Raw genomic sequence first — 115343 nt, forward strand, 5'->3', positions numbered from 1 at the left:
CCGACGGTACGTCGGTCGACTTCGCCGGCAAGGACCTGACCAGCGGCGCGGCGATCAACCGCACCCTGACCGGCGTTGCCGCCGGCGCGGTCTCGGCCACCAGCGTCGATGCCATCAATGGGTCGCAGCTGCACGGCACCGCGCAGTCGGTGGCTGACGCCATCGGCGGCGGTTCCACGGTGGCCGCTGACGGCACGATCACCGCCCCGACCTACAACATCGGTGGCGTGGACCGTGACAACGTGGGTGATGCACTGGCCAACCTGGACCAGCGCGCCACCAGCAACAGCGACGGCCTGCAGGACCTGGGCGACAAGCTGGTCGATACCGGCCTGGTCGATGCCTCGGGCAACACCAAGGCGGCGGTGGTCTATGACCAGAACACCGATGGCACGCCGAACTTCGGTTCGGTGACCTTCGGCGATGCTGCCACCGGCCCGACCCAGCTGAAGAACGTGGCAGCGGCCACCGACGACACCGACGCGGTGAACTTCAATCAGCTGAAGGACTACGTAGCCACCAATGCCGCGGCCGATCCGCTGGCCGTGGCCTACACCGACGCGACCAAGGGCGAGATCGCTCTGGCCGGCACCGGCGGTACCGTGATCAGCGGCGTCAAGGCCGGCGAAGTCAGCGCCACCAGCGACGAAGCCATCAACGGTTCGCAGCTGCACGGCACCGCGCAGTCGGTGGCCGATGCCATTGGCGGCGGCGCCGCTGTGGGCACCGACGGCACGATCAGCGCACCGAGCTTCACCATCGGTGGCAGTGCGTACGACAACGTGGGCGATGCCTTCGGCGCGGTGGACACCTCGCTGGGTGACCTGGACGGTCGCGTCACCAGGAACGAAGGCGACATCACCACCATCAACACCCAGATCGGTGGCCTGACCAACGGCACCGTGGGTCTGGTGCAGCAGGCAGCTGCAGGCCAGAAGCTGACGGTGGGCAAGGACACCGACGGTACGTCGGTCGACTTCGCCGGCAAGGACCTGACCAGCGGCGCGGCGATCAACCGCACCCTGACCGGCGTCGCCGCCGGCGCGGTTTCGGCCACCAGCGTCGATGCGATCAATGGTTCGCAGCTGCATGGCACCGCCCAGTCGGTGGCCAATGCCATCGGCGGTGGTTCGGCCGTGGCCGCTGACGGCAAGATCACCGCCCCGACCTACAACATCGGTGGCGTGAACCGTGACAACGTGGGTGATGCTCTGGCCAACCTGGACCAGCGCGCCACCGACAACAGCGACGGCCTGCAGGACCTGGGCGACAAGCTGGCCGATACCGGCCTGGTCGATGCCTCGGGCAACAGCAGGGCGGCGGTGGTCTATGACCAGAACACCGACGGCACGCCGAACTATGGTTCGGTGACCTTCGGTGATGCCGCCACCGGCCCGGTCCGGCTGAAGAACGTGGCCAACGGTGTCGACGCAGGCGATGCGGTGAACATGAGCCAGCTGACTGCGGTGAGCAATGCCGCGGCCACGGCCAACCCGTATATCGCGGGTCGCGGCGCCAATGCCACCAACGCCGCACGTGCGGTCGGCCTGAACTCGGTGTCGCTGGGCAGCGGCTCGGTCTCCAGCGAGATCAATACGGTCTCGGTGGGTAATGCCACCAGCGGTCTGGTGCGCCGCATCACCAATGTCGACGATGGCCAGGCGCGCACGGATGCTGCCACCGTCGGTCAGTTGAATGACCTGGTGGTGGGTACCACCGCCCGCACGCAGCAGCAGTTGAACACGTTTGACTCGCGCCTGAGTGCACTGGGCATGAGCACTCAGTCGGCCGTGGACGATGCTTTCCTGAAGATCGACGGCCAGCCCACCGATGATGTGGCTACGGTGACGGCAGGAACCAATGCCATCGCCATGGGCTCGGGTGCCAACAGCACTGGCAGCTTCTCGGTGGCACTGGGTGCCGCTTCGGAAGCCACTGGCACCAGTGCGGTGGCCATCGGTGCTGAGGCCAAGGCGACCGCCAACGGCGCACTGGCCATGGGCCGCTCCACGGCCAGCGGTGGCAGCGCCGTGGCGCTGGGCAATGGCACCATCGCATCGGGCAACAATGCGCTGGCCGCAGGCTTCAATGCCAACGCCACCGGCACCAATGCGCTGGCCCTGGGCAACACCTCGCAGGCACTGGCCGACAACGCCATCGCCGTCGGCGCAACGGCCAATGTCAACGCGGCGGCTACCAACGCGATCGCCTTCGGTCGTGGTGCCACGGTCGCTGCTGCCGGGGTCAACTCCATCGCCTTGGGCGCCGGTTCGTTGGCCGACCGTGCCAACGCGGTGTCGGTGGGCTCTTCGGCCCAGCAGCGGCAGATCATCAATCTGGCCGAGGGTACCTCTGATAGCGACGCGGTGAACTTCGGCCAGCTGAAGCAGTACGTGGCGGCCAATGGCGGCAGCGGCGGTGCGGGCAACGCGCTGGCCGTGGCCTATGCCGACGCTGGCAAGGACAGCATCGCGCTGGAAGGTGCCGCCGGTACCGTGATCAGCAACGTCAAGGCCGGTGAAGTCAGTGCCACCAGCAGCGAAGCCACCAATGGTTCGCAGCTGCACGGTACGGCGCAGTCGGTGGCCGATGCTCTGGGCGGCGGTTCGGTGGTCAACCCCGATGGGTCGGTCAGCGCGCCGAGCTACCAGATTGGCGGCACCGACTACACCAACGTCGGTGACTCGTTCAAGGCAGTGGATGATTCGCTGACCAGCATGGATGGCCGTGTGACCCAGAACGAGGGTGACATCACCAACCTGGATGCCCGCGTCACCACCAACACCACCGACATCACCAACATCAACAACCAGCTCGGCGGCCTGGCCACCGGCACGGTGGGTCTGGTGCAGCAGGCAGCGCCGGGCGCCGGCCTGACCGTGGGCAAGGACACCGACGGCGACAACGTCAACTTCGCAGGCACCGCCGGTGCGCGCAAGCTGAGCGGCGTGGCCAACGGCGTGGACGACGCCGATGTGGCCACCATGGCGCAGGTGAAGGCCATGGGCCTGATCGACCCGAACAATGGTCGTGCGCTGGCTGCCCTGGTCTATGACGATGTCAGCCTGGCCCGCGCCACGCTGGGCGGTACCAATGGCACCATCATCGGCAACCTGGGTGATGGCCTGATCGCGGCCGGCAGCCGTGAGGCCGTCAACGGTGGCCAGCTGTGGAAGATGAACGCCGATCTGGAAGCCCGCTGGAGCGATCTGGACAGCCGCGTCGGCACCATCGAGAAGGGCGTAGCCGATGGCAGCATCGGTGGTGGCAATGGTGCCGCCCCGGGCACGGGTACGGGCATCGGCGCGCCGGGCGTCGGCGACGGTTCGCTGGTGATCGGCGACGGCAGCAAGGCTGACGGCGACGGTGCGATCGGTGTGGGCCGCGGCTCGGATGCCAGCGGTGACGGCTCGGTTGCCATCGGTGATGGCGCCACGGCCACCGGCAAGGACTCGATCGCCATCGGCAAGGGCTCCACCGCCGACGGTGACAACGAGTTCTCGGTCGGTTCGGAAGGCAACGAGCGGGTCATCCGCAACGTGGCCGCCGGCTCGCTGCCGACCGACGCGGTGAACATGCAGCAGATGGATGATCGCTTCAAGTCCGAGCGTCAGTACACCGACACCCGCTTCCAGGCAGTGGACAAGCGCATGGACCGCATGGGTGCGATCAGTGCGGCTTACGCTGGTATGGCGCTGAACACCGCCGGCCTGGAAGGTGACAACCGCGTAGGTGCCGGCCTGGGCAACCAGAACGGCCGTGCTGCACTGGCCGTGGGTTACCAGCGCATCCTGGGCGAGAAGAAGAACGTGTCTGTTTCGCTGGGCGGTGCCTTCAGTGGCAGCGAGCGCAGCGTGACCGCGGGTGCCGGCTTCAGCTGGTAACGCAGACGCGTAGGTGAAAGCGGAGGCGACGGCCTCCGTGCAGGAGCGGGGCCCGCGGTCGAAAGACTGCGGGCCCTTTTTTTTTGCAAAGCACGCGCCGGCTGTCGGCATGCACGGGTAGAGCCGACCCCACGGTCGGCTCCCGCGCGCAGCGCGGCAGGTGCAAAGCAATCTGACCGAAGAGCCGCCGACCGTGGGGTCGGCCCCGCAAAACGGCAATGGGTCCGGTACCGCTGCGGTTACAGGCTGCGGCTGACCGTGAAGCTGCCAAAGATCGGCGACTGTTCCTGTCCGTCGAACTCGCGGGTGCTGTGATAACGCGCCACGGCGAACTTCCAGCGGCCCTTCATCACGGCGATGCCGTAGCCGCCATAGGCAACCAGCGCGCGCTTGTTCACGCTGTGGCTGTTGCGGAAGGTATTGCCGTCCAGCGTGATGTCGCGGATCACCCAGGAGGCATCGGCAGTAGCGAACACGTGCCACGACCAACCTAGCGCGCGGCCGCCGCGCGTCGGTGCGGTGTTCTCGCCGGCCGGACGCAGCGGTGTACTGCCAAAGTCGTCAGGAAGCTTCCAGCCAAAACGCACCTCGCCGCCGCCGTTGGCATGGGTGGACAGGTTGCCGATCGCCCCACCGTAGTGACTGATCGCATCCCAGCCCCAGCCGGCGGCGTTGGCCGCGGCATCGGCCGGCCAGCGCCGCATCCGTTCGTGGGTCAACGCGAACACCGGTTCGTTGTGCAACTGGTTGTCCCAGCCCTGGAACTTCTCGTCGTCCAGCAGCGAGTGCACGGCATTCTGCACCTGCTTGCCCTGTGCCCAGGGGCCGACCACGCCCAGTGTCAACTGCGTGGTCTGCAGTCGGCTGTTGCGGCGCGCGTTGTAGCCGAACGTAGCCACCAGCACACCTGCGTAGGGGCGGTCGTCTTCGATGACGTCGCGTCGGGTGAAGTCCTTGGGGGTGAAGATGCCTTGGGCCAGACTGAAGATCATGTTCTGCTGCTCGAACTCACCTGGGCGCAGTGCTTCGAGACGGTTGTTGACCCAGCGTGCCAGTCGCGGCAGACACGGGTCATCGGTGTAGTCCATGACGTTGGGCGAGACCAGGGTGATCTGCGCGCCATTGGTGTAGCCCTGATCCTGATCGGCGCCGCCAAACAGATCGTTGTCCACGCGGAAATTGACCTGCGGTGGGTGCTCACGCATCGAGTCGGGGCCGCACTGGCTCGCAGCGAGCGCCGGCAGCGACGGCACGCCCGCCAGCAGGCCCGCGAGAACGACCACCCTGCGGCGGAGAGGCAACGAAAGTGGCATCGGCGTCATGTAATGTCGGAAGAGGCGTGCACACGGTACGCCGGCGTCCGTGATGACGCGAGCACGGTGGGTGGATCGATCTGTTCCTTACATCCATCGCGCCGTCGGACCAAATCTGCACACCTCATCGCGCCTTCTGGGTGATCTGGTTCACAGAATGAGTGGGCATCCTGTTTTTCCGATGGGTGCTTCGGCACATACCGACGGCGCTGATCGAGCCGATCAATTCAAGCTCTGCGCCGTGGCCGATGCGGCCGCACAGGCTGCCGGCCGTCGCCGGCAATGGTCGGCGCTGCCAGAAGCGGCGTCCTGATAGGGAGTAGACCCATGTTGAAGCTGCCGACTCTCCTGACGCGCACGCTGCTGCCGTCGCTGGTTGCCCTGGTGCTGTCCGGGGTCGCGCCCGACGCGTCGGCAGGGCTGCGCGACCGTCTTGGCATGGGCGGCAGGACGGGAACGGCTGACATTCCAACCTGTGCCAGACCGCTGGGCAGCCTCACCGTGCTCGAACCGGAAGACCGCCGTGACTGGTGGAGCGGCGAGCAGCTGCCGGCGCCGAGCCGCCTGATCAAGGCGTTCGTGAGCCGCTCGCGCTGCTTCACCCTGGTCGACCGTGGGGCAGGGCTGGAGCTGGCCAACCAGGAGCGCGCGCTGGGCGCGGCGGGACAGCTGCGCAACCGCTCGAACATGGGCAAAGGGCAGATACGGGCGGCCGATTACGCGCTGATACCGGACGTGGTGTCGCGCAACAGCGATGCCGGCGGTGGACGGATCGGTGGCGTGGTGAGCAGCCTGATCGGTGGCCGGGCCGGGAGCCTGGTGGGCGACCTCAGCCTGCGGCGCCGCACCGCTGACGTCACGCTGGCGCTGACCGATCTGCGCTCGTCCGAACAGGTGGCCGTGACCGAGGGCAATGCCCGTCGCACGGATCTGGGCTGGGCAGGGCAGGGCACGCTGTGGGGCGCAGGCGGGCTTGGGAGGCTGGGGCTTGGCGGCTACACCACGACCGAGATGGGCAAGGTCATTACCCTGGCCTACCTGCAGGCCTACCGGCAGCTGGTGAGCGAACTGGGTGGGCTGCCAGCCGATCCGGTCAAAGCTGCGGCCGCCCAGGCCGTGAGCCTGCTCAAGCCAGGGCGCCTGCTGGCCGACCCGCTGGGCAGCGGCGCGGCGGTGCGCACGCTGGAGGCCGGCCAACTGCTGTATCCCACGGGGACCAGGCAGGGGCGCATGTGGGAGGTGGACGATGAGATGGGCAACCGCGGCTGGGTCAGTGCGACGTTGCTGCAGCAGGCGCGGTAGGACGCCACCGACGCGGCCGCTGCGGCGCCTGCCCGGTCTGTGACGGCCGGGGCTTGGGTTCGGCGGCGGCCGTCCCCATAATCGCGAAATGGAAATCAAGTCCGACAACCCCGACCACGGCTTCCAGTTCCCCGGCCAGTTCGAGCTCAGTGCAATGGGCCCGGCCAACCGCGGGCTGGAGCATGAACTTCCGCGCCTGCTGACCGCTGCCGGCATTGATGTAGTGACCGAGCGTGTCAGCTGGAAGCACTCCTCCAACGGCAAGTACGTATCGGTGCGCATTGCGTTCAAGGCCGACAGCCGCGAGCAGTACGACGCCGCCCATGGTGCATTGCGCGAGCACCCGGAAGTGAAGTGGACGCTGTAACCGCGTCCTGCCCTGCCGGTACCGGCTTGACCGGTGCCACGCCGCGTACGGCCATCGTGCGCGACCTGGGTCGCCAGGCCTACGAACCGGTGTGGCGTGCCATGCAGCGCTTCACCGATGCGCGGGGCGACGACACCCCCGATGAGCTTTGGGTGGTCGAGCACAATCCGGTGTTCACCCTGGGCCAGGCCGGCAAGCCCGAGCATGTGCTGGCCGCCGGTGATATTCCGGTTCTGCACGTGGACCGCGGTGGCCAGGTGACCTATCACGGTCCAGGCCAGCTGGTGGTGTATCCGCTGCTGAAGCTGCCACGCCTGGGCGTGGGCGTCCGCGACTACGTCTGCCATATCGAACAAGCGATCATCGACACGCTTGGCGAATGGAACATCGGTGCCGAGCGCCGTGAAGGCGCGCCGGGGGTCTACGTCGCTGGCGCCAAGATCGCAGCATTGGGCATCCGCGTGCGCCGCGGCTGCACCTTCCATGGGCTTTCGTTCAACGTGGCCATGGATCTGGAGCCCTTCCACCGCATCAACCCCTGTGGCTACCAGGGGCTGCAGGTGACCTCGGTGGTAGACTTGGGCGGGCCATCCGGGATGGATGCGGTCAAGCGCGTCCTGCTGGACCAGCTGGCCCACCAGTTCGGGCTGCTGCTGCAGCCGGCCGCCGAGCTGCCTGACCTGGCTGCCTGAACCACCTGCCTTGCCACCATGCGGCCCGCGTGCCGCCGGGACCATCATGACTGAACAGACCGCCCGCACCATTCCCCTGCAGATGCTGCAGGGCGAAGCCGCTCCCGCCGCTGCGCCGCTGCAGACCGGTGTCAAACAGCTGGGCGGGGACAAGATCAACCGCTCGCCGGTGCAGTTCGCCGACGCGCCGGTGCTGCGCAAGCCTTCGTGGATCCGCGTGCGCATCCCCTCCGGCAATGCAGTGCAGAACCTGAAGGCCAAGCTGCGCGAGAACCGCCTGGTCACCGTGTGCGAGGAAGCCAGCTGTCCGAACATCCACGAGTGTTTCGGCCATGGCACCGCCACCTTCATGATCCTGGGCGAGGTCTGCACCCGTCGCTGCTCGTTCTGCGACGTGGCCCACGGCCGGCCGAAGCCGCCCGATGCCAATGAGCCGGCCAGCCTTGGCCAGACGGTGGCCGACATGGGGCTGAAATACGTGGTGGTCACCAGCGTCGACCGCGATGACCTGCGCGATGGCGGTGCCCAGCACTTCGTGGACTGCATCACCGCCATCCGCGAGAAGTCGCCGGGTACCCGGATCGAGGTGCTGACGCCTGATTTCCGCGGCAAGGGCCGCATGGAACGCGCCCTGGAGATTCTCGCGAAGAATCCGCCGGACGTGTTCAATCACAACATTGAAACCGTGCCCGACCTGTACCGCAACGTGCGCCCGGGCGCCGACTACCAGTGGTCGCTGAACCTGCTGAAGAACTTCAAGGCGCAGCACCCGGCCGTGCCGACCAAGAGCGGCATCATGCTGGGTCTGGGCGAGGAATTCGAACAGATCAAGGCCACCATGCGCGACCTGCGTGCGCACGATGTGGACATGATCACCATCGGCCAGTACCTGCAGCCGACCGCGCATCACCATCCGGTGCTCAAGTACTGGACGCCGGAAGACTACAAGGCACTGGAAGACTACGGCTATGAGCTGGGCTTCAGCCACGTGGCGTCGGGCCCGATGGTGCGCTCGTCGTACCACGCCGACGTGCAGGCCAAGGGCGCCGGCGTCGCCTGAGCGGGCGCCACTGCGGGGCTGCGTCCCGCGGCGGCGCGGCCGTGTTCACAATCTGCTACAGGGCCCGGTTTAGGCTGGGACAGCGGGTTTCTGAACGAGGGTGACATTGCCGGCAACTTTAGGCACTGTCATGGAGTCAGAACCCAGCGCAGTCTCTCCTTCGGCAAGGTGCCCAAGAGCCAGTCCATGAAATTCAAAGCCCCCGCATTCCTGTTTGCCCTGGCCCTGACCGCGCCGCTGGCACTGTCCGCCCAGGCCGAAGGCCCTGCGCTGCCGTCGGCAGCGACGGCCGACCAGGTGACCACCTCCAAGCTCGTCTATGGGCTGCTCTCTGACAGCCGCTACGCCTACCGCCCGCGTGCGCTCGATGAAGCCACCTCGCAGGATGTGTTCAAGCGCTATCTGGAAACCCTGGATGGCGGCAAGCAGTACTTCACGCAGGCTGACGTGGCCCGGTTCGCCCCGTTCGAGGCCAACATCGCTGCCGCGCTGCGGGGCGGCCAGCTGGAGCCGGCGTTCCAGGTGTTCTCGCTGTACAGGCAGCGGGTCGGCCAGCGGGTAGCCTACGCGCGCAGCCTGCTTCGGCAGGAGCCGGACTTCACCACCGACGAGCGCTTCGAGTACGACCGCAAGAAAGTGCCGTGGGCAGCCACCGATGCCGAGTTGAACGAGCTGTGGCGCAAGTCGGTCAAGAATGACTGGCTGCGGCTGAAGCTGGCCGGCAAGAAGCCCGACGAGATCCGCAGCACCCTCGACAAGCGCTACACCACGCTGGAAAAGTCGGTGAACGAACTGAAGGGCGAGGATGTCTTCCAGTTCTTCCTCAACGCCTATACCAGTGCTGTCGACCCGCACACCGATTACTTCACTCCGCGTACGGCGGAGAACTTCAACCAGGCGATGTCGCTCTCGCTGGAGGGCATCGGCGCCCAGCTGCAGCGGCAGGACGACATGGTGGTGATCCGTGAGGTCATCGCTGGTGGCCCGGCGGCAGTGGATGGCACCCTGAAGGTCGGTGACCGCATCGTCGGTGTCGGTCAGGGCCGTACCGGCCCGATCGAGGATGTGATCGGCTGGCGCATCGACGACGTAGTGGCAAAAATCCGTGGCGCCAAGGACACCGACGTCCGTCTGGAGTTCATCTCCGCCGAGGACGGTGTGGATGGCAAGCACCACACGCTGGTGTTGACCCGGCAGAAGGTACGGCTGGCCGAGCAGGCCGCCAAGGGCGAGACGCTGACCATTCCGGCGGGCGAGGGTGTACCCGAACGCCGCATCGGGGTGATCAAGCTGCCGACCTTCTACCAGGACTTTGAAGGCCGCCGTCGCAATGCCACCGACTACGCCTCCGCGACCCGCGACGTGGGCCGGCTGCTGGCCGGTTTCAAGAAGGACAAGCTCGACGGTGTGGTGCTGGACCTGCGCAACAACGGCGGCGGCTCGCTGGATGAGGCCATCGAGCTGACCGGCCTGTTCATCGAGCAAGGCCCGGTGGTGCAGGTGCGCGAATCCGGCGGCCGTGTCACCGTCAACAGCGATCGCAGCGCGGCCGTGGCGTGGGATGGCCCGCTTGCGGTGCTGATCAACCGCGGCTCGGCCTCGGCCTCGGAGATCTTTGCCGGCGCCATCCAGGACTACGGCCGCGGACTGGTGATCGGTGAGACCACCTTCGGCAAGGGCACCGTGCAGAACATCGTTGACCTGGACCGCTGGCCCAGCAGCGAGGGCAAGCGCTTCGGCCAGGTGAAGCTGACCATCGCGCAGTTCTTCCGCGTGAGCGGCAGCAGCACCCAGCACAAGGGCGTGGTTCCCGACCTGGCGTTCCCGGCCAGCGTGGATGCGACCGAGTATGGCGAAAGCACCTACGACAACGCGCTGCCGTGGACCCGTATCGCCGCCGTGCCGCACACGCAGTACGGCAACTTCGGCCCGCTGTTGCCGCGCCTGGAGGAGCGCCACGCCGCGCGCATCCGCACCGACCGCGAGTTCCAGTGGTGGAACGAGGACGTGGAGCAGTTCCGCGCCGAGGCCGCAAAGAAGTACATCTCGCTCAACGAGGCCGAGCGCCGCGCCGAGCGCGACCGCCAGGAGAACCAGCGCCGCGAGCGCCAGCAGGTGCGCAAGGAGCTGGGGCTGGACCTGGACCCGCTGGCCGATGACAGCAGTGACGATGGCCTGACCGGCAATGAACGCGACATCGTCAAGGATGCTGCGCGCGAAAAGGCCGCCGAAAAGCGTCCGGACCCGCTGCTGCGTGAGTCGGCCTCGATCCTGGCCGATGCGGTGAACCTGCTCGAGAAGGATCGCCCGCTGTCGGCGCAGGTGTTGCCGCAGTCCACCGGCGCGGGTCGCTGGGCGGACTGACCGCGTCGCCGGGGTTGCCCGGTATGCTGACTGGATGAACCGATGAACAATGCAGGGTCGGCCGCAGGGCCGGCCCTGTTCCGTTCTAGACCTGCTGCTTACGCCTGCCGCGTTAGGCTGCAGGGAGTCATTCTGCGGGAGCGCCCATGCGCCCTAGGTACCTGCTGATCCTGCCCCTCATCGGGGCCGCGCTGCTGGCCGGCTGCGGTGGCAAGGCGGCCGACAGCACCCTGCTGCGCGAGTCGTTCGACTCCGGTGACATGTTCTCGCGCACCGTTGACGGCACGCCGGCCCAGGCCTGCGAAGCCGCGCGGCGCACGCTGCTCAGCCAAGGCTATGCGATCGCCCGCAGCGGCGACGATCTGGTCGAGGCCAGCAAGAACTTCCAGCCCAGCGAGGACCACCATGAACAGCTGGTGCTGCGCGTGGCCTGCGCAGCACGCGGCGATCAGGCGCTGGTGTTTGCCAGCGCAGTGCAGGACCGCTACGCGCTGAAGAAGAGCCCGACCTCGGCCAGTGTTGGCGTTGGTGCGCTGGGGTCGGTCTCACTGCCGTTCGGCAGCAATGACGACTCCCTGGTCAAGGTGGCCAGCAGTACCGTGCAGGATGGCCAGTTCTACACGCGCTTCTTCCAGCGGCTGCAGCAGTTCCTGCCGGCTGCAGCGGCGTCCTCGCCACTGCCGCTGGACGCCGCATCGCCTGAGCCGCGTTGAGGTGTGGGGCAGGTCGTTCGGCCTGGCGCTGGCGCTGCTGGCAACGCCGGCGGCCAGCGCCGACTGCGGTCGTGCGCTGCTGCAGCGGCTGGGGTGGAGTTTCGAGGTCGCAGCGGTGGAAAGCCCGCAGGTGCATGGCGGGCTGGTCTGCACGCGCGCCTCCCTCCCGGCGGCCAAGGCCGGCGGCGACCTGCGGGTGCAGGTGCCAGCCGACCTGTCGCCCGCCAGGTGGCGGGCACTGGAGCGTCGGCTGCTCGACCATCCTGCCAGCCTCTGCGCCTACGCATTTGAACTCGGCGCCGCCGCGCGGCGGGCCGCAGACGCGTTGCAGGACAACCCCGGTTACCGTTTCTCCGCGCTGCAGATGGGCTGGATCGGATTTGGCTGGCAGGGCGCGAACGCACAGGGCTGGCGACGGACGGCCAGCTTCGGGCGCGGCTATCAGCCCAACGCTGGCAATGCACGGGCGCTGGATGCGTTCTACCACGGCCACGTTCGCAGCGAATGCGGGGTCGGGCGCCAGGTCGCGCAGCTGGCTACCCAGCGCGAGCTCTACGGCGACGCGGCCTTCGATGCCGAGTTCAGTCCGGCCGAGCTGAGTATCGGCACGTTCAACCAGCTGCATGGCACTGACAGCATCCTGCTGGGCGCTCAGCGCGGCGAGCTGTTTGCCGATGGCAAGGCGGTGCGCACCGCTGCGATGGGGCGACAGGCGTTCATGGGTGTGCCGGGCTTCATCGAGCACGCGCTCGGGCGCGAGACGCTGGACGATCTCAGCAACCAGGCCGAGAACTTCATCGTGGTCGATGTCGGCGAGCAGGCGGCGCAGGCACTGGCCGCGCAGGGCGGGTTCGCTGCATGGGACGCGCGCAATGCGCAACTGTGGGCGCTGTCGCGCCAGCTGCCCCGGCGCGGCGTGGCCTTTTTTGAGCGTCTGCTGCTGCAGCGCGATCCCGCGCTGCGCGCGGCGCTCAGTCCATCGCAGCAGGCGGTGGCACGGCAGATGGACGCGCTGCTGGACGATCCGTTCTACCAGCAGTTCCTCATCTATGTGCATCCGCGCGGTATAAAACCCATCGGCGACCACATCGTCCGCCTGCTCGACCGCAACCCGCGCACGCCGTACGTGATCGAGCTGGCGATGCACAACCTGCATACCACGCTGTACCGCCGCTGGCAGCAGGCGCAGCTGCGCCGCTGCGCTGGCGCAGAGCCAGACGTACCGACTTACACCACCGGGCCAGGACCATGAAGATGCCAACGCGACACGCCGGTCGGGCCCCCGCACACAAGGAACACTGATGGATATCGCAATGATCGGCCTGGGCCGGATGGGCGCCAACATGGCGCGTCGGCTTCAGCGTGGTGGCCACCGGGTGGTGGGCCAGGACCCCGGGGCGGAAGCCCGCGACGCAGTAGCCGCCGACGGCCTGGAGGTCGTGACGAGCCTGACCGAAGCGGTAGCCCTGTTGCCGCAGCCGCGCGTGGTATGGCTGATGGTGCCGGCGGGCGCGATTGTCGACCAGACGCTGGCGCAGCTGATGCCGCTGTTGTCACCGGGGGACGTGGTGATCGACGGCGGCAACTCCAACTACCAGGACTCGATGCGGCGCGCCGGTGAAGTGGCCATGCATGGCATCAACTACGTTGATTGCGGCACCAGCGGCGGCGTGTGGGGGCTGCAGGAAGGCTATTGCCTGATGGTGGGTGGCACGGAACAGGCCGTGGAGCAGGTCGCGCCGCTGCTGCGCAGCCTCGCCCCGGCACCCGACCGGGGCTGGGCGCGCGTGGGCCCCGCCGGTGCCGGCCACTTCACCAAGATGGTCCACAACGGCATCGAATACGGAATGATGCAGGCCTACGCCGAAGGCTTCGCGCTGATGGAAAAGAAGCACGAACTCGATCTGGACCTGGCCAACATTGCCGAGCTGTGGCGTCACGGCAGCGTGGTGCGTTCATGGCTGCTGGATCTGAGCGCACAGGCGCTGCAGCGCAACCCCGAGCTGGAGGGGATCGCCCCCTACGTAGCCGACTCAGGCGAAGGCCGCTGGACCGTCGCCGAAGCCATTGCGCTGGACGTACCAGCGCCGGTCATTACCCTGTCGTTGCTGGAGCGCCTGCGCTCCCGCCAGGAAAACGCCTTCAGCGACCGTCTGCTGGCCGCGATGCGCAACGAGTTCGGCGGCCACGCCATCAAGCCGGCTCTTCCCCCACCCCCGCGCATCAAGTAACACCCCAGCCAACGGCAGAAAGCGTGACGACCAACGGTCGTCACCTACCACGATCACCCAAACCCAAACCCCAAACCCGAACCCCAAATCCTGCTGGAAGGTTCGAGGTGTAGCGGCATCTTGCCTGTTCCCGCCGTCAATCGGGATGTGTCGAAGGTGGGGCGGTGAGGAATTGCGGGGTGTGGAGCGCCAGGGGCCGGCCGCATGCGTCCGGCGGGTTGGGCAGGAGCCCAACCCCGGTCTTGCCGTATGCGCAGGACAGCGCATACGAGCAAGGCGCGAGACAAGGCCCGCAGGGTGAGGGCGCTTTGCTTGCGAAGCACTGCTTCGCAAGCGCCCGAACGCACAGCCGCTTTGCGGCTGGGCCGGACCCCGGAGGGGCGGTTTTTGCCGTCCCCGCAAGTCCTCACCACCCCGCCTACCCTGGACACCACGCCCAGCCGATGCTTGTGCTCTCGCTCTCGCTCTCGCTCTCGCTCTCGCTTGAAGCCCGCCGCAGGCGCGGGTACCGGGCAGCGCCCGGTACCCCCCCTACAACAGGACCTGCCGACCCTGCTCGGCACTCAACCGCCCCGCATCAAGCAACTGCATCACCTGCAGCGCCTGCAGAGGCGTCACCTCCGGCGCCCCCCTCCCCGCGATCGCCTCGGCGAAGCGACGGTAAATCCGCCGGTAATCACCCCGGACCGTGTCCACGGGCCGCCGCCGCAGCTCACCTGCACCGTCGACCCAGCAGTGTTCGCCGTGGAGCGGGTCCAGCCCCCAGTCTGGTGCCCCGGGCGCCACCCCCGCGTTCAACTGCGCCTCCTGCACATCCTGCCCGTGCTTGAGCCAGCTTCCCGCCGTGCCGTGCACCCGATAACGCGCGCCCGGCGCCGTCACCAGCGAACCGGCATGCAGGAATGCCCGCATGCGCGGGTAGTGCAGCACCGCGTGGAAATAGTCGACGCCACCGCTGCCGCGCTGGCAGTCCAGGTCCACCGTGATGGCCGAAGGCAGCCCGAACAGCACCAGCATCTGGTCCAGCAGGTGCGGTGCCAGGTCGTACCAGAGGCCACTTCCGGGTGCATCCTGTTCGCGCCAACGCGGTCGCACCTGCGGACGGAAGCGATCGAAATGCACGTGGCACTCGGCAACATCGCCCAGGAGGCCGTCGGCGAGCAAAGCCTGCAACGTCAGAAAATCCGAGTCGAAGCGACGGTTCTGGAACACCGTGCAGATGCGCTGCCGGTCCGCGGCCAGCTTCAGCAGGTCGCGCGCCTGCGCGCTGTCCAGCGCAAACGGTTTGTCGACCAGCACGTGCTTGCCCGCCTTGAGCGCCTGCGCGGCCATCGGGGCGTGCAGTGCGTTGGGTGTGGCGATCACCACTGCGTCGACGCGCGGATCATCCAGCGCCTGCTCCAGCGTGTTGCAGATGCGGACATCGGTGAACTGTCGACGCAGGTCATCGCCACGCGAGCTGACCACGGTGTGCAGCGCCACACCACAGGTGTGTTCAATCAGTGGGGCATGAAAGAGGCGGCCGGCAGCACCGTAACCGACCAGCGCAAGCTGCAGAGGGGCGTCCATCCGGCGCTCCACGATGGGAACCCCAGCGTAGCGACGCGCGCCTTGCCCAACATGAATGGTTTCAGTCGCTGGCAGGTGGATTCACCCGCGCATCATGCCGCTGCCACGCGCGGTGGACGCCGGTCTGGCCACACTGTGCACACACACCGAGAGGAGGTAGGACGATGAAGCACATCAATCAGTTGACGATGGCAGCCGGTCTGGGTCTGCTGCTGGCCGCACCGCTTGCGCTGGCCAACGATCCGCCGCGTACCGATCGCCAGCACGATGGCCACGCCATGACCCACGCTGATCGCCACGACTCCAACGAGCCCGTCACCGACACCTGGATCACCACCAAGGTGAAGGCGGATCTGCTGACCAGCAGCAACGTCCCGGGTACTGAAGTCAAGGTGGAAACGGTCAATGGCGTCGTCAGCCTGAGCGGCACCGTGGCCAACCAGGCCGAGCATGACAAGGCGGTGACCACCGCACGCGGCATCAAGGGCGTGCAGCGCGTCGATGCGTCGGCTCTGCGTGTTGCGCCGATGGCCAGCCGCTGAGTTGAACCGGGCAGGCGACCCCTGCCCGTGATGTCGGCACCGTTCGATGTCTTTCCGTAATGCCGGGCCTTGCCCGGCATTACGCGTTCCGCGCCATCAGAAAGCGGTGGCTCCCCGTTTCATTGCCGCCCGGCGGGCCGCATTCCGCGCCGCAGGCCGGTAGCGCAGTTTGACGCTTGCGGTATATTGCAGGGCGTCACTACCTGCCAGGGGGAGGCAGGTGCTGTCAGGTCGGGCTGCCTGAGCCCGCGGGCTGGCTGATGAGGGGCTATGGAACGGGCACGGATCGAGCAGTTCCGCGATCGCTGGCGTATGCCGGCGCTGGTGTTGGTTGCCAGCGCGATCATCGTTGTGCCCTGGCTGGCCCAGCGCGCTCTGGAGGTCGACACTGCTGCCGCCCAGGCCTGGGAAACCCGGTCACGCGAAGTGGGTCGTCTGCTGGTGCAGTTGCAGGCCGATGTGCAGGACGTGGAGTCGTCTGCGCTGGTGCTCTCCAAGGGCGTGCAGGACGATCGCCTGCAGCAACGGCTTGCCCGCGGTGATCAGATTGCCGCCGTGCTGCAGCGCCTGGCCACGCTCAGCGCCGACAACCCGCCACAGCTGCTCACCCTCGGACGCCTGCAGGGTCTGCTTGACCAATGGCTGCAGGCTGCGCGCCAGGTGGCGGTCAGTTCGCCGGGCCGCGAGCAGGCCGCGCTGGTACAGGCCCTGACCACCCGCTACCCCGTGTCCGGCCTGGTGCAGCAGCTGCAGCGGGAAGAGGAGGTGCTGCGGGTTCAACGCGCGGGCAAGCTGGAGCGGCAACGTCAGCAGGCCGTGCAGATGGCCTGGGTCACCTTGACGGCGCAGCTGGCGCTGGTCGCGCTCGTACTTTGGCTGCTGCATCGGCAGCGGAACAAACGCGGGCTGGCCGAACTGCGCTCACGCCGTGCCTCCGCGCGCGCCGCCGCCGTGCTCGACACCGTACGCGAGCCCATCGTGCTGCTCGATGCCCAGCTGGTCGTACGCCTGCACAACCCGGCCTTTGCCGCGCTGTACCGGTTGCCGGACAGCGGTACCGACGGCGTATCGCTGCAGGACATCGGTCAGGGTGTCTGGCGGGATCCTGCGCTGTGCCAACGCTTGCGCGACGTACTGGCGCGCGATCGCGAACTCTGGGATTTCGAACATGCACAGCGCAGCGACGACGGCAGTACCCGGCACATGGTGATCAACGCGCGCCGGATGCCGGTGCCGGACGCTGACCAGCCCATGGTGTTGATGACCCTCAGCGACGTGACCGTGCAGCGCACCGTGCAGGTGCAGGTGCAGGAATTGAACCGGCAGCTGGAAGGCAAGATCGCCCAGGTGTCGGAGGTGAACCGTGAGCTTGAGGCGTTCAGCTATTCGGTGTCGCACGACCTGCGGGCGCCGTTGCGCCATGTCGCCGGTTTTTCGGACAAGCTCGGCCGGCATCTGGCGGGCCAGGCCGATGAGAAGACGCTGCACTATCTGGATGTCATTTCCGGTTCGGCACGGCGTATGGCCGCGCTGATCGACGACCTGCTGGTCTACTCGCGGCTGGGCCGGGCGGCGATGCGTCTGCAGCCGTTGGACATGCAGTCGATGGTGGCCGACACGCGCGCGTTGCTCGATGCCAACCTGAAGGCCGACGCCGAGCAGGGTGAAGCTGCGTGCCGTGTGGAGTGGCGGATCGACGCGCTACCGGTGGTCGTTGGGGATGAGAACATGCTGCGCCAGGTGTGGTTGAACCTGCTTGGCAATGCGGTGAAGTATTCGGCGCGCAGCCAGCCGCCGCGGGTGAGCGTGGTGCATGCGCTGCAGGCCGACGGCAGTCATCTGTTCACTGTGAGCGACAACGGCGCAGGCTTCGACATGGCGCACGCCGGCAGACTGTTCGGCGTGTTCCAGCGGCTGCACAAGGCCAGCGATTATCCAGGCACCGGCATCGGGTTGGCCACGGTGCGTCGCGTGCTCACCCGCCACGGCGGCAAGGTCTGGGCCGAGGCCGCCCCCGGGCTCGGCGCGCACTTCCATTTCACGTTGCCCGCCATGCTGGATCCTGACCACCCGGAGCGTGCTCCATGACCGTATTACGCACCATCCTGCTCGCCGAGGACAGCGAGGCCGACGCCGAGATGGCCATCGACGCGTTGAAGGACGCCCGGCTGGCCAATCCCATCGTGCATGTGGAAGACGGCGTGGATGCCATGGACTACCTGCTGCGTCGTGGCGCATGGAGTGCCCGCGAAGAAGGGCTGCCGGCGGTGCTGCTGCTGGATATCAAGATGCCGCGCAAGGATGGCTTGGAGGTGCTGCGCGAAATCCGCGCGCATGCGCAGCTCAAGCGCCTGCCGGTGGTGATCCTGTCCTCGTCCAGCGAAGAAAGTGACCTGGCGCGCAGCTGGGACCTGGGCGTCAACGCCTACGTGGTCAAGCCCGTGGACGTGGCGCAGTTCTTTGTTGCCGTGCAGACCCTGGGTACGTTCTGGGGAGTCATCAATCAGAATCCGGAGCAAGAGCAAGGCCATGCCGACGCACACCGCTGAGCCGCAAGAACTGCGCATCCTGCTGGTGGAAGACAGTGCCGAGGATGCCGAGCTGATGATCGATCAGATACGGGAGGCGGGCATAAACGGCCGCTTCCAGCGCGTGGAAAGCGAGGTTGAACTGCAGCAGGCGCTGGCCGCGGGTGTGCCCGACATCGTGCTTTCTGACCTGAGCATGCCTGGCTTCACCGGCTTCGAGGCGTTGCATCTGGTGCGGCGTGTCGATCCCGAGCTGCCCTTCATCTTCGTCTCCGGGACCATGGGCGAAGCCTCGGCGCTGGCGGCGCTTCGCCACGGCGCCAACGACTACATCATCAAGCACCAGCCAGCGCGGCTGCCCTCGGCCGTGCTGCGCGCGGTCGGCGATGCGCGGGCAGTGCGTGAGCGGCGCCGGGTGGAAACCGAACTGATGCGCGCCCAGCGCCTGGAGAGTCTGTCGCTGCTGGCGGCCGGGCTGAGTCACGACCTGCGCAACATCCTGCAGCCGCTGCTGATCATGCCCGAGCTGCTGAAAGCGCGCACCGAGGACAAGCAGCTGCATCACATGGCCGATGTCATCGCCGAATGCGGACGGCGTGGCCACGAGATGGCCGAGTCGATGCTTTCCTTCGTGCGTGGTTCGCGCAAGGCCAGTGAGCACATCCGCATCCAGCATCTGTTCGACGCAGTGGCCCTGCTGCTGCGCAGTACCCTGCCCGCATCGGTGCAGCTCAAGGTCGAGGTGGATGATCCGGCACGTTCGGTGGATGCCAACTACACCGAGCTGCAGCAGGTGCTGTTGAACCTCGCGCTCAATGCGGTGCAGGCCATGCCCGAGGGCGGCAGTCTGTTTCTGCGTGCACGCGCGCAAGGGCAGACCCTGTGCATGGAAGTGGAGGACGAGGGCATCGGCATGGATGCGCAGACGTTGGAGCAGCTGTTCAGCCCGTTCTTCACCACCAAACCGAACGGCACCGGGCTGGGCCTGATGTCCTGCAAGCGCATTGTCGAAGGCTGCGGTGGCAGCATCGCGGTACGCAGCGTAGTGGGGCAGGGCACGTTGTTCGCGCTGCGCTTGCCGCTGGCCGTGGAGAGCGCAGCGACCGAGCCGGCAGAGCGGCAGGAAACCGCGATGACTCTGGGCAACGGCCAGCAGATTCTGGTTGTGGACGGTGAGGCCACCCGGCTGTCGTTGCTGGGCAACGCACTGTCCAGCCAGTCCTATCAGATGCACCTCGTCTCCGACGGAGCAGCTGCGTTGCGCTGGATGCAGCGCCAGGGGATGCCCGCGATGGTGATCGTCGACGGTGGACCCCGCTGCCTGGCCGCCAGTCATCTGCTTGCCGAGATGGCAGCGCTCGGCTACGCCGGGCCTGCGCTGGTGTTGTGTGAGGACACGGTAGCCGCCAGCGCACTGGCGGCGTTGCCGGGCAGGGTGCGGTTGCTGCCCAAGCCGCTGGAAATGCAGCAGGTCTTCCGCGCGGTCGCCGAGGGTCTGGCTGGCACCTGATTTTCGTGTCAGGTGACAGCACGGATGTGGGACTGCGGCAGGTGCCCTATCATGTACGCCCCACCACAGGAACGTCGCCTGCGGGCGATGCTCCGCCAGACCCGCCAAGAAACCGCATGACCACCGTGCTTTTGAGCCTGGGCAGCAACGTCCAGCCCCGCCGCTACCTGCACGCTGCGGTTGCGGCATTGGCCGAGCGCTTTGGCGCGGTGGTCGTTTCACCGAGCTACCGCACGGCAGCGGTGGGGTTCGAGGGCCCGGCCTTCCTCAACAATGCGGTGATGCTGCAGACCGACATGCCGCTGCAGGAGCTGGATGACTGGCTGCATGCGCTGGAGGATGCGCACGGGCGTGATCGCAGTGGCCCTCGTTTTTCCGATCGGACCCTGGACGTGGACGTGGTGTTCTACGGTGATCTGGTGGTAGAGGGGCCGGGCCATCTGCGCATCCCGCGCCCAGAGCTCAAGCACGCATTCGTGCTCAAGCCGCTGGCCGATATCGCCCCGGATTTTGTCGATCCGGTCAGTGGCCTGACCCTCGCGGCGCTGTGGCGCGCGCATCGGCAGCATGATGAGGTTTTCGAGACCGTGGAACTGGCGCCCGACGCCGACTGACCCGTCCATGGCACCGGCGGGTCATCGAGGAGACGACCGCACGATCGGCTCCCGCGCGCAGCGCGGTTGGGTCGGGCAGCTGCTGCTGCGTCCGGTCGCGCAGCGGTAGCAGCACCGGTCAGGTCAGGGTGCGGCCACCATCCACTCGCAGGGTGTGCCCGGTGACGAAGTCGGCGCCGGCAATCAGCCAGTGCACGGCTTCGGCGATCTCGTCCACGGTACCGGTGCGCGCCAGCGGCGTGCGCGCCAGCAGCGCCTGGCGGGCGAAGTCATCCTTGCCCTGTTCGGGCCACAGAATCGCACCGGGCGCCACCGCATTGACCCGCACCTTTGGCGCCAGTTCCAGCGCAAGGCTGCGTGTGACCATCTCCAGCGCGGCCTTGGCCATGGTGTAGGCGGCGTGGTCACGCATCGGGTCGGTGCCGTGCAGGTCGGTGAGGTTGACGATGCACCCCTGGCTGCGCCGCAGATGCGGTGCCGCCGCCTGCGCCAGCAGCAACGGCGCGCGCGCGTTGACCGCGTACAGGTCGTCGATCTGCTCGGCGCTGATCTGGCCCAGCGGGGTCGGGTAGAAGTTGGACGCATTGTTGACCAGCACGTCGAGCTGGCCGAAGTGGGCAACGGCCTGTTCAACCAGATCAGGCACGGTGTCGGCCTGGCGCAGGTCCGCCTGCAGGGCCAGTACGCTGCCCGGTACGGCACTCTCGAAACTGAAAGCCAGCTGCTGCAGTTCTTCGCTGGACCGGTTGGCATGCAGCACCACGCGGTAGCCGGCAAGGTGCAGACGCCCGGCAATGGCCGCGCCAATACGGCGCGCGCTGCCGGTGATCAGGGCGACGGGGGCAGGGGCGGTCATCGGTGCTCTCCAAGGCTCGGCTATCCTGTACCTATTGTCACCGCATTCGAAGACACCATGCAGCCCAACTTCCCCTTGCCCGATGCCGATGCCCTTGCCCATAGCGCGCAGCTGGCGGCGGGCCTGCGCGATGAAATCACCCGCCAAGGCGGGGCGATCCCGTTCTCCCGGTTCATGGAGCTGTGCCTCTATACGCCCGGATGGGGGTATTACAGCGCAGGTGCCAGCAAGTTCGGCGCCAGCGGCGACTTCACTACCGCACCGGAAATGGGCAGCCTGTTTGCGTCAACGGTGGCCAACGCGCTGGCGCCGGTATTCCAGCAGCTGCAGGGCCCGGCGCGGCTGCTGGAGCTGGGCGGCGGCAGCGGTGCCTTCGCCGAAGCGGTGCTGCTGCGGCTGGCCGAGCTGCAGGCGCTGCCAGCGCGCTATGCCATCCTCGAGCCCAGTGCGGATCTGCGCGAGCGGCAGCAGCAGCGGCTGCGGCAGAACCTGCCTGAGGCGCTCGCCAGCCGCGTCGAGTGGCTGGATCGCCCGTTCGATGACGACTGGGAAGGTGTGGTCTTTGCCAACGAGGTGATCGACGCCCTGCCTACACCGCGCTTTCTGATCAAGGACGGCGAAGTCTACGAAGAGACCGTGGAGCTGGACGCGCAGGGCGGCTTCGTGCGCGGGGCGCAGCCGGCCGACATGCTGCTGCACCAGGCAGTGCGTCATCTGGAGCGCTATCTCAAGCGTCCGTTCGCCGACGGTTACCGCTCCGAGCTGCTGCCGCAGCTGCCGTACTGGCTGCAGGCGGTGGCCGGCGGACTGCAGCGCGGTGCGCTGCTGTTTGTCGACTACGGCTACAACCGCGCCGAGTTCTATCAACCCGAACGCGACGACGGCACGCTGCGCGCGTTCTACCGCCACCACGTGCACAACGAGGTGCACCTGTGGCCGGGGCTGCAGGACATCACCGCCTCGGTGGATTTCACCGCCATGGCCGAAGCAGGCCTGCACGCGGGTTTTGATCTTGCCGGCTATTGCAGCCAGGCCAGCTTCCTGCTCGGCAATGGTCTGGACCAGTGCCTGGCGCTGGCCGACGAGCGCACCGACGACGTCGGCCGCGTACAGCTGCGCGACCAGTTGAAGAAGCTGACCCTGCCCAGTGGCATGGGTGAGCGCTTCCAGGTCATCGGGTTGCAGCGTGAGGTGGACTTCGAGCCGGCCTTCGAGCTGGGTGACCTGAGCTGGCGACTGTGACAGCAGCACTGTGCCTCAAACCGCTGCGGCGCCCGGTGCTGTGGGCCAGCCTGTGGTGGCTGGCCGTGCTGGGGCTGGTGGTGGTCTGCCTGATGCCACCGCCGCCACTGGCGCTGCCGGCAGGCAGTGACAAGGTTGAACACTTTCTCGCCTATTTCCTTCTGGCTGCCAGTGCGGTGCAGCTGTATCGCGGCGGACGCCCGTTGCTGTGGGTCGGGCTCGGGCTGGTGCTGCTGGGCATTGGCATCGAGTTCGCGCAGGGCGCGTTGACCGCGACCCGTGTGGCCGACCCCTTTGATGCGGCGGCCAACACCGTCGGCGTGCTGGCGGGGCTGGCCACCGCGCTGACGCCGCTGCGGGACCTGCTGCTGCGGTTGAAGGGGTGATGGCACAAGCCACGGCAGGTGGCGTGGGGTGAGGTCGGCAACGGCAACGGCGTGACGACCAACGGTCGTCACCTACCGAAAGCCACGGCCGCAGCGTTGTACTCAGCGCGGCTGCAGGGTCACTTCGTCCAGCACCCACATCGTCGGCCGCGTGTCGCCGGTGAAATTGATGCACAGGTCAGCGATCCCCGCTGAGCCGCTCGGCAGCTTCGCCTCCAGCGAGACGAACCCATCCGCGTCCGGACGTGCGGGCAGAGCCACCTCGGCCAACGCGGGCCCCTTGCAGTCGCCGCGGCGGATCCTCATTTCACCGTGCGCGCGCTGCGCCAGCTCGAACTGACGGTTCGCCTCGTCATGCGCCAGCTGGAAGTAGTAGGGAATATTGCCCGCGCGCACCCGCACGTTCGCGATCCCGTCCAGGTCGGCGGCCGGCCAGCGCCAGCAGGGATTGAAGATGTCCACGTTGAACACCGCTCGCGGACCGTCGGCCGGGCCATCGTCTTCCAGTCGCAGCACCAGCTTGCCCGAGTCGGGACAGGTGGCCAGCTGCTGGTGGCTGCGGCTGAGCAGCGATTGCGCGGTATAGCGGACCTGTGTCGCCGCTTCGGCCAGCGGCTCGCCCTCGAAGAACGCCGCGGCATTGACCGTCACTGGCACGGGGGCATGCAGCGGCTGCGTGTACAGCGGCGACTGCGCGGTTACCGGCGTGCCGTCGGTGCTGTACCGCACCTCATAGCCCAGCGGGTTGGCCAGGGTGATGTCGACGGTGCCGGCACTGCGCTGGTTCTGCATCTGCACGTCCACTTCGAAAGGCGTCTGCGCATACGCCAGGCCCCACGCGCGGTAACGCTCAAGCTGGGCGGGCAGGCGCGCCAGGAAATCGCCGAAGTCGCGACGGTCGGCGGGGCTCCAGCCGGTTTCCGCCACCGCGGCCAGGCGCGGGAACAGGTTGTGCTGCAGGCGCGCGAAGCTGCGCGTGTGCTCGGTGAACATATTGGCCTGCAGGCCCAGGATGTGGTGCTGCTTGTCGGCGGGCAGGGTGGCCGGCACCGGCTCGAAGGTGTAGACCTTGGCCAGGTCGACCTGCAGCGGCCGGCCCGGTGGTTCGTTGGGCGAGGCGGTCTGCAGATAATCCAGATACAGATGGGTGACCGGGGACATGACCACGTCATGGCCGCTGCTGGCCGCCGCCAGGCCGCCTTCGGTGCCGCGCCAGGACATCACCGTGGCCTGCGGTGGCAGGCCGCCCTCGAGAATCTCGTCCCATCCGATCAGGCGCCGGTCGTGCTGCTCGAGAAACGTCTCCAGCCGCTTGATGACATGGCTCTGCATGGCCATCTCGTCGGCGGCACCGAGCTCTCGCATGCGCTGCTGGACGCGCGCCGAGGCGATCCACTGGTCCTTGACCGCCTCATCGCCGCCCACGTGTACATAGCGGGCAGGGAACAGGGCAATGACTTCCTCGAGCACGTTTTCCAGAAAGACAAAGGTGTCTTCTTCCACATTGAACAGGTTGGGAAACACGCCCCATTCGCTCAAGGGTTTCAAGGGCGTGTCCAACACGCCCAGTTCGGGATAGGCCGCAATGGCGGCAGTGGCGTGCCCGGGCACATCGATTTCCGGAATCACCTGGATGTGCCGCTCGCCGGCATAGGCGATGACCTCGCGGATCTGCTCCTGGGTGTAGTAACCGCAGTAAGGGCGCTCGGCGCCCGTCACCGGGTCGCGTCCGCCATCGCCGGCCGGCAGACGGCAGCTGCCCACTTCGGTCAGCTTCGGATAGCGCTTGATCTCCATGCGCCAGCCCTGGTCATCGGTGAGGTGCCAGTGCAGGGTGTTGAGTTTGTGCGCGGCCATCGCATCGATGACCTGCCTGATCTCCTCCAGACTCTGGAAATGCCGGGCCGAGTCGAGCATGAAACCGCGCCAGGTGAAACGCGGGCCGTCCTCGATGGTCAGCGCAGGCACCTTGCCCGCGCTGCCGCCGGTCGCCAGCTGGGCCAGGGTGGTCGCGCCGTAGAACAGACCCGCTTCATCCACCGCGCGCACCACGATGCCGTGGCTGTCGCTGTGCAGGCTGTAGCTTTCCGGGCCCATCGCCGGTTTCGGCGACAGTTCGAAGCGCACGCCATCATTGCCACGCCCGCTGGCCAGCGTCAGCTGCGGGCCGCCGCTGCGCGCCAGCAGCGTGGCGAACTGGGTGGCAACGCGACGGGCGGCCTCGCCCTGCGCCCGCAGCGGCGTGGTGGCAGCCAACGCGTAGCCGCTGCCACGGCCGGGTTCCACGTTCACCGGCGCGGGAATCAGCATCAGGCTGCCGGCGCGCAGCCGGGGGCCAGAGGCCTGTGCGTCAGGCGCTGGGTCCGCCTCGGCCCGTGCCGGGGCCGCAGGCAGGGTGGCCAGCAGGCCGGCGAGCAGGCTCACCTGTAGAGCGGTGGCGCGCAGCTGGGCGCGGGTAGGCGTGGTCATCGGAAAGACTCCTGTGAGCAGCAGCGGGATGCGGTCGTGCGAAAAAAAGCCGGGCCCGGAATGATCCAGGCCCGGCGTGCTTGCGGAACTGCAGATTGTGTGGTGAAGGTATCAGTACTTGAAGCGCAGGTTGAGGTAGTACTGGCGCCCGTTGCTGTAGAACGAGGTCGGGATGGTCGCGCTCTGGTAATACTTGAAGGTCGGGTTGTTGAGGTTCAGACCGTCCAGGCTGATGCTCAGCCAGTCGGTGGCCTTGTAGCTCAGCGACGCCGACAACGTGCCGAAATCATCCTGGTAGTACGGGTTGGCGCCGGACAGGCTGATCAGGAACGCCGAGCGGTAGGTGTAGCTGACACGTGCACCGAAGCGGTCATTCTCGAAGAACGCACCCAGGTTGTAGGTGTTCTTCGAGGTGCCCTGCAGGTTGTGGCTGCCATCTTCCCAGGTGTGCGAGGAACGGCCGTTGGCGTAGGTGTAGTTGGCGGTGATGCCGAAGTTGTCGCCGATCGGCTGTTCGTAGGTGAACTCGGCGCCGGTGACCTTGCCGTCGGTGTTGATCGGCGCGGCCACTTCGTAGGCTTCCAGCTGGTTGGTCAGCTCGCTGTACAGCATGCGGGTCTGCACGTCGAAGGCGATGTAGTCCTTCAGGTCCATGCCGAACACACCGACCGACAGCAGGCCGCGCGGCATGAAGTACCACTCCAGGTTCATGTCCAGATTGGTGGACAGCACCGGCTTGAGGTTCGGGTTGCCACCGCCGCCGGTGCGGGTCAGGTCCGAGCCCCACGACGATGCGCCCAGCGCCGAGAAGTCCGGCAGGGTCTGGGTCTGCGAGGCGGCCACGCGAAGCACCAGCCTGTCGTCCAGATCGAATTTGAAGTTGGCACTGGGCAGCAGGCGGTCATGCTTGTTCTGGAAATACTGCGCCTTCCACATGCCGAACAGGCTGCTTACATCGGCATTGGCCGCATCGCTCACCGCCAGGTAGGTGTTGATGTCCTGCTTGACGTTGACGTAGCGCACGCCGATGTTGCCGCTCCACCAGTCGCCGACGAAGTTGGCCTGCAGGTAGGCGGCCCAGTTCTTCTCGGCCACCTTCCACTCGGCACCATAGTTGTGGCGACCGGTCGGGCCGTCATTGCCGGCCAGCCAGGTGGAGTTGTTGATGATGGCGTCCTTCAGCGCGCCCGGGGTGTAGTACCACAGGTTGCGCGGGAAGCTGCCGCCGATGCCGCTGGCAAAGCCGCTGGGGTAGTTGGCGGTGGCACCGCCCTGCAGGGCCGCCCAGATATCGCCCGGGGTCGCGCCTTCCGGCGACAGCGCCTCGCGGCGATGGTCGGCATAGCGGGCACCGAAATCAATCGAGGACACCACGCCGCTGTTGAAGTAATGGCTGAAATCAACCGTGGCGAACTTTTCCTCATCTTCGGCGGTGACTTCCTGGTTGCCCCAGGTGCCACCCCATGCGGCGGCCGCCGGGCTGAGGTCGCCGCCGACGTTCCAGTCCACCGGCGAGCCCTTGCCGTGGGTGGTCCAGCTGGCACCACCGCCGTTGGCCATGGTCAGCTCGGCGATGAACTGACGCGGCGTCGAGCCGGTGCCCTTGGTGCGGCCGGCCTGGAGTTTCATGCCCAGGTTGTCGTTGATCTGCCAGTCGGTGTCGAAGGTGATGTAGTTGGTCTTGGACGAGGCCTCGCGGTAGATCATGTCGTAGACCGCGTAGCTGGTGCCCGGTTGACCGGTGTAGTTGGCCTGGGTGAGCACGCCGTCCTTCACCACGTAGCCGGGGTCTGGTGCCTGGCTGCGCGCGAACGCGCTGCCCCACATCATGAAGTTGCGGTTGTAGTTGTTGGCATCCATCTTCGAGCTGAAGCCATTCAAGCCGAAGGTCAGGTCGTCACTCGGCTTGAACTGCACCGACAGCAGGCCGCCCTTGCGCTCGCGGGTCTGCTCGAACAGGGTCGAGCCGAGCAGGCCAGGTACCTTGACGCCGATCAGATCGGGGTTGGTCAGGGCGACCGGGTCGGACGCACCGATTTCAAAGAAGCCGCCCGGCACTTCCTGCGCTTCGCGGCGCAGTTCGCGCTTCTGGCTGAAAGCCTGCAGCATCACGCCAAAGGTATTGGCTTCGTTCTTGAAGTTGAACAGCGCCGACAGCTGCGGGTCGTAGGAGTCGGCCTGGTCGGAGTACACCGCGCCGATCGAGCCTTCGGCGGTGAACGGCTTGGCGAACTGCAGCGGCTTGCGGGTGATGACGTTGACCGTGCCGGTGGTGCCGCCGTCCTGCAGCTTGGCCTGCGAGGACTTGTTGACCTCCACCGAGCTGACCAGCTCGGAGGGCAGCAGCGTGTAGCTGACGCTGCGGCCGACGTTGTTGCCCTGGCTGAGCACGAACCAGTCCGCCGAGGCGACGGTGTGCCCGTTGATCAAGGTCTGGGTCAAGCTGGGGCTGGTGCCGCGCAGGCTGACGCGGTCGGATTCGTCGAAGCCGCCCTCGTCGGCGCTGGCCGAGCTGATGTTCACGCCCGGCAGGCGCTGCAGGGTGTCGGCCACGTTGCGCGCCGGCAGCTTGCCGACGTCTTCGGCGGTGACCACTTCCAGGCGGGCATTGGCCTCACGCTTGGTGTCCAGCGACTTTTCCATCGAGCCGCGGATGCCGGTGACGGTAATGGTGTCCAGGTCGGTGGCGGACTGCGCCTGCTGCGCATGTGCGCTGAAGGCCAGGCAGCTGACGATGGCGGCCGAAAGCAGGGACGTGCGGGTGTTCATGATGTCTCTCCTCATCATTGGTAGTCGCCTGTTCGGCGCGCGGTTACAGCGTTGATTGGGTGCATGCGTCAAAAACTGACGCTATGGGACGCGAGGTGATGCAGATTCCGATGGAGCACAATGCGGCGCGGTTTTTCTGTGGGGCGGGGCGATCAGTGGGCGTGGCGGCCCAGGTACCAGCTGGCGGCCCCGATCACCCCGAGCTGGCCGTGTTCGACCACCTTCACCGGGATGCGGGCCAGGGCCTCGGACATCGGCCCCTTGTTGAGGTAGCGCTCGACGAAGCTGCTGCTCTGCAGGAAGTCGCGGATCTGCGGCAGGATGCCGCCGGCCAGGTAGACGCCGCCGTGGGCGCCATAGGCCAGGGCCATGTCGCCGATCGTGCTGCCGAGCAGGCCGCAGAACACGTCCAATGCCTGCCGCGCGATCGCGTCGCTGCCGTCCAGCGCAGCAGCAGTGACCGCGCCCGGGGTGGTCAGGCAGGCGGGGCAGTCAGCGATCGCACACAGCGCGTTGTACAGGTTGATCAGGCCGGGGCCGGACAGGGCGTGTTCGATCGAGACGTGACGACGGTCGCGCTGCATATGACGCACGATGGCCATTTCCAGTTCGGTGCTGGCCGCCAGCGTCGGCTGTCCGCCTTCGGTGGCCAGCACCACCGCGCCCCGTGCGGTCGGAATCCACACCGCCGCGCCCAGCCCGGTGCCGGGGCCCACCACCAGTGTCGGCGCGCGCGGCGCGGTGGCCGGGCCACACAGCTGCAATACCCCCTGCGCATCGACCTGGTCGGCGGCATAGGCCACTGCTTCGAAGTCGTTGACGATGAACACCTCGCGCAGACCGAGCTCCCCCTCGATCTGTCGCGCCGACAGCGGCCACGGCACGTTGGCGGTGATCACCGTTCCGTCCGCGCGCGCATGCCCCGCCGTGGCGACCACGCAGTGGGCAGGACGCGGGCCGTCGCCGATGAAGTCGGCCAGGATGGCCGACAGCCCCGCGTGGTCGGCGTTGCGGTAGGTGCGGTAGGCCAGCAGCTGCACCGGGTGGGCGGGGTCGGCGCCGGCCTGCACGCGTGCCACGCGCACGTGGGTGCCGCCAACGTCGGCTGCCAGGAACGACGGCACGCGCGGGCTCACTTCACGGACAACAGGCTGACTGGCGGCGGTCACGCTGACTCCCTGCAACCGGCACGAGGGGCCGGCGATCGAGGCCGAGTCTGTTACTGCGTTGACAACGATGTCAACGAGTTTGTGAAGTTTTCGTTGCTGCGCTGCAACGCGTGGTTTCCGCCGTAAACGTTTTCATTGAAATATTGCATGGTTCACGACGCTCTTGGCGCACAGGGGATGCGCGACGTTGTGGTGCAGTCTGACCGACAGCTATCGGGCATGCGGCAGTGCAGCATTGAAAGCGCTGGCGTGATGGGCAGGTTGACAAGCACGCGTGGGCATCGAATAAATGTGACAACGTTGTTCCCAGCCATCTTCGACGTTTCCGCATGGAGCACGTCGCTGCAGGAGTCTTGCCTGATGTCCGCCGTCCCCGCTGCGCGTACCAGCAGTCCCGTGGTCTCCATCGCCATCGTCGGCGCCCTGTTTTTCCTGATCGGCTTTCTGACCTGGTTGAACGGGCCGTTGATCACCTTCGTCAAGCTGGCCTTCGAGCTGGACGAGGTCGGCGCCTTCCTGGTGCTGATGGTGTTCTACCTGTCCTACTTCTTCCTGGCGCTGCCCTCGTCGTGGATCCTGCGCCGCACCGGCATGAAGAAAGGCCTGGCGCTGAGCCTGCTGGTGATGGCGGCCGGCGCGGCCCTGTTCGGCGAGTTTTCCACCCAGCGCTGGTATGCCGGTGCGCTGTCGGGCCTGTTCGTGATCGGCTCGGGCCTGGCCCTGCTGCAGACGGCGATCAACCCCTACATCAGCATCCTGGGGCCGATTGAAACCGCCGCGCGCCGCATCGCGGTGATGGGCATCTGCAACAAGGTCGCCGGCATTCTCGCCCCGATCGTCATCGGCACCCTGGTGCTGCACGGCATCGGCGACCTGGCCGGAGCGGTGGAAGCGGCCGATGCGGCAACCCGCGAGGTGCTGCTCAACGAGTTTGCGAGCAAGATCCACGCGCCCTACCTGGCCATGGCCGCGCTGCTCGCCGTGCTCGCGGTGGCGGTGCTGTTTTCGCCGCTGCCAGAAATCCGTGCGTCGGAGGCCAATGCCACGCCGGCGACGGCAGGCCGCAGCGAACGTCGCAGCATCTTCCAGTTCCCGCACCTGTGGCTGGGCGTGCTGTGCCTGTTCTTCTACGTAGGCGTGGAGGTGATGGCCGGTGATGCGATTGGCACCTACGGCCATGGCTTCAACCTGCCGCTGGACCAGACCAAGATGTTCACCTCGTTGACGCTGGGCGCGATGCTGCTTGGTTACGTGGCCGGCCTGCTGCTGATTCCCCGCGTGGTTTCGCAGTCGCGCTACCTGAGCATCTCGGCCGTGCTGGGCGTACTGTTCTGCCTCGGCGCCTATTTCACACAGGGCTATGTCTCGGTCGGCTTCGTCGCGCTGCTGGGGTTTGCCAATGCGATGATGTGGCCGGCCATTTTCCCGCTGGCCATCCGCGGACTGGGCCGCTTCACCGAGACCGGCTCGGCGCTGCTGGTGATGGGCATCGCTGGCGGGGCGATCATTCCGCAGTTGTTTGCCGTGCTCAAGCAGCACATGGATTTCCAGCTGGTGTTCGGCCTGCTGATGATTCCCTGCTACCTCTACATCCTGTTCTATTCGCTGGTGGGCTATCGCATGGGCCTGCCCCGTGACGCTGGCTGATCGGCGATCATGGGCGGACGTGAACCACCGCAGGTAACCCCAATGCGCAGAGCGACCATCAAGGATGTGGCAGAGCAGGCGAAGGTCTCGCTGAAGACGGTATCGCGGGTCATCAACAACGAACCGTCGGTGATGCAGGCCACCCGTGCACGCGTGCTGCGGGCCATCGCCGAGCTGGACTACGAGCCCGATCCTTCCGCGCGCAATCTGCGCAGCGGCAGCAGCTTCGTGGTCGGTCTGGTGTATGACAATCCCAACCCGTACCACATCATCGGTGTGCAGAACGGCGTGCTGGCCGCGTGCCGCGAAACCGGCTTCGGGCTGCAGATCCATCCCTGTGATTCCAGTTCGCCGCTGCTGGCCGATGAGCTGGCCGACTGGGTGCAGCGCTCGCGGTTGGCGGGGTTGGTGCTCACCGCGCCGATGTCCGAGCGTGCCGACCTGGTGCAGGCGCTGGTTGCGCGCGGCATCAAGCTGGTGCGCATCATCGCCGCCACCGCCGACCCCGACGACGGCCCCTGTGTGTTCGTCGATGACCGCGAAGCCGCATACGAGGTCACCGAGCACCTGATCCAGCTGGGCCACCAGCGCATCGGGTTCCTGTGGGGGGGCAGCTCGCACCGTTCCTCGGGCGAGCGCCATGCCGGCTACGAGGCGGCGCTGAAGGATTACGGCATCACCGCCGACAAGCACCTGGTGGTTCAGGGTGACTACACCTTCGACGACGGCTTCCGCGGTGCGCGCCGTCTGCTGGCGCTGCGTGAGCCGCCAACGGCGATCTTCGGCTCCAACGATGAAATCGCCGCCGGTGTGCTGGCCGCGGCCAAATCAGCAGGCATGAACGTGCCCTACGACCTGTCCATTGCCGGTTTCGAGGACAGCCCGTTCTCGCGCCAGTCGTGGCCGCCGTTGACCACCGCCAAGCAGGCAACCGAGGACATCGCCCGCCATGCCGCGCGCCTGCTGATCGCGCAGCTGCGCAGCGATGCCTACGACGAAACCCCATCGCCGCTGCACAACCAGGGCTTCGTGCCGCAGCTGGTGGTGCGTGGCTCCACCGCGCCGATGCGGCCTGCCGCTGCCCGTGCACTTCCTGACACCCCCCCTGAGTAAACGCCATGCCGCTGCCTGCCCCGACCGAGACCCTGATGCACCGCGAGGCTGCCGAAGCGGCTGCCGTGGTCGCCCACCAGTTGCTGGCCAACCGGTCCGTGGTCGAGGCGCTGGCAGCCGAACTGCGGCAGACACCGCCGCCGTTCGTGGTGACCTGTGCGCGTGGCAGTTCGGACCATGCCGCCACCTACGCCAAGTACGTGCTGGAAACCCAGCTGGGGGTGGTGGTGGCCTCGGCCTCGCCCTCGGTCGGGTCGGTCTATGAAGTGCCCCTGCAATTGCGCGGTGCGCTGTTTCTGGTGATCTCGCAGTCCGGCAAGAGCCCGGACCTGCTGCGCAACGCCGAGGCGGCCAGGGCCGCTGGCGCGCGCGTGGTGGCGCTGGTCAATGTCGAGGACTCGCCGTTGGCGCAGCTGGCCGACACGGTCATTCCGCTGCGCGCCGGCGCCGAGCGCAGCGTGGCGGCGACCAAAAGCTACCTGGCCTCGTTGTCGGCGATCCTGCAGCTGGCCGCCAGCTGGAAGCAGGATGCTGTGCTGCTGGGCGCGCTGGAAACCCTGCCGCAGGCCATGGCGCAGGCCTGGGACTGCGACTGGAGCCCCATGGCTACGGGCCTGCAGCCGGCCAGCAACCTGTTCGTGCTCGGTCGTGGCATCGGACTGGGTGCGGCGCAGGAAGCAGCGTTGAAGTTCAAGGAGACCTGCGGCCTGCATGCCGAAGCCTACAGCTCGGCCGAGGTCAAACATGGGCCGATGGCGCTGGTGGGGCCGGGCTTTCCGGTGCTCGCCTTCGCCCAGCCGGATGGCACCGGCGCCGGTACTGCTGCCGTGGCGCAGGAGTTCGCCGGGCGCGGTGCACAGGTGTGGCTGGCTGGCGCCGGGGGCAGCCTGCCGCAGCCGCAGGCGCCGCACCCGCTATGTGCTCCGTTGCTGGTGGTGCAGAGCTTCTACAAAGCCATCAACGCACTGGCGCTGAGCCGCGGGCACAACCCGGATCTGCCGCCGCATCTGAACAAGGTCACGGAGACAGTCTGATGGCAACCGTGCTGCGCAATGCCCGCGTGCTCACCGGTGATGACTTCCGCGATGATCTGGCCGTGGTCATCGAGCACGGACGGATCACCGCCCTGCTGCCTGATGCCGCGCCGCAGCTGGGCCATGCCGCCGAACAGGTGGACCTCGGCGGTGGCTGGCTGCTGCCGGGCTTCATCGACGTGCAGGTCAACGGCGGCGGCGGTGCGCTGTTCAACGCCACGCCGGACGTAGAGACGCTGCGCATCATTGCCGATGCGCACCGCCGCTTTGGCACCACCGCGCTGCTGCCCACGCTGATCAGCGATGACGTGGCGGTGATGCGCGCGGCGATCAGCGCCACCGGACAGGCCATCGAGGAAGGCGTGCCCGGCGTGCTCGGCCTGCATCTGGAGGGGCCCTACATCGCGCCGGCACGCAAGGGAACGCACGACGCCAGCAAGTTCCGCGTGCCCGACGCCGAAGAAGTGGCGATGGTGACCTCGCTGCAGAACGGGGTGACCCTGGTCACGCTGGCGCCCGAACGCGTACCGCTGGAGACGATCCGCGCGCTGGTCGAGCGCGGCGTGATCGTGGCCGCCGGGCACACCGCCGGCAGCTACGAGCAGATCCGCGCTGGGCTGGACGCTGGCATCCGCGGTTTCACCCATCTCTACAACGCGATGAGCCCGCTGCAGGGGCGCGAGCCCGGCGCGGTCGGCGCGGCGCTTGAAGACCGCGACAGCTGGGTCGGCATCATTGTCGATGGCGTACACGTGCACCCGGCCAGCCTGCGCGTGGCGCTGGCGGCCAAGCCGCGCGGGCGCCTGCTGCTGGTGACCGACGCGATGCCGCCGGTCGGCGCTGCCGACCCGGAATTCACGCTGTACGGTGAGGTGATTACCGCGGTGGATGGCGTGGTGCGCAATGCGGCCGGCGCGCTGGCCGGCTCGGCGCTGGACATGGCCACCGCCGTGCGCAACACGGTGCAGCTGCTCGGCCAGCCGTTGGCCGAGGCGGCGCGGATGGCCTCGACCTACCCGGCGCAGTTCCTCAATGTGGATGATCGGCTGGGCCATATCGCCGAAGGCTTCCAGGCCGACCTGGTGCTGCTGGATGATGCATTGCAGGTGCAGGGCACCTGGATCGCCGGCCAGTACCAGCACGCATGAGTGCTGCCCCCGGCGCACGGCTGGCCTCGATCGATGCGCTGCGTGGCATGACCGTCGCGGCGATGCTGCTGGTCAACAATCCCGGTGACTGGGGCCATGTCTACGCGCCGCTGCAGCACGCGGTGTGGGACGGCTGCACGCCGACCGATCTGGTGTTTCCGTTCTTCCTGCTGCTGGTTGGCGTGTCGCTGGCCTTCAGCGTTGCGCCGCGAGCGCACGACACCGCGCTGCGGCCTGCGCTGGCGCGCGGCGTAGTGCAGCGTGCACTGCGCATCCTCGCAGCAGGCGCAGTGCTGCACCTGCTGATCTGGTGGGCACTGGACGTGGCGCATTTCCGGCTGTGGGGCGTACTGCAGCGCATTGCCGTCTGCGCGGCGGGGGTGGGGTTGCTGGCGGTGTACGGCTCGCGGCGCCTGCAGGGCGTCGTCCTGCTGGCGCTGCTGCTGGGCTATGCCGCGGTGCTGATGACCGCCGACAGCCTCGCGCCGCTGGTCAACCCGGCCAGCCGGCTGGACACCGCACTGTTTGCGCCGTGGCTCTACCAATGGGACCCGGTGACCGGACGGGGTCATGACCCGGAAGGCCTGCTGAGTACGCTGGGCGCGTTGGCCACCACACTGCTGGGCCTGCTCGCCGGCCAGCTGCTGCGTGCGGGTCGCCTGCGCGCGCTGGGCTCGGCGGCCGGGCTGGCCCTGCTGCTCGGCTGGGTCGGCGCGGACCTGCTGCCGTGGAACAAGCAGCTCTGGACACCGAGCTATGTACTGTGGACCGGCGGCTGGGCAATGCTGGCGCTGCTGCTGGCGCATCTGCTGATCGACCAGCGCGGCTGGCCCGCGCTGGGGCGCCGCTTCGGCGTCAATGCGATCACCGCGTATCTGGGCTCCGGCGTGATGACGGTCGGACTGATCGCCAGCGGCGCCTGGGCTGCTCTGCAGGCGTCGGCGCTTGCGCTGCTGGGTGACGCGGCGATGGCCTCGCTGGCCTGCGCGGTTGCGTTCGTGGCGGTGTGGTGGGCGATCATGTGGTGGCTGGATGCACGCCGCCTCTACCTGAAGATCTGAGCGGGGCAGGGCGCTGCGCTCGGCAGGTGACGACGGGCAGGTGACGACGGATAGGTGACGACTGGTAGGTGACGACTGTCAGTCGTCACGCTTCTGCTCCTGCCCTTGACAAGGGCTGCCTGCCAGCCGGCGGCATCTTGCAACTGGTGCATGTGCCGCCCGCGCGCAGGGGCGCCACGCATTTCCTCCATGCGGCGGCGCATGGTGTCTGCGACATCATGTTCACGCCGCCCCCGACAAGGTGTTGACGTTTCTGGACAGTCTTTTGACGTCCGCCCCGCCGATCCGTGATCCCCGTCTGGTAATGCCGTCTTCGCACAGGAGTCTCGCATGTTGCCTGCCGCATCCCGTCGTGCCCGCCTTTCCCTCGCCATCCTCGCTGCGCTGCCGTTGCAGGCACTGGCCGACTGCTCGCCTGTCGCCCCGGTGTCCGGTCAAACAGTGACCTGCACGCCCGACCCGCCCAATCCATCGACAACCCCGATCCGGCCGGTTGCAGGCGCTGCCGACGTTGTCGTGACGGTCCAGAGCGGCGCCGAGCTGCGTACCAGCGGCGCACATGCCATCGCCTTCGGCGCGGGCGGCAGTGGTGTCATCGACAACGCCGGTACCATCGCTGCTGGGGGAGGCGCCTGGGCGGCGCTGACGTCCGGATCGGTACTGACGGTCAGCAACGCGGCCACCGGCGTGCTGCAGTCGCTGCAGGACCGTGCGCTGCTGCTCACCGCGGGCAGCCAGCTGATCAACGCGGGCAGCATCCAGAGCGGCGCCGGGCCGGGTGTGCTGTTCAGCGGAACCGGTAACAGCCAGGTGATCGACACCGGCACCATCGTCGGTCCAGGCGGCGGCATCGTGTTCGGCGGCGGTAACGACCTGCTCGACATGCAGGCCGGCAGTGTCGGTGCGGTCAGCCAGGGGGCAGGCGCCGATATGCTGCTGCTCAGTGGCGGCACGCTGGCCAGCGTCGACCAGGGTGATGGTGATGACAGCATGGTGGTCACCGGCGGCACGGTCATCGGTACCGTGCAGCAGGGCAACGGCGTGGACCGCTTCGAAATGAGCGGCGGCACACTGGGCGCGCTGCTGCAGGGCGACAACTACGATTATTTCCGTATGACCGGGGGTCGGATCATCGGTGCCTTCGAGGATGGCGACTACGCCGAGATGACCGGCGGGCGCATCGGCCGGGTCAATCTCAAGCTGGACAACAATGTCTTCGACATGTCCGGCGGCACCATCGACGGCAACCTGGTGGCCGGCTTCGGCAACGACACGATCATCCTGTCCGAGGGTTACATCGGCGGCAACATCAGCGTCAGCGGCGGCGACGACAGCGTCACCATCACCGGTGGTACGGTGCGCGGCGAGGTGCGGTTGAGCTTCGGCCAGGACCGTTTTGAATGGAATGGCGGCGGTGTGGTCTACGGCTTGATCGATCTGGGCGAAGGCGATGACAGCGCGCGGCTGGCCAACCTCAACCAGTCGCATCTGGGCGCCTTGCCCGGGCTCGATGGCGGGCTGGGCGATGACGTGCTGCTGATGGACAACGTCAAGGCCACCGGCGTGGACCGCTTCACCGGCTGGGAGCAGATCGAGCTGCGCAACGACACGCAGCTGACCTTCGACGGCAGGCTGCTGCTCGGCGATGCAGGCTCCGGCACCGGCACGTTGCAGGTCGACGCCGGCAGTGCGCTGTTTGCCAGTGGCACCGTGGGTGGCATCGCCGCCTTCGGCAGCGGCGCGCTGGCCAACGTCATCAATGCGGGCCGTATCGACCTGAGCAGCAACGGCAGTGCCGGTGACCGCTTCACCATCGTCGGCAACTACACCGGCAACGGGGGCGGGCTGTATCTCAATACCGTACTGGGTGATGACAGCTCGGCCAGCGACCGGCTGCTGGTCGAAGGCGGGCGCATCGCGGGGCAGACCGGTATCGGCATCCTCAACGCGGGTGGCACCGGCGCGGCGACCACGCTGGATGGGATCATGGTGGTGCAGGCGCTGAACGGCGCCACCAGCACGGCCGATGCGTTCGCGCTGTTCAACCCGATCTCGGTCGGCGCCTACGAGTACTTCCTGTTCAAGGGCGGGGTGAGTGCGGGTACCGGCGAGAACTGGTACCTGCGCTCCACCCTGGTGGCCAGTGTGACCCCCGCGCCGGCACCGGTGCCAACGCCGACCCCGCCGGTGCCCGCGCCGGTGCCAGCGCCCCCGGAAGATCTGGGCGCCGAGCCGGTCGATCTGCCCCCGGCACCGCCACCGCCGCCGGATGTGCCCACCGACCCGGAAGCGCCCGATCCCGATCCCATCGCGGCCGAGCCTGCACCACCGGCACCGCCGCCGGAGCCGCCGCCGGTGCCGGCGCCGACGGTGGAGGTACCGCCGCCGGTGCCGGACACGCCGGCCGTGCTGCCCACGGCGGTTGCCACCCCGCCCACGCCAGGCGCGCGCGCGCCGCGCGGCGAGGTGGTGCCGATCTATCGGCTGGAAACGCCGGCCTATGCGGTGCTGCCGTCGCTGTTGCGCACGGTGTCGCAGGCCAGCCTGGGCACCTTCCAGGAACGGCAGGGCGAACAGCGGCTGTTGGCCGGGCAGGGCGGCCTTCGCGGCGCCTGGGCACGTCTGGTGGGCAGCAGCGAGCAGCAGCATTGGCAGGGCGATGCGTTGACCGGTTTCGACGGTGACCTGCAGGGGCTGCAGGCAGGTGTGGATCTGTACGCCAGCACCGACGGTGCGCTGCATCATCAGCTGGGCGTGTTCGCCGGGCGCACACGCGCCGTTGGCCGCATCACCGGCCTGGCGTTGGGCTGGGAGAACGTGCAGGTCGGCCAGACCCGCCTGGACGACAAGCATGTGGGCCTGGCCTGGACGCTCAACGGCGGCAACGGTGGCTACCTCGATGCAGTGGTGCTGCAGAGCCGCTATCGCGGCAAGGCATGGTCCACCCGCGGCCTCGGCATCGACCTGCGTGGTGATGGCACCACGGCCTCCGTGGAGGTGGGCAAGCCGTTGCTGCGGTTCGGCCAGTCGGCGTGGTGGCTGGAGCCGCAGCTGCAGGTGATCTGGCAGCAGCAGGATCTGGATGATGCCGCTGACGCGGTGGCGGCGATCCGTTTTGGCGGTGATGCCGCGTGGACGGGGCGCGCGGGGCTGCGGCTTGCCGCCGATTACGGGCTGGCCGACAACGGCTGGCAGCCGTACTTCAAGCTCAATTACTGGACCACGCTGTCGGGCGATGACCACATCGACTTCGATGACAACCGCATTCTCGCCGGGCAGCGCACCCGCGCCTGGGAAGTGGGTGCCGGTGTGGTGGGCCGCTTCAACCGCACCGTGAGTGCGTATGCGGTGGCCGACTACACCCGCGACCTGGAGAACCAGGATCGTCGTCGACGCAGTGTGCAGGGCACGGTGGGCCTGCGGTTGGATTGGTGAGGTTCAGGCCGGTGAGCAGCGGTCCGGCTGCTCACCGGTAGAATGGCAGCCACGCAACCGCCCAACCGGCCCAAGGAGACACCGTGCAGGACGAAGACCAGTTTGAAGCCCTCAATGACCTGGAAGTGCGCCTGCTGCAGGCACAGGACGGCACGCTGACCGCGCAGGCGTTCCTTGATGGTCTGCTGACCGAGAGTGTCATCGTGCTGCTGGACAAGCCGGTGGCGGAAGACTCGGAATGGGATGACGCAACCACCCCGCTGGTGCTGACCAACGAGGCAGAGCAGCCCATGTTTGCGGTGTTCACTGCGGTCGACCGCGCACGGCCGTGGGCAGAACAGCTGGAGCAGTTCGAAAATGCGCTGCAGGTCGAGTTCCAGTGGCTGGTCGGCGCAATGGCCGAAGGCGTCGGCATCGTGCTCAACCCGGGCTTCGATGTCGGCATGGAGATCGTGCCGGAGGCAATGGCGCAGCTGAAGGAACGTGCTGCTGCCTTCGTGCGCGCAGCGGGCACCCACTGAGTGGGATGACCCGCTGCTGAGCGGTTACGGCGGCGGTGCAGCCTGGCGGGCGGCGGCGATGGCGGCCACCCGCGCCCGCTGCAGCGCCTCGCCGATGGCCGGCCCCCGCAGGTAGGTCGTGTCGAGATCGCGGGCCTGCACGGCCACGGCGGCCTGGTGCAGGCGCAGCAGCGTGGCGCCCTGCGGATAGTCGCTGTCCTCAAAGCCCAGACGACCGCGTTTGTCGGCCTCGCAGCACAGGGCGATGCGCGCCATCCGCTCCGGGCGCCGCAGGCCGTCGCACCGTTGGATCAGCTCCAGCACGGTGGCATCGCGCAGTTCGTCGATGCGGTGCACGTTGAGATGCTCGCGGCATACGGCCTCGGCCAGCTGCTGGTGTTCGGCGGGAACTTTCAGACGCGCGCACAGCTCCCGCACCGGTTTGATGCCGCGCTGCTCATGCATGATGTGACGCGGCCATTGCTCGCGCGGCGTCAGACCCTTGCCCAGGTCATGGACAAGGGCGGCAAAGCCCACCAGGTCATCGCCGGGGGCCAGCTGCGCCGCCATGTCACTCACCATCTCCTGGTGCACACCCGTGTCCACCTCCGGGTGGTACTCGGCACGCTGCGGCACGCCATACAGTGCCTCCAGCTCGGGCAGGATGGGGCCAAGCGCATGGGCCTCGTGCAGTGTCCGCAGGAACGCAGATGGGCGTGGGCTGACAAGCGCCTTGCGCAGCTCCTGCCAGACCCGCTCGGGCACGAGCGCGTCAAGCTCGCCACTGGCCGCCACCTCGCGCATCAGCGCCATGGTCTCGTCGGCAACACGGAAGCCCAGCGGAGCAAAGCGCGCCATGAAGCGGGCCGCGCGCAGCACGCGCAACGGGTCTTCCACAAAGGCGGGGCCGACGTGACGCAGCACGCGGTCGGCGATGTCGCGCGCGCCGCCGTAAGGGTCCACCAGTGTGCCAGTGTCCTCATCGCAGGCGATCGCATTGATGGTGAAGTCGCGGCGCTGCAGGTCCTCTTCCAGCGTCACCGAGGGATCGGCATCGACCACGAAGCCGCGGTAGCCACGCCCACTCTTGCGCTCGGTGCGTGCCAGCGCATGTTCCTCGCGGGTCTGCGGGTGCAGGAACACCGGGAAATCGCGGCCCACGGCCTGGTAACCCAGCGCCAGCATCTGCGCGGGCGTGGCACCGACGACGACCCAGTCGCGGTCACCGGCGGGAAGCTTGAGCAGGCGGTCGCGCACCGCCCCGCCAACAAGATAGATCTTCATCCCGCCATGATCGCATGGAAGCAGCGTCGTTCCCGTAGCGCCGACGCCATGGTCGGCTCACGCGCGAAGCGCGGCGTTCAGTCGCCGCCCTGCGCCGCATCGGCCGGGCAGGCGAAGCGCTTGCGCGTATCTACCAGCCGGCCCATCAGGCGGTCGCTCAGTGGCAACGCATCACCGTTGAGGCGCCAGTCGTAGATGACGCTGAACGCCAGCACGCGGGCCACGTACTCGCGCGTTTCCTTGTAGCTGATGGTCTCGATCCACAGGTCCGGGTCGAAGCCGGGCCGCTGGCTCTGCCAGCGCGCAGTCGGGGTCGGGCCCGCGTTGTACGCGGCGATGGTGACGTACGGCAGCCCGTTGTACTTGTCCATCAGCTGGCGCAGGTAGGCCGTGCCGATGGTGATGTTGGTGTCCGGGTCATACAGACTCGCTGCACCACCATAGCCGCTCAATCCGATGGCCTTGGCCACGCTGGCGCCGGTAGCCGGCAGGACCTGCATCAGGCCCATTGCATTGGCGGGCGAACGCGCGTTCGGGTTGAAGATGCTCTCGGCACGGATCTCGGCGGCCACCCACGCCGGGTCAAGTGCATTGCGCGCGGCCTCGCGGCGGATGCTGGCATCGTGGTGCAGCGGGAAGCGCAGGTGGTAGAGCTGCTGCTCGCGCGGCACCTTGCCGAGCGAGAACACGGCACGGTCGAACCAGCCATTCTCCTGCGCGACCTCGACGGCAAGCCGGCGCTGGGTATCGTCAAAGCCGGCCAGCGCACTGTTCCATTCGGCCAGTGCCCAGCTGGTGCGATCGATGCGGTACAGCTCCATGGCCCGCACCAGTGCCGGGTTACGTGCCACTGCGCTGCGTGCCTGTGCGCTGTCATCGGGCTTCCATGGGCACAGCGCATAGGGCTGGCCGAGTTTGTCGGCGGCAAGGAAGCCATGGAAGGTCGGCGAGCGCGCTGCCTGCGCGAACACTGCCTTGGCGCGCGCGGCCTGGCCGGTTTTTTCCAGCATGCGGGCCTCGAAATAGCGCCAGCGCGAATCGCTGCGCTGGGTCTGGCCCATCCGGGTGATGGCCTGCAGGGTGGCAGGCCAGTCGCCACGCGCCATGGCCTCGCGCGCGCGCCACTCGTGCAGCCGCTCGTCATAGGCCGATGCGGGAACGGCATTGAGCCGGCGCGCCGAGTCGGGCAGGTAGGAGGCCACCGTCCACAGTGCGATCTGGTAGCGGACCTGGGCCTGCTGGTCGGCGTTCAGCCCGAGCGCCTGGGCGTACTGCGGCAGCTGCTGCTCGGTAGCATCGGGGTTGGCCTTGGCCAGCTTGGCCAGGCCGTCGGTGGCGATGCGTTGGCTGCGCGCCGTGCGGGGCCAGTTCAGCGCCTTGGCACTCGGGCTGTCGACAAAGGCTGCATAGTCATTGGCCAGTGCCAGCTCGGCAGCGGGCAGGCCGCGCGCCGCTGCGCGCATGACCGCCGGCTGGCCTTCATCGGCGGCCAGGTCGATGCGCTCCCAGCGCAGCGCATCGCTCAGCCCACCCTGCGCCTGCAGTGCGGCGAACACTGCATCGCAGGCGTCAGGCAGCGACTTGCCGCTGCTGCGCCACAACTGCTGCGCCTCGCCGGTCCACTGTGCGTCCTGTTTGCCGGTGGCCTGACGCGCGTTGAGCTGGGCACAGCGCAGGCCGACGTTGTCGGTGGGGACCCAGTTCGCGAGCAGCGTCGGCCAATCCTTGCGCCGTGCCAGCGCCGGCAGCCAGACGCTGCGGAAGGTACTCGCCACCGCCTGGCCCTCGTAGCGCTTGAGGAAATCCTGCGCCTGCGTCGGTGTGACGCTGTCTATGTTGCGCCGCAGGTCTGCGTACTCCAGCCAGGCATATGCCGGCGAACGCGTCAGCGCGGCCGCGCGCGCCGGGTCGAGCGGGCCGCGCTCGGCGTCGGCAAGGGCCGCCTTGAGCTGCGCGCGCTGCGCGTCGGTGGACTGGGCGGAGGATGTGCCGGTGACCGCGCAGGCGGTCAGGGCCAAGGCAAGCAACGAGCAGACGGGGCGTGGGAGCAGGTTCATGCGGCGCAGGATATCCGGCGTGGGATGAATGCAGTTTCGCATGGTCAGGGTCGACCCCGGGCAGCGGCTGTGCAGCCGTCAGCAGCAGGGCTCAGGCCGCGCGAGGCCGTGGCCCGCGACGCGCTCGAAGCGCCCGGCCGCCTCATCGCCGGGCTGCAGCGAGGTCCCCGCATGCGGCCCGAACAGCGCGCGCATCTGCGACCGCAGCGCGCGTACGCGGTCGTCGTCGGCGACCCAGCGGTTGAAGCCTGTGACATCGGCGCCGTGCAGGCTGTCCAACGGCGGCAGGCCGGGCGGTTCGCCCACGTCGCTGCGGGCCCGCCAGGTGGCGAGGCTGGACTGGAAGCCGAACGAGGCCGTCCAGGCCAGCGCGAGGCGTGCGCCGAACGGGTGGCGTGCTGCCTTGAAGATGGCCATGCGCTGGTTGCAGGCGGCCAGCGGCGCGCGCTGGGGCAGCCAGCGTCTTGCCGCGGGCACCGCACCGCCCGGGTCGACCGCCTGCCCGGTGAGGCTGCCGATGAAGCGCGTGCTGTGTTCAAGCAGTGCCGCCGGCACCGAGGTGCCATGCACGAAGTACGGGTCCATGGCCGCCAGACGGCGAAGGTAGTCGATGCCGTAGGCACGCTGCAGACGATCAAGCAGATACAGCACCACGTCATCGTCATGGGGCCAGGTCAGCACCAGCCGCCCATGCAGCGAGGGAATGAGAAATCCCGCGTAGCTCTGCGGCTGCTCGGCAGCGGGCACGTCGCTGCGGAACAAGGGCACCAGCACACTGTCCCACGCGGTGATCCAGGCGCCTTCGGGGTCGGCATAACCCGGTTTCTGTCGTTGCGCCCCCAAGGGCCGGTACTCGAGAAGCGCGCCCTGTGCTTTCCATCGTTCGAACCCGGCCGCGCTCTGCAGCAGAATCAGGTCCGGCCCGCGGCCGTTGCCGGCCAGGAAGTGCTCGATGTGCGCGCAATGACCATGCGCCCGGTCCACATGCACCTGCAGCCGGAGCCCAGGAAAGCGCTGCTGGAACGCCCGGCAATACCAGTCCATTGCCGCGGTGGTGTCGCCAGCGGCCCACAGCACGATCGCGCCACCTTCGGCGAGCGCATGGTCATACAGCCGCCCGAGTTCTTCCTCTTCTGCATGCTGGCAAGGGCGCGCGCGCATGCGGGTGGCCGCGTGCACAAGGGCCAGCGTCAGCATCGAGGTGAGATGGAACAGGGACAGCTTCATCTGCTCTCCGCAGAACCGTGGCAGGGCGCATCGACGGCGCAGTGTGGCGGGAGCTGTCGGCGTGTTCCGTGACGCGATGCGTGCATCGGCGTTTTTCAATCGGAACTTGGCGCAGGCGCGTAGTCAGCAAGGTCGGGTTAGCGTGAAAGAGAGCGCTGCGTCACGTCGCCCTCTTTACAACTTGTTTACAAAGGAGACGCTGGCGCAGGGGGGCGTAGCAATAACGGCATTCCTTTGGAGAGAGAGCGAATGAACCACCCGATGCACCGCCCGCTCGCGGCGGCGGTCACCCTCTGTGTGGCCATGCTGGCCCTTGATGCCCAGGCGCAACAGCCGGCGGCCACGGACCTGGACCGTGTGGAAGTCACCGGCACCCGCATCAAGCGGGCCGAAATGGAAGGGCAGGTGCCCGTGCACACGCTCACCCGGAGCGAGATCGAGCGTACTGGCCTTACCTCGATCGGCGAGGTGCTGCAGCAGCTCACCGGATCGGGATCGGCGCTGAACGCGAAGTTCAACTCCTCGGGCAACTTCGGTTTTCCGCCCGACGGCAGTGGCGTCGGTGCCGGCTCGGCGCAGATCGACCTGCGTCATCTCGGCGCCAAGCGCGTGCTGGTGCTGGTGGATGGCATCCGTTGGGTCAACGAGTCATCGGCCTCGGGCGTGGGCTCGGCCACCGACCTCAACACCATTCCGCTGGCCATCGTCGAGCGCATTGAAGTGCTGGAGGACGGTGCATCCTCGCTGTACGGCTCCGACGCGATTGCCGGGGTGGTCAACATCATCACCCGCCGCAGCTTCGATGGCGGCCAGGTCACGCTCAACTACGGCCAGTACGGTAAAGGCGACGGTACCCAGCGCGGTGTGGACCTGGCCTGGGGTACCCAGGGTGACCGCTACAGCCTCTTCCTCGGTGCCAGCTGGACAAAGCAGGACGAGGTGCTGGCGCGCACGCGCGCGCAGTCGGCCTTCCCGGTACCAGGCACGGGTCTGGCGCTGGGCAGCTCGGCCACACCTGACGGACGTTTCGTGTTCACCGACCCCAACACCGGCATCACCCACGACCTGACCCCGAACAGCGGCGTAGGCAGCCCTGCATTCAACGGGGGTGCAGGGTGCGAGCGCAGCGACGATTACCATTGTTTCGGCACCGCGGACCGCTTCAACTTCGCGCAGTACAACATGCTGCTCGCCCCCTCCGAGCGCAAAGGGCTGTTCGGTCAGTTCCGTTTCGACCTCACCGACAGCGTGCAGTGGTACGTCAAGGCGCTGGGCAACCGCCGCGAGTCGACCAACCAGGCCGCGCCGGAGCCGCTGTTCTTCGGGCCGGACGGCGCCACCGGAAATCCGTTGGCTGACAACATCGTGATCTCCGCGCTCAACCCGTACAACCCGTTCGGGTTTGACCTGGATTCGTCGGACAACCTGATGATGATCGGCCGCCGCCCCGTGGAAGGCGGCGCGCGCGTGTTCCAGCAGAAGGTCGACACGAGTTATGTGGCGACCGGGCTGACCGGCGACTTCCGCGCCGCCGACCGCAGCTGGTACTGGGACGTCAATGGCATGTACAGCAGGAACAAGGCCGAGCAGACCAATCATGGCAGCTACAACATCTACAACGTCAACCTGGCGCTGGGAGATCCGGCGCTGTGTGCAGCCACGCCCGGCTGCGTGCCACTGGACATCTTCGGTGGTGCCGGCAGCATCACGCCGGACATGCTGCGCTGGATCCAGCCGGTGGTGCGTGATCGCAGCCAGAACGAGCTGAGTGTGTTCAGCGCCAATCTGTCCAGCGAGCTGTTCACCCTGCCGGCCGGGCCGTTGGCGTTTGCAACCGGCTACGAGTATCGGCGGTACGAAGGCTCATATCAGCCTGACCCGCTGACCGTGATCGGGCACTACAACGGCGTACCGTCGCAGCCAACCTCGGGCTCCTACGATGTCAACGAAGCCTACCTGGAGCTGAGCGTTCCCCTCTTTGCCGACTCGGCCCTGGGCGACAAGCTCGACCTCAGCCTGGCTGGACGCTATTCGGATTACTCGACCTTCGGCGGCGAGTTCACGCCCAAGTACGGCCTGCGCTGGCAGGTGACCAACGACTTCGTGCTGCGTACGACCTATGCCGAGGGCTTCCGTGCCCCCTCCATCGGCGAACTGTACGGTTCGGCGGCACGTGCCGACCTGCAGCTGTTCGATCCGTGCTCGGTGGGGCTGGGTGGCACACCGCCGCGCGGCAGTGCAGCCAACTGTGCGGCGCTTGGCGTGCCCGGTGGTTTCCAGCAGGCCAATTCGCAGATCTCGGTCACCACCGGCGGCAACCGCGAACTACAACCGGAGACCTCGCGCAGCTTCAGCGCCGGTTTCGTGTGGAGCCCATGGTTCGGCAGCAATGCGTCCTGGTCGGAGCGCTTTGACGTGGAGGTGACCTTCTACCGTCACCACATCGACGGCGCCATCCAGGCCATCAACGCGCAGACCCAGCTCGACCTGTGCGTGGACACGCTGGACCCGTTGTACTGCGATGGCATCACCCGGGCCACCACGGGTGCGGTCAGCAGTTTCAACAACCGGCTGACCAACCTGGGCTCGATCAAGACCGACGGGTGGGACGTGGACCTGTTCTGGACCCTGCCACAAAGTGCGGCGGGACAGTTCAAGCTGGGCTGGCAGAACACTTTCGTCGGCCGCTATGAGGCACTGGGCGCGGCCGGCCAGCGCCAGCCGCAGAAGCCAGGCGTGGAGGTGGCTGACGGTGCGATTCCCGAATGGAGCAGCAATGCCAGCCTGTCGTGGACGCTGGACAACTGGAATGCGTCCTGGACCGTGCGGCACATCTCCGAACTGACCGAAGACTGTGGCGATGCGGTGGCCTTTGCGGTGTGCTCCAACCCCACCGAGGGTACCAACCGGCTTGGCGCCATCACCTACCACGACCTGCAGGTGGGCTATAAGCTGGACTGGATGAAGGGGCTGCAGCTCAGTGCGGGTTTGAACAACGCGTTCGACAAGGACCCGCCGATCTGTCTGTCGTGCTCATTGAACGGCTATGACGCGTCGACCTACGACATTCCGCGTGGACGGTTCTGGTACCTGCGCGCGGATCTGCGGTTCTAGGCATATCGCCGTTGGCCCGGGCGCAGAACGTCCGGGCCAACGCTGTGTCGGCAAGGCAGGCTTCCTGCCTGCGCTGCAGCTGCCGCGGCCAGGTGGGGCGCGACATTCACGGGGTGGTGTTGGCAGCTGCTCACGCTTTCAGGTCCCCGTGATGTCCCCGTCAGGTGACGGGGGGTTTCGGCAATTGCGGAGCAGCGGCGTGCGCGTGAGAGTGGGTCGCACTACCGCAACCGGGGCTGAAGGACATGAGCATCAAGTGGTTCAGTGCCGCACTCAGCGTAGTGGCAGGCCTGGTGATCTTCTCCCTTGCCACGGCCGCTGCCTTCGCGTCAGGGTCGGTTTCCTGCCTCGGTCGTCAGGCGGCTGCGTCTGGCAAGGCACAGCGGGCGGAGACGCGCGCGCTGTGTCAACTCTATGCAAACGCGCTGCGTGAAGGCGGGCGGGTCGTACTGTGGGCCGGGGGTGATACGCCGGTGCAGATGAACTGGTTCAAGACGATGTTCGAACAGCGCTTTCCTGGCGTGACGCTGGACGTACTGGTTGATCTGTCCAAGTTCCATGACATCCGGCTTGACGAGGCGCTGCGCAATGGCCTGCCAACGCCTGATGCCGTCATGCTGCAGACCACCTTCGACTTTCCCAGGTGGAAGGCGCAAGGACATCTGGAGCTTTACCGGCCGATTGGTTTTGCGGCGCAGAAGCCGGGGTACGCCGACCCGGACGGCGCATGGATAACGGCCTGGAACTATGCATTCGTGCCCAGTCATGCAAAAGGCGTGGTGCCCTCGCCAGCACGCATCCAGGATCTGCTTCGGCCGGAGTTCGCGGGCAAGCTTGTGCTGACCTGGCCACATGACGACGATGCGGTTCTGTTCGTCTACGACGCGCTTCGCCAGACGTACGGCGAGGAATTTCTGCAGCGTCTGGCGGCCCTGCGGCCCGAGTTCATACGCGGCACCGGCGTCGCGGCGCAGGTTGTCGGCGAAGAAACCAATGCGCTGGCCAACCTGACCGGTTACACCAATGAGTTCGGTGGCCGGTCGAGGTACATGGTGCCGCCCGAAGAGCCCTTCATCGTCTGGAACCAGCGCATCGCCATCCTCAAACGTGCGGCGCATCCGCGGGCGGCAAGGCTGCTGGTGTCCTACCTGAGCTCGGCCGAGATGCAGTCGGCTTACCCCGGCTGGCGCGCACGTGCCGACGTTGGTGAAGCCCCGGGGCTGCCGGCATTGGAGACACTGGCCTGGGGCGACCCCACGCTCTTCACACGATGGATGGAGGATCGGGACTACGTCGCTGCGCTGCGTAGAAAGATGGCTGCCATCTTTGGTCCCGTCCACGGTGAGTCACCGCTGCGCGACCTCGTACAGTTGCGACGGATCGGACTGGGGGCCGATGACATCGTGGCGCCGCCGGAGCCCGCCGCGCCGCCGTACTGACGTACAGCGCCGACGGACGGCACGGTGGTGACAGGCCATATCCGTCGCCACCGTGTCGTCATGCTGCGCTCAGAACGACCAGTTGAACGTGATCGAGCCGTTGCGGCCGTCGCCGTAGCCGCCGTACGCACCGATCTGCGCGTAGTACTTCTTGTCCAGCAGGTTGTTGAGGTTGACCTGCACGCTGAACTGCGGGGCGAGGCGATAGCGCGCGAAGGCGCTCACCAGCGCGTAGCTGTCCTGCTCGACGCGGCCGACACCTGCAACAGCGTAGTAGATGCCGTTCTGCCAGTTCACACCGCCACCGACGGTGAGCTCTTCCAGCTGCTGCGGCGTGTAGCTGGTGAACGCCTTGATGGCGGTCTGCGGCAGACGGGTATTGATGTCGGTCCCGTTGACGTCCTTGGCCACGTAACGCGAGGCACCGAAGCTGGCATTCCAGCCTGGCTTCAGCTCACCGTTGAGCTCGAATTCGAAGCCACGGCTGACGGTGCCGCGTGCGGCGATGTAGGCGGTCTGGTTCTCATTGCCGTCGACCTTGTCGTCGGTAGCCTGACCAACATTGTCCTGCTCGATGCGGAACACCGACAGCGATGCGTTGAGGCGGTCGTCGAACCAGGCGCCCTTGACACCCACTTCGTAGCTCTTGCCGTCCACCGGGTCGAGGTAGCTGCCATTCTTCGCACGCAGCGTCTGCGGCTGGAAGATCTCGGTGTAGCTGGCATAGGTCGACCATACCGGGTCGATCTCGTAGACCAGGCCGGCATACGGCGTGGTGACCTTGTGTGAGAAGCGCTGCGCGACAGTGCCCTCACGCGAGTCATTCTCCCAGTCGCTGTAGCGCGCACCGAGAATGAGCTTCAGCGGATCGGCAAGCGACAGGCGTGCGGCGGCATACGCGGCCTTCTGGGTGATGGTGCCGTCGCTCTGCAGCGGCAGCACGTCGGCCCAGTCCGGTTCGGGGAAGCCAGCCAGGTCGGCGGGATAGCTGGGCAGACCCGTCCAGCCGCTCTGGAAGTCACCGTAGTTTGCGAAGTCGCGCTTGTTGTAGCTCAGCCCCGCCATGAACTGGTGTTCGCGGCCGAACAGCTGGAACGGGCCATCAATGTAGCCGTCCACGCCTGTCACTTTGCGCTGCGTGTTGTACAGGCCGGCCATCGGGGTGACACCGGCGCCGGTGTTCCTGTCCAGCGCGGAATAGAACGGATAGAACAGTTTGTCGTTGGCGGTGGTCTTGTCGTGGGTGGCACCGATCTTGAACTTCCATGCGTTGGCGAACGCATGCTCAAGCGTGGCGAACGCGCGCTTGCTGGTGGTGTCCCAGTAGGTCCACTCGGGGTTGGCCAGGAACGCGGTCGAATAGTTGGTCCGGGTACCATCGGAATAGACCATCGGGAAGCCACCCCAGGTCGCGCCGTTGGCACGCTTCTGCTGGTAGTCGTAGCCCACGCTGAGCTGGGTGTCCGGGGTCAGGTCGGCGTCGATGACGGCATAGCCAAGCGTCTTGTGCTGGTCGTAGTTGTCCATCTGCGCTTCGGTATCGAGGTAGCTGCCGATCACCCGGCCGCGCACCGAACCGCTGGCGTTGAGCGGGGTGGTGACATCCACGGTGGTGCGGGTGCGGCCCCAGCTGCCGACGTTGACCGAGACACTGCCGGTCAGCTCGGCGCTGTCGGCGTGCTTGCGGATCAGGTTGACCGAGGCCGACGGGTTGCCGGCGCCGGTGAGCAGGCCGGTGGCACCCCGCACGATCTCCACCCGGTCGTACAGGGCCAGGTCCAGCCCGGAGTCACCGTAGCTCCAGTTCTGCACCATCTGGGTCGGCAGGCCGTCGAACTGGTAGCTGTCGATATAGAAGCCGCGCGCGTAGAACTCGGTACGCTCGGTATCGCTCTGCGTGCTGGTGACGCCGGTGGTGTTGTTGAGCACATCGATGATGTCATCGAGATTCTGGTCCTCGATGCGCTGGTGGCTGATGATGCTCACCGACTGCGGAATCTCGCGCGGTGCCAGGTCGAAGCGGGTGCCGGCCGAGGTGCGGCGCACCGAGTAGCCTTCCGCGCGCTCGCCCTTGACCACGATGCCATCGAGGGTGGTGGCGCTGCTGCTGCTGTCCTCGGCAAACACCGGGGCGGTGGCAAGAGGTGCGAGGGCAAGCAGCACGGCCTGCGACAACCGGCGTTGCAGGGGGGAGCGGGCGGAGCGGGTCATGAGGGTTCCAGTAGGCGGCGGTCGCGCCCGGGCCGATCCTGCGGCCTGGGTGGGCAAAAGAGGGGGCGGTTCACATGGCAGGGCAGGGCCCTGTGCAGCGACCGGGTGCCGGCGGCCTCCTTGGCATGCGCGGCGACGCGACATGTTAATAGGAATGATTCGCACCTGCAATGTCGTTTTAGGCCCCTGCCTGCCGCCGGGCAGGCCGCCCTGGGGGGATGGCGATGAAGGACGGTCCGCTGGGCCTGGGGCCGGCGTCGGCCTGTGCGGTGGCCGGCGTACCCATGGGGGCCACCCCGGTGGCAGGGCCTGCTGCCGTTGCGCCATCCGCGGGTCCGCTGTCGCGAACGACTTGTGGTGCTGCCCCCGCGCGTCAGGCACACGGGATATTTAATCGATGGCAGACGCTTGACGACATCCTGTGACGTAAGGAGTTCGTTTCGCACCAGTTGGGCAGATCTGGCTGTGAGAACGTGCTAGCTGATCGAGCTGATTCGACTATCAGCTACAAGCTGATTGCAAGGCCGCTGTGCTCGCGGTTTATTGATTGATGTCAGAAATAATCACGGTGACTGATTGGTTCTTGCGCCTTTAATTGATTTTTTGAAATTCGATGGTGCGAGCGCCATCCAGCCGCCAACATCCGCAGCGTGAATTCAATCCACCCGCCTGGATGGCTGGGCGCAGCCATTGCCTGCGTCTGAAGTGCCAGTGTCGACAGGCGCGCTGAACCGGCAACACGAAGGAAAATGGATGCAACACGTTGCAAGACGCTGGTGTGAGCGCAGCGCAGGCATCAATGGAACGTTCTCGTGAGGGCTTCGCACAGGTTCTGCGTCGCCATCGGGAGCCTGCTGGCAGCACTCATCGCCGGTGAATACCTTGCCGGGCAGTTCACCCTGATGCTGCTCAAACTGCGAGCACCGCTGGGGCTCGATACGTACTGGTCCTACGTCCGTGCAATCGACCTGCCGCAGGTGGCGCCCTACGTCCTGAAGATCAAAGTGGCCGGCGGCGCGGGCTTTGGTCTGCCGCTGCTGGCGTGGATGGCGCTGATGGTACCGCTGCTCAGGCACAAGGCGGCCGCCGTGCACGGCGACGCCCGCTTTGCATCGGCCGGGGAGCTGGCTGCGCAGAACATGTTCAAGGCCTCGGCCACCGGCATCGTGGTGGGCAAGTACCGGGGCAGGCTGCTGCGTCTGCACGGCCAGCAGTTTGTGATTCTCGCCGCACCCACGCGCTCGGGCAAAGGCGTGGGCATCGTCATTCCCAACCTGCTCGAGTACCAGGGCTCGGTGCTGGTGCTGGACATCAAACTGGAAAACCATGCCAAGACCTCTGGCTGGCGTCAGAGTCAGGGACAGGAGGTATTCCTGTTCAATCCCTTCGCCGAAGACGGACGCACCCATCGCTGGAATCCGCTGCACTATATTGCTTCTGATCCGGTGCAGCGTATTTCGGATCTGATGAGCGTGGCGGCGATGCTCTATCCGGACGGTTCGGATGCGCAGAAGTTCTGGGTTGGCCAGGCACGCAATGCGTTCATGGCATTCAGCCTGTACCTGTTCGACTGCCACGATGATCAGATCAGGCGAACCTTCCCCGATCAGGACTGGGAGTACCCGACCCTGGGAGAGATCTATCGCCTGTCCTCCGGCAACGGCGGTGATCTGAGGACGTACTTCAGCAAGCTCTCGCAACGTGCGTTCGTCAGCAGTGACACCCGACTGGCCTTCGAGAATCTGATGTCGCAGGCAGAAGAGACCTTCGCCTCGATCATGGGGACGTTCAGGGAGCCACTCAACCAGTTCATCAATCCGATCCTGGACGCGGCGACCAGCGGCAATGACTTTCTGCTCACCGATGTGCGCAGGAAGAAGATGAGCATCTACATCGGCATCCAGCCCAACAAGCTGGCCGAGGCACGTGTGCTGATCAACCTGATGTTCAGCCAGCTGATCAACCTCAATACCAGAGAGCTGCCGCAGGACAACCCCGAGCTCAAGCACCAGTGCCTGCTGCTGATGGACGAGTTCACTTCAATCGGCAAGGTCGACATCATCGCCAATGCGGTGAGCTACATGGCGGGCTACAACCTTCGCCTGCTGCCGATCATCCAGAGCATGGCCCAGCTGGATGCAACCTACGGCAAGGAGGTGGCGCGCACCCTCGTCACCAATCATGCGCTGCAGATCATCTACGCCCCTCGCGAGCAGCAGGACGCCAACGAGTATTCGGACATGCTGGGCTACACCACCGTGCGCCTGCGCAACACATCGCAGAGCCGCGGCAGGCACGGCAGTGTTTCGTATTCCGAAAGCGAGCAGCGGCGCGCCTTGATGCTGCCGCAGGAGTTGAAGGCCATGGGCGCTGACAAGCAGGTGTTTCTGTACGAGGGCGTTGCCAATCCGGTGATGTGCCAGAAGATCAGGTATTACAACGACCCGTACTTCAAGAAGCGGCTGCTGCCGCCCGTTGCGGTGAGGAAGCTGTCGCCCGCTGTTGTCGGAAAGAAGGGAAGCAGCCAGCAGACGCCGGCAACCCGGCGCGGGGAGGCGTGACATGTGGCCTGTGATCGGGTTGATTCCGCTGGCGGATTCTGGGGAGCGCGACCTCGACGAGGGCACGTGGCCGTGACGGCGCCGTTGTCCCTCCGCGAGGCTGTCACAACGTTGCGCGATTACCCTGAGTGCTTTTCGACAGCGGGTTCGCTTGCCCTGCTGGCATCGCATGTCTGTGCAGACGCGCCAGGGTTGATCACGGTGCTTTCCAGCGGGCCTGTTGGCGCGGGCATTTCCTCCGCTGACGTGATCGCGGCGATGCTCGATGGCGGCGACGATATCCGTGCCTTTCAAAGGACCCCGGTCGCTCAGTTCCTGAACTCCCCTGAGTTTCTGGCGGCCGTGGCAAAGGTGTTTGGCGTCGCCGTTTCCGATATCACAGACGATGTCTACGAAGGGCCCGCCACCGAGTGGCTCTACGAGCAGGCGGGCAGCCCGTGCGTGGAAGCACTGATCCGGTTCACCGAGGCAACGGTCGGCGAGGTCTACGGCATCGTTGCCGGCGCCCACCCTCTCAGCGCCTTCGGGGTTATTGAAGTGCCTCGCATCATTGCCAGCCCACATGTCACCTACATCGAAGGGCTTCCGCGCGCGGCGCTGGCCGGGATGAGCGATCGGCTGGGTCAGCTCGCCGCTTTTGAAATGATCGTAGGGCGCGCTGATGAGCGCATGGAACGGCTGCGCGTGCCTGCCACGCACGATGCGCTGCGCGATGAGAACAACGTTCTGCGGCTGGACAGCAGGGACTATTTTCGCGGGACGACCGTGATCGGGCATTCGTCGGCGGTGGATCATTTCACCCACCCGCTGAGCGTCTGGATGGCACCGCCCACGGAACATGCGCAGGCCGGCCGGCGGCGGTGGGATCTGTGGCACGGGCGCGTTGCTGATTACCCGCAGAAGGGGGGCGGTAGCTCACCTCGAGCCTGGGACGTTCCTGTGCGGTAAACCAAGAAAACGAACTGGGGACCGAATGCCTTTTTTAAATGAGCTAATTTCTGATGCTGATGTGCTGGCTTACGATCTGGAGATGATTGACAAGTCGTTTGTAGGTCGAACCAATGCGCGCGATTGGACAATAGACCGCGAACGAACGTGCGGATGAACTCCGGAAGTTCACCCTCCAGAACGATGTCGCCTACGTGTATGGAACAACTCCGGGATTCCATTCGGCAACGCCGCTGGACACGCCAGCACCCGCGCTGCGCGAGGTGCTGCAGCAAGCCGAGGCGCTTGACCAGCAGCAGGCGCAGGCACTGATGCAGTTCCAGCAGGCACGTGAGCAGATGGAGAGAAGCCAGGGTGGCCAGATGATGCAGTGATGCCTGGCTGGAGCCGGAACCGCCGTGGCTTTCAGTTGCGCCACCGTCACCCTGCGCCCGTAGTGCCGGGCTCTGCCCGGCACGTGGCCTGCCCTGGGGTCCGGAAAGCAGCGGGGCAGAGCCCCGCTCTACGTGAGCGAGGGACGATTCGATTATTGGATGCCCCTCGCAATCTGTGCGTGATGGTGATGACGGTAGGTCGGCGATTACCTTCAGTGACTCTGTACGGTGTGAATGAGTAGCAGTATTCAAGCCAAGGAAAAATAAATGTCGTTTGTACTTGAGGATATTTCGGAGTCGGACGCTGTCGCGTTCGGCATTGCGGAGATCGACAAGGAGTTCGTGTTCGGCGGTACGCGTGCTCGTAGTTGGGCGATCGATCGTGAGCGGAACATCTATCTGAGAAATGTAGCCAATGGGGGTGGTGGTGAGCCGGAGCTCAGGAACAGAACGTTCTGGACGTTCTACTGGCGTGGTGAGTTGTTGGAATTAAGGTTGGACATGATCGACGGAGGCGGTGAGAGAGGCGGTGCCGGTTGGTCCCGATGGTCGCTGGTCTGGATCAACGGTGGCGAAGGTTTGCCGCCGTCTCTGAAGCCGGAGGCTGCACGGATGATCGAGGCGCTTTGTGCAGCGCTGACAGCACACAAGGGCTACGGCGGTCCTTATTCAACGTACACGGAATATCGCGCAGCCGTTGAGGTGTCAAAGGGCTGTTTGATGTGACCTGAAGCTCGCAGGATCAAGGCTTTCCAGCGTATCCCCGGCCGGCGCGCCGGTGTGGATGATGAAAAACTGACAGAACGGAACAGAGGCCGAGCCTGCTGGCGGTGACCGCTTCTTTTCCGCGCAGGACGCGGTGTTGGCAGCGCTAGGACCTGGCGATGCTGCTGGCCCTGCTCGCCGGGATCGACGATGACCGTGCCCCTGCCACACGCGCGGCGGCGACCGATCTGCTCGGCAGCGGGCGTGCGCTGGACGGGGCGCTGCGTGCCGACCTGCATGCCCTGCTGTGGGTGCTGAGCGGGCTGCATGCAGCCGGTCGTGCGGCGGTGGGTGCCGCGCTGGCGGTGAAGGCGCGGCGCGGGGAGGTCGTGGGGTGACGGGCGTGGCCCGTGGCTGCGCGCGGCGTCGCCAGATCGTGCGGAAGAGCAGCGGGGCAGAGCCCCGCTCTACGAGGATCAAGCGTCAGGCGGGTCGCAGGGCGCTGGTGGGCACGTCGATCTGCATGGCCAGCGCGAGGTGATCGGAGAACGCGGCGGGCACGGCTTCCACCGAGCGCTGCTGCAACGTGCTGCTGACCAGGATGTGGTCGATGGCACGGTCCGGCCGCCAGCTCGGGAAGGTCGGCACCACACAGCCCGGGGGCTGCAGCTGGGTCTTCTGGTACAGCACCTGCATCTCGGGCCGTTCGGCCAGGCAGTTGAAGTCGCCCATCAGCACGGCATTGGGATGGTCGGCGAGCAGGTCGGCGATGAAGCCCAGCTGGGACAGCCGTGAACCGGCGCCCAGCGACAGGTGGGCCACGGCCACGGCCAGGCCTTCGCGGCCTTCACCGAATTTGGCCAGCAGCACGCCGCGCCCGCCGATGCGGCCAGGCAGCGCGTGGTCCTGCACTTCCACCGGCTGCAGGCGGCTGAGCAGGCCGTTGGCCGACGATGCCACGCCGCCCATGCGGCGATTCGGCTGGTGGCTCCAATAGCTGAAACCGGCCTGCTGTGCCAGGTAGTGGGTCTGGTTGGTGAAGCCGGAGCGCAGGCTGCCGGGGTCGGCCTCCTGCAGGCCGACGATGTCATGGCCGCTGGCCAGCGTGGCGATGGCATCCAGACTGCTGCGCTTGCGCCCCGCCGGCAGCGCATGTGACCAGCTGCGGGTCACATAGTCGCTGTAGCGGCGGGTGCTTGAACCGGCCTGGATGTTCGCGGTCAGCAGGCGCAACGTACGTGCGTGGGGGGAGTTCACGAAAGCGCGCCTTGCCTGGGTCAGTTGCCGGCCTTGGCCGCACGCTCGCGTGCGATCAGATGGTCGGCGATGCGCAGCATGTCCGGGAAGCTCTTGCCCTTCACCAGGTACTTGCCGTCGACGATGATCGAGGGCGTGCCGGTGATCTGGCTGCGCTGGGCGAACTGCTTGGCCGCGTTGGTCTTGGCGTTCACCGCGAAGCTGCTCATGGTGGCCACGAACTGCTTGGCGTCCACACCGTGCTTGGCGTAGAAGCCGGCGATGTCCTTTACGCTGTCACGGCCGCGCTCACCCTTCAGGGTCTGGTCGGCGTGGATGGCGGCATACAGGGCTTCGTGGGTCTTCTCCTGCACGCCCAGGGTCTGCGCGGCGTAGAAGGCGCGGCCGTAGTCGTCCCAGGTGTTGCCGAACATGGCCGGCACATAGACGAAGTTCACATCACCCGGCAGGCCGGCCTTCCACGGGCCGACCAGCGGCTGGAACGCAGCGCAGGCCGGACAGACGTAGCCGAAGATCTCGACCACTTCGACCTTGCCGGCCACCGGCTGGAACGGCTTGCCGTTCGGGATCTCCACGTAGTCGGTACCGGCCACCGGTTCCGGGCCGCTGAGGTTCATCGGTGCAGCAGCGGCGGCGGGCGCCTGCTCGGCGCTGGCCGGTGCGGCCTCGCTGCCTGCGGTCGGCTCGCTGGGGGCGGCGGCCGGAGCGGCAGCGGGTTCGGCTGCCGGGGCGGTCGCGGGCGCGGCCGGGGTGGTGTTGGACGAGCCGTCGTCAGGCGAGCAGGCGGCCAGGATAGGCAGCAGGGCCGCCAGGGTCAGGGCGAAACGGGTCTTCATCAAAGCGCTCCAGCAATGGTGGGGCCGACGCGATGCAGCGGCCAGGTGGGAATGATGACATGCGCGGGCATTCACGCCACGCGAGGATCGGCGCCGGTTCAGGGAGCCTTGTTGCTGCGGATGCGGCTGATCAGCTCACTGGCGATGCGCAGCTGGTCGTCGAAGCTGCTGCCGCGGACCATGTACTTGCCATTGATGATGATGGCCGGGGTGCCGGGCACCTGGGTGCGGCGCAGGAAGTTGCGGGCACCGGTCATTTTCTGTTCGACGCCGGGGCTGCGCAGGGCTTCGTTGAAGGCGGCCGGGGTCACGCCGTACCGGCTGTAGAACGCGGCCAGCTCGTCGGCACCGACGTTCTGCATCGGCAGTTCGCCGGTGTCGTGCAGCGCCTTGAACACGTCGGCGTGGCTGCGTTTGGCGACGCCCAGCTGGTCGGCGGCGTAATAGGCGCGCGCCCAGGCATCCCACATGCCGCCAAAGGCGGCCGGCACCAGGGTGAAGCGCACGTCCTTGGGCAGCTTGGCCGCCCACGGCGCCAGCTGCGGCTCGAAGTGCGCGCAGTGCGGGCAGGTATAGCCGAACACCTCCACGACTTCGATCCTGCCGGCCAGCGGGGCGAACGGGCCCGGGTTGGCGATCAGCGCGTAATCACGCCCTTCCTGCAGCGGTGCGGCGGACGGGGCGGCGGACAGGGCCAGCGGCATCAGCGCCAGCAGGGACAGCAACAGACGGGGAAGCAACCGCATTGAAGGACATCTCCGGGGTCAGGGGCTGGCGGGCGCCAGCATGGAGATGAACATACCGCACACGGCCGCGCCGGTGGACCCCGACGCTGTGACGCAGCGTGTCAGGGCGCGGCGGGTGCCGGGCCGGCAGCTGCCTCTGCGGCCACGTCGTCGGCGCGGTTGTGCAGGCCCTGCAGGTAGCTGCCCAGTGCCTGGATCTCCTGCTCGGTGAGCTTGGCGGCGATGCTGGCCATGATCTGGAAATGGGCCTTGTCGGTCTCGTGGGTCTGCCCGGCCTGGTATTCCTGCAGGCGACGTGCGACATAGCTGGCGTGCTGGCCGCCCACATGCGGGTAGGCCGGGCCCGGGTTGCCCGCACCGGAGGGCCCATGGCAGGCCATGCAGGCCGGCAGCCCGCGTCCGGCATCGCCGCCGCGGTACAGCTGCTGGCCGATCTCGAAGAACTTCATGCCCTTGTAGGGGCCCTCGCTGACCAGGCTGTCGTCGGCCAGCCCGGCACCGGCCTTCTGCGTGGCGAAGTAGGCGGCGATATCACGCATGTCCTGCGGGGTGAGATTCTGCACGAACGGCACCATGGCGGCGGCGGCACCGCTGGTGCGCTGGCCGCTGGCGATCAGCGCAATCTGCTGGGCGGCGTAGCGCTCGCTCTGCCCGGCGATGCTGGGGTACATCTCGACCGTCGCATTGCCGTCGGCGCCATGGCAGGCAGCGCAGGCGGCGGCCTTGCCCTGGCCCGCGACCGGGTCGCCCCAGGTGGTTCTGCTGAAGTCGACGTCGAGCGAGGCGGTCTGGATCGGTCCGTTGTCCGGCAACGGAGTCACCGTGGTCTGCGCCCAGGCGGCCGCGGCGATGGCGCTGACGACAACTGCAGAAACGGCAAGAACGCGAGCGTGGCGCATGCTATAGCTCCGTTTGGACCGGCCGGACCCAGCGCCGGGATGCCCGGATTATCAACGCCGCGCGCGGGCAGGGTCAACGCAGCAGTGCAGCATGGGCGGGCGTGAACAGCGCCGACGTGCGATCCTATGCGCATGTCTCTACATATTGAACGCGCCCGTTACCATCTTTCGGCCCACAATGCGCGGCAGCTGCCGCCCGATGAAGGTGCCGAAGTGGCATTCGCCGGCCGCTCCAACGCTGGCAAGTCCAGTGCCCTCAACGCGCTGACCCGGCAGAACGGCCTGGCCCGTGTGTCCAAGACCCCCGGCCGCACCCAGCAGCTGGTGTTCTTCCAGATCAACCCCGAGGCGCATCTGGTCGATCTGCCCGGGTATGGCTACGCCAAGGTGCCACTGGACCTGCAGGCGCACTGGCAGGCCTTCATCGACCAGTATTTCCGCACGCGCCAGGCGCTGCGCGGTCTGGTGGTGGTGATGGACATCCGCCACCCGCTGAAGGACTACGACCGGCAGATGCTGGCCTATGCGGTGCAGCGCGGCCTGCCGGCGCACGCCCTGCTGACCAAGGCTGACAAGCTTGGCCGCGGCCAGCAGATGCAGGCGCTGCAGAAGGTCAAAAAGGAACTGCACAGCGCATTCGGCGATACGGTGAGCGTGCAGGTGTTTTCCGGCCCGGACCGTCTCGGCGTGGACGAGGCCCGCGGCATCATCGGCGGCTGGCTCGGCCTGCCCTGAGCCGGGTTGCGCGCGGCATCACAGCACCCCGCACCGGTAGGTGACGACCGTTGGTCGTCACGCCGTTGCCACCGCGCGCAGCATTTCAGCACCCCGCACCGGTAGGTGACGACCGTTGGTCGTCACGCCGTTGCCACCGCGCGCGGCATCCCAGCACCCCGCCGGTAGGTGACGACCGTTGGTCGTCACGCCGTAGCCACCGCGCGCGGCATCCCAGCACCCCGCCCCGGTAGGTGACGACCGTTGGTCGTCACGCCGTTGCCACCGCGCGCAGCATCCCAGCACCCCGCCCCGGTAGGTGACGACCGTTGGTCGTCACGCCGTAGCCACCGCACGCAGCATCCCAGCACCCCGCCGGTAGGTGACGACCGTTGGTCGTCACGCCGTAGCCACCGCGCGCGGCATCACAGCACCCCGCCCCGGTAGGTGACGACCGTTGGTCGTCACGCCGTTGCCACCGCGCGCGGCATCACAGCATGGCCGGGCCGCTCAAGCGTGACGACCAACGGTCGTCACCTACCCATTGAAACTGGCCGGTTACCGGCAGCCACACGCTTCAGCGGCCGCGCGCTGTTCCACGCGTAGCCCTTCGCGTTGTCGCAGATGACCAGGCCGGCCATCCCGGCCAGCAGCGCGGCGTGGCCATCAGGCTCGGGCAGGGTCATGCATCCCTGTCCTCAAGCGTCCTCGTCCCATCGGTGGCAGCTCACGGCGGTCAAGGGGTTGCCGATAGGATGCTGAAAACCGTCACAGGCGCGTGACGCGGGCAGGCGCCACGCTATAGTGCGCCCTTGCGATGGTCGGGGCGCAACCCCACCTCCGTTCCCGCCACCCCCCGCAGCGAGTCACCCCCTTGTCGAGCCCCAGCCACGTCGAACAGACGCCCATCACCGATCGTTCGCAGCTGGTGGAGGTTCTCGCTTCGGGCGAGAAGCCGCGGCCGCAGTGGCGCATCGGCACCGAACACGAGAAATTCGGCTTCCGCCTCGACGACCTGCGCCCGCCGACGTTCGAGGGCGACCGCGGCATCCAGGCCCTGTTGAACGGGCTGACCCGCTTCGGTTGGACGCCGGTGCAGGAAAAGGGCAACACGATCGCGCTGCTGCGCGACGGCGCGTCGGTGACACTGGAGCCGGCCGGTCAGCTGGAACTCTCCGGCGCGGCACTGGAGACCATCCACCAGACCTGTGTTGAAACCGGCACCCACCTCAACGAGGTCGCGCAGGTGGCCGGCGAACTTCAGCTGGGCTTTCTCGGCATGGGCTTCCAGCCGAAGTGGCGCCGCGATGAGATGCCGTGGATGCCCAAGGGCCGCTACCGCATCATGCGCGAGTACATGCCCAAGGTCGGCTCGCTGGGCCTGGACATGATGACGCGCACCTCCACCGTGCAGGTGAACCTGGATTACGCCAGCGAAGCGGACATGGTGAAGAAGTTCCGCGTGTCGCTGGCACTGCAGCCGATCGCCACCGCGCTGTTTGCCGACTCGCCGTTCACCGAGGGCAAGCCGAACGGCTTCCTCAGCTACCGCTCGCACATCTGGACCGACACAGATGCCGACCGCACCGGCATGCTCGACTTCGTCTTCGAGGATGGCTTCGGCTACGAGCGTTATGTGGACTACCTGCTCGACGTGCCGATGTACTTCTCCTACCGCGACGGTACGTACCACGATGCCAGTGGCCAGAGCTTCCGTGATTTCATGCAGGGTCGTCTTCCGGTGCTGCCCGGCGCGCTGCCCACGCTGACCGACTGGGCCGACCACATGACGACGGCCTTCCCTGAAGTGCGGTTGAAGAAATACCTGGAGATGCGCGGTGCCGACGGTGGCCCGTGGAGCCGCCTGTGCGCGCTGCCGGCGTTCTGGGTAGGGCTGCTGTACGACGATGCCGCGCTGGACGCAGCGTGGGACCTGGTGCGCGACTTCAGCCTGGAAGAGCGCCACGCATTGCGCGACGGCGTGCCGCGGCATGCGTTGAACCTGCCGTTCCGTAGTGGCAGCGTGCGCGATCTCGCACGCCACGCCGTGGACATCGCCGTGGCCGGTTTGCAGCGTCGTGGTGCGCGCAACGCCGATGGTCAGGATGAAAGCCAGTACCTGGACGTGCTGCGTGAGATCGTCGAGTCGGGGCTCACCCCGGCCGAGCGCAAGCTGGCGCTGTTCCATGGTCGCTGGCATGGCAACGTGGACCACGTGTTCCGTGAGTTCGCGTATTGAGCAGAGCCGGGGCGCTGCCTGGCTGCCATGGGTGGCCATGGCGAGACGAGGCAGCGGCCCGTTCTACGTAGTCAGAATGTCAGCGACCAGCTTGCGTTGAGCGCATGGTCACGGTTGCGGCTGGCGAACTGGCCGCTGTAGCCCAGCTGCAGCTGTTGCCGTGGTGTGAGCCAGGCACTGATGCCCAGTTCGCCGGTCCAGGCGCTGCGCGCAATCGCGGTCGAGGCGACGCCGAAGCGGTTGCCGGTATTGAAGCCGAGCAACGCTGCGCCTTCGCGGTCACCGAGGTTACGCTGATAGCCAAGGCTGCCGGTCAGGCGCAGCCAGCTGTTGTCCTGGCCCTGAGCCTGCAGGCCTTTGTCAAAACGCAGACCAGTGCCGACCGTCGTGCTGTCAATTCTACCGACCTTGCCGTGCAGGGCAGCGGCACCACCACGTTCGCGTACGTCGCCGAGGTCCACGCGCACCCGGGCCACCTGCAGGTAGGGGCTGAGTCCGATCTGTTCGCTGCCGAAGCGGTAGCTGCCCTCGGCAAACAGCTGGCGGGTGCTGCCGTGCTGGCGCGCGGCCAACGCATCGTGGAAGCCCTGGAACTGGAGCTGGCGTTCGCTGTCGATGCGATGGCGGCTGTAGGCCATGCCGCCGCCCACGGTCAGCGCCCCCCAGTCGTGGCTGGCATACAGGCCGACATGGCGGTTGTCGCTGCGCAGTCTGGCCTGGCGCCCCTGTGCCTGGCGCACGTCGCTGCGACCGCTGCCCAGCACCATGCCCAGCTGGGTGTAGCCCAGCATGTACTCGGCACCGGCGAGCAGGCCGGTACTGTTGCTGCGGGCGCTGGCCAGGCCCGCGCCGCCTTGCATGGTCGTTGCACCACCGATGGCCTGTACCCACACCGTGGCTGGCGCGGCATCGGCCTGGGGGGCCAGCGCGCCGGCGTTGCTGCGTGCCAATACGGCATCGCGCACATAGCGGCTGCTCTGAGCCAGCGCCAGCGGCGCGGCTGCATGCAGTTCACCGCTGAGGCCATCCAGTGCCGTGCCCAGTTGCTGCGGGAACAGCTGGGTCAGCGGCTGCGGCAGGCCCTGCCTTACTGGCAGGGTATCGAGCACGGCCGCCAGCGCCTGCTGGTTGTGACCCACGGCAGCGCTGTGCAGGCTGGCCCCGCGCTGGACATCCACGCGCAGGGTGCTGGCATCGCCCTGCAACGAGAATTGCAGAAACGGTGAAAATGCGTGCGTATCCAGACTGGCGAAACTGCCGCTGATACCGCCCTCGGCGTGCAGCAGATTGAACTGCTCGCCGAGGTAGAACTGGCCTTCAACCGGCGCGGCCACTACGTTGCCGCTGAGGACGGCACTGCCGCTGACCGTCAGCAGCGCAGGATTGTCCCCGGCCAGACTGGCCAGCAGCGTGCCATTGCTGCCCTGGCGGTAGTTGCCGTTGATCTTCAGTGTGCCGCCGCCCAGACCATCGCCTGGGACCAGGGTTCCGTTGTTGTCGGTGTTACTCAGTGTGCCAGTACCGCCGAGCATGCCGTTCTGTTCGATGGCGGTATGGCCGCTGCGCTGCTTGCCATCAAAGCGCACGCTGCCACCGTTGATGAGCAGGTTCGAGCCCTCAAGCACGCCGCTGCTGCTGACCAGCGCGCTGCCCGCGTGCACCTGCAGGCTGGTGCCGAGCAGACTGCCGTTGAGACGCAGCTGGCCGCCGTCGACCTGCACCGCGCTGGTCAACGTATTGTGCCCATCGAGTTCAAGGATTCCCTCGCGTACAAGCGCGCCATTGAATGTGTTGTCACCACTCAGTCGCAGCCAACCGATACCTGACTTGGTCAGTGCACCGGGGCCGCCGATGTCATTGGTCCAGTCATCCCACGCATCGCCCTGCCACACCTTGCGGCCACCGGCACGCTGGTTCATCACCACGTCGGTGTCCACGCGCAGCTGGCCATAGCCTTCGATGGCTTTTTCCAGGTTGATCAGGCCCCAGCCGTAGATCTCATCGACACCGGACGCGCCCAGATCGGTGGCGGTGGTAAGCAGCACATCGCGCACCTGGGCGTTGTCCAGGTAGGGGAAGCGCTCGAACAGCAGACCCAGTGCACCGGTGACATGCGGGGCCGCCATCGAGGTACCGCCGTAGCGTCCATACTCCGGCAGCAATGCATCGCTGGGCACGTCTACATGAACATCGTCGCCGCGCATGCGCACGCCGACCGGATCATCGGCAGCACCGATCCGGGTCGAGTCGATCCCGCTGCCAGGTGCGGCAAGGCACCAGCTGGCGGTGAGTCCGCATTTGACCGAGAACGGGTCCAGTTCCTGTTGATCGTCCACCGCGACCACACTCAGCCACAACGGCTCCAGTTCGCGCAGGGCATGCGGGAGTGAGGCCAGTGCATCGGCGCCGGGACGCTCGTCCGGCGTGCCTTCGCCCGCGGCATTGCCTGCCGCCCAGACCTGCAGCATGCCGTGTCGTGCGCTGACGGTGCCATATGTCTTGCTGAAGTGCTGCAGGCTGGGTGAGGCGAGGATCTCCTGCAGCTCTTCCAGTGTTGTTGCAGAGACACCGATGCCCCAGCTGTTGTTGATCGCGCGCGTACCATCCTGGGCGAACCTGTCGAACATCACCGGCACCAACGCGTCGGGCATTTCCTTGCCATCGATATCGCGTCGTTGCAGTTGGCCATCCTGCATGAAAAAGTGGTTCAAGCTGTCGTACTCGTTGTTGGCAACGGTGAGCAGCGCACCAAAGGCCACCCCATGCATGCCTCGGCCATCCCGGTTGGCGGCGATGATGCCGCCGACGTGGGTGCCGTGGTCCTGCGGATTGAGACCGGCAGGACCGTAGGTGTCCTCGATCTGCTGCCTCAGATCGTCTGGAACGTTCTCATCGATTACCAGAAACTCGTAGCTCGGGTCGCGACCGTCGCGGAAGTAGCAGGCGTCCGGCCCCGCCAGAGCAGCGCCGCGTTGGCACAGGCCGCCATCGGGACCCGGTGCCTGCAGGAGAATGCTCCGGTGGTCCCTGCCTGCGAATTCGGGATGATCCAGCCATGTGCCTGAGTCCAGGACGCCCAGCCGGATGCCAGTTCCGCTCAGACCACGTGCGTAGGCAGCATCAGCTTTGATCATGCCAAGTCCACCACCTTGGAGGAACTCCGGGGTGCGCCACTGCTGGCGGTCGCCGGCAGCAGCCAGCGGTGGGCTGCTACGCGGTGCGTTGGCTGCGTTGCCGGCCGGACCGGCACCCACCAGGCTACGGGTGTGCAGCGCATGCTGCTGGGCGCGCTGGCGTTGCCACTGGTCACGAGCCTCGCTGGAGGTTTCAGCCAGTGCGGCGGGGGCGCTGCAGGCAAGCGTGGCCAATGCAAGCGCGCGGGACAGAACGCGTTGGGGGCTAACAACAGAGCGGGATGGAACATCGTGCATGATCAAACCTCGGCGATGACGGAGAGCGCTGCAGGCAATCGGCGTGCAGAGGGTGATCGTCAGCGGCCAGCGGCTGACCTGTCATTGCAGTTTCCTGAGGTTCTGTAACCGTCTGTATGAGGCGGATGGGAACACGCGTTCACGCAAGGCGGCAGCCGCCAAGGCAGTGTCCGGCAGCGTCAGGTGGCCCTGCTGCCTCGGTGGCAGGGGCGACCTTCAGCGCAGCAAGCCAGGCGCCGGCGGCCGCAAAGAAAACGCCCCGGTCCTGTTGGACCGGGGCGTTTGAGTGCCGTGCTGTGACTCAGTGCGAGCCTGCGCGCATCAGGCCGCAGGTTTGATCGTGGCCATGTCGATCACGAAGCGGTAGCGCACGTCATTGCTGGCCATCCGCTCCCAGGCCTGGTTGACGTCCTTGATGTCGATGACCTCGACATCGGCGACGATGCCGTGCTCAGCGCAGAAGTCCATCATTTCCTGGGTCTCGGCCATGCCGCCGATCGCCGAGCCAGTCACATGCTTGCGCCCGAAGATCACGCTGGCACCCATCAGTGCCGGCTCCAGTCCGGTGATCACACCGACCAGGCACAGGGTGGCGTCGCGCTTGAGCAGGCTCATGTACGGGTTGGTGTCATGGCCGACCGGCACCGTGTTGAGCAGGAAATCGAAGCTGTTGGCGTGCGCCTTCATCTGCACGGGATCACGCGAGACCAGCACCTCGTCGGCGCCCAGGCGCTTGGCGTCGGCGCCCTTCTCCGGTGTGGTGGTGATCATCACCACATGCGCGCCCAGCGCCTTGGCGAACTTGACGCCCATATGGCCCAGGCCGCCAAGGCCGATCACGCCGACCTTCTGGCCGGGGCCGACCTTCCAGTGGCGCAGCGGCGACCAGGTGGTGATGCCAGCACACAGCAGCGGCGCGGCGGCCTTCAGGTCCAGCTTCTCGGAGACCTTCACCACGAAGCGCTGCTCGACCACGATATGGTCCGAGTAGCCGCCCATGGTCAACTCACCGGTCTGTCGGTCCTGGCTGTTGTAGGTGTAGGTCGGGCCTTCCTCGCAGTACTGCTCCAGATCGTGGCTGCAGGCATCACAGTGGCGGCAGGAGTCGACCATGCAGCCTACGCCAGCGTAGTCACCGACCTTCAGCGTGCTGACCTCGGCGCCCACTTCGACAACGCGGCCGATGATCTCGTGCCCCGGCACCATCGGGTACTGCGCGCCACCCCAGTCATCCCGCGCCTGATGCAGGTCGGAATGGCAGATGCCGCTGTACAGCACGTCGATACGCACGTCGTTGGGGCCTACCGCCCGGCGCTCGAAGGTGTGCGGTGCCAGCGGGGCGGTGGTGGAAGTGACGGCATAGCCGTGGGCGAGGGACATGGGGAATCCTTGGCAGGGTTTGTGGAAAGGCGCTTTACAATACGCGGGCCACCGCCGGGCACATAGGCCCGGAATCGGGATGATTCATCCAGCCGGACTGCACAATCTTGGCCACCGACAACCTTACCCATCTGGCCGCCTTCGCCGCCGTGGCCCGTCATCGCAGCTTTCGCCGCGCCGGTGCCGAACTGGCTCTGTCGACTTCGGCGGTGAGCTATGCCATCCGCGCGCTGGAAGAGCGCCTTGGCGTCGGCCTGTTCCATCGCACCACGCGCAGCGTGGCGCTGACCGAAGCCGGCCAGCGTCTGCTGGAGCGACTGCAGCCCGCGCTGGACCAGGTGCACGACGCGCTGGATGAGATGAACCAGTTCCGTGCCACCCCTTCCGGGTTGCTGCGCATCAATGCCACCCGCGCCGCCGTGGCGACACAGCTCAGCCCGAGACTGGCCGCCTTCATGGCCGCGCACCCGGACGTGCGCGTGGACCTGACCGAGAACGATGGACTGGTCGACATCGTGCACGAAGGCTACGACGCCGGTGTACGCCTGCATGAGTTCGTGCCTGAGGACATGGTCGCCGTGCCTTTGGGCCCCGCGCTGCGCGGGCTGATCGTGGCATCGCCTGCCTATCTCCAGCGACGGCCGGCACCGCAGCATCCGCACGACCTGCTGATGCACGAGTGCATCCGGTTCCGCTTCGCCAGCGGGCACATCTACAAATGGCAGTTCGAGCGCGATGGCCACGCACTGGAAATGGATGTGCCGGGCCGGCTGACGCTCGGTGAGCAGTCCACCATCATCCGCGCGGTGCTGGATGGGCTGGGTCTGGCGTATGTGCTGGAGGACGCCGCGCGGGCACACCTGCAGGCCGGCACGCTGGTGACCGTGCTGGAAGAGTGGAGCGAGCCGTTTGCCGGTTTCGTCCTCTACTACCCGCGGCAGAGGCAGATGGCCTCGGCGCTGCGCGCGTTCGTGGACCATCTGCGTGGGTGAGTGGGGCCGCCCGGTAGCGCTCTTGCGCACATCGGTATACTATCCCCCAGTATAGTTCTGCCTTGGATGGTCCATGCCGCACTCACCTGAAGAAAAGAAGAAGGTCCTGGCACGCGTGCGCCGCATCCGCGGCCAGTGCGATGCGTTGGACCGTGCGCTGGAAGCGGGTGCCGACTGTGGCCCGGTACTGCAGCAGATCGCGGCCATCCGTGGTGCGGTCAACGGCCTGATGTCCGAGGTCATGGAAGCGCATCTGCGCGAGGAGTTCGGCCAGCCAGCCACTTCCGAGGCGCAGCGCGCCGAACGCGTGCGTGAGATGAGTGGCCTGATCCGCTCCTATCTCAAATAACCCCCAATTGCCGCCGGGCCGGTCCGCGCGCCCGGCCGCGACAGGTCCGCAACACCGGCCCTGCCTATCCCTGCCCCCCGTGTTTCCCTTGGAGAACCCACCATGAAATCCCGTGCCGCCGTTGCGTTTGGTCCCGGCCAGCCGTTGCAGATCGTCGAGATCGACGTCGCCCCGCCCAAAGCCGGCGAAGTGCTGGTCAGGATCACTCATACCGGTGTCTGCCACACCGATGCGTTCACGCTGTCCGGCGATGATCCGGAAGGCCTGTTCCCGGCCGTGCTGGGCCATGAGGGCGCCGGCATCGTGGTCGAGGTGGGCGAGGGCGTGACCAGCGTCAAGCCGGGCGACCACGTGATTCCGCTGTACACCGCCGAGTGTGGCCAATGCCTGTTCTGCACGAGCGGCAAGACCAACCTGTGCGTCGCCGTGCGCGCAACCCAGGGCAAAGGCGTGATGCCCGACGGCACCACGCGTTTCAGTTACAACGGTGAACCGATCTACCACTACATGGGTTGCTCGACCTTCAGCGAGTACACCGTGGTGGCCGAGGTATCGCTGGCAAAGATCAACCCGGATGCGAACCCGGAACATGTATGCCTGCTCGGCTGCGGCGTCACCACCGGCATCGGCGCGGTGCACAACACCGCCAAGGTGCAGGAAGGTGACAGCGTGGCCGTGTTCGGTCTCGGCGGCATCGGCCTGGCCGTGATCCAGGGCGCGCGCCAGGCCAAGGCCGGTCGCATCATCGCTGTGGACACCAATCCGTCCAAGTTCGAGCTGGCGCGCGAGTTCGGCGCCACCGACTGCATCAATCCGAAGGACTTCGACAAGCCCATCCAGCAGGTGATCGTCGAGATGACCACCTGGGGTGTTGACCACAGCTTTGAATGCATCGGCAACGTCAACGTCATGCGCGCGGCACTGGAATGCGCACACCGCGGCTGGGGCCAGAGCGTGGTGATCGGCGTGGCCGGTTCGGGCCAGGAAATTTCCACCCGCCCGTTCCAGCTGGTGACCGGCCGCAAGTGGATGGGTACCGCCTTTGGTGGCGTCAAGGGGCGCAGCCAGTTGCCCGGCATGGTCGAGGACGCGATGAAGGGCGACATCGCGCTGGCACCGTTTGTCACCCACACGATGGAACTGGAGAAGATCAACGAAGCGTTCGACCTGATGCACGAAGGCAAGTCGATCCGCTCCGTCGTCCACTACTGAGCCACCTGGCGGCGGGCCGCGTGCCCGCCGCCCCGCTGCGGAGATTTCCATGGAACGCATTGAACGCCGCGCCTGCTTTGGCGGCTGGCAGGACGTTTACCGCCACACCTCGCAGGTGCTGGGCTGCACGATGAATGTGGCGGTCTACCTGCCGCCACAGGCGGACACGCAGAAGCTGCCGGTGCTGTACTGGCTGAGCGGGCTGACCTGCACCGAGCAGAACTTCATCACCAAGGCCGGCGCCCAGCGCTATGCCGCCGAACACGGGATCATCCTCGTCGCGCCCGACACGAGCCCGCGTGGCGATGCGGTTGCCGATGCCGACGGTTACGACCTGGGCAAGGGGGCAGGGTTCTACCTCGATGCCACCGAGCAGCCGTGGGCACAGCATTACCGGATGCACGACTATGTAGTGAACGAGCTGCCGGCGCTGATCGAGGCGCAGTTCGCCGCTACCGACGCGCGTGCGATCAGTGGTCATTCGATGGGAGGTCACGGCGCGCTGGTGCTGGCCCTGCGCAACCCGGGGCACTACCGCAGCGTATCGGCGTTCTCACCGATCGTCGCGCCGAGCCAGGTGCCGTGGGGTGAAAAAGCCTTCAGCGCCTATCTTGGTGATGACCGTGCCGCATGGGCGCAGTGGGATGCCACGGCGCTGATCGCCGATGCGCGCGAGCGTCTGCCACTGCTGGTGGACCAGGGCGATGCTGATGAGTTCCTTGCCGCACAGCTGCAGCCGCAGCGTCTGGCCGAGGCCTGCAAAGCTGCCGGCCATCCGCTTGAGCTGCGTCTGCAGCCGGGTTACGACCACAGCTATTACTTCATCGCCAGCTTCATCGGTGAGCACATCGCGCACCACGCCAAGGCGCTGAAGGTGTAGAGACGGGCTCTGCCCGGCTGGTTTACACGTGCACCGAAACGAAGAGCAGCCGGGCAGAGCCCGGCTCTACGCGGCAGTCGCGCTCAACGCACGTCGCGCAGCTCCCAGTTGTGGCCGGCCAGCAGCCGCATGCGCTGCTTGAACACGTCGCTGTCGATGCTGGTGGTGGCCACCAGGTTGATGCGCAGGTCCTTCTGTTCGCCGGTCACGGTTGCCTGCGGGTCGGTCGCGCCCCACTGGTCTTCCACGGCGTCGGGGTCAGGCTGCTTGCCGCGCCAGCGATCGAACAGCGTGGTGCTGCGCAGCGCGTCCTGCAGCTGCTCGGCAAAGCCTTCGGCGCCGTGCGCGGTGAAGGCCAACTCGCCGTCGGTGCCGCGCGCTTTGGCGGGGTCGGGCAGGCTGATGTGGTACTGGGTCATGTCCATCTCCTTGTAGGCGCGCAAAGCGTTGCAGGTGCGCGGTGCAGGCCACGTGCAGGCGGCGGGCCGAGGCCTGCCTTCACTCGAAACGATGCGGCTGGTCAGCGAAGCCGACCGTCACTGCGCCTTTGCCCACGTTGACCATGCCGGTCAGGCTCATCACCGAGGCATACAGCTGTACCCCGTTCTCCTCGCAGATCGCCTGCAGGCGGGAGTAGCCGGGCAGGGCGCGCAGCTCGTCGAGTTCACCGCCGTAGCTCACACATACGGTCGGCGTCATCAGGCCATGACGTACGCGCTTGCCCACCACCTCGAACAGCTTCGCCACAGCGTTGTCGAAGCCCTTGATCTTGGCCACCGGTGCGGTGTCGCCACGGTATCCATGCAGGATGGGTTTGATGTCCAGCGCGCTGCCCAGCGCGGCACTCAGCAGACCCACGCTGCGGTCGCCCTTGTGGCGGGCGCGGGCACGCATGTAGTAGAGGTCGCGGGTAACCATGTAGCCGTGCACGTTGCCGGCCAGTTCCTCCAGCCGTTCACGGATCTGCTGCACGCTGGCGCCGCTGTCTCGCAGGCGCACCGCTTCCACCGCGGTCACGGCCTGGGCGGCGAACAGGTTCTGGGTGTCGATCACCCGCAGCGCGAAGGGCGAGTTGTAACCGGCCGCCTGCCGCACCGGCTTGTAGTCGTTGAGGATGGCAAAGCTGGCCTGCAGCGCACTGTCATGGATCGGGCTGCGGGTCCGGGTGATGGTCATGCAGAACACGTGGTCGTAGTCGATGACCAGCTGCTGCAGGAACAGGTCGCGGATCTGCTGCACGTTGAAGGGGATGGTTTCCGCCTCGGCGCCATGCTCGGCGACATGGGCATGCAGGAAGCTCAGCGTGGCCTGTTCGTCGCGGTGGTCGGCCAGCATGGCTTCGCCGATGCGCACGGTGATCGGCAGCAGCACGATCCGGTGGTCGGTGATGAAGTCCTGCGGCAGGTCGCAGGCGGAGTCGACAACGATTCCAATGCGCATCGGCGGGCCCCCTCCGGGCCGTTTTGCGTAGCTCGAAGTGTGAACGCTATCGCAAAACGGCCCCCGATGCTGCAGCCGGGTGGCCGCCATGCCGGCTGGACCTCAGCGTCGCCGCTGCACCGCCACCTCCAGGATGTCAGCGGACGCGGGCGCGGTGCAGGTAGCGGTCGCGCAGCTCGGTCTGCCGCGAGCGCATCGGCATCGCCTGGCCGCCGAGCCACACCTGCTCGGCGTAATGCGCCACATCCAGCGGGTCGCCCTCCCACAGCACCAGGTCAGCCTGCATGCCCGGCTCGATGCTGCCGATGCGGTCGGCCACGCCCAGCACCTGGGCCGGCACCCGGGTCAGTCCGGCCAGGCCATCGGCCCAGGGCAGACCATGGGCCACCGCATTGCCGGCCAGTTGGCGGATCTTGCGTGCATTGTGGGAGACGTCCTCGCGCTGGGCGAAGCTGACCGGGACGCCCGCGCGCTGCAGGCGTGCGGCGTTTTCCAGCGTGGCGCCAAGCTGGTCGAAGCTGGCCGGCAGGTTGCCCAGCGCATCGACGAAGACCGGCACCTGCGCAGCGGCCAGCTCGGTGGCAAGCTGCCAGGCTTCGGCGCCGCCGGCAATGGCGATGCGTACCTTCTCGCGCTGGGCCCAGCGCAGCAGCTGGCGGATATCGGACGCGCGGTCCACCGCGACGATGATCCGACCCTGACCAGCCAGATACCCGGCCAGCGTGCGGCGTCCGGCCGGGGTCAGCAGCGCATGTGGTGAATCAGCCGCAATCCGCCCGCGCGCTTCGTCGACCATCTGCTGCAGCAGCATCCACTGCGCTGCCCGGGACTGCCCAGTGAGTTCGGCCGCCTCGGCGCCCAGGCGCAGATACAGGGCGCGCGGCCCGATCGGGTCGAGGCTGCCATCCAGACGCAGCACGCCGCCCTGGCCGGCAACGAAGCCGCCGCCGGTGGTGGCGCCCAACGCGGTGAAGCCAAGCCCCTCCACACGTGCCACCGGCACCAGCACCGAAGCCGGGTTGTAGGCCAGGGTCACGTCAAACTCAGGGCGCAGCGGCTGTTCGCCCAGTTTGAGGTGGCTGTCGACCGTGCTGGCTTCGCCGGAGACCTCCTCGATGCCGATCTCGGTGATGCCGGCAAACAGCGCGGGGGTCAGCGGCCGTCCGCCGGCTTCGACCACCTGTACGCCTGCCGGCGCAGACAGGCCGGGGCCCACCGCAGCGATGAGGCCGCCGCGCACCAGCACATCGGCATGCTGCAGGCTGCCGCGGGCGCTCACGGTATGCACCGTCGCATCGCGGATCAGCACGTCCTGGGCGGCGGCGACCGGGCCGAACATCAGCAGCGCGGCCGCGGCAGCCAGGCGCCATGTACGACGGCCTGCAGAGCAGATCCTGTTCAATCCATCCATCACTGCACCTCCTGGCCAAGGCGGAAATCAGACACCGGTTTGGCGCCGGGCACCGTGCGGTCGTAATAGCGGTGCCCGTCGATGAACACCTGGTCAGCCAGCGCGTACGAGCTGAAGGGATTTCCATTCCAGACCACCACATCGGCCATCTTGCCCACCTCGAGCGAGCCGGTCTGTCCTTCGATGCCCAACGCCCGTGCAGCGTTGTGGGTGAGCCAGGTGATCGCGCGCTCCGGTGGGATCTCATCCATGCCGGCGCGGCGCGCGGCGGCCACGGCCTTGGCCGCCTCCTGGTTGAGGCGCTGGATGCCCTCGGGCGAGTCCGAATGAACCACGGCGCAGCTGTTGGCCGGGCGGTCGACCAGCGCGATGTTCTCGGCAATGCCGTCGAAGGCTTCCATCTTGAAGCCCCACCAGTCAGCCCACAGCGCCCCACATACGCCCTCGGCGGCAAGCCGGTCGGCCAGCTTGTAGGCTTCCACCCCGTGATGGAACGCGGCCACCTTGAAGCCGAATTCGTCGGCCAGGTCGAGCATGGTGGCCATCTCATCGGCACGGTAGCAGTGAATGTGCACGCGGATGTCGCCCTGGATCGCACCGGCCAGCGTGTCCAGCTTGAGGTCGCGCTTGCCGCCGCTGTCGCCGCTGCTGTCGCTGCCATCGCCACTGCCGAACCAGCGCTTGCGCGGTGTCGGCTTGGGGCTGTTTTTTGCGATGTACTCGCTGGCATCGATGAAGGCCGCGCGGTAGCCGGCCACATTGCCCATGCGTGTGGCCGGAGCCGTGCCCTTGCCACCGTAGACGCGCTTGGGGTTTTCGCCACAGGCCATCTTCAGGCCCCACGGTGCACCGGGAAACTTCATCGCCTGATAGGTGGTGGTCGGCACGTTCTTCAGGGTCACGCCGCGGCCACCGACCAGGTTGGCCGAGCCGGGCAGCACCTGCATGCTGGTCACGCCGCCGGCAAGGGCTTCGGCAAAGCCCGGGTCCTGCGGCCATACCGAGTGTTCAGCCCATACGTTGGCGGTGACCGGCGCGGTCATTTCGTTGCCGTCGCTGTGCGCGCTCACGCCGGGACTGGGGTAGACGCCCAGATGCGAATGCACGTCGATCAGTCCGGGGGTTACCCAGCGCCCATGTGCGTCCACGCGGCGCACCTCGGCACCCGCCTGCAGGCCGCGCCCCACTGCTTCGATGCGGCCATCGCGCAGCAGCACATCGGCATCGTCCAGGCGCTGGCCGGTGCCGGTGAGCACGGTCGCGTTGTGGATCAGCACCGCTTCGCTCGGCTGCGGTCGGTAGGTGCTGGGGTAGGGGTCCTGCAGGAAACGCGAGGCGCCAACGGCCTGGCTGGACACGGCCGACAACAGCGCCACGGCAAGGCCGGCGCGCACGAGATGGTGCATGGAGTTCCCCGTTGCGAATGTGACCCGCCGACGCTAGCCGGGCCTGGGGCCGCTTGCCAAGTGACCTTTTGCACGGTCGTCAGGGTGTGCGGCGGCTTGCGGCAGACGCGTGTGCCCTCGACTCCGTGCGGCCATGGCCGCAGAATTGACCGCCCGCCTTGAGCCCGTGTGATGAAGAGCAAGCAGGAGATCGTCGAGAACTGGCTGCCCCGGTACACCGGCGTGCCGCTGGACCAGTTCGGCCAGCATGTTCTGCTGACCAACTTCGGTGGCTACCTGCACAGCTTTGCCGCGTTGACCGGTGGCAGCGTTGTCGGACTCGACCGGCCGATGCCCAGCGTCACCGCCGACGGCATCACCCTGATCAACTTCGGCATGGGCAGTCCCAATGCCGCCATCGTGATGGACCTGCTCTCCGCAGTGAGTCCCAGGGCGGTGCTGTTCCTGGGCAAGTGTGGCGGCCTCAAGCGCAAAAACCAGCTCGGGGACCTGGTGTTGCCGATTGCCGCGATCCGCGGCGAGGGAACCTCCGACGACTACCTGCCTGCCGAAGTGCCGGCATTGCCGGCCTTCGCGCTGCAGCGGGCGGCCTCCACGATGATCCGCGACCTGGGCCATGATTACTGGACCGGTACGGTCTACACCACCAACCGGCGGGTCTGGGAGCATGACGAGGCGTTCAAGGAGCGCCTGCGCCGCATGCGCTGCATGGCCATCGACATGGAGACGGCGACCGTGTTCGCGGCCGGTTTTGCCAACCATATTCCCACCGGAGCCTTGCTGCTGGTCTCGGATCAGCCGATGATTCCCGATGGAGTCAAGACCGAGGCATCCGATGCCAGGGTCAGTTCGCAGTTCGTGGACAACCACATCCAGATCGGCATCGAAGCGCTGCGGTTGATCCGGCGCAACGGCAAGTCGGTTCGCCACCTGCGCTTTGACGAATGATGATGAGCGCAAAGGGCCAGGGCGCCCCGCTCCAGGAGCACGATATGGAAATGGCAGCGCAGGTGGTCCGGTTCTGGACCGAGGCGGGACCGGAAAAATGGTTCGCGCGCGATGATGGGTTCGACGCCCGCTTCCGGGCGTTGTTCCTGGACGAGCACCATGCGGCGGCGGCACGCGCGCGCGAGCATTGGCTGGCCACCGCCGAAGGCGCACTGGCGCTGCTGCTGCTGTTGGACCAGTTCCCGCGCAACTGCTTCCGTGGCACCGCCCACTCCTACGCCACCGACGGCCTGGCGCGCCATTACGCCACGCGCGCCATCGAGGAGGGGCTGGATCTGCAGCTGGTGCCCAAGCTGCGTGCGTTCATCTACCTGCCATTCGAGCATTCGGAAGATCCGCTGGACCAGGACCGCTCGGTGGCGATGTTCGACGTGCTCGGCGACAAGGAGTATCTGCAGTTTGCCGAACTGCACCGTGACCTCATCCGCCGCTTCGGGCGGTTCCCGCACCGCAATGCGGTGCTCGGACGCATCCCGACGCCGGAAGAGCTGGATTATCTGGCCGAAGGCGGGTTCGCCGGCTGAGCCGGTACCGGCAGCGCGGCACGCAGGCCGCGCTGATCCAGCGCCTGCAGCACGCCTTCGATGATGGCCAGGTTGTGACCATGGGCAGCGCCCTCGTGCAGCAGCACGATCGCCCCCGGCCGCAGGCGCGGCAGCAGCCGCTGCAGCACGTCCTCGGGGCTGCAGTTCACCCCATCAAAGCCGCGCGCGCTCCAGCCGACGCGGGTCAGGCCATGACGCTTGAGCGCGGCGGCCACGAACGGGTTGGTCATGCCCACCACCGAGCGGTACCAGCGCGGCGGGTATCCCGCCAGCGCGGTCAGCGCCTGCTGGCACTGCCCTATCTCGGCCGACATGGTGGCCGGCCCCAGCCGCCAGAAGCGGGTCTGCGGGTGGGAGTGACTGTGGTTGCCGATGTCGTGGCCACGGGCAATGATCTGCCGGACCTGCTCAGGGTGCTCCAGGGCGCGCTCGCCAACCAGAAAGAAGGTCGCCCGGGCCTGGTAGCGGTCGAGCAGGTCGAGCACGGCGGGGGTTTCAGCGCTGGGACCGTCATCGATGGTCAGCCACACGCTGTTGCCCGCGTCGTCCACCCGGCTGAGCACCGGCGCATAGAAACGCGCATTGGGCAGGAATACGGGCACCAGAAAGGTGGCGTGGCTGATGACCATGCAGCCCAGACCCCAGGCCCAGCCGAGCTGCCAGCCGACCGCGAGTACCGCCAGCTGGGACAGCACCAGCCAGGGCACCCATCGCCAGGGGTGGGCGGGAATGCGATGCAATGTTTCTGCTGGGGTCATTCCCCATGATGCCACGGCGGGTAGAATCACCGGTCTGATACTTCAAAAAGCCCAGGCCGCCATGTCTCTCGATCCCGCCCTGCGTACGCGCATCGAATCCCTCCTCAGCGCCGACCGCGTTGTCCTGTTCATGAAGGGCCAGCCGGCCATGCCGCAGTGCGGCTTTTCGGCCAAGGCAGTGGGCGCGCTGCAGGACCTGGGCGTTGAGTTCGCACACGTGAACGTGCTGGCCGACCAGGAGATCCGCGAGGGCATCAAGGCCTACGGCGACTGGCCGACCATCCCGCAGCTCTACATCGACGGCGAATTGATCGGTGGCAGCGACATCATCCTGCAGATGGCCAGCAGCGGCGAGCTGAGCAGCGTGCTGGGCCTGGAAGCGCCCGACCGCACGCCGCCGTCCATCACCGTCACCCCCGCAGCCGTGGAAATGCTCAAGGGCGCGCTGGCCGATGCCCCGGGCGCGGCACTGCAGCTGGGCATCGACGCCCGCTTCCAGCCGAACTTCCAACTGGCGCCGTATGACCAGGGCGCGATTGCCGCCGAATCCAATGGTCTGCGCGTGCAGTTCGACCTGGCCAGTGCGCGCCGTGCCAACGGCATCACCATCGACTGGGTCGACGATATCCGCGGCAAGGGCCTGGCCATCAACAACCCCAACGCCCCGCAGGCGGTGCAGGAACTGTCGGTGCGCGATGCCGACGACCAGGTGCGCGCCGGCAATGTACTGCTGGTGGATGTGCGTCCGGCCGAGGAGCGCGCCATTGCCGCCGTGGGTGTGCCGTTCAAGGTCTTTGACGGTGCCGGCCGTGCGGAGCTGGAAGCGCTGCCGAAGGACACCGCGCTGGCCTTCCTGTGCCACCACGGCGGCCGCAGCGCCCAGGCGGCCGAGCAGTTCCGCGCGCTGGGGTTCACCAAGGTCTTCAACGTCACCGGCGGCATCGATGCCTGGTCCAGCGACGTCGACAACGGCGTACCGAAGTACTGAGGCTTCTGGCAGGTGACGACCGTTGGTCGTCACCTGCAGGGCGGCGACGGGCATGGCCCGGCTCACCCCTCGCGGTACGCCACCAGCAGCCAGCTGTTGAACGGGGTGCGCCCATGCAATGGGCGCGCGGCCTCGACCTGCAGCCCGGCAGCCGTGAGCACCGAACAGAGTTTTCCCGGGTCCGGGTAATGCCGCGGCCGTGTACCCATCCAGCCGATCACCCACGCCAGCCGGTCGGCCACGCGCGTGGTGCGATCGCGGCCGTCGCCGGTCGCCAGCGGGGTCCGCAGCAGCAGACGCGCACCGGGCGCAACGCGGGCGGCCGCCTGCTGCAGCAAGGTCTGCTGCGGCACTTCGTGCAGGTACTGCAGCACGTCCAGCAGGGCCACATCGCCGCTGTGCGCAGGCAACCGGGCCTGCACGTCCAGTGCGGCAAAACGCACCCGCGCCAGCCCGGCGCGCTGCGCGGCGTGCTCGGCACGTCGGATCTTTACTGCGTCCACATCCACGCCGAGATAGTTCTGGCTGGCGCCGCGCTGGCGCAGCACATGGGCCAGCAGCCCCAGTCCACAGCCCAGATCAAGCAGGGGCCGGTCGCTGCCTTCCAGCTGCTGCAGTACGCCGTCGTACAAGGGGTCGCTGCCGAGCTTGGCGCGGCTGTAGTAGTAATCGCGCCGGTTGCCCCAGGCGCGCGCGGGGCGGAAGGCGTCGGCGATCGCGCGCGCCTGTGCCGACGACAGTGGCTGGCAGGGCAGGGGCGTGTGCTGCAGCAGGGCGCCGTCCACTGGCATGCCTGTCATGGGGTCAGCGCATCGCGGCGAGCAGGCGGCGCGCGACAGGCTCGGCCTGCAGGCTCCAGCGCTGGTACATGGCTGCCGATGGATGCAGGCCGTCCTCGGCCAGCATTGCCGCCTCGCCGCCCTCCTGGCGGCTGATGCCGGTGATATCGACGAATGCGACGCCCTGCGCCTTGCAGACCTGCGCCGCAGCGGCATTGAAGGCGTCCAGCTCGCGGGCGATCTGCACAAGGTTGCGGCCGGACGCGTGCGCGAACGGGGTCACCCCCCAGTCGGGGATCGACAGCACCAGCACGCCGTCGCTGCCGTGACGACTGAACGCCTGCGCACGCTCCAGCAGCAGGGCGAACTGGGCGCGGTATTCGTCCACGCTGCGCCAGCGGTACTGGTTGTTCACCCCGATCAGCAGGCTGACCAGATCAAACGGCCCCTGCGGTGCTGCGCTGTCGATACCCGCATCAAGCTCGTCGGTGGTCCAGCCGGTGGTCGCGATGATCTGCGGATCGGCCAGCGCGACGCCTGCGGCGCGCAGGGCGGCGGCCAGCTGGTGCGGCCAACGTCCCGCCGGCGCAACACCTTCGCCGATGGTGTAGGAGTCGCCCAGGGCGAGGTATGAATACGACATGCGGACAGGGCCTCGCGGAGACGTCAGGCGACCGAGCGCGCCTTCAGCGGCACCACCTTGCGGTTGGCTTCGGCGCGGCGCGAAAGCGCGCGGTCGATGCGGGCGAATACATCGCGCATCATCGCCGCTTCCGGCAGCAGGGTGACCCGGAAGTGGTGCCGGTAAGGCACGTTGAAGCTGGCGCCGGGCACCACCAGTACGCCTTCCTGGTTCATCAGGTCCAGCGCGAAGCTGTGATCGTCGAAGGCCTTGGCCGCGTCGCCGATCACGCCGGGGAACGCGTACAGCGCGCCGGCCGGCGCCACCAGTGACAGGTGCTCGCTGGCCGCGCAGCTCTCGATCACCGCGCGGCGGGTCTCGTACAGGCGCCCACCGGGCGCACACAGCGCACTGATGGTATCGGGGCCATTCACTGCGGCCTCGATTGCGTACTGGCCCGGCACGTTCGCACACAGGCGCAGCGCACTGAGCAGATCCAGCGCGGCACGGAACTCACCCAACCGGTCGGCCGCGCCGGACAGCACCGCCCAGCCCACGCGCCAGCCGCAGGCGCGATGCACCTTGCTCAGCCCACTGAAGGTCAGGCATGGGTGGTCTTCGGCCAAGGGCGCGACCGGGTGGAACTGCGCGCCGTCATAGAGGATCTGGTCGTAGATCTCGTCCACCAGCAACAGCAGGTTGTGACGACGGGCAATGGCCACGATCTGCAGCAGCAGCTCACGCGGGTAGCTGGCGCCACTGGGGTTGTTCGGGTTGATCAGCACGATGGCGCGCGTGCGCGAGGAGACCAGCGTCTCGATTTCACTCGGGTCAGGCTGGAAGCCATTCTCCGGCGCGCAGCGGTAATACACCGGACGCCCATCATTGAGGATGGTGGCCGCCGACCACAGCGGGTAGTCCGGCGAGGGCAGCAGTACCTCATCACCCGGGTTGAGCAGGGCCCGCAGCGACAGGTCGATCAGCTCGCTGACACCATTGCCGATGTAGACCCGGTCCGGATGTGCATCCGGGCAGCCGCGGCGCGCGTACGCAGCAGCGACCGCTTCGCGGGCTTCGGGCAGGCCCTGCTGGTGCGTATAGGGGTCGGTCCGGCCCATGTCATCGGCGATCGCCCGCTGCAGATGCTCGGGCGCGCGGAAGCCGAAACTGCCCGGATTGCCGATGTTGAGCTTGATCAGCTTGTGGCCCTGCGCCTCCAGCTCCCGCGCTCGCCGCGCCAGCTCTCCGCGGATCTCGTAGCGCACTTCGGAAAGGCGCTCGCGGGTGGCCAGGGGCTTGTGCGAGGGGGTGGACATGGGGGCTGGGCCGTCAAGGGGCATGGAAGCCCATGGTAGCGGAATTGATGCAGTGCAGGGCGGCACCGCCAGGCCCGGCCGGACTGGGCTGGAAGCCGCTTGCCACGGGTAGAATGGGCGCGATGACCAACAGCCCCGACTTCCCTCTTCTGCAGACCATCGGCTGGCCCTGGCCGGGGCTGCCCACCCAGGCCGACTGGCTCGCCGTGATGGAGCAGCACCCGCAGGCGCGCCCGGCGCGCGTGGTCGAACAGCACCGCACGCACTACGTGGTGGCGGACGCGCCCGGAGCGGCAATCAAGGCCGAGTCGTTGCCCGAGTGGCAGCGCCCGCGCTTTCCCAGTCACGAGCGGCCTGCCGTGGGCGACTGGGTTCTGCTGGACGGGGTGCGCATCGTCGCGCTGCTGCCGCGCCGGACCTCGATCAAGCGCGGTGCCGCAGGCGAGCACTATCACCAGCAGGTGATTGCGGCCAACGTGGATACGGTGTTCATCGTCTGCGGGCTGGATGCGGACTTCAATCCACGGCGGATCGAACGTTACCTGCTGCTGGTGGGCGGCGGCGGGGCTGAGCCGGTGGTGGTGCTGACCAAGGCCGACCAGACCGACTACACCGACGATGCGTTGGCGGTGCTGGAAGAGCTGGAGGCACAGGGCATCGCCCTGCGCGCGGTGAACGGCCTGGACAGCGACAGCGTGGCGGTGCTGCTGCCGTGGCTGCAGGCCGGCCGCACCGTGGTACTGGTGGGGTCCTCGGGTGCCGGCAAGTCGACGCTGACCAACACGCTGCTGGGCGAGCAGCGGATGAAGACCAACGCGGTGCGGGCCAATGATTCGCGCGGGCGTCATACCACCACCCACCGTGCGCTGATGCCGCTGCCCAGCGGTGCCTGTCTGATCGATACCCCCGGGATGCGCGAGCTCAAGCCTACCGGCGAGGAAACCCTGGCCGAAGGTGGGTTTGCCGACATCGAAGCACTGGCGGCCCAGTGCCGCTTCCGCGACTGTTCGCATGATCGCGAACCGGGGTGCGCGGTACGTGAGGCGATCGACGCAGGCGTGATCGAAGAAAGCCGCCTGATCAACTACTTCAAACTGAAGGAAGAAGTCGCTGCTGCAGCGGCCAAGCTGGCAGTCCGCCAGGCAGAAACCGCGCAGGAGCGACGCAGCACCGGCCGTGGCCAGCAGTTCCGGCCCAGCGGCAAACCCAGACCGCGCCGCCCGTAGAGCCGGGCTCTGCCCCGCTGCCGCAGACATCCCCGACGTAGAGCGGGGCTCTGCCCCGCTGCCGGAATCTGTCGCTGTGTCGCAATTGGTTATAGTCCCCGCATGGACCGTATCCGGACACTGGATCGTGAGGTGGCCCACCATGCCGCGCTGGATGCGCGGCTGGTCGACGCTGTGGCCGACATCCGCCTGCTGGCACTGACCAGCTGGCCGGCTGCCCTGCAGGCCCCCTTTCTGACGAGCGTGGCCCAGGGACAGCCGAGGCTGCCGCAGGTGGTCTACCCGACGCTGGATTTCAGCAATGCGCGGCGCGCGCTCGAGCAGATCGTGGCCGCCTGCGACGAACAGCATCCGCTTGGCCAGTACATCCAGCAGTCCGCGCACAGCTGGGACGTGGCGGCGCGGCTGCTGGAGGGGCTGGGCACCGCGGCTGTGGATGCGTGTTCGGTGGAGCTGTTCGGCGCCCCGGAACAGCCCTTGCCCGGCAACGGACCGAGCACACGCGACGCGGCACGCCATTTCATCCAGATCGCCAACGAGCTGGACCATGAACTGCTCGCACCGGAAGAACAGGTGCCGGTCTCGGCTACAGCATTGCAGTTGCAGCTGCAGAACGATCTGGACAGTTTTTTTGAGGGCCGTGTGATTCACGTGCAGCTGGACCCGGAACTGGTCTCCAAGGCCGCAGCCGGGCCGACGCGGATCCGGCTGCGTACCAGCGCACGCTTCAGTGCCTACGATCGTGCACAGCTGTTCCACCATGAAGCGCTGGTGCATTCACTGACCGCCCTGAACGGACGCGAGCAGACCGTGCTGCCGAGCCTGGCGCTGTCCTCACCGCGGCTGACGGCCACGCAGGAGGGGCTGGCAACCTTCGCCGAGCAGATCACCGGCAGCATCGACATCGAACGGCTCAAGCGCATCAGCCTGCGCACTGAAGCCATCGCAATGGCGCGCGAAGGCGCCGACTTCATCGAGGTGTTCCGCTATTTCTGCGCGGCGGGGCAGAACAACGAAGAGAGCTTCGCTTCGGCGCAGCGGGTGTTCCGCGGCGTGCCGCCGACGGGGGGCATGGCCTTCACCAAGGACACGGTGTACCTGCGCGGGCTGGTATCGGTGCACACCTTCTTCCGGCACATGCTGGCGCAGGACCGGTTGCAGGTCTGCCGATGGTTGTTCGCGGGAAAGATGACACTGACCGATGCGATCACGTTCGCGCCGCTGTTCCAGGCGGGTACGCTGCAGCCGCCGAAGTGGCTGCCGCACTGGGTGGCGCGCGCCAACGGGTTGGCGGGCATGCTCGCGTTCTCCCTGTTCGCCAACCGCATCCGGATGGACCAGCTGGCCCCGGAGTAGGGGGCGGACTCCCGCTCTGGCAGGTGACGACCGTTGGTCGTCACGCTCCTGATCTGGCTCGCCGGGCAGAGCCCGGCGCTACCGTGCTGCCCTCAACCCATGTACAGACCACCGTTGACCGCGTAGTCGGCGCCGGTGACATAGGCGGCTTCGTCCGACGCCAACCAGCCACACAGCGCGGCCACTTCCTCAGGCCGGCCCAGCCGGCGCAGGGGCACCGAGCCGGCCAGCCGGTCAAGCACGTCAGGGGGGAAAGCAGTGATGGCCTGGCTGGCGATGTAGCCCGGCGAAAGCGTATTGACGGTGACGCCGCGCGCGGCGACCTCGGCCGCCAGTGCACGGCTGAACCCGTGCATCGCGGCCTTGGCGGTGGCGTAGTTCACCTGGCCGATCTGTCCCTTGTGCGCACTCACCGATCCGATGTTGATGATCCGGCCCCAGCCCCGGCGCGTCATGCCGTCCACCACCTGCTTGGTCAGATTGAAAAGTGCGTTGAGGTTGGAGGCGATCACGGCGTTCCAGTCTTCCTGGCTCATCTGCCGGAACAGTACGTCGCGGCTGCCGCCGGAGTTGTTCACCAGCACATCGATTTCTCCCACCTCCTCCCGCACCTTGCGGAAGGCTGAGCTGGTCGACTCCCAATCGGTGGCGTTGCCTTCGGAGGCGATGAAGTCAAACCCGAGCTCGCGCTGTTCGCGCAGCCAGCCGGCCTTGCGCGGTGAGTCCGGCGCGCAGCCGGCAACGACCGTGTGGCCGGCGCGGGAAAGCGTCTGGCAGATGGAAGTGCCAACGCTGCCCATGCCGCTGGTGACGTATGCGATGCGAAGGGTCATGGTGTGCTCCAGGTCCAGGGCGGGGAATCAGGCGGCCAGTGGGTACAGGGCGAACAGCAGGCTGCCGGCCATCAGCAGCAGCGAGATCAGCACCGCCCATTTCAGGGTGAAGCGCTGGTGGTCGGCGAACTCGACCTTGGCCAGACCGACCAGCAGGTACGTGGAGGGCACCAGCGGGCTGAGCAGGTGCACGGGCTGGCCGGCCAGCGAGGCGCGTGCCATTTCCACCGGGGTGATGCCGTAGTTGCCCGCCGCTTCGGAAAGGATCGGCAGCACGCCGAAGTAGAAAGCGTCGTTGGACATGAAGAAGGTGAACGGCATCGAGGCGATCGCGGTGATCACCGCCAGGTACGGTCCCCAGCTCTGCGGAATGATCGCCAGGAAGCTGTGCGACATCGCTTCGACCATGCCGGTGTTGTTGAGGATGCCGGTGAAAATGCCGGCAGCGAAGATCAGCGAGACCACCGACAGCACGTTGCCGGCATGGTTGACCACACGGCGACGCTGTTCGGCCAGGTTGGGATAGTTGATCACCAGCGCGATGGCGAAGCCGACCATGAACAGCACCGGCATCGGCAGCACGCCCAGCACCAGTGCGGTCATCAGGGCCAAGGTCAGCAGCAGGTTGACCCACAGCAGCTTCGGCCGCTTGGTGTCTTCGGTGTCTTCGACGGTGGGCAGTGCGTCGCCGTCATCACTGACACTGCCATCCATCCATGAACCGCCCGCAGGCAGCGCCACGACGCCCAGGCGGCGGCGCTCCTTCAGGCCCAGGTACCAGGCCAGCAGCAGGATGCCGGCGCAGGCGATGACCATCGAGGGAATCAGGGGGATGAACACATCAGCCGGATCCACGTGCAACGCGGTTGCGGCCCGGGCGGTCGGGCCGCCCCACGGGGTGAGGTTCATCACACCGCCGGCCAGGATGGTCACGCAGGTCATGTTCAGCGCGCTCATGCCAAGCCGCCGGTACAGCGGCAGCATCGCCGACACGGTGATCATGTAGGTGGTCGAGCCATCACCGTCGAGCGATATCAGCATCGCCAGCACGGCCGTGCCCATGACGATCTTCAGCGGATCGCCCTTGACGATGCGCAGGATGATCCGGACCAACGGTTCGAACAGACCCGCATCGATCATGACGCCGAAGTACAGGATGGCGAACATCAGCATCACGCCGGTCGGCGCGATTTTCTTGATGCCATCGAGCATCATTTCGTCGATGCCGGCACCAAAGCCGCCGAGCAGGGCGAAGACGATGGGAATGGTGATCAGGGCGACGAGCGGCGACAGCCGTTTGCTCATGATCAAGTACATGAACGTAATGACCATGCCAAAGCCGAGGATGCTCAGCATCATCTGCGGACTCCTTGCGTACTGCGGTGAGAAAGGGGAAAGACGGCAGGGTTCAGAAGTCAAACTGCAGTCGGCCGGTGACCGCGCGTGTGCGGTCCACGGTGGTACCTGCCAGTCGGTCGCGGTTGTGGCTCTGGATGACGTTGAGCATGAAGCGCAGGTCGTCGCGCAGGTACCAGTTGCCGCCGAGTGTCCACGCCTGGGTGCTGCCGCGGCGCAGATCGGGCTGCCCGTCCAGATGCTGGTTCCCACGCATCTGGTCGTAGCGCAGCGCAAGCTCGAAGGCGCCGGCCCTGTGCCGGATGTCCTCGATCCGCGCGAAGCGGCCGGTGCGGCGGTCGTAGGCTTTCGACTCACCGGTGAGGAACCAGCTGAGCATGCCGTAGCCGGCCAGCACCTTGCCGCGCTGGGCACTGTCATTGAAGGTGGCACCGCTGAACTCGCCCTGCCAGGAAAGCGGACCGCGCACCTGTGCATACTCCAGTGACCATTTCTCGACGTCGGTGTCGCGGCCTGCGGCGAAGTCGATCAGGGTCAGACGGCTCTGGTCTGAGAGGTGTCCCGCCGGACGCGGCCGGATACGCAGTGCCGGGACGCCGTCCGCGCCGGGGCGGTCATAGGCCTCATGCGCCAGCGACAGACCCAGATGCAGTACATCGCCTGCCGCAGGATGCGGGGCCCAGGTGACCCGGCCGCCGGCGGCGCGCCCCTTCACCTGCCAGGCGTCAATGCTCTCCAGGCTGTAGAGGCTGGCCGCCCAGGTGAAGTCACCCGGGTTGGCCTGCCACGATGCGCCGAGGCGGTACAGCGGCGCCAGCGTGGTGCCCGCGTTGCCACGTTCCAGAAAGCTGCCGTAGTTGGAGCTGGTGCGATCATCGAGCGAAAAGTACTGCTTGAACTGGCCCACCGTGAGCGTACCGGCACCGCCGAACGCGTGGGCCAGGTAGACGTCCTTCGCTTCGACGCGGTCGCCGGACACGTCCGCTTCGAGCTTGTAGTTCAGCCCCTGTAGCTTGCCGGATACGTCCAGCCACGCGCGCCGTACTTCGGTGTCGTCCTTGTTCGGGAAGCCACGGTCGTCATTGTCGAACGTGGCGAAATCCAGGTGGAGGCGCCCGCCGAGGCTGGCGGAAAACGCGCTGTCGTCGGCAGCGGCGCTGACCGGTATCGCGGCCGACAGCAGTGCACAGGCGGTCGCCAGGTGCCAACGGCTGATGTTGTGATCCACAAACCCTCCCAGGTGCGCACGCAGAATGCGCTGCAGTGGTGGCACCCGGGGCCGGGTGCGAGGGAGGCAGTCTGTGTGCCGCAAGCTGTCATCCGCCTGTCAGCGGTTTGTGCGACGCAGCGAAAGCCATGCAGCACCTGCGCGCACGCCCACATCGCGCTAGCATTCAGGTCTGTCGCCTGCCGTCTCCCGTTTCCATGCGCCTGCTGCTGGTTGAAGACAATCCGGATCTCGCCGATGCCATCACCCGTCGCATGCGCCGCAGTGGGCACGCGGTGGACTGGCAGCATGATGGACTGGCCGCTGCCAGCGTGCTGCGCTACCAGCGCTTTGACCTGGTCGTGCTGGATATCGGGCTGCCCAGGCTGGATGGGCTGCGGGTGCTGTCGGGCATGCGCGAGCGCGGCGACAGCACGCCGGTACTGATGCTGACCGCGCGTGACGGCATCGAGGATCGGGTGCAGGCGCTGGATGTGGGCGCCGACGACTATCTTGGCAAACCGTTCGATTTCCGCGAGTTCGAGGCGCGCTGCCGGGTGCTGCTGCGGCGTGGGCGTGGCCAGGCCAGCGACGTGGTGCAGATTGGTGGATTGCAGTTCGACAATGCCGCCCACCGGCTGACCGTCGATGGCGAGGTCGTCGACCTGCCCAACCGCGAGTTCCGCCTGCTGGAAATCCTGATGGGCAGGCTGGGCCAGGTGGTGGGCAAGGACGAGATCGGCAACGGGTTGTTCGGCTTCGATGACGAAGCAGGGCCCAACGCGATCGAGCTCTACGTAGGTCGCCTGCGGCGCAGGCTGGCGAAGGCGCCGGTGCGTATCGTCACCGTACGCGGGGTCGGCTACCTGCTGGAGGCGACCGAGGCCGGTGATGGCCAGGGGTGACGCGTCCGCGCCCCGTTCGCTGCGCTACACGCTGCTGCTGTATCTGGGCGCGCTGCTGGCGATATTCGCCGTGGCCCTGCTGTTTGCCGCGCGTGATTACGGCAAGCGCGCAGCCAACCGTTCCTACGACCATCTGCTGGTGTCCTCGGCGCTGTCCATCGCCGACTCGGTGGCATTGGTGGAGGGACAGTGGCAGGTGGACCTGCCCTATGCTGCACTGGACCTGCTGTCGATGGCACCGGATGATCGCGTGTTCTACCAGGTCGCTGACAGCCGCGGCCGGCTGATCACCGGCTACGGCGACCTGCCGCGCGCTCCGGCAGCGCCCAACGGGCAGCAGCCCCGCCTGTTCGATGCGATCTACAGCGGTGAGCCGGTTCGCTTCGTTGTGGTTGCCCGCAACCTTTCCTCGGAAACGGAGACGGGCGAGGTACAGGTGCAGGTCGGCCAGACCCGGCGCGCGCGCGATGCACTGGCCGCTGACATGGTGACGCGCGCGCTGCTGGCCATCGGTGTACTTTCGCTGCTGTTGCTTGCGCTGGTCGTGGTGGGTGTGCACCGGGCATTCCGGCCGCTGGTGCGGGTGGAGCGTGAGCTGTCGCGACGTGAGCCGTCCGATCTGCGCCCGCTGGATGCCCATGTGCCACGCGAAATGGACCAGATGGTGGCGGCGCTCAACCGCTTCATGGCACGGCTGTCCACCAGCAACGAGACCCTGCGTGCGTTCATGGCCGAGGCAGCGCACCAGATGCGCACGCCGCTCGCGGCGCTTCGCGCACAGGCCCAGCTCGCGATGGATGATGAGGATCCGCAGGACATGCGGCGCAGCCTGCGGTCGATCGAGCGCAACGCGACGCACATGAGCCGCCTGTTGAACCAGCTGCTCAGCGATGCCAGCGTCACCCACCGTTCCAACCTGCAGCGATTCGCACAGGTCGACCTGGCCGAGACCGTGCGCCAGGCTCTGCATGAAGCGCTTCCCCAGGCGGGGCCGGCACCGCAGGTGCAGCTGAGCTTGACCGACGAGCCGATCCATCTACACGGCGATGCCCTGCTGCTGCGCGAAGCGATCAAGAACCTGCTGGACAACGCGCTCAAGCATGGCGGCGAGGGACCTCTGCAGGTCGCGCTCACCATCGGTGAGGGGCAGGCGGTGCTGACCATCGTCGATCACGGACCCGGCATCGCCGCAGCCGATGCAGCACGCGTGTTCGAGCGCTTCGCACGCGGTGAGCAGGCGTCCGCCGGTGGGGCGGGGCTGGGGCTTGCCATCGTCAAGCGCGTGGTGGAAGCGCATGGCGGCCGGATCGACCTGGCCAACCGCCAAGGAGGTGGCCTGGTGGCCACCGTCACCCTGCCGGAGAAGCCGGCATGATGCATCGTGTGTGCCTGGTGGTGATGCTGCTGCTGGCGCCGGGCGCCTGGGCCAACCCGGGTGATGTGCAGCGGTTTCCGGCCAAGGGCACGGCCACCGCGCAGCTGCGCATCCACGGCACCACCGACATCGAGGTGTTCGCCGTGGTCATCGAGGACTACCAGCGGTCCAACCCGGGGGTGGAGGTGATCTATGAGGACATCATCACCCAGGACCTGCACGCGCGCTATCTGCTGGACAGAAACGCGGCCACGTCGCCGGACCTGTTGATTTCCAGCGGCATGGACCTGCAGACGAAGCTGGTCAACGACGGCCACGCATTGGCCCATCAGTCACCGCAGACGGCTGCACTCCCCTCATGGGCTCGCTGGCGCAACGAGGCGTTCGGGATCAGCTATGAGCCGGTGGCGATTGTCTACAACACGCGCGCGCTGCCAGCGGCCCGCGTGCCACGCACGCGACGGGAGCTGCTGGACCTGCTGCAGGCGCCCGGCGCACCGCTGCAGGGCAAGGTCGGCACCTATGACATAGAGCGCAGCAGCGTCGGCTATCTGCTGGCCACCCAGGATGCACAGCGCGGCAGCATGGCCGGCGCACTGCTGGGGGCGCTGGGCAGCAACAACGTGGTACGCGAGGAGCGTACCGGTGTGCTGCTGGACAAGGTCAGCAGCGGCCAGCTGTCGCTGGTCTACAACGTACTGGGCTCCTATGCCCAGGCGCGCATCGACGCGGGCGCACCGTTGGGCATCGTCGAGCCTCAGGACTACACGCTGGTGATGCTGCGCACGGCGGTCATTCCGCGCACCAGTCCGCACCCGCAGCAGGCCCGACGCTTCCTCGACTATCTGCTGTCACCACGCGGACAACGGGTGCTGGCGCGTGAGGCGCGGCTGCTGCCGATCGTCAGCGATGGAACAGTGCGCGAGCATGGTCCCGGGCGCAGTCGCCGACCGATCCCGCTGGGCCCCGGCCTGCTGGTCTACCTCGATGGATTGAAGCGCCAGCAGTTTCTCGATGTCTGGAAGCGCAGCGTGGGGCCGGCAGGCGAGGCACGCCCGGCGCAGCCTCAGAACAGCCCCAGCAGATAGCCGATTCCCAGCATCAGCAGGGTGTAGGACCAGATCCACGGCAGCACGCGGCGCAGGTAATCGGAATAGCTGACGCCACTCATGCCCAGGGCCAGCCAGACCGCCGTGGAATAGGGGCCGACGTAGCCCCCGAGGGTGTTGGCCAGCGTCAGCGCATTGACCACACTGCTGGCCTCCACGCCGTGCGCGGCGCTTGACTGCAGCACGAGCGGCAGCAGCGCGAAATACCAGGCATCGGTGCTGACCAGCAGGTGCGCGGGCGTGGCCAGTACCGCGAGCAGCAGATGCTGATGCCGCAGAAGCGCTGTCGGCAGTGCGGAGCTGGCTGCATCGGCCAGCGCCTTGATCATGCCGGTGCCCTCGAGCACGCCGAGCAGCACGCCAGCGCTGAGAACGACCAGAGCCAGCTCGACCGCCGCCGGTGCGTGGCGGGCCAGGTGCCGCCGTTGTTCGTGCAGGCTGGAGGCGCCCAAGGGCAGTGCCACGGCAAGCGCGAGCATGAAGACAAGCCAGGCCGGTACCGTTGTGCCGAGGAGCAGGGCGAGTGTCAGCAGACAGAGGATCACTTCGGCCCGCGCGGAGCGCCGGGGCGGCACACACGGCGGCTCGGCAATGACCGACGGTTGCACCGGTTGAACCGGTTGCACATGCGAGCCGCGCCGACGCGACTCCACCACGCCGGCCAGCGCGGCCATGGCAAGCAACAGCGCAATGCCGAGCAGCTGTACCGGCAACAGCGTCCGCCAGAGCGTGGTCACGTCGATTCCGGTGACTGCCGCAGCGCGCCCCAGCGGTCCGCCCCAGGGCAGAAGATTGAACAGCCCAGCCGCCGCTGCCAGCAGCATCAACAAGGTACTGCGCCGCATCTGCAGCGCATCGTAGACCGGCAGCAGCACGGGGAGAACGAGCAGGAAGGTGGTGGGGCCGGCCCCGTCAAGGTGGGCCAGCAGGCCCAGCAGGGCGGTCACCAGGCAGACACGCACCGGCTGCGTGCCGCTCGCCCGCAGCGCCAGCGTCATCAGCGGCTGGAACACGCCGCGCTCGCGCATCAGGCCGGCAAAGCAGACCGCGCACAGAAACAGGGTGGCGACCGGGGCCGTGCGGGCCAGGCCCGCCTGCACGGCAACGCCGAGCTGCTGTGGGCTGGTGCCCAGCAGCAGCGCGGCCAACGGAGGCAACAGCGCGAATACCACCATCGGCAACACGCGGCCGCTGGCCAGCAGCGTGGTGGTGGCCAACAGCAACAGCAGAGCGATGCCAGCGGTCATGGTGGACGATGCGGTGGGTGGTACCGGCAGCACACGGCATCGGGGGAGCCCCGGCAATGAACAAACATGCAAAGTGCGGCAGACACCATGGCAGAATTGCGCCATGAGCGAACTGAACCTGCTGGTTGCCGATGATCATCCGTTGCTGCGCGCAGCGGTGGTCCACTCGCTGCGCGAGAGCCTGCCGCAGGTGCGCGTGCGCGAAGTGGCCAGCGCCGAAGCCCTTGAGCAGGCACTGGATGCCGATGCCGACCTTGACCTGGTGCTGCTCGACCTGACCATGCCGGGCGCGCACGGTTTTTCGGCACTGCTGCATGTGCGCGGCGCGCACCCCGACGTGCCGGTGGTGATCCTGTCCTCCAACGACCATCCGCGGGTGATACGGCGTGCACAGCAGTTCGGTGCCGCCGGGTTCATCCCCAAATCCGCTCCGCTGGAGACCATCGGCAGCGCATTGGCGGCAGTGCTTGATGGTGGCCTGTGGTTTCCGGCGATGGCGGCCGAGCGCTCGGAAGCCGATGCGCTGCTGGCGAGCCGGCTGGCCCAGTTGACGCCGCAGCAGTTCCGGGTGCTGCTGTGCTTGGCCGATGGCCTGCTCAACAAGCAGATTGCATACACGTTGGGTTTGGCCGAGAACACCGTCAAGGTACACGTTACGGCGATCCTCAAGAAGCTTGAATGCCACAGCCGCACCCAGGCCGCCGTGCTGGTCAAGGCGCTGGAGCCGGAAGGCGACATCGGTCGCGAACCGGGGTGAAGCGGTCAGGCTGCGGCGGTTGCTGACCGTGACGTCAGCAGTTTCCCGCTGACGTCGAAAGTCGGGTTCGCCGAGATTATCAACCACCGGAGCGGCAGCCATGCGGTACAGGCGGCCGGACACCCCTTCGCCGTGGATGATCTCTCATGCCTGTAAAACGCGTACTTGCCATCGGGGCACATCCTGATGACATCGAACTGGGATGTGGAGCAACGCTGGCCAAGCTGGTGAGCCAGGGTGTGCATGTGCGGGCCCTGATACTCACCGCCGGCGACGCCGGCACCCGCCCCGGACACGGCCGCTGCGACGAGACCGCAAGCGCGCTGAGGCTGTTGGGCATCACCGACATCGTGCAGGAGCATCTGCCGGACACCTGCCTCGATTCGCATCAGAGCAGGGTGACCGCGGCGATCCAGGCGCAGTGTGATGTGCTGCGCCCGGACCGCGTCTACACCATGTTCGAGCGCGATCGCCATCAGGATCATCGTGCGGTGTTCCAGGCCTCCATCATCGCCTGCCGCCGCGTGCCGCAGGTGCTGAGCTATGAAGCGCCCAGTTCGTGGCCGGACTTCGCGCCGGTGGTGTTCGAGTCCGTCGACGCGTTCGTCGACGCCAAGGTTGCCGCGTTGAGCCTGCACCACAGCCAGGCGCACCGCGATTACATGTGTCCCGAGCAGGTCCGCTGCCGTCTGGAGTTCCGGGGCGGACAGATCGGTCTTGGGCCCTGCGAAGGCTTCATGCCCTACAAGGTGGTGCTATGAAAGAGCTCATATGGCTGGCGGTGGTGCTGCTGGCAGCGGCCCTGTTCTACTGGCGCGGTCGACGTCCGCCCAGTCGCCGGCGGGGTGTCGTCGATGCGATCGTGCCGGCCTACAACGAAGGTCCCTGCCTTGAACAGTCGCTGCGCAACCTGCTGGCCAATCCCTATATCGCCCGCGTCATCTGCGTCGACGACGGCTCCACCGATGACACCCCGGCGATAATGGACCTGGTGGCCCGGCAGTCGGAGGGGCGTCTGCTCGCCATTCGACAGGAGAACACCGGCAAGGGCGGCGCACTCATGAACGGGCTGCAGTACTGCACCGCCGACCAGGTTTTCCTCACCGATGCGGACACCTGGGTCAAGCCCGACGGTGATGACCTGGGCTACCTGCTGGCCGAGATCGAACGGGGCGCGGACGCGGTGGGTGGCATTCCGTCCTCCGACCTGCGCAACGGCGGCCTGCTGCCCCAGATCCGCGCCAGCGTGAAGCTGCCGATGATCACCCTCAAGCGCGGGCTGCAGCAGCTGCTCGGCGGAGCCCCCTTCATCATCTCCGGTGCTTGCGGCATGTTCCGCACGGACGTGCTGCGCCGTTTCGGCTTTTCCGACCGGACCAAGGTCGAGGACCTTGATCTGACCTGGACCCTGGTGGCCAACGGGTTCCGCGTGCGCCAGGCGCATCAGTGCGTGGTGTATCCGCAGGAATGCACCACCGTGCGCGAGGAGTGGCGTCGCTGGCGTCGCTGGATCGTGGGCTACGCCGTCTGTACCCGGCTGCACTGGCGCCTGCTGTTCAGCCGGTTCGGCTTCTTCAGCATGTTGCCGATGGTGTGGGTGGTGGTCCTGGGCATGGCGGCGTGGGTATACCTCGGCGTGCAGTCCGTCATCGAGCACGAAGGTCCGCACGGCATTCTGCTGGTGATGTTCCCGCTGCTGTGGATCGTGCTGGTCAGCCTGCTCGGGCTCTACAGCGGCTGGCGTCACCAACGGTGGCGGCTGGTGTTCTTCTCATGGCTGGCGGTCATCTACGTAGCGCTGGCCTATGCCATCTGGGCAACGCACGGGTTGGCCGGGCTGTGGACCGGCCGCGAACCCAAGCGCGACAAACCAACGAGGTATCGCCATGTGGTGGAATGATGTAGCCGCACTGGAGACGTGGCTTGCGGACACCATCGCGGCCATCGATCCCACTGCAGACGTGGCGCGGGACGCTGTCATCGAGGGCGCGGTACGCATCGGTGCACGCAGCCGCGTCTGTCCGGGCGCCCGTATCGAAGGTCCGGTGGTAATCGGTGATGACTGTCTGATCGGCAACAATGCACTGATCAGGCCCTGCACCCTGATCGGCCCGGGCTGCCGGATCGGCTTTGCGGTGGAAATGAAGCACGCATGGCTTGAGGAACGGGTCAGCGTGGGACCGCAATGCTACGTCGCCGATAGTGTGCTCGAGCCCGACGTCTATCTGGGCGCACAGGTGCGCACCAGCAATCATCGCCTGGACAGGCAGACCATCAAGGTACGACAGGGCGATGCCTGGCTCGACACTGGCATGGAAAAGCTCGGTTGCCTGATCGGCGCCGGTTCGTCACTGGGCATCCAGTGCATCGTCCTGCCGGGACGATGCGTGGCACCGCGTACGACGCTGGGTCCGCGCATCACCGTGGTGCGCAATCTGCCTGCGGGGCGCTACCAGCTCAGGCAGGACCTCGATACCTATTGATGGGGAAGGCACATGCACCGTTTTCTTCTTCTGGCGGGGTTGTTGCCGTTTGCCGCCGCCACTGCTGCCGGGCCGACTGTAGTGATGCACGGCGGCTGGACCGGTTATGGCGAGGGCCTGGGCGAGCGCCATGTCACGGGTATCGATGTGCTCGGCACGCTGCCCCAGGGCGGCTGGCAGCTGGGCATCGCGCGCGGCGAACGGCGCTCGTCAACTGGCCATGCTGCGGGCAACCGACTCGAACTTGGCTGGCAGCAACGTCGGGGTGACCGTCTGACGTCGCACAGTCGCATGCAATGGGGTGGCAACAGCCCCGTGTTCCCGGTCTGGGTGCTGGAGCAGACACTGTCGTTCCGGGTCGGCGGAGTGCACGAGGCCAGAGTAGGCGTCAGCCAGTCCCGGCATCGCAGCGGCGTGGTCAGCTCGGCAGTTCATGGTGAAGCACGTCTGCGCGGCATCCGCTGGGAAACCCGTCTGCGTCATTTGCGCAACTGGCAGCGTGGCGCGCGCTCGGCGTCCGGCAACGCGACGAGGCTGGTGCTGCTGTGGCGCGATGCACGCGGTGCTGGGTCCAGCTCTCTCTGGCTGACCGCAGGTAATTCGCTTGCAGAGGACGACGGCGTGACCGGACCCCGCAACGGACGCCTGCGCTCGGCGACGTTGCTGCGCGCGCAGCCCGTCGGCGAACACTGGACGCTGCGTGCCGCGCTCGGCCGGTCCTGGAATCAAGCGGGTGAGCGACGCTACATCGCCGATGCCCTTGCGCTCAGCGCAGCCTACCGCTGGTAGCCCTGCGAGGCAGCGCGGCCTGCATTGTTGCGTAACACTGGCGTCGGTAGGTGACGACCGTTGGTCGTCACGCCTCTGCTCGAGCGCTCGCCGTATGTCCCGACGGCACGGCTGCGCCGCTGGAGCGTGACGACCAACGGTCGTCACCTACCAGGGCGCGGCTGCCCGCAGCCCGTAGTGCCGGGCTCTGCCCGGCAGCTCCTGCGCTGCTCTGCAGCCGCACGGCACGGTTGCGCCGTTGAAGCGTGACGACCAACGGTCGTCACCTGCCAAGGGCCTTGCAGGCAGGTCGACGATGACGGTCCGGTGTTCATCGCCGGTGTCGCAGCAGCAGCTGGCTCATCAGCGCGCGCAGTGCGGGCGGGCGCACCGGTTTGGATAGAAAGCCCCAGCCCTGTTCGGCAGCGCGGGCACGCAGGTCGTCGTCCCGCTCGGCGGTCACCAGGATCACCGGCGGCCGGCTCTGCCATTGCTCGGCCAGGCGCTCGTAAAGGGCGGGGCCGTCATGGTCGCCCATCCGCACATCCAGCAGCAGCAGTTCCGGGGCGTGGCCGGCCACCGCGGCGTCCAGCGCGGCGGCAGGCCCGTCCGCCAGCGAGACGTGGCATCGCCATCGTTCAAGCAGTGCACGGCTGGCGGCGATGACGTGCGCGTCATCGTCGATGACCCAGACGTCACGTCCCTGCAGCGGATTCCCGTCGGCGCTGTCATGCTGCTGCTCCGTCGCCGCAGGCGGCGCGACGGGGTCAGCGGCTGCGGCCAACGGAACGCCCACCTCGAAAACGCTGCCTTGGCCCAGCGTGGAATGAACCGCGATGCGGTGGCCCAGCAGCCGTCCAATGCGCTCGACGATGGCCAGACCCAGCCCGGCACCGCGTTCCTGGCCGTCGTGCAGGCGCCGGAACTCCTCGAAGATCTCCCGGTGCAGGCTTTCGGGGATGCCCGGGCCCTGATCGTGCACCTGGATCCAGAGCGTGTCGCCACGTCGGCGGCAGCCCAGCAGCACGCGTCCGCGTTCGGTGTAGCGCAGGGCATTGGAGAGGAAGTTCTGCAGAATCCGGCGCAGCAGGGCCTCGTCACTGCGGATGATCGCAGTGGTCGGCACCCAGCGCATGACCAGCCCCCGTGCCTGCGCATCGATGCCGAACTCGCGGGCCAGCGTTTCCAGCAGCGGTGCCAGCGAAAATGCCCTCACGCGTGTCGGCAGGCTGCCCGATTCCAGCCGTGAGATGTCCAGCAGGCTGACCAGGATCGCATCCTGCGCCGCCAGCGCGGCATCGATATGATCGCTGGTCTGCTGCTGGCCGGGGTCCACCAGCTTGCCGCGCAGGACGGAAACGAACATGCGCGCGGCATTGAGCGGCTGCAGCAGGTCGTGCACGGCCGAGGCGACGAAGCGGGTCTTGTAGCGGTTTGCCTGTTCGGCCTCGTTGCGCGCGGCATCAAGGTCGCGCGTGCGCTCAGCGACGCGATGCTCCAGCGCATCCGCCAGCGATCGCAGCTCACGCGCGGCATTCTTGTAACTGGTGATGTCGGCATAGCTGGTCACAAACCCGCCGTCGGGCAGTGGATTGCCACGTATTTCCAGCACCGTGCCGTCGTCCTTCTCGCTCTCACGCATATGCGGCCGGCCGCTGCGCAGATGGTTGAGGCGACGCTCGATGGCCTCCTCGATCGGACCCGGTCCGAGCAGGCCCCGGCGAGCGTTGAAGCGGAACAGTTCCTCGATCGGCGTGCCTACTGTCACCAGACCGGGCGGGAAGCGGAACAGCTCGACGTAGCGTGAGTTCCAGGCCACCAGGCGCTGCTGCGCATCAATGATGACCACGCCCTGCGGCAGATGTTCCAGACTGCGGCTCAGGCCATGGTCGGCCTCCTGCGCGGCCTGCATGAGCCCGTCCTGCGCGGTACGCAGTTCCTGCGCATGCTGCTTGAGCAGTGACTCCAGCTCACGCCGGCTGCGCTGGCGATGCTGCGACAGGCGTCGCCGCTGCTGCACCAGCAGCACCAGCAGACACAGTGCCAGCCATGCCGCGCCGGCGCCGATGGCGGTGCTGCGGGCGACCGCCACGGTACCCTGCGCATCGTGCAGCAGGTGCAGGTTCCAACCTTCTTCGGGCAGGGCCTGGGTCTGCCAGAGCAGCGTCGCTGGCGAAGCAGGATCGAGCATGCGGACCAACCGGCCACCGTCGTCCAGCACCTGCTCGGTACGGGACTGCAGAGGACGCAGCTGCCGGTTGCCGAACTGGCGGCTGGCCCGCAGCTCCTCGCGTTCGGCCGCCCCCAGCGGGCGCAGCAGGCGATAGCGCCAGTTGCTGGCATTGGCCAGGAACACCACATCGTGGCTGTCACTGGCCATCACCAGGTCCGGACTGGCCAGCCATTCCTGTTCCAGTGCCGAAAGCTCGATCTTGATCACCACAATGCCGAGCCGCGTGCCGTCCTGGTCTTCCAGCGCGTGCGACAGGAAATAGCCGGGCACGCCGGTGGTCATGCCGATGCCGTAGAAGCGGCCATGGCCGGTCGCCATGCCCTCCAGGTAGTACGGCCGGTAGCTGTAGTCCTCGCCGACGTTGGTGGTCGGCTCGTTCCAGTTGCTGGCGGCCACGGCGACACCGTTGCGCGCCACCAGGGTGAGCGTGGAGGTGCGGGTGACCTCGTTGGCACGCTGCAGCTTGAGATTGAGGCGCTGGCGGCCAGCAGCATCGGGGGGCTCGCGCAGGGCGCGGATCAGGTCCGGGTCCAGCGCCAGCACCTGCGGCAGGGTGCCGAAGCGGTCGATACGCTGCTGCAGTCCCTGCGCGTACAGGCGCAGCTGACGCTGCACCTGCTGGCTCTCGGCGGCCATGGCGCGCCGTCCCGCAAGGTGGCCGGCCACCACCGCGCACAGCACCGTGCCGCCCAGCATCACCAGCAGGGTCAGCAACAGCTTGCGGTAGCGTCCCAGACGGTACATGCACAGCCCTCAGCTGCAGCGCCGGGGCCGGCCGGGTGAGCGCGCGGCGCGGCGACGCTCACCGGATGCGATCGGCCCGGCCACTGCCACGGCCGACGCCTGTGGGTTGATCAGAAATGGACCTGGGCGCGGACTTCGAAGATTTCCGGATCGCGCTTGATGCCGCGACGGCTGGCATCGACCTTCACGTAGTTGGCCTGCAGCTTGAGGTGGCTGCCCAGGTACCAGTTGGCACCCAGCGTCCAGTCATGCTGGCGGCCGCCGAGCACATCGGCATCGTCCAGGTCCAGGCGGCTGTAGCGCGCCAGCAGTTCCACCGCGCCGAAGTCACGGGCCGGCTTGACGTTGGAGACGGCACCGCCGGCATAGCCGCGCGACTCGCCGGTGACGACCCAGCTGGCCATCGCGTACTGGCCTTCGCCGGTGAAGTCCGGCTTGCCATCGCGCTTGATCGTCGCCTGCAGGGCTTCGGCCTGCACCGAGAACGGGCCGCGGATCCATACGCCTTCCAGGCCGACACGGTTGATCTTGTCTGCGGTGGTGAGCGCACCGGAATCGACGAAACGCAGGTCGGTCAGGCCCGCTTCGGGGCGTGCGCGCAGGCGCGCGGTCGCTTCATGGTGCACATCGCGGCCATCGCGCCAGCCACGCGGATTCTCCTGCGACAGCGCCAGGCCGAGGTGGACGACATTGGCTTCGGCCTTCACCGGGGTCCACACCGCACGCAGCGCCTGCATGGTGCCCGGGTTGTCGCCGTGCAGATCCTTGCCGCCGTACGCGCCGGCCTGCAGCAGGTAGGCCGGGCGCTCCATCGACCATTCCACACCGGTACGACGACCGGCGTAGATGGCCTGCACCGGCAGCGCCACTTCCATCAGGCTGCCCGCGCGCGAGCTGGTCACGCTGTCCAGGCCCACCGGGGTCTTGATGTAGCCGAAGCGGAAGCGGCCGATGTCGGTACCAAACAGGGCCTTGCTTTCCAGACGCAGGAAGACGTCCAGCCAGGTCTCGGACTGGAAGTCGTAGTACACCATGGCGTCGTACACGCCCTTCTTCTTCAACGTGGCGCCGAATTCCTTGCGGCGCACGGCGTCGGCGTTGGCGATGCCGTCGGAGAAGTTGTTCCAGTCATAGGCGATATTGCCGGTGGCAGCCAGTTCGGTGCCGTTGGCGAAGGTCGCCTTGGTCGGCCAGTTGTCCCAGTCGGCGGCCGAGGCCAGCAGCGGGGTGGCGGCGAGGCCCAGGGCGAGCAGGGTGGGGGTGATGCGCATGGAATGCAGTCTCTTCACGTTTGATTGCCGGGGGAAGGTCAGCGGACCGCGGCGCGGAGTCGCTCGAGGCCGGAGGCTGACGTCATGGATTCGTTATATCGGTCGCCAGAGCACCCGCTGAAGGCGACGACGGGGTGCACATGGTACCGGCAGAGCCGGGCTCGGGGCGATGTGACGGCCCCAGTGTATTTGCAGCGGCTTTGCTGAACCGGCGCGTTAGTACCAATAGGTTATCTGCACGGGCGCTGAGCGGGCGTACAAAGGCGCCATCCGATGCCGGACCGCGTGCGTACTGCGCTGTTGGCGTCATCCGCCCCTTCCGGAGTCCGCCCATGCACGTTCCTGCCGCGCCCAAGGTTCCTGCCGCCCCAATGCCGTTCTACCGGCAGCTGTATTTCCAGGTCATCGTCGCCATCATTCTGGGCGCCCTGCTGGGTCATTACGACCCCTTGGCCGGTGAAAAGATGAAACCGCTGGGGGATGCCTTCATCAACCTGGTGAAGATGATCATCGCGCCGGTCATCTTCCTGACCATCGTCACCGGCATTGCCGGCATGACCCAGCTGCGCACCGTGGGTCGGGTGTTCGTCAAGGCCATGGTGTACTTCCTGTTCTTCTCCACGCTGGCACTGGTGGTGGGCATGGTGGTGGCCCATGTCGTGCAGCCCGGCGCGGGCATGAACATCAACCCGGCCGAGCTCGACCAGACCGCGGTGAACAGCTACGTCCAGAAGTCCCATGACCTGACCCTGGTCGGGTTCCTGATGGACATCATCCCCAAGACGCTGGTCAGCGCCTTCGTCGATGGCAACATCCTGCAGGTGCTGTTCGTGGCTGTGCTGTTCGGCATCTCGCTGGCCATGGTCGGTGAGAAGGGACGGCCGGTGGTGAGCTTCCTGGAGGCGCTGGTCGCTCCGGTGTTCAAGCTCGTGCACATCCTGATGAAGGCCGCCCCGATCGGTGCCTTTGGTGCGATCGCCTTCACCATCGGCAAATATGGCGTGGGCTCGCTGGTCAATCTGGCCTGGCTGGTCGGTTCGTTCTACCTCACCGCGTTCCTGTTCGTGGCCGTGATCCTGGGTGCGGTGTCCCGCTTCTGCGGCTTCTCGGTGTTCAAGCTGGCCCGGTACCTGAAGGCCGAGCTGCTGCTGGTGCTGGGCACCTCGTCCTCCGAGTCGGCGCTGCCCTCGCTGATGGAGAAGATGGAGCGTGCCGGCTGCAGCAAGTCGGTGGTCGGCCTGGTCGTGCCCACCGGCTATTCGTTCAACCTGGATGGCACCAACATCTACATGACCCTGGCCGCGCTGTTCATCGCCCAGGCCACCAATACCGAGCTGACTCTGGGTCACCAGATCGCCCTGCTGCTGGTGGCGATGCTCAGCTCCAAGGGCGCCGCCGGTGTTACCGGTGCCGGCTTCATCACCCTGGCAGCCACCCTGGCGGTCGTGCCCGAGGTACCGGTGGCCGGCATGGCGCTGATCCTCGGCGTGGACCGCTTCATGAGCGAATGCCGCTCGCTGACCAACTTCATCGGCAACGCCGTGGCCACGGTGGTGGTGTCCCGCTGGGAAGGTGCGCTGGACAGCAGGCGCCTGCAGCTGGCGCTGGATGGCCGCGAAAGCGAGCTGCCGCTCCCGGTCGATGCGGTTCCCGCAGCCCCGGCAGTGGCTGCCGCACAGGCCGGCAACGCCTGAGTTCAACATGTTTCATCTGCGGGGCTGGTCAGCGATGACCCGCCCCGCAGTCGGTTTCAAGGACCTCGCTGCACGGCGCTGCACTGCGCCGCCAGGCCTCTTCCGGCAGGCTACATACGCCACGGGATTGTGCGCCTGCAGCACGCCAGCGACAGCCGCGCGACAGGTCCTCACCGCTCAACGGGGGTATGATCCCCTGTCCCTCTCGCCCATTCATGTGTCCCAGTCGATGTCCAACGAAGATTTCAAACAGGCCGCCCTCGATTACCACCGCATGTCGCCGCCGGGCAAGATCCGCGTCGCCGCGACCAAGCCGATGCTGACCCAGCGTGATCTGTCGTTGGCCTATTCTCCCGGCGTTGCCTACGCCTGCGAGGCGATCAAGGCAGATCCGCAGCAGGCCAGCGAGCTCACCGCGCGCGGCAATCTGGTTGCGGTCATCTCCAACGGCACCGCCGTGCTGGGCTTGGGCAACATCGGTCCGCTGGCCGGCAAGCCGGTGATGGAAGGCAAGGGCGTGTTGTTCCAGAAGTTCGCCGGCATCGATGTGTTCGACATCGAGGTGGACGAGCTTGACCCGGACAAGCTGGTGGACATCATCGCTTCGCTGGAGCCGACGTTCGGTGGCATCAACCTGGAAGACATCAAGGCGCCGGAATGCTTCATCGTCGAACGCAAGCTGCGTGAACGCATGAAGATTCCGGTGTTCCATGACGACCAGCACGGCACCGCGATCATCGTCGGTGCGGCCGTGCTCAATGCCATGGCCATCACCGGCAAGAAGATCGAAGAGGTCAAGCTGGCCACCACCGGCATGGGTGCGGCGGGCATTTCCTGCGTCAACATGCTGGTGCAGCTGGGCCTGAAGCCGGAGAACATCCTGGCCTTTGACCGCGAAGGCGTCATCCATACCGGGCGCACCGACCTGGACGTGGAAAAGCAGCGCTACGCGCGTGATACCGACAAGCGCACCCTGGCCGAGATCGTCGAGGGCGCGGACATCTTCCTGGGCCTGTCGGCACCGGGCATCCTGAGCGCGGAGATGGTCAAGACGATGGCGCCGGACCCGGTGATCTTCGCGCTGGCCAACCCGACCCCGGAAATCATGCCCGAGCAGGTGCGTGCGGTGCGTCCGGACGCGATCATCGGCACCGGCCGTTCGGACTACCCGAACCAGGTCAACAACGTACTTTGCTTCCCCTACCTGTTCCGCGGCGCGCTGGACGTTGGCGCCACCGCGATCAACGAGGAAATGAAGATCGCCTGCGTGCGCGCCATTGCCGCACTGGCGCGCCGCGCCGCCACTGACATGGGCTCGGCCTACGGCGGTGACACCCCGAGCTTTGGCCGTGAGTACCTGATTCCGCGTCCGTTCGACCGTCGCCTGCTGGTGGAGCTGTCGGCCGCCGTGGCCCAGGCCGCGATGGATTCGGGGGTTGCCGCGCGCCCCATTGCCGACATGGACGCCTACCGGCAGAAGCTCTCGCAGTTCGTTTACCGCACCAGCCTGATGATGAAGCCGGTCTACGACCGCGCGCGCACCGACAAGCAGCGCGTGGTGTATGCCGAAGGCGAAGAGGAAGTGGTGCTGCAGGCGGTGCAGAACGTGGTCGATGAAGGCCTGGCGCACCCGATCCTGATTGGCCGCCCGGACGTCATCGAGGCGCGCATCGAGCGCCTGGGCCTGCGCCTGAAGATCGGCGAGAACATCGAAGTCACCAACATCAACGATGATCCGCGCTTCAACGAGTACTGGCAGTATTACCACGCGCTGACCGGCCGCCGCGGCGTCACCGTGGCCGCCGCCAAGAATCTGATGCGCTCGCGCCCGACCCTGATTGCCGCGGTGATGGTGGCGCGCGGCGAAGCCGATGCGCTGCTGACCGGCATTGTCGGCCGCTTCCATAAGAAGCTGGGCTATGTGCGCAGCGTGCTGCCGCTGGAATCGAAGGTCACCTCGACCTCGGCGATGACCGGTGTGATCAACCAGCAGGGCGTGTTCTTCTTCGTAGATACGCACGTGCAGGAAGATCCCACCGCCGAGCAGATCACCGAGGCGACGCTGCAGGCGGCCTACCGCATGAAGCTGTTCGGCATCGAGCCGAAGGTGGCATTGCTGTCGCACTCCAACTTTGGCAGCCACGACTCCAGGGACGCGGTGAAGATGCGCCAGGTCCGTGAGATGCTGCTCAAGCGCAACCCGCGCCTGAACGTGGACGGCGAGATGCAGGGTGACACCGCATGGGACGAAGCGCTGCGGCAGAAGCTGCTGCCGGGCTCGACCCTGCAGGGCCGTGCCAACCTGTTCGTGCTGCCGAACCTGGAAGCGGCCAACATCGCCTATAACCTGGTGCGCGTGTTCACCGATGGCGTGGCGATCGGTCCGATCCTGATGGGCGTGAACAAGCCGGCGCACATCCTCACCACCAGCGCCACCGCGCGCCGGGTGTTGAACATGACCGCGATTGCGGCGGTGGATGCGCAGATCCGCAAGCAGCTGGAAGCCGAGAAGAAGGCGTAAGTCTTCCTCATGGTTCCAGTGTTACGAGCGCGCCCTTCGGGGCGCGTTTTTTTTTGCCGCCGCCAACGGCGCAGCCCCTCGCGGCTGGCTGGGTTGGTCGGATTGGCCGGGCGGGTGGGGCGTGCGGGGGACGCCGTGAATCCATCCCTGGAGGCATGTGTCCGCCCATCCAGAGGGAGTTCGCTGTGGCTTGCTTCTGGTAGGTGACGACCGTTGGTCGTCACGCTGTTGCCGTTGTTTCTGCTCTTTACTTCGACGAGCGCGCTCTTCAGGGCACGTTTTTTGCCGCCAACGCCACCGCCCCTCGCGGCTGGCAACTGCGTGTGTGTGCGCGAGGCCGGGCGGGTGGGGCTTGCGGGGGACGCCGTGAATCCTCTCCGGGCCAAGGCCTGTGCCAGCCGCTTTGAGAAGGAAGAGAAAGCAGAAACTACGGCAACAGCGTGACGACCAACGGTCGTCACCTACCAAAACCAGAAGCAGACAGCGCACAGCAGAAACGGCTCGGCCGTTGCGGTTGCATCTGCCGTTGCTTTTGATCTTTACCTTTTTCCACGCGGCTGGCGCGCCCGCAATCTGTCCAAGCCGGGCGGGTGGGGCTTGCGGGGGTGTGGGAGCCCTGGATGGGCGGACACAAGCCTACATGGATGTACTTGCGGCGTCCCCCGCACGCCCCACCCGCCCGGCCTCGCGCACATGCACGCGGTTGCCAGCCGCGAGGGGCTCTTCCGTTCGCCGCCGGCCCCCCCGGGCCGCACCCTCCCGCAGGTGCTAGAATCGCGCTTCTCGCAATTCCTTCCTTGACACCGCCATGAGCCACATCGCCACCGCGCCCGCCAACGCCGAGAAGCGCTACACCGTGCACCGCCGCGACCTGCCGCTGAGCTGCCCGACCCCGGAAATGGCGCTGTGGAACTCGCACCCGCGGGTTTACCTGCCGATCGAGGATGAGCCCAACGGCGAAGCCAGGTGCGCCTACTGCGGCGCCGTGTTCGTGCTGGCCGACTGAGCGGGCATCTGCCGATGCGCCGATTGACCGTGGTGCAGTTGCTGCCGGCGCTGCACTCCGGCGGGGTCGAGCGCTCCACCCTTGAGATCGCCGCGGCGCTGGTCGACGCAGGCCACCGTGCGCTGGTGGTGTCGGCCGGTGGACGGCTGGTCGAGCCGCTGCTGGCCAGCGGCGCGGAACACCTGACGCTGGACATCGGCCGCAAATCGCTGCTGACCCTGCGTCACCTGCCCACGCTGCGGCGCCTGTTCGCCGAGATCGGCGCTGACATCGTCCACGCCCGCTCGCGGCTGCCGGCCTGGCTGGGGCTGCATGCGCTGCGCGCGATGCCCGCCGCGCAGCGCCCGCATTGGGTTACCACCGTGCACGGCCTGAATTCGCCGGGCCGCTACAGCGCGGTGATGACCAGCGGCGAACGGGTGATCTGTGTATCTGAGACCGTTCGCGCGTTTGTGCGCCGCCATTATCCGACCGTCCCCGAGGAGCGGCTGCAGGTGATTCCGCGCGGTGTGGACACCGCACAGTTCCCGCGAGTGGGACGCACCGACCGACGGCCGAGACACGCGCTGGCGCAGGCATTTCCGTGGCTCGGCCAGGTAACGGCCCCTTTGCTGCTGCTGCCCGGGCGCGGCACCCGGCTGAAAGGCCATGCGCATGCGTTGGGCCTGCTCGCCCACCTGCACCGTGCAGGTGTACCAGCCCAGCTGTGGATGCTTGGGGCCGATGAACCCGGCCGCGAGGCGTACCTGCAGGAGCTGCGCCAACAGGCGCGCCAGCTGGGCGTTGACGATGCGCTGCGGATCAGCCCACCGATCTCCCGCATCGCCGAGGCCTACGCGGCCAGCGACCTGGTCCTGCAGCTCTCCGACAAGCCCGAGGCCTTTGGCCGCACGGTAGTGGAGGCGCTGTCGGTCGGGCGCCCGGTGCTGGGCTGGGATCATGGTGGCGCGGGCGAACTGCTGCGCCAGCTGCAGCCTTCCGGCGCAGTGCCGCTGGGCGACGCCACCGCGCTGGGTGAACGCGCGCTGGCCCTGCTGGCCTCGCCGCCCGCGCTTCCCTCGAAGATTCCCTTTACCCTGCAAGCCATGCAGCGAGACACCCTCCGCCTCTATGCCAACCTCGCCGGCTGACGCCCCCCTGCCGCGCGCCGACGACCGCGCCGGGTACTGGGCACCCTGGTGGGTGCTCGCCTTCGTGGTGTTCTGGCCATTGCCGGGCGTTGCCGAAGGTGTACTGGTGCTGGGCGCGCTGTATGCCGCCGCGCGCATGGTGGCGCGCCGGATGCGTGGTCAGCCCCGGTTGTTGACCCCCGCCGCCTGGGCGCTGACCAGCATCCTGTTCCTGGGTTTCTGGCTGCCGCAGGCCTTCTCGGTCATCGATGCGGTGGACCCGGGCACGGCCTGGAGCAAGGCAGCGGCCGGGCTGCGCTATCTACCTTTCATGTGGCTGGTGGCCATCGCCGTGGGCGAGCCCGGGCGACGCCGCCTGACCCTGCAGGGCCTGGGCGTCATCACCGCAATATGGACGCTGGATGCGCTGGTGCAGGCGGTAGCTGGCACCAGTCCGCTGTTCTGGTCGTTGGACCAGCTCAAGCAGCTCGGCAGCGGCCATGGCCTGTGCGCACCGGCGGATATGGATGCGGTCGGCCGCCTGGGCGGTGTGCTCGGCCCGTGCAACCTGAAGCTGGGCCAGGTGCTGGCCAGCCTGTCGCCATTTCTGTTGTTGCCGCTGGCGCAGCGCTTCGGCCGCGCGGCGTGGCTGCTGGCGGTGCTGGTGCTGGCCACGGTGCTGTTGCTGGCCGGCTCGCGGGCGTCCTGGCTGACCTTCGCTCTGGTCGTGGCCTACAGCGGCTGGCGCGTGCTGGGCATGCGCCAGATGCTGCTGCTGGCCGCGGCGGTGCTGGCCGGTGCGGTAGCGCTGGCGCTGACCGTGCCAGCGCTGGGCGAGCGCGTGCAGCGCACGGCGCTGGCCTTGAAAGGCGACCGGGCCGGCGTTGACCAGGCCCTGTCGGGCCGGGGCCGGATCTGGATGGCGGCCGGCTGCATGATCGAGCACCACCCGGTCAATGGTGTGGGTGCGCGCGGCTTCCGCGAAGCGTATCCGGGCTGCGACCCGCAGCCGGATACGCCGGGCGAGTGGGGTCCTGGCCCGGCCCTGCATGCGCATCAGATCGTGCTGGAGATTCTCGCCGAGACGGGCGTGCTGGGCCTGCTGTTGTGGCTGGCGGCTGCGGCGCAGGCTTGGCGGGCGTGGCGGTATGCCCCGGCGGCGGCGCGCGAGCGTGCGCGGCCGGCAATGCTGGCGCTGGCGGTGACGGTGTTCCCGTTCAACACCCATCTGGCGTTCTATTCGACGTTCTGGGGTGGGGTGACGGTGCTGCTGGCGGCGCTCTTCGCTGGCAGTCTGCTGGCACGCGACCGGTAGGCCGGGCGCGGTTGGTTGACGTCGCCTGCGGCGGCCCATCCATCGCGCAGCCTGTCGGCGGTGCACGGTGCCGCGCCAGGTGGAGAGAGGGTCAGCTGTAGTAGCTGCTGCGGCCGCCGGGCTGGCGCTTGAAGCGGCGGTGGATCCACAGGTACTGGTCGGGAGCCTCGCGCACCATCTGTTCAATGGCTTCGTTCACACGGGCGGTGTCTGCTTCCACATCCTGGCCGGGGAAGTCCTCCAGCGGCGCGCCGATCTTCAGAAAATAGCGGCCGCCCTCGCGGCGGTGGAAGTAGGGAATCACCGCACAGCCGGTCATGCGGGCCAGCTGGTGGGTGGCAGTGATGGTGGCGGCGGTGTGGCCGAAGAAGGGGACAAACACGGTGTCCTTGCCACGCATGTCCTGGTCAGGTGCGTACCAGAGAAAACCACCCTTCTTCAGATGCCGCACCGTGGCGCGGATGTCCTCGTTGGCATACATGGCCTTGGCATACCGCAGGCGGCCGAACTTCACCGCCCACTCGTACACCGGGTTGCGGTGTTTGCGGTACATGCCGGAAAGCTCGACGTGGTCACACAGCAGGCGCCCGCACATCTCCAGGGTCATGAAATGACCGGACACCAGCAGCACGCCGCGGCCCTGTGCCTGCATCCGCTGCAGGTGCTCAAGCCCTTCAACCTGGACCTTCGGGCGGATGGCATCGATGCTGCCCCACCAGGCCCGGGCGAACTCGAAGATGCCCACACCCAGGGCGTCGAAGCTGTCGCGCAGCAGGCGCTGGCGCCAGGCTTCATCCTTCTCGGGGAAACACAGGCGCAGATTGACTTCGGCGGCGCGGCGACGGCTGCTGGCCAGCCGCCAGGCCACCGTGCCGACACCGCGGCCGAGCGCACGCTGCAGGCCCCACGGCAGGCGGGCCACGGCGAAGGCGCCGAGCATGGCGGCGAACATCGGCCAGTTGCGCGGGTCGGCAAGCGAGGGACGGACGGCGGTGGAAGCATCGGACATGCCTGCATTCTAGCAATCCCGCCGTCCTCGGGCCGCGTGTCTTTCCGCAGTGCCTCCCGTATCCTTGCCGCATGCGCAAAGACCCTGTCGAGTGGATCCTGCGCGGCCTGTATTCGGCCGTGCTCTACCTGCTGCTGCCGTTCACCGTGTATCACCTGGTCTGGCGCGGTTTCCGGGTCCGCGAGTACTTCCAGCGCTGGGACGAGCGCTACGCGTCCTACCCCGACACCAATGCCCAGCCGCGGGTCTGGCTGCATGCGGTGTCGGTGGGCGAGGTCAACGCCGCCGCACCGCTGGTCAACGCGCTGCGCGCACTGCGTCCGGATATCCGCTGGGTCATCACCACCATCACGCCGACCGGGTCCGAACGCGTGCGGGCGCTGTGGGGCACGGCACTGGACCACGTCTACCTGCCCTACGACGTGCCGGGCAGCGTGAACCGCTTTCTGGGCCATTTCCAGCCGAGCCTGGCGCTGATCCTGGAAACCGAGCTGTGGCCGAACATGTTGTTTGGCTGCCGCAGCCGCCAGATTCCGGTCTACATCCTCAATGCGCGCCTGTCGGCGCGCTCGTTGCGTGGCTATCGTCTGCTGGCCGCGCTGATCCGCCGCGCGCTGCGCACCGTGACCTGCGTGGCGGCGCAGTCGCAGGCCGATGCCGAGCGCTTCGTGCAGCTGGGTGCGCAGCCGGAGCAGGTGCAGGCCTTGGGCAATCTCAAGTTCGACATCGCCACGCCCAACGTGCAGGCCGTGGTCGAGCCCTTCCATGCGCGGGTACCGGCAGGGCGGCCGGTATGGATTGCCGCCAGCACCCACGAAGGGGAAGAAGCGGCGGTCATCGAACTGCACCGACGGCTGCGCCAGCAGCATCCGGAGCTTCTGCTGCTATGGGCGCCCCGTCATCCCGAGCGGTTCGGACGCGTGGAAGCGCTGGCCCGTGACCAGGGTTGGAAGGTGGCTACACGCCGTGGGCAGCAGTGGCCGGCGGCCGACAGCGATGTGTTTGTCATCGACACGCTCGGCGAACTGATGGCGTTCTACGCCTGCGCCCAGGTGGCCTTCGTCGGCGGCAGCCTGCAGTCGGTAGGCGGGCATAACCTGCTGGAGCCGGCCGCGGTCGGAACCGCTGTCGTTACGGGTCCGCACCTGCACAATTTCGCTGAAATCTCCCGACGGATGCAGGAGGCCGATGCCTTGCTGATCGGCCAGGATGCGCAGCAGGTCGGTGACCACCTGCTGCATCTGCTGGACGATCCGCAGGCGCGGCAGAGCATGGCACAGGCAGGCTGCGCGCTGGTCAGCAGCGGCCGCGGCGCGCTGCAACGCACGCTGCAGCTGGTGGCGCCGCTGTTGCCTCCGCCAGTGGCAACGCCCGCCTGACACGACAACTGTCGATGTCATTGCGTTGAATTAGGCCGCATCCGATTCAACGCAATGGGCGCCGTTCGTAGCGTCCACGGGCAGGCATCCGCCTGCATTCGTGGAGTTGGCAATGGTGCAATCTGTCGGTGTGCGCGCGCACGCCCTGGGTCTGTTGGCTGGTGCATGCGCACTGGCCTGCGTTTTTTCCGCAGCGGCCGCTGAAGGCGGCCCGCGTTTCATCGGTCCACTGGCGAGCCCCGCGCCGACGCTGCCGGCCGGCGCCGGCAACATCGAGCCCTATCTGGTGGCGGGGCGCACGTCGAGCGTGTTTGATGGCAGCGGTGACCGCCACGCAGTGGATGCCCCCACCAGCTGGAGCCTGCTGCTGCCGATGCAGTACGGATTGACCGACTGGCTGACGCTGGGTCTCACCGTGCGCGGTGCCTTCGACACGACCCAGGACGGCAGCCGCCGGGACCTGTCGCTGGGCGACAGCACGGTCAGTGCGCTGGTCGGGCTCTACGACGGCGCCGGCCCCTCGCGCGTGCGCGTGGCTGCCGGGGTGCGACGCGGGCTGGCCACCGGCCGGCATGACCAGCTGCAGCCGGAAAAGCAGAGCGGCAACGGCAGTGGTGCCGATACCACGACGTTGGCGCTGCACAGCCAGATGTACGCGCACGACGGATTCCTGCGCCTGCGCGCGGCAGCGGCATGGCGTCTGCCCGGTGCGCACGCGCAGGTGCAGGGCGCCAGCGTCTACGGCACCACGACGGGCTTCAGGGGCCGCGCCACGCTCGGCGCCGGTCTGGTGGCCACAACCTCGGCCGAGTACAGCCTCAGCCCGCGCTGGACGCTGGTGGGTGAGGCCATGTATGAGCGCAACAGCGGTACCCGCCTCAGTGGCGTGGACGCCGACGGCACCGTGGTGGCTGATGCGCCGCTGCGTTCATGGCGTGCCTCCTTGCTGCCGGCGGTGCAGTACCACTTCAGCGATGCGGTCGGCGTCATCGCTGGCGTGCAGGTGCCGGTGGCGGGCCGCAACACCGCCAACACCGTGGCACCGCAGCTGGCCGTCAACATCGGTTTCTGAGCGCGACAACCCGGCGGTCGTCGATCGCCGGGTCATCGGCTCATTCGGTGGTGCTCGGGCTCCAGAATGCCTGGCGCACCGCAGGCAGGCGCTGCAGCCGCAGCACCAGTGCGTCGAGCACGCTGGCGTCCACCGAGGTTGCGGTCAGGGTGGCCTCGATTTCCACGTCGTCTTCGCCAAAGGCGTGTACCGCCATGTGGGTGGCCGGGTAGTCGCAGGCATCCAGCTCGTTCTCCAGCGCGGTGAGCAGCGCGCGCTGGCGCTGTTTGCCGACAATGATGTAGACCGTATTGGTGACTTCCACCGAGCCGACGTCGAGCGGTTGCCGGTTGATCGCGTTGACGATCGGGCGCAGCAGGGTGTTGGCGGCCAGCACGAACGCGGCACCGAGCAGGGCTTCGACCAGCATGCCGGTGCCGGAGGCCACGCCGATGGCCGCCGAGCCCCACAACGTGGCAGCCGTGTTCAGACCACGCACATTGCCTTCCTCGCGCATGATCACGCCGGCACCCAGGAAGCCCACGCCGGACACCACATAGGCCACCACCTGCAGCGCACCGGGAGCGCCGCCGTGCTGCGCCTCGAAGCGCATGGCGATGTCCACGAACAGCGCTGCGCCCGCTGCGACCAGTACGTTGGTGCGCAGGCCGGCGGTGCGCTGGCGGATCTGGCGTTCCAGGCCGACGGCAGCCCCGAGCACGAAGGCCAGCGCCAGCCGGCTGAAGGTTTCGAGCGCGGCCAGCGGGTCCATTCCACTGAAAAGCTGCATGGGCGGCTCCTCGCCATTCGAAGGGGCGGCTCAGGATGCGACGCCGCGGAGTTGATCGGCCAGCAGCAGCCACGCAAAGCCGAAGTAGATGAAAACACCCAGCAGGTCCATGATCGAGGTGATCAGCGGCGAGGACAGCGTGGCCGGGTCGGCACCGATGCGACGCGCCGCAAATGGCAGCAACGCACCGATGACCCCGCCCAGTGCGGTGCAGACCAGCATGCTCAAGCCGACCACCATCAGTACGTCGCCGCCTACGCCCTTGCTGAAGAAGGCAAGCACGGCCTCCAGCACCGCAATGGTGACGCCCAGGCCTGCGGCAACCGGCAGCTCGCGGCGGACGACGAACCACACATGTCGCCAGCCCATGCCGAGCTCGCCCAGCGCCATGCTGCGTATGACCAGCGTGGCCGACTGGCTTCCGGTGTTGCCCCCCATGTCCACGATCGGTGCAATGAAAGCAGCCAGGACAATGACGCTGGACAGCAGCTCCTCCTGGGCGGCGACGAACGTGCTGGTGATGATGCCGAACACGGTGAGCATGGCCAGCCAGAACAGGCGCACGGTGAACAGCCGCCGCAGCGGTGTGCGCGTCACGTCCAGATCATTGCCGCCAGTGGTGGCCGCGCCGCCAAAGCGGGCCAGCTGGTTGGCATCATGTTCCTTGTCCAGGTCCATGGCGTCGTCCACGGTGACGATGCCGATCATGCGTTCACCGCCGTTGATGACCGGCACGGCCAGCAGATCGTAGCGGCGGATCAACGCCACGGCCTGGGCGACCGGCCAGCCCGCCCGCACGAACACCGGTTCGGTCTGCATCAGCGCGGACAGCGGCACCTGGGGCTCGGCAACCACCAGCGAACGCAGCGATACGGTGCCACGCAGTCGCTGCTGCTCGTCCAGCACGTAGAGCACGTAGATGGTTTCGCTGTCCGCGTCCTGGGTGCGCAGGTGTGCCAGCGCATCGGCCACCGACATGTCGGCGCTCACCGCGACGAAGTCGGAGGTGGTGGCCGCCCCGACGGTGCCTTCCTGGTAGGCAGACAGGCGCAGGATGTCCTCGCGCTCGGCGCGCTGCAGCGAGGCCAGCAGTTCAGGCCGGGTCGCCGTGTCCAGCCGGTTGAACAGGTCGGCGCGGTCGTCGGCAGGCAGGTGTTCGAACAGCTCGGAGACTGCCTTTCGGGGCAGCGCGCAGATCAGCTGATCCTGGCGCTCAGCGTCGAAGTGAGCGAACAGTGCGGCCCGCACACGCGGCTCAAGCAGCAGCAACAGGGCCGCCACCTTGCCGGGCGTCGCCTGACGCAGGACGTCGGTGAGGTCGGAGGGATGGGCGCGGCGGACCAGCGCGGCAAAATCATCACGGTCGGGCTGCAGTAGCAGGGTGCGGGTGTAGAACACCAGTTCTTCACGGTTCATGGGTCACTCCAGAGTGTCGAGGCGGTCGCCGCCAAGGCGGCGGGGAGGGCGGTAGCGCGGCAGGTCAGTGGGGCAGCGCGAGATTCAAGCCGAGCGTCACCCAGTGCGTGCGGGCGTCGCCAAGGGCACGACCGTGCAGCAGGTCCAGCGTGCTGCCAGATGGCAGCTGCCTGCGCAGACCGAACTGCACGTGGGTATCGCGGTGGACGTCACGCGCCAGTTCGCCGAGCACGCTCCAGCGCGGCGACAGCAGCCGCTCCAGGCCAGTGCCGAACGTCCAGCCACGTGCATCGTGCTGTCGCCGCAGCCCGGCTTCCACGTGTACGGTGCTGGCCGGCCCAAGCGCGATGCTCATTGGCAGGCCCAGGCTCAGCCCGCGGCTGCGTGTGTGGTGCAGGTCGTGGTCGAAGGCCAGCGCAACGGCCAGCTGCAGCGGTGAGGTGCCGGCCAGGGGAAGTGGCCGCTTGATGCCCAGGGCGGCATCGCGGGTGGATTCGCCGCTGTGGTTGCCAAGGCCGAGTGACCACTCGGTGCCAGCCCAGGTGCAGGCCGCCACCGCGACCCGCTCCTGGCCGTTGCGGTGGTGCAGGCGCACCCAGCTTTCAAGCTGGCACCGGCCTGCGGGGGTGATGCTGGCATCGTTGACCAGCAGGCTGGCGGCGGCACGGGCGGTCGGGCTGCAGCACAGACCGGCCAAGGGAAGCAGAACGAACAACAGAGGAACGCGCATGGGTATCTCCAGACGAGCGGATACGCCAGCGGCACCTGCGCGGAAGCGGAGCAGGTTTCGGTGCTGTCAAAGAGAACGGCTGTGCGACGCACAGCGCGTGTTCCCGTCCTGGACGAACGGGACCTGCAGGAAGTCGCGAATCGGCCAGCTCAGCAGCGGAATCGACTATGACTGTCCAAGCAGGTGCCTCCGGGGCGATGGAATGCGCGCAGGTTGGGCGAGGCGCAGAGCGGCTTCAAGGGGCGTTTCCGACATGTCCTGCATACCGCCACAGCAGTGCTGAAAACGGCGCGTATGTTTCAGTCGAACGCGCTTTAGCGAATCTTGTGTCTATCGGGATTCCATTTCCGCATCACTGGGCCGATCACCATCGCAGCGTCGACGCCGCGCATTGGCCAGACGCGACACGTCACCGGCCGAATAAATGGTCTACGCAAAAAAAAACCACCCGCAAGCGGGTGGTTTCCAAAGCAATGAGACCGCGCAGGCGATCAGTTCACGGTGGTGCTCGGGTTGCCGGCATCCATCGTCAGCAGACGGTTGATGTCCTGCAGTTCGGCGATGTCCAGGCTGCCCACGGCCTGGCTCAGCAGCAGGCGGTTCTGCAGGAAGGTATAGCGCGCGTTGGCGTAATCCAGCTGGGCCGAGAACAGGATGCGCTGGTTCTGGATCACGTCCAGCACGGTGCGGGTACCGACTTCGAGGCCGACCTGCGAGGCGTCGTACGCGCTCTGCGCCGAGACCACCGCCAGGCGACGTGCTTCGACTTCGCTGATGCCGGCCACCAGGGTCTGGTAGGCATTGCGGGTGTTGCGGTCCAGGGCGCGCTTCTGCTGCTCGTAGCCGTCCTGGGCGATATCACGCTGGGCCAGCGCCTGGCGCACGCCGGACTGGGTGGCACCGCCGGAGAAGATCGGCACGTTCAGGGTCAGACCGACGCTGTTGGTACGCGCATCCGGGCTCAGCGAGCCTGCGCCGACGCTGTCACCCCAGGTCGCGCTCTTGCCCCAGCTGCCGCCCAGCGACAGGGTGGGATAGTGCGCGCCACGGGCCGCCTGCACGCCGGATTCGGCCGCGCTGACCTTCAGCTCCTGCGCCTTCAGCGCCGGGTTCCGGGTCACCGCCTCCTGCACCAGCTGGTCGATGTTGCCGCGGTTGGCCGGCACCGCCGGGCGGAAGTCTTCCGGCAGGCCACGCAGGTTGGTCACCGGCTGGCCGGTCAGCTCGGTCAGGGCCTGGTAGGCATCAGCCAGCGTGTTCTGGGTCACGATGGTGTTGGCCCGTGCCTGGTCGTACTGGGCACGTGCTTCATGCACGTCGGTGATCGGCACCAGACCCACTTCCAGCCGCTTGTCGGCGAAGTCGAACTGCTTGCGCGCCGCTTCTTCGTTGGTCCGGGCGGCGTTGAGCGACTCGATCGCCACCAGCACGTTGAAGTAGGCCGCCGAGGTGCGCACGATCAGGTCATCGTTGGCCGAATCCAGGGTGAAATCGGCCGCGCGGCTGAGGTCACGCTGCGAACGCAGGGTGCTCATCTGGCTCCAGTTGAACAGCGTCTGCGAGCCGTCCAGCGTGTAGCGCCGGTTCTTCGACTCGAACGTGCCGCTGTTGCGGGAGGCGTCGGCTTCGCTGCGGGTGCGGCTGAGCGAGGCCACGCCGTTGATCTGCGGGAGCAGCGCGGCACGCGCCTGCACGGCGCCTTCCTTGTCATACAGCCGGGTGGACTCGGCGGCCGCGAGCTGCGGGTCGCCATTGCGGGCCATTTCATAGACCTGCAGCAGGTCGGCAGCATGGGCGGACAGCGGCA

At 67.1% G+C, this 115343-nt stretch carries 92 protein-coding genes (1 of these 92 running past the window's edge); 56 read left to right on the top strand and 36 right to left on the bottom strand.

The features are described 5' to 3' along the window. Positions 1 to 3884, top strand: a 3884-nt coding sequence (locus RZA67_RS02000) for a YadA-like family protein (protein ID WP_317210849.1), incomplete at its 5' end; no start/stop codon positions are given. A 239-nt stretch (positions 3885 to 4123) separates the two neighbouring features. Here RZA67_RS02000 and RZA67_RS02005 read toward each other — a convergent pair. Beyond that, positions 4124 to 5197 carry a lipid A deacylase LpxR family protein gene (locus RZA67_RS02005; RefSeq protein ID WP_317210850.1) on the bottom strand — a complete coding sequence of 358 codons (1074 nt, stop codon included), beginning with the start codon at positions 5195 to 5197 and terminating at the stop codon, positions 4124 to 4126. A gap of 327 nt (positions 5198 to 5524) precedes the next feature. Between RZA67_RS02005 and RZA67_RS02010 the strand changes: the two genes are divergently transcribed. The 8 genes from RZA67_RS02010 to gnd all read left to right on the top strand — a co-directional run bounded on the left by RZA67_RS02010 (position 5525) and on the right by gnd (position 13926). Next, positions 5525 to 6499 carry a CsgG/HfaB family protein gene (locus tag RZA67_RS02010; RefSeq protein WP_317210851.1) on the top strand — a complete coding sequence of 325 codons (975 nt, stop codon included), beginning with the start codon at positions 5525 to 5527 and terminating at the stop codon, positions 6497 to 6499. An 88-nt stretch (positions 6500 to 6587) separates the two neighbouring features. After that, the gene (locus RZA67_RS02015) at positions 6588 to 6866 is read left to right on the top strand and encodes a YbeD family protein (protein ID WP_317210852.1); all 279 of its coding nucleotides are present in this window, start codon (positions 6588 to 6590) and stop codon (positions 6864 to 6866) included. Next, positions 6854 to 7558 (top strand): lipoyl(octanoyl) transferase LipB, encoded by a 705-nt coding sequence (gene lipB, locus RZA67_RS02020; protein WP_317210853.1) that lies wholly within the window; start codon positions 6854 to 6856, stop codon positions 7556 to 7558. Before RZA67_RS02015 ends, lipB begins: the two co-directional genes overlap by 13 nt. Positions 7559 to 7604: 46 nt before the next feature. Then, positions 7605 to 8618 (top strand): lipoyl synthase, encoded by a 1014-nt coding sequence (lipA, locus tag RZA67_RS02025; protein WP_317210854.1) that lies wholly within the window; start codon positions 7605 to 7607, stop codon positions 8616 to 8618. A gap of 186 nt (positions 8619 to 8804) precedes the next feature. Beyond that, positions 8805 to 10982 carry a carboxy terminal-processing peptidase gene (locus tag RZA67_RS02030; protein WP_317210855.1) on the top strand — a complete coding sequence of 726 codons (2178 nt, stop codon included), beginning with the start codon at positions 8805 to 8807 and terminating at the stop codon, positions 10980 to 10982. 146 nt (positions 10983 to 11128) lie between these two features. Further along, positions 11129 to 11695, top strand: coding sequence for a DUF2242 domain-containing protein (locus tag RZA67_RS02035; RefSeq protein ID WP_317210856.1), 567 nt, complete (start codon positions 11129 to 11131; stop codon positions 11693 to 11695). 1 nt (position 11696) lies between these two features. Next, entirely contained in the window at positions 11697 to 12947 is a 1251-nt protein-coding gene (locus tag RZA67_RS02040; protein ID WP_317210857.1) for a hypothetical protein, read from the top strand. 49 nt (positions 12948 to 12996) lie between these two features. Next, positions 12997 to 13926, top strand: a complete 930-nt coding sequence (gene gnd, locus RZA67_RS02045) for a phosphogluconate dehydrogenase (NAD(+)-dependent, decarboxylating) (protein WP_317210858.1) — start codon at positions 12997 to 12999, stop codon at positions 13924 to 13926. 531 nt (positions 13927 to 14457) lie between these two features. On the opposite strand, the gene RZA67_RS02050 is transcribed toward gnd, so the two are convergent. Continuing rightward, positions 14458 to 15495: an oxidoreductase gene (locus RZA67_RS02050; RefSeq protein ID WP_317210859.1), complete on the bottom strand. Its 1038-nt coding sequence runs from the start codon at positions 15493 to 15495 to the stop codon at positions 14458 to 14460. Positions 15496 to 15659: 164 nt separating this feature from the next. Between RZA67_RS02050 and RZA67_RS02055 the strand changes: the two genes are divergently transcribed. The 5 genes from RZA67_RS02055 to folK all read left to right on the top strand — a co-directional run bounded on the left by RZA67_RS02055 (position 15660) and on the right by folK (position 20689). Further along, positions 15660 to 16037, top strand: coding sequence for a BON domain-containing protein (locus RZA67_RS02055; RefSeq protein ID WP_317210860.1), 378 nt, complete (start codon positions 15660 to 15662; stop codon positions 16035 to 16037). Positions 16038 to 16307: 270 nt separating this feature from the next. Further along, positions 16308 to 18125, top strand: coding sequence for an ATP-binding protein (locus RZA67_RS02060; protein ID WP_317210861.1), 1818 nt, complete (start codon positions 16308 to 16310; stop codon positions 18123 to 18125). Next, positions 18122 to 18586: a response regulator gene (locus tag RZA67_RS02065; protein ID WP_317210862.1), complete on the top strand. Its 465-nt coding sequence runs from the start codon at positions 18122 to 18124 to the stop codon at positions 18584 to 18586. Before RZA67_RS02060 ends, RZA67_RS02065 begins: the two co-directional genes overlap by 4 nt. Beyond that, the gene (locus RZA67_RS02070) at positions 18567 to 20075 is read left to right on the top strand and encodes an ATP-binding protein (protein WP_317210863.1); all 1509 of its coding nucleotides are present in this window, start codon (positions 18567 to 18569) and stop codon (positions 20073 to 20075) included. The genes RZA67_RS02065 and RZA67_RS02070 overlap by 20 nt, the downstream gene beginning before the upstream one ends. 116 nt (positions 20076 to 20191) lie before the next feature. After that, on the top strand, positions 20192 to 20689 hold the full coding sequence (gene folK / locus RZA67_RS02075; protein ID WP_317210864.1) for a 2-amino-4-hydroxy-6-hydroxymethyldihydropteridine diphosphokinase: 498 nt from the start codon (positions 20192 to 20194) through the stop codon (positions 20687 to 20689). 118 nt (positions 20690 to 20807) lie between these two features. Here folK and RZA67_RS02080 read toward each other — a convergent pair whose 3' ends face one another. Then, the gene (locus RZA67_RS02080) at positions 20808 to 21545 is read right to left on the bottom strand and encodes a pteridine reductase (protein WP_317210865.1); all 738 of its coding nucleotides are present in this window, start codon (positions 21543 to 21545) and stop codon (positions 20808 to 20810) included. Between the two features lie 57 nt (positions 21546 to 21602). On the opposite strand from RZA67_RS02080, the gene RZA67_RS02085 reads away from it, so the two are divergent. Both RZA67_RS02085 and RZA67_RS02090 read left to right on the top strand, forming a co-directional pair. Continuing rightward, positions 21603 to 22787, top strand: a complete 1185-nt coding sequence (locus RZA67_RS02085) for an SAM-dependent methyltransferase (protein ID WP_317210866.1) — start codon at positions 21603 to 21605, stop codon at positions 22785 to 22787. Continuing rightward, positions 22784 to 23173, top strand: a complete 390-nt coding sequence (locus RZA67_RS02090; RefSeq protein ID WP_317210867.1) for a VanZ family protein — start codon at positions 22784 to 22786, stop codon at positions 23171 to 23173. Before RZA67_RS02085 ends, RZA67_RS02090 begins: the two co-directional genes overlap by 4 nt. Positions 23174 to 23275: 102 nt before the next feature. On the opposite strand, the gene RZA67_RS02095 is transcribed toward RZA67_RS02090, so the two are convergent. The 3 genes from RZA67_RS02095 to RZA67_RS02105 form a co-directional block, all read right to left on the bottom strand. Further along, entirely contained in the window at positions 23276 to 25642 is a 2367-nt protein-coding gene (locus tag RZA67_RS02095; protein WP_317210868.1) for a family 20 glycosylhydrolase, read from the bottom strand. A 111-nt stretch (positions 25643 to 25753) separates the two neighbouring features. Continuing rightward, positions 25754 to 28411 carry a TonB-dependent receptor gene (locus RZA67_RS02100; protein WP_317210869.1) on the bottom strand — a complete coding sequence of 886 codons (2658 nt, stop codon included), beginning with the start codon at positions 28409 to 28411 and terminating at the stop codon, positions 25754 to 25756. Positions 28412 to 28563: 152 nt separating this feature from the next. Then, positions 28564 to 29580 (bottom strand): glucokinase family protein, encoded by a 1017-nt coding sequence (locus RZA67_RS02105; RefSeq protein WP_317210870.1) that lies wholly within the window; start codon positions 29578 to 29580, stop codon positions 28564 to 28566. Positions 29581 to 29940: 360 nt separating this feature from the next. On the opposite strand from RZA67_RS02105, the gene RZA67_RS02110 reads away from it, so the two are divergent. The 7 genes from RZA67_RS02110 to RZA67_RS02140 all read left to right on the top strand — a co-directional run bounded on the left by RZA67_RS02110 (position 29941) and on the right by RZA67_RS02140 (position 39539). After that, positions 29941 to 31227 (top strand): sugar MFS transporter, encoded by a 1287-nt coding sequence (locus RZA67_RS02110; RefSeq protein ID WP_317210871.1) that lies wholly within the window; start codon positions 29941 to 29943, stop codon positions 31225 to 31227. A gap of 42 nt (positions 31228 to 31269) precedes the next feature. Further along, positions 31270 to 32340, top strand: a complete 1071-nt coding sequence (locus RZA67_RS02115) for a LacI family DNA-binding transcriptional regulator (protein ID WP_317210872.1) — start codon at positions 31270 to 31272, stop codon at positions 32338 to 32340. Positions 32341 to 32345: 5 nt separating this feature from the next. Continuing rightward, positions 32346 to 33374, top strand: a complete 1029-nt coding sequence (locus tag RZA67_RS02120; RefSeq protein WP_317210873.1) for an SIS domain-containing protein — start codon at positions 32346 to 32348, stop codon at positions 33372 to 33374. After that, entirely contained in the window at positions 33374 to 34522 is a 1149-nt protein-coding gene (nagA, locus tag RZA67_RS02125) for an N-acetylglucosamine-6-phosphate deacetylase (protein WP_317210874.1), read from the top strand. The genes RZA67_RS02120 and nagA overlap by 1 nt, the downstream gene beginning before the upstream one ends. After that, positions 34519 to 35583 (top strand): heparan-alpha-glucosaminide N-acetyltransferase domain-containing protein, encoded by a 1065-nt coding sequence (locus tag RZA67_RS02130; RefSeq protein ID WP_317210876.1) that lies wholly within the window; start codon positions 34519 to 34521, stop codon positions 35581 to 35583. Before nagA ends, RZA67_RS02130 begins: the two co-directional genes overlap by 4 nt. A gap of 330 nt (positions 35584 to 35913) precedes the next feature. After that, a complete protein-coding gene (locus tag RZA67_RS02135; RefSeq protein ID WP_317210877.1) occupies positions 35914 to 39018 on the top strand; it encodes an autotransporter domain-containing protein in 3105 nt (1034 codons plus the stop codon). Between the two features lie 83 nt (positions 39019 to 39101). Beyond that, positions 39102 to 39539: an SseB family protein gene (locus RZA67_RS02140; RefSeq protein WP_317210878.1), complete on the top strand. Its 438-nt coding sequence runs from the start codon at positions 39102 to 39104 to the stop codon at positions 39537 to 39539. Positions 39540 to 39563: 24 nt separating this feature from the next. Here RZA67_RS02140 and RZA67_RS02145 read toward each other — a convergent pair whose 3' ends face one another. The 3 genes from RZA67_RS02145 to RZA67_RS02155 all read right to left on the bottom strand — a co-directional run bounded on the left by RZA67_RS02145 (position 39564) and on the right by RZA67_RS02155 (position 44086). Continuing rightward, the gene (locus RZA67_RS02145) at positions 39564 to 40802 is read right to left on the bottom strand and encodes a multifunctional CCA addition/repair protein (RefSeq protein ID WP_317210879.1); all 1239 of its coding nucleotides are present in this window, start codon (positions 40800 to 40802) and stop codon (positions 39564 to 39566) included. A 77-nt stretch (positions 40803 to 40879) separates the two neighbouring features. Then, positions 40880 to 42859, bottom strand: a complete 1980-nt coding sequence (locus RZA67_RS02150; RefSeq protein ID WP_317210880.1) for a transglycosylase SLT domain-containing protein — start codon at positions 42857 to 42859, stop codon at positions 40880 to 40882. A 78-nt stretch (positions 42860 to 42937) separates the two neighbouring features. After that, positions 42938 to 44086 (bottom strand): hypothetical protein, encoded by a 1149-nt coding sequence (locus RZA67_RS02155; protein ID WP_317210881.1) that lies wholly within the window; start codon positions 44084 to 44086, stop codon positions 42938 to 42940. Positions 44087 to 44335: 249 nt separating this feature from the next. Between RZA67_RS02155 and RZA67_RS02160 the strand changes: the two genes are divergently transcribed. Next, a complete protein-coding gene (locus tag RZA67_RS02160) occupies positions 44336 to 47200 on the top strand; it encodes a TonB-dependent receptor (protein ID WP_317210882.1) in 2865 nt (954 codons plus the stop codon). A 245-nt stretch (positions 47201 to 47445) separates the two neighbouring features. After that, positions 47446 to 48639: an ABC transporter substrate-binding protein gene (locus RZA67_RS02165; RefSeq protein ID WP_317210883.1), complete on the top strand. Its 1194-nt coding sequence runs from the start codon at positions 47446 to 47448 to the stop codon at positions 48637 to 48639. Between the two features lie 69 nt (positions 48640 to 48708). Here RZA67_RS02165 and fhuE read toward each other — a convergent pair whose 3' ends face one another. Further along, entirely contained in the window at positions 48709 to 50850 is a 2142-nt protein-coding gene (gene fhuE, locus RZA67_RS02170) for a ferric-rhodotorulic acid/ferric-coprogen receptor FhuE (protein ID WP_317210884.1), read from the bottom strand. Between the two features lie 812 nt (positions 50851 to 51662). On the opposite strand from fhuE, the gene RZA67_RS02175 reads away from it, so the two are divergent. The 5 genes from RZA67_RS02175 (at position 51663) to RZA67_RS02195 (ending at position 55836) form a co-directional block, all read left to right on the top strand. Continuing rightward, a complete protein-coding gene (locus tag RZA67_RS02175) occupies positions 51663 to 53411 on the top strand; it encodes a type IV secretory system conjugative DNA transfer family protein (RefSeq protein WP_317210885.1) in 1749 nt (582 codons plus the stop codon). Positions 53412 to 53522: 111 nt separating this feature from the next. Next, positions 53523 to 54359, top strand: coding sequence for a hypothetical protein (locus RZA67_RS02180; protein ID WP_317210886.1), 837 nt, complete (start codon positions 53523 to 53525; stop codon positions 54357 to 54359). Between the two features lie 194 nt (positions 54360 to 54553). After that, a complete protein-coding gene (locus RZA67_RS02185; RefSeq protein ID WP_317210887.1) occupies positions 54554 to 54733 on the top strand; it encodes a hypothetical protein in 180 nt (59 codons plus the stop codon). A 267-nt stretch (positions 54734 to 55000) separates the two neighbouring features. After that, positions 55001 to 55459: a hypothetical protein gene (locus tag RZA67_RS02190; RefSeq protein WP_317210888.1), complete on the top strand. Its 459-nt coding sequence runs from the start codon at positions 55001 to 55003 to the stop codon at positions 55457 to 55459. A gap of 158 nt (positions 55460 to 55617) precedes the next feature. Then, positions 55618 to 55836, top strand: coding sequence for a hypothetical protein (locus RZA67_RS02195; RefSeq protein ID WP_317210889.1), 219 nt, complete (start codon positions 55618 to 55620; stop codon positions 55834 to 55836). An 85-nt stretch (positions 55837 to 55921) separates the two neighbouring features. Here the strand turns inward: RZA67_RS02195 and RZA67_RS02200 are convergent, their stop codons facing one another. The 4 genes from RZA67_RS02200 to RZA67_RS02215 form a co-directional block, all read right to left on the bottom strand. Continuing rightward, entirely contained in the window at positions 55922 to 56695 is a 774-nt protein-coding gene (locus RZA67_RS02200; protein WP_317210890.1) for an endonuclease/exonuclease/phosphatase family protein, read from the bottom strand. A 20-nt stretch (positions 56696 to 56715) separates the two neighbouring features. After that, positions 56716 to 57531: a thiol:disulfide interchange protein DsbA/DsbL gene (locus tag RZA67_RS02205; RefSeq protein ID WP_317210891.1), complete on the bottom strand. Its 816-nt coding sequence runs from the start codon at positions 57529 to 57531 to the stop codon at positions 56716 to 56718. Between the two features lie 98 nt (positions 57532 to 57629). Further along, entirely contained in the window at positions 57630 to 58277 is a 648-nt protein-coding gene (locus tag RZA67_RS02210) for a thiol:disulfide interchange protein DsbA/DsbL (RefSeq protein ID WP_317210892.1), read from the bottom strand. Positions 58278 to 58378: 101 nt separating this feature from the next. Further along, on the bottom strand, positions 58379 to 59176 hold the full coding sequence (locus tag RZA67_RS02215; RefSeq protein ID WP_317210894.1) for a c-type cytochrome: 798 nt from the start codon (positions 59174 to 59176) through the stop codon (positions 58379 to 58381). A gap of 132 nt (positions 59177 to 59308) precedes the next feature. On the opposite strand from RZA67_RS02215, the gene yihA reads away from it, so the two are divergent. After that, positions 59309 to 59911, top strand: coding sequence for a ribosome biogenesis GTP-binding protein YihA/YsxC (gene yihA / locus RZA67_RS02220; RefSeq protein ID WP_317210896.1), 603 nt, complete (start codon positions 59309 to 59311; stop codon positions 59909 to 59911). 512 nt (positions 59912 to 60423) lie between these two features. Here the strand turns inward: yihA and RZA67_RS02225 are convergent. After that, the gene (locus tag RZA67_RS02225) at positions 60424 to 60576 is read right to left on the bottom strand and encodes a hypothetical protein (protein ID WP_317210897.1); all 153 of its coding nucleotides are present in this window, start codon (positions 60574 to 60576) and stop codon (positions 60424 to 60426) included. Between the two features lie 188 nt (positions 60577 to 60764). Between RZA67_RS02225 and RZA67_RS02230 the strand changes: the two genes are divergently transcribed. Further along, positions 60765 to 62129, top strand: coding sequence for a glutamate--cysteine ligase (locus RZA67_RS02230; RefSeq protein ID WP_317210898.1), 1365 nt, complete (start codon positions 60765 to 60767; stop codon positions 62127 to 62129). Between the two features lie 71 nt (positions 62130 to 62200). Here RZA67_RS02230 and RZA67_RS02235 read toward each other — a convergent pair whose 3' ends face one another. Continuing rightward, positions 62201 to 65497: an autotransporter domain-containing protein gene (locus RZA67_RS02235; RefSeq protein WP_317210899.1), complete on the bottom strand. Its 3297-nt coding sequence runs from the start codon at positions 65495 to 65497 to the stop codon at positions 62201 to 62203. Positions 65498 to 65881: 384 nt separating this feature from the next. Continuing rightward, positions 65882 to 66940 carry an NAD(P)-dependent alcohol dehydrogenase gene (locus RZA67_RS02240; RefSeq protein WP_317210900.1) on the bottom strand — a complete coding sequence of 353 codons (1059 nt, stop codon included), beginning with the start codon at positions 66938 to 66940 and terminating at the stop codon, positions 65882 to 65884. Positions 66941 to 67047: 107 nt separating this feature from the next. On the opposite strand from RZA67_RS02240, the gene RZA67_RS02245 reads away from it, so the two are divergent. The 4 genes from RZA67_RS02245 (at position 67048) to fghA (ending at position 70373) form a co-directional block, all read left to right on the top strand. After that, positions 67048 to 67932, top strand: coding sequence for a LysR family transcriptional regulator (locus tag RZA67_RS02245; RefSeq protein ID WP_317210901.1), 885 nt, complete (start codon positions 67048 to 67050; stop codon positions 67930 to 67932). A 73-nt stretch (positions 67933 to 68005) separates the two neighbouring features. Beyond that, complete coding sequence (locus tag RZA67_RS02250; protein ID WP_317210902.1) at positions 68006 to 68281, top strand: metal/formaldehyde-sensitive transcriptional repressor; 276 nt, start codon at positions 68006 to 68008, stop codon at positions 68279 to 68281. A gap of 102 nt (positions 68282 to 68383) precedes the next feature. Continuing rightward, positions 68384 to 69493 carry an S-(hydroxymethyl)glutathione dehydrogenase/class III alcohol dehydrogenase gene (locus RZA67_RS02255; protein WP_317210903.1) on the top strand — a complete coding sequence of 370 codons (1110 nt, stop codon included), beginning with the start codon at positions 68384 to 68386 and terminating at the stop codon, positions 69491 to 69493. A gap of 49 nt (positions 69494 to 69542) precedes the next feature. Next, positions 69543 to 70373 (top strand): S-formylglutathione hydrolase, encoded by an 831-nt coding sequence (gene fghA, locus RZA67_RS02260; protein WP_317210904.1) that lies wholly within the window; start codon positions 69543 to 69545, stop codon positions 70371 to 70373. Between the two features lie 83 nt (positions 70374 to 70456). On the opposite strand, the gene RZA67_RS02265 is transcribed toward fghA, so the two are convergent. From RZA67_RS02265 to RZA67_RS02280, 4 genes are all read right to left on the bottom strand, one after another. After that, a complete protein-coding gene (locus RZA67_RS02265; protein WP_317213777.1) occupies positions 70457 to 70798 on the bottom strand; it encodes a hypothetical protein in 342 nt (113 codons plus the stop codon). A 73-nt stretch (positions 70799 to 70871) separates the two neighbouring features. Beyond that, complete coding sequence (locus RZA67_RS02270) at positions 70872 to 71813, bottom strand: DegV family protein (RefSeq protein WP_317210905.1); 942 nt, start codon at positions 71811 to 71813, stop codon at positions 70872 to 70874. Positions 71814 to 71949: 136 nt separating this feature from the next. After that, a complete protein-coding gene (locus tag RZA67_RS02275) occupies positions 71950 to 73152 on the bottom strand; it encodes an amidohydrolase family protein (protein ID WP_317213778.1) in 1203 nt (400 codons plus the stop codon). Positions 73153 to 73223: 71 nt separating this feature from the next. Beyond that, positions 73224 to 74630, bottom strand: coding sequence for an amidohydrolase (locus tag RZA67_RS02280; protein ID WP_317210906.1), 1407 nt, complete (start codon positions 74628 to 74630; stop codon positions 73224 to 73226). A gap of 171 nt (positions 74631 to 74801) precedes the next feature. Between RZA67_RS02280 and RZA67_RS02285 the strand changes: the two genes are divergently transcribed. Then, entirely contained in the window at positions 74802 to 75578 is a 777-nt protein-coding gene (locus RZA67_RS02285; RefSeq protein ID WP_317210907.1) for an AMP nucleosidase, read from the top strand. A gap of 44 nt (positions 75579 to 75622) precedes the next feature. Beyond that, positions 75623 to 76162 carry a DUF924 family protein gene (locus tag RZA67_RS02290; RefSeq protein ID WP_317210909.1) on the top strand — a complete coding sequence of 180 codons (540 nt, stop codon included), beginning with the start codon at positions 75623 to 75625 and terminating at the stop codon, positions 76160 to 76162. Here RZA67_RS02290 and RZA67_RS02295 read toward each other — a convergent pair. Then, positions 76132 to 76941 carry a polysaccharide deacetylase family protein gene (locus RZA67_RS02295; protein WP_317210910.1) on the bottom strand — a complete coding sequence of 270 codons (810 nt, stop codon included), beginning with the start codon at positions 76939 to 76941 and terminating at the stop codon, positions 76132 to 76134. The two genes, RZA67_RS02290 and RZA67_RS02295, sit on opposite strands and share 31 nt — an antisense overlap. 61 nt (positions 76942 to 77002) lie before the next feature. On the opposite strand from RZA67_RS02295, the gene grxD reads away from it, so the two are divergent. Continuing rightward, positions 77003 to 77929 (top strand): Grx4 family monothiol glutaredoxin, encoded by a 927-nt coding sequence (gene grxD / locus RZA67_RS02300; RefSeq protein ID WP_317210911.1) that lies wholly within the window; start codon positions 77003 to 77005, stop codon positions 77927 to 77929. Between the two features lie 62 nt (positions 77930 to 77991). On the opposite strand, the gene RZA67_RS02305 is transcribed toward grxD, so the two are convergent. The 3 genes from RZA67_RS02305 to RZA67_RS02315 all read right to left on the bottom strand — a co-directional run bounded on the left by RZA67_RS02305 (position 77992) and on the right by RZA67_RS02315 (position 80646). Next, positions 77992 to 78669: a class I SAM-dependent methyltransferase gene (locus tag RZA67_RS02305; RefSeq protein WP_317213779.1), complete on the bottom strand. Its 678-nt coding sequence runs from the start codon at positions 78667 to 78669 to the stop codon at positions 77992 to 77994. Between the two features lie 64 nt (positions 78670 to 78733). Then, positions 78734 to 79351: an SGNH/GDSL hydrolase family protein gene (locus RZA67_RS02310; protein ID WP_317210912.1), complete on the bottom strand. Its 618-nt coding sequence runs from the start codon at positions 79349 to 79351 to the stop codon at positions 78734 to 78736. A 23-nt stretch (positions 79352 to 79374) separates the two neighbouring features. Further along, positions 79375 to 80646, bottom strand: a complete 1272-nt coding sequence (locus RZA67_RS02315) for a pyridoxal phosphate-dependent aminotransferase (RefSeq protein WP_317210913.1) — start codon at positions 80644 to 80646, stop codon at positions 79375 to 79377. Between the two features lie 113 nt (positions 80647 to 80759). On the opposite strand from RZA67_RS02315, the gene rsgA reads away from it, so the two are divergent. Together rsgA and RZA67_RS02325 are read left to right on the top strand one after the other, a co-directional pair. Next, positions 80760 to 81872 (top strand): ribosome small subunit-dependent GTPase A, encoded by a 1113-nt coding sequence (rsgA, locus tag RZA67_RS02320; protein ID WP_317210915.1) that lies wholly within the window; start codon positions 80760 to 80762, stop codon positions 81870 to 81872. 102 nt (positions 81873 to 81974) lie between these two features. Beyond that, a complete protein-coding gene (locus tag RZA67_RS02325; protein ID WP_317210917.1) occupies positions 81975 to 83228 on the top strand; it encodes a flavohemoglobin expression-modulating QEGLA motif protein in 1254 nt (417 codons plus the stop codon). 92 nt (positions 83229 to 83320) lie between these two features. On the opposite strand, the gene phbB is transcribed toward RZA67_RS02325, so the two are convergent. The 3 genes from phbB to RZA67_RS02340 are packed head-to-tail and all read right to left on the bottom strand — an operon-like array spanning position 83321 to position 86618. Further along, positions 83321 to 84061 (bottom strand): acetoacetyl-CoA reductase, encoded by a 741-nt coding sequence (gene phbB / locus RZA67_RS02330; RefSeq protein ID WP_317210918.1) that lies wholly within the window; start codon positions 84059 to 84061, stop codon positions 83321 to 83323. 27 nt (positions 84062 to 84088) lie between these two features. Next, positions 84089 to 85417 carry a CitMHS family transporter gene (locus RZA67_RS02335; protein WP_317213780.1) on the bottom strand — a complete coding sequence of 443 codons (1329 nt, stop codon included), beginning with the start codon at positions 85415 to 85417 and terminating at the stop codon, positions 84089 to 84091. A gap of 52 nt (positions 85418 to 85469) precedes the next feature. Next, the gene (locus RZA67_RS02340; protein ID WP_317213781.1) at positions 85470 to 86618 is read right to left on the bottom strand and encodes a porin; all 1149 of its coding nucleotides are present in this window, start codon (positions 86616 to 86618) and stop codon (positions 85470 to 85472) included. Positions 86619 to 86842: 224 nt separating this feature from the next. Between RZA67_RS02340 and RZA67_RS02345 the strand changes: the two genes are divergently transcribed. Genes RZA67_RS02345 through RZA67_RS02355 form a run of 3 tightly spaced genes read left to right on the top strand, consistent with a single transcriptional unit; the run spans position 86843 to position 89992 of the window. After that, entirely contained in the window at positions 86843 to 87529 is a 687-nt protein-coding gene (locus RZA67_RS02345) for a response regulator transcription factor (protein ID WP_317210919.1), read from the top strand. Further along, positions 87516 to 88904: a sensor histidine kinase gene (locus tag RZA67_RS02350; protein ID WP_317210920.1), complete on the top strand. Its 1389-nt coding sequence runs from the start codon at positions 87516 to 87518 to the stop codon at positions 88902 to 88904. The genes RZA67_RS02345 and RZA67_RS02350 overlap by 14 nt, the downstream gene beginning before the upstream one ends. Beyond that, positions 88904 to 89992: an ABC transporter substrate-binding protein gene (locus RZA67_RS02355; RefSeq protein ID WP_317213782.1), complete on the top strand. Its 1089-nt coding sequence runs from the start codon at positions 88904 to 88906 to the stop codon at positions 89990 to 89992. The genes RZA67_RS02350 and RZA67_RS02355 overlap by 1 nt, the downstream gene beginning before the upstream one ends. On the opposite strand, the gene RZA67_RS02360 is transcribed toward RZA67_RS02355, so the two are convergent. Further along, positions 89971 to 91260, bottom strand: a complete 1290-nt coding sequence (locus RZA67_RS02360) for an SLC13 family permease (protein WP_317210921.1) — start codon at positions 91258 to 91260, stop codon at positions 89971 to 89973. The genes RZA67_RS02355 and RZA67_RS02360 overlap by 22 nt on opposite strands. A gap of 103 nt (positions 91261 to 91363) precedes the next feature. Here RZA67_RS02360 and RZA67_RS02365 point away from each other — a divergent pair, with 103 nt between their 5' ends. The 5 genes from RZA67_RS02365 to RZA67_RS02385 all read left to right on the top strand — a co-directional run bounded on the left by RZA67_RS02365 (position 91364) and on the right by RZA67_RS02385 (position 95289). Continuing rightward, the gene (locus RZA67_RS02365) at positions 91364 to 92017 is read left to right on the top strand and encodes a response regulator transcription factor (RefSeq protein WP_317210922.1); all 654 of its coding nucleotides are present in this window, start codon (positions 91364 to 91366) and stop codon (positions 92015 to 92017) included. A gap of 146 nt (positions 92018 to 92163) precedes the next feature. Continuing rightward, entirely contained in the window at positions 92164 to 92778 is a 615-nt protein-coding gene (locus tag RZA67_RS02370; protein WP_317210923.1) for a PIG-L deacetylase family protein, read from the top strand. After that, positions 92775 to 93917: a glycosyltransferase family 2 protein gene (locus RZA67_RS02375; protein ID WP_317210924.1), complete on the top strand. Its 1143-nt coding sequence runs from the start codon at positions 92775 to 92777 to the stop codon at positions 93915 to 93917. Before RZA67_RS02370 ends, RZA67_RS02375 begins: the two co-directional genes overlap by 4 nt. After that, positions 93904 to 94500, top strand: coding sequence for an acetyltransferase (locus tag RZA67_RS02380; RefSeq protein WP_317210925.1), 597 nt, complete (start codon positions 93904 to 93906; stop codon positions 94498 to 94500). Before RZA67_RS02375 ends, RZA67_RS02380 begins: the two co-directional genes overlap by 14 nt. Before the next feature lie 12 nt (positions 94501 to 94512). Beyond that, positions 94513 to 95289, top strand: coding sequence for a hypothetical protein (locus RZA67_RS02385; protein ID WP_317210926.1), 777 nt, complete (start codon positions 94513 to 94515; stop codon positions 95287 to 95289). 310 nt (positions 95290 to 95599) lie between these two features. On the opposite strand, the gene RZA67_RS02390 is transcribed toward RZA67_RS02385, so the two are convergent. Then, positions 95600 to 98245, bottom strand: a complete 2646-nt coding sequence (locus RZA67_RS02390; RefSeq protein WP_317210928.1) for a PAS-domain containing protein — start codon at positions 98243 to 98245, stop codon at positions 95600 to 95602. A 110-nt stretch (positions 98246 to 98355) separates the two neighbouring features. Next, positions 98356 to 99516 (bottom strand): porin, encoded by a 1161-nt coding sequence (locus RZA67_RS02395; protein WP_317210930.1) that lies wholly within the window; start codon positions 99514 to 99516, stop codon positions 98356 to 98358. A gap of 332 nt (positions 99517 to 99848) precedes the next feature. On the opposite strand from RZA67_RS02395, the gene RZA67_RS02400 reads away from it, so the two are divergent. The 5 genes from RZA67_RS02400 to RZA67_RS02420 all read left to right on the top strand — a co-directional run bounded on the left by RZA67_RS02400 (position 99849) and on the right by RZA67_RS02420 (position 107161). Further along, positions 99849 to 101210 carry a dicarboxylate/amino acid:cation symporter gene (locus tag RZA67_RS02400; RefSeq protein WP_317210932.1) on the top strand — a complete coding sequence of 454 codons (1362 nt, stop codon included), beginning with the start codon at positions 99849 to 99851 and terminating at the stop codon, positions 101208 to 101210. 229 nt (positions 101211 to 101439) lie between these two features. Further along, the gene (locus RZA67_RS02405) at positions 101440 to 103731 is read left to right on the top strand and encodes an NADP-dependent malic enzyme (protein ID WP_317210933.1); all 2292 of its coding nucleotides are present in this window, start codon (positions 101440 to 101442) and stop codon (positions 103729 to 103731) included. 808 nt (positions 103732 to 104539) lie between these two features. Continuing rightward, positions 104540 to 104737, top strand: coding sequence for a zinc-finger domain-containing protein (locus RZA67_RS02410; RefSeq protein ID WP_317210934.1), 198 nt, complete (start codon positions 104540 to 104542; stop codon positions 104735 to 104737). 14 nt (positions 104738 to 104751) lie between these two features. Then, on the top strand, positions 104752 to 105867 hold the full coding sequence (locus RZA67_RS02415; RefSeq protein ID WP_317210935.1) for a glycosyltransferase: 1116 nt from the start codon (positions 104752 to 104754) through the stop codon (positions 105865 to 105867). Further along, positions 105848 to 107161, top strand: a complete 1314-nt coding sequence (locus RZA67_RS02420; RefSeq protein WP_317210936.1) for an O-antigen ligase family protein — start codon at positions 105848 to 105850, stop codon at positions 107159 to 107161. Before RZA67_RS02415 ends, RZA67_RS02420 begins: the two co-directional genes overlap by 20 nt. A gap of 91 nt (positions 107162 to 107252) precedes the next feature. Here the strand turns inward: RZA67_RS02420 and RZA67_RS02425 are convergent, their stop codons facing one another. Further along, entirely contained in the window at positions 107253 to 108170 is a 918-nt protein-coding gene (locus tag RZA67_RS02425; protein ID WP_317210937.1) for an LpxL/LpxP family Kdo(2)-lipid IV(A) lauroyl/palmitoleoyl acyltransferase, read from the bottom strand. A gap of 71 nt (positions 108171 to 108241) precedes the next feature. Between RZA67_RS02425 and waaA the strand changes: the two genes are divergently transcribed. Continuing rightward, a complete protein-coding gene (gene waaA / locus RZA67_RS02430; RefSeq protein WP_317210938.1) occupies positions 108242 to 109549 on the top strand; it encodes a lipid IV(A) 3-deoxy-D-manno-octulosonic acid transferase in 1308 nt (435 codons plus the stop codon). Positions 109550 to 109661: 112 nt separating this feature from the next. Continuing rightward, positions 109662 to 110621 (top strand): hypothetical protein, encoded by a 960-nt coding sequence (locus RZA67_RS02435; RefSeq protein ID WP_317210939.1) that lies wholly within the window; start codon positions 109662 to 109664, stop codon positions 110619 to 110621. 40 nt (positions 110622 to 110661) lie between these two features. Here RZA67_RS02435 and RZA67_RS02440 read toward each other — a convergent pair whose 3' ends face one another. From RZA67_RS02440 to RZA67_RS02455, 4 genes are all read right to left on the bottom strand, one after another. Continuing rightward, positions 110662 to 111390 carry an MgtC/SapB family protein gene (locus RZA67_RS02440; RefSeq protein ID WP_317210940.1) on the bottom strand — a complete coding sequence of 243 codons (729 nt, stop codon included), beginning with the start codon at positions 111388 to 111390 and terminating at the stop codon, positions 110662 to 110664. Positions 111391 to 111420: 30 nt separating this feature from the next. Further along, complete coding sequence (gene mgtE / locus RZA67_RS02445; RefSeq protein WP_317210941.1) at positions 111421 to 112806, bottom strand: magnesium transporter; 1386 nt, start codon at positions 112804 to 112806, stop codon at positions 111421 to 111423. Positions 112807 to 112870: 64 nt separating this feature from the next. Beyond that, positions 112871 to 113536, bottom strand: coding sequence for a hypothetical protein (locus RZA67_RS02450; RefSeq protein WP_317210942.1), 666 nt, complete (start codon positions 113534 to 113536; stop codon positions 112871 to 112873). Between the two features lie 491 nt (positions 113537 to 114027). Then, on the bottom strand, positions 114028 to 115343 hold the 3' portion of the coding sequence (locus RZA67_RS02455) for a TolC family outer membrane protein (RefSeq protein WP_317210943.1). The gene runs 43 nt beyond the window's last position; 1316 of the gene's 1359 nt are visible here — the last part of the coding sequence; its start codon lies beyond the right edge, outside the window; the stop codon is at positions 114028 to 114030.

The sequence above is a fragment of the Stenotrophomonas sp. C3(2023) genome (assembly GCF_032911385.1).
Lineage (GTDB): Bacteria > Pseudomonadota > Gammaproteobacteria > Xanthomonadales > Xanthomonadaceae > Stenotrophomonas.

Coding starts and splice junctions, on each gene's coding strand:
- RZA67_RS02005 (WP_317210850.1), bottom strand. CDS start 5,197: ATGCCACTTTCGTTGCCTCTCCGCCGCAGGGTGGTCGTTCTCGCGGGC.
- RZA67_RS02010 (WP_317210851.1), top strand. CDS start 5,525: ATGTTGAAGCTGCCGACTCTCCTGACGCGCACGCTGCTGCCGTCGCTG.
- RZA67_RS02015 (WP_317210852.1), top strand. CDS start 6,588: ATGGAAATCAAGTCCGACAACCCCGACCACGGCTTCCAGTTCCCCGGC.
- lipA (WP_317210854.1), top strand. CDS start 7,605: ATGACTGAACAGACCGCCCGCACCATTCCCCTGCAGATGCTGCAGGGC.
- RZA67_RS02030 (WP_317210855.1), top strand. CDS start 8,805: ATGAAATTCAAAGCCCCCGCATTCCTGTTTGCCCTGGCCCTGACCGCG.
- RZA67_RS02035 (WP_317210856.1), top strand. CDS start 11,129: ATGCGCCCTAGGTACCTGCTGATCCTGCCCCTCATCGGGGCCGCGCTG.
- gnd (WP_317210858.1), top strand. CDS start 12,997: ATGGATATCGCAATGATCGGCCTGGGCCGGATGGGCGCCAACATGGCG.
- RZA67_RS02050 (WP_317210859.1), bottom strand. CDS start 15,495: ATGGACGCCCCTCTGCAGCTTGCGCTGGTCGGTTACGGTGCTGCCGGC.
- RZA67_RS02055 (WP_317210860.1), top strand. CDS start 15,660: ATGAAGCACATCAATCAGTTGACGATGGCAGCCGGTCTGGGTCTGCTG.
- RZA67_RS02060 (WP_317210861.1), top strand. CDS start 16,308: ATGGAACGGGCACGGATCGAGCAGTTCCGCGATCGCTGGCGTATGCCG.
- RZA67_RS02065 (WP_317210862.1), top strand. CDS start 18,122: ATGACCGTATTACGCACCATCCTGCTCGCCGAGGACAGCGAGGCCGAC.
- RZA67_RS02070 (WP_317210863.1), top strand. CDS start 18,567: ATGCCGACGCACACCGCTGAGCCGCAAGAACTGCGCATCCTGCTGGTG.
- folK (WP_317210864.1), top strand. CDS start 20,192: ATGACCACCGTGCTTTTGAGCCTGGGCAGCAACGTCCAGCCCCGCCGC.
- RZA67_RS02080 (WP_317210865.1), bottom strand. CDS start 21,545: ATGACCGCCCCTGCCCCCGTCGCCCTGATCACCGGCAGCGCGCGCCGT.
- RZA67_RS02085 (WP_317210866.1), top strand. CDS start 21,603: ATGCAGCCCAACTTCCCCTTGCCCGATGCCGATGCCCTTGCCCATAGC.
- RZA67_RS02095 (WP_317210868.1), bottom strand. CDS start 25,642: ATGACCACGCCTACCCGCGCCCAGCTGCGCGCCACCGCTCTACAGGTG.
- RZA67_RS02100 (WP_317210869.1), bottom strand. CDS start 28,411: ATGAACACCCGCACGTCCCTGCTTTCGGCCGCCATCGTCAGCTGCCTG.
- RZA67_RS02110 (WP_317210871.1), top strand. CDS start 29,941: ATGTCCGCCGTCCCCGCTGCGCGTACCAGCAGTCCCGTGGTCTCCATC.
- RZA67_RS02115 (WP_317210872.1), top strand. CDS start 31,270: ATGCGCAGAGCGACCATCAAGGATGTGGCAGAGCAGGCGAAGGTCTCG.
- RZA67_RS02120 (WP_317210873.1), top strand. CDS start 32,346: ATGCCGCTGCCTGCCCCGACCGAGACCCTGATGCACCGCGAGGCTGCC.
- nagA (WP_317210874.1), top strand. CDS start 33,374: ATGGCAACCGTGCTGCGCAATGCCCGCGTGCTCACCGGTGATGACTTC.
- RZA67_RS02130 (WP_317210876.1), top strand. CDS start 34,519: ATGAGTGCTGCCCCCGGCGCACGGCTGGCCTCGATCGATGCGCTGCGT.
- RZA67_RS02135 (WP_317210877.1), top strand. CDS start 35,914: ATGTTGCCTGCCGCATCCCGTCGTGCCCGCCTTTCCCTCGCCATCCTC.
- RZA67_RS02145 (WP_317210879.1), bottom strand. CDS start 40,802: ATGAAGATCTATCTTGTTGGCGGGGCGGTGCGCGACCGCCTGCTCAAG.
- RZA67_RS02150 (WP_317210880.1), bottom strand. CDS start 42,859: ATGAACCTGCTCCCACGCCCCGTCTGCTCGTTGCTTGCCTTGGCCCTG.
- RZA67_RS02155 (WP_317210881.1), bottom strand. CDS start 44,086: ATGAAGCTGTCCCTGTTCCATCTCACCTCGATGCTGACGCTGGCCCTT.
- RZA67_RS02160 (WP_317210882.1), top strand. CDS start 44,336: ATGAACCACCCGATGCACCGCCCGCTCGCGGCGGCGGTCACCCTCTGT.
- RZA67_RS02165 (WP_317210883.1), top strand. CDS start 47,446: ATGAGCATCAAGTGGTTCAGTGCCGCACTCAGCGTAGTGGCAGGCCTG.
- fhuE (WP_317210884.1), bottom strand. CDS start 50,850: ATGACCCGCTCCGCCCGCTCCCCCCTGCAACGCCGGTTGTCGCAGGCC.
- RZA67_RS02190 (WP_317210888.1), top strand. CDS start 55,001: ATGTCGTTTGTACTTGAGGATATTTCGGAGTCGGACGCTGTCGCGTTC.
- RZA67_RS02195 (WP_317210889.1), top strand. CDS start 55,618: ATGCTGCTGGCCCTGCTCGCCGGGATCGACGATGACCGTGCCCCTGCC.
- RZA67_RS02205 (WP_317210891.1), bottom strand. CDS start 57,531: ATGAAGACCCGTTTCGCCCTGACCCTGGCGGCCCTGCTGCCTATCCTG.
- RZA67_RS02210 (WP_317210892.1), bottom strand. CDS start 58,277: ATGCGGTTGCTTCCCCGTCTGTTGCTGTCCCTGCTGGCGCTGATGCCG.
- RZA67_RS02215 (WP_317210894.1), bottom strand. CDS start 59,176: ATGCGCCACGCTCGCGTTCTTGCCGTTTCTGCAGTTGTCGTCAGCGCC.
- yihA (WP_317210896.1), top strand. CDS start 59,309: ATGTCTCTACATATTGAACGCGCCCGTTACCATCTTTCGGCCCACAAT.
- RZA67_RS02225 (WP_317210897.1), bottom strand. CDS start 60,576: ATGACCCTGCCCGAGCCTGATGGCCACGCCGCGCTGCTGGCCGGGATG.
- RZA67_RS02240 (WP_317210900.1), bottom strand. CDS start 66,940: ATGTCCCTCGCCCACGGCTATGCCGTCACTTCCACCACCGCCCCGCTG.
- RZA67_RS02250 (WP_317210902.1), top strand. CDS start 68,006: ATGCCGCACTCACCTGAAGAAAAGAAGAAGGTCCTGGCACGCGTGCGC.
- RZA67_RS02255 (WP_317210903.1), top strand. CDS start 68,384: ATGAAATCCCGTGCCGCCGTTGCGTTTGGTCCCGGCCAGCCGTTGCAG.
- fghA (WP_317210904.1), top strand. CDS start 69,543: ATGGAACGCATTGAACGCCGCGCCTGCTTTGGCGGCTGGCAGGACGTT.
- RZA67_RS02265 (WP_317213777.1), bottom strand. CDS start 70,798: ATGGACATGACCCAGTACCACATCAGCCTGCCCGACCCCGCCAAAGCG.
- RZA67_RS02270 (WP_317210905.1), bottom strand. CDS start 71,813: ATGCGCATTGGAATCGTTGTCGACTCCGCCTGCGACCTGCCGCAGGAC.
- RZA67_RS02275 (WP_317213778.1), bottom strand. CDS start 73,152: ATGTTCGGCCCGGTCGCCGCCGCCCAGGACGTGCTGATCCGCGATGCG.
- RZA67_RS02280 (WP_317210906.1), bottom strand. CDS start 74,630: ATGCACCATCTCGTGCGCGCCGGCCTTGCCGTGGCGCTGTTGTCGGCC.
- RZA67_RS02285 (WP_317210907.1), top strand. CDS start 74,802: ATGAAGAGCAAGCAGGAGATCGTCGAGAACTGGCTGCCCCGGTACACC.
- RZA67_RS02290 (WP_317210909.1), top strand. CDS start 75,623: ATGGAAATGGCAGCGCAGGTGGTCCGGTTCTGGACCGAGGCGGGACCG.
- RZA67_RS02295 (WP_317210910.1), bottom strand. CDS start 76,941: ATGACCCCAGCAGAAACATTGCATCGCATTCCCGCCCACCCCTGGCGA.
- grxD (WP_317210911.1), top strand. CDS start 77,003: ATGTCTCTCGATCCCGCCCTGCGTACGCGCATCGAATCCCTCCTCAGC.
- RZA67_RS02310 (WP_317210912.1), bottom strand. CDS start 79,351: ATGTCGTATTCATACCTCGCCCTGGGCGACTCCTACACCATCGGCGAA.
- RZA67_RS02315 (WP_317210913.1), bottom strand. CDS start 80,646: ATGTCCACCCCCTCGCACAAGCCCCTGGCCACCCGCGAGCGCCTTTCC.
- rsgA (WP_317210915.1), top strand. CDS start 80,760: ATGGGCGCGATGACCAACAGCCCCGACTTCCCTCTTCTGCAGACCATC.
- RZA67_RS02325 (WP_317210917.1), top strand. CDS start 81,975: ATGGACCGTATCCGGACACTGGATCGTGAGGTGGCCCACCATGCCGCG.
- phbB (WP_317210918.1), bottom strand. CDS start 84,061: ATGACCCTTCGCATCGCATACGTCACCAGCGGCATGGGCAGCGTTGGC.
- RZA67_RS02335 (WP_317213780.1), bottom strand. CDS start 85,417: ATGCTGAGCATCCTCGGCTTTGGCATGGTCATTACGTTCATGTACTTG.
- RZA67_RS02345 (WP_317210919.1), top strand. CDS start 86,843: ATGCGCCTGCTGCTGGTTGAAGACAATCCGGATCTCGCCGATGCCATC.
- RZA67_RS02350 (WP_317210920.1), top strand. CDS start 87,516: ATGGCCAGGGGTGACGCGTCCGCGCCCCGTTCGCTGCGCTACACGCTG.
- RZA67_RS02355 (WP_317213782.1), top strand. CDS start 88,904: ATGCATCGTGTGTGCCTGGTGGTGATGCTGCTGCTGGCGCCGGGCGCC.
- RZA67_RS02360 (WP_317210921.1), bottom strand. CDS start 91,260: ATGACCGCTGGCATCGCTCTGCTGTTGCTGTTGGCCACCACCACGCTG.
- RZA67_RS02365 (WP_317210922.1), top strand. CDS start 91,364: ATGAGCGAACTGAACCTGCTGGTTGCCGATGATCATCCGTTGCTGCGC.
- RZA67_RS02370 (WP_317210923.1), top strand. CDS start 92,164: ATGCCTGTAAAACGCGTACTTGCCATCGGGGCACATCCTGATGACATC.
- RZA67_RS02375 (WP_317210924.1), top strand. CDS start 92,775: ATGAAAGAGCTCATATGGCTGGCGGTGGTGCTGCTGGCAGCGGCCCTG.
- RZA67_RS02380 (WP_317210925.1), top strand. CDS start 93,904: ATGTGGTGGAATGATGTAGCCGCACTGGAGACGTGGCTTGCGGACACC.
- RZA67_RS02385 (WP_317210926.1), top strand. CDS start 94,513: ATGCACCGTTTTCTTCTTCTGGCGGGGTTGTTGCCGTTTGCCGCCGCC.
- RZA67_RS02390 (WP_317210928.1), bottom strand. CDS start 98,245: ATGTACCGTCTGGGACGCTACCGCAAGCTGTTGCTGACCCTGCTGGTG.
- RZA67_RS02395 (WP_317210930.1), bottom strand. CDS start 99,516: ATGCGCATCACCCCCACCCTGCTCGCCCTGGGCCTCGCCGCCACCCCG.
- RZA67_RS02400 (WP_317210932.1), top strand. CDS start 99,849: ATGCACGTTCCTGCCGCGCCCAAGGTTCCTGCCGCCCCAATGCCGTTC.
- RZA67_RS02405 (WP_317210933.1), top strand. CDS start 101,440: ATGTCCAACGAAGATTTCAAACAGGCCGCCCTCGATTACCACCGCATG.
- RZA67_RS02410 (WP_317210934.1), top strand. CDS start 104,540: ATGAGCCACATCGCCACCGCGCCCGCCAACGCCGAGAAGCGCTACACC.
- RZA67_RS02415 (WP_317210935.1), top strand. CDS start 104,752: ATGCGCCGATTGACCGTGGTGCAGTTGCTGCCGGCGCTGCACTCCGGC.
- RZA67_RS02420 (WP_317210936.1), top strand. CDS start 105,848: ATGCCAACCTCGCCGGCTGACGCCCCCCTGCCGCGCGCCGACGACCGC.
- RZA67_RS02425 (WP_317210937.1), bottom strand. CDS start 108,170: ATGTCCGATGCTTCCACCGCCGTCCGTCCCTCGCTTGCCGACCCGCGC.
- waaA (WP_317210938.1), top strand. CDS start 108,242: ATGCGCAAAGACCCTGTCGAGTGGATCCTGCGCGGCCTGTATTCGGCC.
- RZA67_RS02435 (WP_317210939.1), top strand. CDS start 109,662: ATGGTGCAATCTGTCGGTGTGCGCGCGCACGCCCTGGGTCTGTTGGCT.
- RZA67_RS02440 (WP_317210940.1), bottom strand. CDS start 111,390: ATGCAGCTTTTCAGTGGAATGGACCCGCTGGCCGCGCTCGAAACCTTC.
- mgtE (WP_317210941.1), bottom strand. CDS start 112,806: ATGAACCGTGAAGAACTGGTGTTCTACACCCGCACCCTGCTACTGCAG.
- RZA67_RS02450 (WP_317210942.1), bottom strand. CDS start 113,536: ATGCGCGTTCCTCTGTTGTTCGTTCTGCTTCCCTTGGCCGGTCTGTGC.